At 57.0% G+C, this 112,859-nt stretch carries 108 protein-coding genes, 1 tRNA gene, 2 rRNA genes, 10 pseudogenes and 2 other annotated features (1 of these 123 only partly in view); of the genes and pseudogenes, 68 read left to right on the forward strand and 53 right to left on the reverse strand.

Annotated features, from left to right (window positions below; all coding sequences use genetic code 11):
- Nucleotides 1-42: 42 nt before the first annotated feature.
- The 3 genes from EMQ_RS13480 (at nt 43) to EMQ_RS13490 (ending at nt 3,118) form a co-directional block, all read left to right on the forward strand.
- Nucleotides 43-2,780: ribosomal RNA gene (locus tag EMQ_RS13480) — 23S ribosomal RNA — on the forward strand.
- 108 nt (nt 2,781-2,888) lie between these two features.
- Nucleotides 2,889-3,004 (forward strand): 5S ribosomal RNA (rrf, locus tag EMQ_RS13485).
- Between the two features lie 37 nt (nt 3,005-3,041).
- A tRNA-Met gene (locus EMQ_RS13490) sits at nt 3,042-3,118 on the forward strand.
- Here the strand turns inward: EMQ_RS13490 and EMQ_RS13495 are convergent.
- A pseudogene (locus EMQ_RS13495) lies at nt 3,075-4,753 on the reverse strand (recombinase family protein). The gene EMQ_RS13490 and the pseudogene EMQ_RS13495 overlap by 44 nt on opposite strands.
- Nucleotides 4,754-4,765: 12 nt before the next feature.
- A complete protein-coding gene (locus tag EMQ_RS13500; protein ID WP_007400124.1) occupies nt 4,766-4,960 on the reverse strand; it encodes a hypothetical protein in 195 nt (64 codons plus the stop codon).
- A gap of 392 nt (nt 4,961-5,352) precedes the next feature.
- On the opposite strand from EMQ_RS13500, the gene EMQ_RS17410 reads away from it, so the two are divergent.
- Both EMQ_RS17410 and EMQ_RS13505 read left to right on the forward strand, forming a co-directional pair.
- Nucleotides 5,353-5,610, forward strand: coding sequence for a ParB/RepB/Spo0J family partition protein (locus tag EMQ_RS17410; RefSeq protein WP_018307867.1), 258 nt, complete (start codon nt 5,353-5,355; stop codon nt 5,608-5,610).
- A 27-nt stretch (nt 5,611-5,637) separates the two neighbouring features.
- Nucleotides 5,638-7,410 carry a ParB/RepB/Spo0J family partition protein gene (locus EMQ_RS13505; RefSeq protein ID WP_407919047.1) on the forward strand — a complete coding sequence of 591 codons (1,773 nt, stop codon included), beginning with the start codon at nt 5,638-5,640 and terminating at the stop codon, nt 7,408-7,410.
- Between the two features lie 284 nt (nt 7,411-7,694).
- On the opposite strand, the gene EMQ_RS13510 is transcribed toward EMQ_RS13505, so the two are convergent.
- The 3 genes from EMQ_RS13510 to EMQ_RS13520 all read right to left on the reverse strand — a co-directional run bounded on the left by EMQ_RS13510 (nt 7,695) and on the right by EMQ_RS13520 (nt 10,808).
- Nucleotides 7,695-8,531, reverse strand: coding sequence for an alpha/beta fold hydrolase (locus tag EMQ_RS13510; protein WP_010667332.1), 837 nt, complete (start codon nt 8,529-8,531; stop codon nt 7,695-7,697).
- A 73-nt stretch (nt 8,532-8,604) separates the two neighbouring features.
- The gene (locus EMQ_RS13515) at nt 8,605-9,519 is read right to left on the reverse strand and encodes an acetoacetate decarboxylase family protein (RefSeq protein ID WP_010667331.1); all 915 of its coding nucleotides are present in this window, start codon (nt 9,517-9,519) and stop codon (nt 8,605-8,607) included.
- Complete coding sequence (locus EMQ_RS13520; protein ID WP_018307865.1) at nt 9,516-10,808, reverse strand: NADH:flavin oxidoreductase/NADH oxidase family protein; 1,293 nt, start codon at nt 10,806-10,808, stop codon at nt 9,516-9,518. The genes EMQ_RS13515 and EMQ_RS13520 overlap by 4 nt, the downstream gene beginning before the upstream one ends.
- 91 nt (nt 10,809-10,899) lie before the next feature.
- Here EMQ_RS13520 and EMQ_RS13525 point away from each other — a divergent pair, with 91 nt between their 5' ends.
- Nucleotides 10,900-11,346 carry a MerR family transcriptional regulator gene (locus tag EMQ_RS13525; RefSeq protein WP_026200011.1) on the forward strand — a complete coding sequence of 149 codons (447 nt, stop codon included), beginning with the start codon at nt 10,900-10,902 and terminating at the stop codon, nt 11,344-11,346.
- Here the strand turns inward: EMQ_RS13525 and EMQ_RS13530 are convergent.
- A complete protein-coding gene (locus EMQ_RS13530) occupies nt 11,326-12,015 on the reverse strand; it encodes a type 1 glutamine amidotransferase domain-containing protein (protein ID WP_018307864.1) in 690 nt (229 codons plus the stop codon). The two genes, EMQ_RS13525 and EMQ_RS13530, sit on opposite strands and share 21 nt — an antisense overlap.
- Nucleotides 12,016-12,470: 455 nt before the next feature.
- On the opposite strand from EMQ_RS13530, the gene EMQ_RS13535 reads away from it, so the two are divergent.
- On the forward strand, nt 12,471-13,352 hold the full coding sequence (locus EMQ_RS13535; RefSeq protein WP_010665701.1) for a hypothetical protein: 882 nt from the start codon (nt 12,471-12,473) through the stop codon (nt 13,350-13,352).
- Nucleotides 13,353-13,667: 315 nt separating this feature from the next.
- Nucleotides 13,668-14,870 carry a hypothetical protein gene (locus tag EMQ_RS13540; RefSeq protein ID WP_018307863.1) on the forward strand — a complete coding sequence of 401 codons (1,203 nt, stop codon included), beginning with the start codon at nt 13,668-13,670 and terminating at the stop codon, nt 14,868-14,870.
- A 77-nt stretch (nt 14,871-14,947) separates the two neighbouring features.
- Here the strand turns inward: EMQ_RS13540 and EMQ_RS13545 are convergent, their stop codons facing one another.
- Entirely contained in the window at nt 14,948-15,223 is a 276-nt protein-coding gene (locus tag EMQ_RS13545; RefSeq protein WP_010669131.1) for an HU family DNA-binding protein, read from the reverse strand.
- An 89-nt stretch (nt 15,224-15,312) separates the two neighbouring features.
- On the opposite strand from EMQ_RS13545, the gene EMQ_RS13550 reads away from it, so the two are divergent.
- The gene (locus tag EMQ_RS13550) at nt 15,313-16,392 is read left to right on the forward strand and encodes a DUF7146 domain-containing protein (protein WP_018307862.1); all 1,080 of its coding nucleotides are present in this window, start codon (nt 15,313-15,315) and stop codon (nt 16,390-16,392) included.
- A 314-nt stretch (nt 16,393-16,706) separates the two neighbouring features.
- Nucleotides 16,707-17,642, forward strand: a complete 936-nt coding sequence (locus EMQ_RS13555; RefSeq protein WP_018307861.1) for a DUF2493 domain-containing protein — start codon at nt 16,707-16,709, stop codon at nt 17,640-17,642.
- 76 nt (nt 17,643-17,718) lie between these two features.
- Here the strand turns inward: EMQ_RS13555 and EMQ_RS13560 are convergent, their stop codons facing one another.
- Nucleotides 17,719-18,672, reverse strand: a complete 954-nt coding sequence (locus tag EMQ_RS13560; protein WP_010666684.1) for a hypothetical protein — start codon at nt 18,670-18,672, stop codon at nt 17,719-17,721.
- A 478-nt stretch (nt 18,673-19,150) separates the two neighbouring features.
- Here EMQ_RS13560 and EMQ_RS13565 point away from each other — a divergent pair, with 478 nt between their 5' ends.
- From EMQ_RS13565 to EMQ_RS13575, 3 genes are all read left to right on the forward strand, one after another.
- Nucleotides 19,151-19,366: a hypothetical protein gene (locus tag EMQ_RS13565; RefSeq protein WP_018307860.1), complete on the forward strand. Its 216-nt coding sequence runs from the start codon at nt 19,151-19,153 to the stop codon at nt 19,364-19,366.
- A gap of 18 nt (nt 19,367-19,384) precedes the next feature.
- A complete protein-coding gene (locus tag EMQ_RS13570; protein WP_006560122.1) occupies nt 19,385-19,708 on the forward strand; it encodes a DUF736 domain-containing protein in 324 nt (107 codons plus the stop codon).
- A gap of 339 nt (nt 19,709-20,047) precedes the next feature.
- Entirely contained in the window at nt 20,048-20,203 is a 156-nt protein-coding gene (locus EMQ_RS13575) for a hypothetical protein (RefSeq protein ID WP_165878938.1), read from the forward strand.
- Between the two features lie 26 nt (nt 20,204-20,229).
- Here the strand turns inward: EMQ_RS13575 and EMQ_RS13580 are convergent, their stop codons facing one another.
- Nucleotides 20,230-20,463, reverse strand: coding sequence for a helix-turn-helix domain-containing protein (locus EMQ_RS13580; RefSeq protein WP_026200010.1), 234 nt, complete (start codon nt 20,461-20,463; stop codon nt 20,230-20,232).
- Between the two features lie 269 nt (nt 20,464-20,732).
- Between EMQ_RS13580 and EMQ_RS13585 the strand changes: the two genes are divergently transcribed.
- From EMQ_RS13585 to EMQ_RS13600, 4 genes and pseudogenes are all read left to right on the forward strand, one after another.
- The gene (locus tag EMQ_RS13585) at nt 20,733-20,939 is read left to right on the forward strand and encodes a transcriptional regulator domain-containing protein (RefSeq protein WP_081617523.1); all 207 of its coding nucleotides are present in this window, start codon (nt 20,733-20,735) and stop codon (nt 20,937-20,939) included.
- Complete coding sequence (locus EMQ_RS13590; RefSeq protein ID WP_231367919.1) at nt 20,893-21,519, forward strand: DNA -binding domain-containing protein; 627 nt, start codon at nt 20,893-20,895, stop codon at nt 21,517-21,519. The genes EMQ_RS13585 and EMQ_RS13590 overlap by 47 nt, the downstream gene beginning before the upstream one ends.
- Nucleotides 21,520-21,615: 96 nt before the next feature.
- On the forward strand, nt 21,616-21,915 hold the full coding sequence (locus tag EMQ_RS13595) for a helix-turn-helix transcriptional regulator (protein WP_018307855.1): 300 nt from the start codon (nt 21,616-21,618) through the stop codon (nt 21,913-21,915).
- Nucleotides 21,912-22,328, forward strand: a pseudogene (locus EMQ_RS13600) (replication initiator protein A); the annotation flags it as partial. The gene EMQ_RS13595 and the pseudogene EMQ_RS13600, both read left to right, overlap by 4 nt.
- 41 nt (nt 22,329-22,369) lie before the next feature.
- Here EMQ_RS13600 and EMQ_RS13605 read toward each other — a convergent pair.
- The 4 genes and pseudogenes from EMQ_RS13605 to EMQ_RS13620 all read right to left on the reverse strand — a co-directional run.
- A protein-coding gene (locus tag EMQ_RS13605) for an IS3 family transposase (RefSeq protein ID WP_132012128.1) occupies nt 22,370-23,580 on the reverse strand; the annotation gives its coding sequence in 2 pieces (ribosomal slippage) (nt 22,370-23,295 and nt 23,295-23,580; 1,212 coding nt in all).
- Nucleotides 23,186-23,302, reverse strand: a sequence feature (AL1L pseudoknot). Its footprint overlaps the gene before it by 117 nt.
- Nucleotides 23,581-23,637: 57 nt before the next feature.
- Nucleotides 23,638-24,272, reverse strand: a pseudogene (locus EMQ_RS13610) (recombinase family protein); the annotation flags it as partial.
- Nucleotides 24,273-24,285: 13 nt separating this feature from the next.
- On the reverse strand, nt 24,286-24,666 hold the full coding sequence (locus EMQ_RS13615; RefSeq protein WP_010668668.1) for a helix-turn-helix domain-containing protein: 381 nt from the start codon (nt 24,664-24,666) through the stop codon (nt 24,286-24,288).
- Nucleotides 24,656-24,808: pseudogene (locus EMQ_RS13620) on the reverse strand (type II toxin-antitoxin system HigB family toxin); the annotation flags it as partial. The gene EMQ_RS13615 and the pseudogene EMQ_RS13620, both read right to left, overlap by 11 nt.
- A gap of 65 nt (nt 24,809-24,873) precedes the next feature.
- On the opposite strand from EMQ_RS13620, the gene EMQ_RS13625 reads away from it, so the two are divergent.
- A protein-coding gene (locus tag EMQ_RS13625; RefSeq protein WP_146891112.1) for an IS3 family transposase occupies nt 24,874-26,060 on the forward strand; the annotation gives its coding sequence in 2 pieces (ribosomal slippage) (nt 24,874-25,144 and nt 25,144-26,060; 1,188 coding nt in all).
- A gap of 20 nt (nt 26,061-26,080) precedes the next feature.
- Here the strand turns inward: EMQ_RS13625 and EMQ_RS13630 are convergent.
- Entirely contained in the window at nt 26,081-26,296 is a 216-nt protein-coding gene (locus tag EMQ_RS13630) for a type II toxin-antitoxin system HigB family toxin (RefSeq protein ID WP_018307850.1), read from the reverse strand.
- Between the two features lie 100 nt (nt 26,297-26,396).
- Nucleotides 26,397-26,606: a hypothetical protein gene (locus EMQ_RS13635; protein ID WP_132012096.1), complete on the reverse strand. Its 210-nt coding sequence runs from the start codon at nt 26,604-26,606 to the stop codon at nt 26,397-26,399.
- Between the two features lie 128 nt (nt 26,607-26,734).
- On the opposite strand from EMQ_RS13635, the gene EMQ_RS17240 reads away from it, so the two are divergent.
- From EMQ_RS17240 to fdhD, 21 genes and pseudogenes are all read left to right on the forward strand, one after another.
- The gene (locus tag EMQ_RS17240) at nt 26,735-27,103 is read left to right on the forward strand and encodes a hypothetical protein (protein ID WP_018307849.1); all 369 of its coding nucleotides are present in this window, start codon (nt 26,735-26,737) and stop codon (nt 27,101-27,103) included.
- 45 nt (nt 27,104-27,148) lie between these two features.
- On the forward strand, nt 27,149-27,463 hold the full coding sequence (locus tag EMQ_RS17245; protein ID WP_018307848.1) for a DUF2726 domain-containing protein: 315 nt from the start codon (nt 27,149-27,151) through the stop codon (nt 27,461-27,463).
- A gap of 208 nt (nt 27,464-27,671) precedes the next feature.
- Nucleotides 27,672-27,905: pseudogene (locus tag EMQ_RS17350) on the forward strand (DNA methylase); the annotation flags it as partial.
- Nucleotides 27,906-27,961: 56 nt separating this feature from the next.
- Nucleotides 27,962-28,708, forward strand: a pseudogene (locus EMQ_RS13650) (replication initiator protein A).
- 90 nt (nt 28,709-28,798) lie between these two features.
- Nucleotides 28,799-28,933: pseudogene (locus tag EMQ_RS17255) on the forward strand (P-type conjugative transfer protein TrbG); the annotation flags it as partial.
- A 630-nt stretch (nt 28,934-29,563) separates the two neighbouring features.
- Nucleotides 29,564-30,259, forward strand: coding sequence for a VIT1/CCC1 transporter family protein (locus tag EMQ_RS13655; protein ID WP_010668756.1), 696 nt, complete (start codon nt 29,564-29,566; stop codon nt 30,257-30,259).
- Between the two features lie 619 nt (nt 30,260-30,878).
- On the forward strand, nt 30,879-31,982 hold the full coding sequence (locus tag EMQ_RS13660) for a TolC family protein (RefSeq protein WP_231367917.1): 1,104 nt from the start codon (nt 30,879-30,881) through the stop codon (nt 31,980-31,982).
- An 80-nt stretch (nt 31,983-32,062) separates the two neighbouring features.
- On the forward strand, nt 32,063-33,175 hold the full coding sequence (locus EMQ_RS13665; protein ID WP_010667274.1) for an efflux RND transporter periplasmic adaptor subunit: 1,113 nt from the start codon (nt 32,063-32,065) through the stop codon (nt 33,173-33,175).
- A gap of 7 nt (nt 33,176-33,182) precedes the next feature.
- Nucleotides 33,183-36,260 (forward strand): efflux RND transporter permease subunit, encoded by a 3,078-nt coding sequence (locus EMQ_RS13670; RefSeq protein ID WP_026200008.1) that lies wholly within the window; start codon nt 33,183-33,185, stop codon nt 36,258-36,260.
- A complete protein-coding gene (locus EMQ_RS13675; RefSeq protein WP_010668474.1) occupies nt 36,257-36,925 on the forward strand; it encodes a response regulator transcription factor in 669 nt (222 codons plus the stop codon). The genes EMQ_RS13670 and EMQ_RS13675 overlap by 4 nt, the downstream gene beginning before the upstream one ends.
- Complete coding sequence (locus EMQ_RS13680; protein ID WP_018307843.1) at nt 36,922-38,289, forward strand: sensor histidine kinase; 1,368 nt, start codon at nt 36,922-36,924, stop codon at nt 38,287-38,289. The genes EMQ_RS13675 and EMQ_RS13680 overlap by 4 nt, the downstream gene beginning before the upstream one ends.
- A gap of 718 nt (nt 38,290-39,007) precedes the next feature.
- The gene (locus EMQ_RS13685) at nt 39,008-40,441 is read left to right on the forward strand and encodes a cytochrome ubiquinol oxidase subunit I (RefSeq protein WP_018307841.1); all 1,434 of its coding nucleotides are present in this window, start codon (nt 39,008-39,010) and stop codon (nt 40,439-40,441) included.
- A gap of 3 nt (nt 40,442-40,444) precedes the next feature.
- Nucleotides 40,445-41,464: a cytochrome d ubiquinol oxidase subunit II gene (gene cydB, locus EMQ_RS13690; protein ID WP_010668463.1), complete on the forward strand. Its 1,020-nt coding sequence runs from the start codon at nt 40,445-40,447 to the stop codon at nt 41,462-41,464.
- Nucleotides 41,451-41,600 carry a DUF2474 family protein gene (locus EMQ_RS13695; RefSeq protein ID WP_010668464.1) on the forward strand — a complete coding sequence of 50 codons (150 nt, stop codon included), beginning with the start codon at nt 41,451-41,453 and terminating at the stop codon, nt 41,598-41,600. Before cydB ends, EMQ_RS13695 begins: the two co-directional genes overlap by 14 nt.
- Before the next feature lie 53 nt (nt 41,601-41,653).
- Nucleotides 41,654-42,115, forward strand: coding sequence for a nitrate reductase associated protein (locus EMQ_RS13700; RefSeq protein ID WP_026200007.1), 462 nt, complete (start codon nt 41,654-41,656; stop codon nt 42,113-42,115).
- A gap of 4 nt (nt 42,116-42,119) precedes the next feature.
- Nucleotides 42,120-44,423, forward strand: coding sequence for an FdhF/YdeP family oxidoreductase (locus EMQ_RS13705; protein ID WP_010668466.1), 2,304 nt, complete (start codon nt 42,120-42,122; stop codon nt 44,421-44,423).
- A gap of 71 nt (nt 44,424-44,494) precedes the next feature.
- Nucleotides 44,495-45,568 carry a GTP 3',8-cyclase MoaA gene (gene moaA / locus EMQ_RS13710; protein ID WP_081617490.1) on the forward strand — a complete coding sequence of 358 codons (1,074 nt, stop codon included), beginning with the start codon at nt 44,495-44,497 and terminating at the stop codon, nt 45,566-45,568.
- A gap of 93 nt (nt 45,569-45,661) precedes the next feature.
- On the forward strand, nt 45,662-46,270 hold the full coding sequence (locus EMQ_RS13715; protein WP_010665955.1) for an NTP transferase domain-containing protein: 609 nt from the start codon (nt 45,662-45,664) through the stop codon (nt 46,268-46,270).
- Entirely contained in the window at nt 46,258-46,500 is a 243-nt protein-coding gene (locus tag EMQ_RS13720) for a MoaD/ThiS family protein (RefSeq protein ID WP_010665954.1), read from the forward strand. The genes EMQ_RS13715 and EMQ_RS13720 overlap by 13 nt, the downstream gene beginning before the upstream one ends.
- Complete coding sequence (locus tag EMQ_RS13725; protein ID WP_010665953.1) at nt 46,497-46,922, forward strand: molybdenum cofactor biosynthesis protein MoaE; 426 nt, start codon at nt 46,497-46,499, stop codon at nt 46,920-46,922. The genes EMQ_RS13720 and EMQ_RS13725 overlap by 4 nt, the downstream gene beginning before the upstream one ends.
- Nucleotides 46,923-46,961: 39 nt before the next feature.
- Nucleotides 46,962-47,768, forward strand: coding sequence for a formate dehydrogenase accessory sulfurtransferase FdhD (gene fdhD / locus EMQ_RS13730; RefSeq protein WP_010665952.1), 807 nt, complete (start codon nt 46,962-46,964; stop codon nt 47,766-47,768).
- Nucleotides 47,769-48,446: 678 nt separating this feature from the next.
- Here fdhD and EMQ_RS13735 read toward each other — a convergent pair.
- Nucleotides 48,447-49,973 (reverse strand): glycosyltransferase family 61 protein, encoded by a 1,527-nt coding sequence (locus tag EMQ_RS13735; protein WP_018307837.1) that lies wholly within the window; start codon nt 49,971-49,973, stop codon nt 48,447-48,449.
- Between the two features lie 74 nt (nt 49,974-50,047).
- The gene (locus tag EMQ_RS13740; protein WP_018307836.1) at nt 50,048-50,962 is read right to left on the reverse strand and encodes a glycosyltransferase family 2 protein; all 915 of its coding nucleotides are present in this window, start codon (nt 50,960-50,962) and stop codon (nt 50,048-50,050) included.
- A gap of 731 nt (nt 50,963-51,693) precedes the next feature.
- Here EMQ_RS13740 and EMQ_RS17415 point away from each other — a divergent pair.
- A pseudogene (locus tag EMQ_RS17415) lies at nt 51,694-51,876 on the forward strand (IS5/IS1182 family transposase); the annotation flags it as partial.
- Nucleotides 51,877-52,023: 147 nt separating this feature from the next.
- Here the strand turns inward: EMQ_RS17415 and flgH are convergent.
- The 6 genes from flgH to EMQ_RS13775 form a co-directional block, all read right to left on the reverse strand.
- Nucleotides 52,024-52,749 (reverse strand): flagellar basal body L-ring protein FlgH, encoded by a 726-nt coding sequence (gene flgH, locus EMQ_RS13750; RefSeq protein ID WP_026200006.1) that lies wholly within the window; start codon nt 52,747-52,749, stop codon nt 52,024-52,026.
- 29 nt (nt 52,750-52,778) lie between these two features.
- Nucleotides 52,779-53,774, reverse strand: a complete 996-nt coding sequence (gene flgA, locus EMQ_RS13755; protein WP_010668457.1) for a flagellar basal body P-ring formation chaperone FlgA — start codon at nt 53,772-53,774, stop codon at nt 52,779-52,781.
- On the reverse strand, nt 53,771-54,556 hold the full coding sequence (flgG, locus tag EMQ_RS13760; protein ID WP_026200005.1) for a flagellar basal-body rod protein FlgG: 786 nt from the start codon (nt 54,554-54,556) through the stop codon (nt 53,771-53,773). The genes flgA and flgG overlap by 4 nt, the downstream gene beginning before the upstream one ends.
- A gap of 29 nt (nt 54,557-54,585) precedes the next feature.
- Nucleotides 54,586-55,326: a flagellar basal-body rod protein FlgF gene (gene flgF, locus EMQ_RS13765; RefSeq protein WP_010668455.1), complete on the reverse strand. Its 741-nt coding sequence runs from the start codon at nt 55,324-55,326 to the stop codon at nt 54,586-54,588.
- 92 nt (nt 55,327-55,418) lie between these two features.
- Entirely contained in the window at nt 55,419-56,645 is a 1,227-nt protein-coding gene (ubiM, locus tag EMQ_RS13770) for a 5-demethoxyubiquinol-8 5-hydroxylase UbiM (protein ID WP_010668454.1), read from the reverse strand.
- Between the two features lie 12 nt (nt 56,646-56,657).
- Nucleotides 56,658-57,263 (reverse strand): nitroreductase family protein, encoded by a 606-nt coding sequence (locus EMQ_RS13775; protein ID WP_010668453.1) that lies wholly within the window; start codon nt 57,261-57,263, stop codon nt 56,658-56,660.
- Nucleotides 57,264-57,443: 180 nt separating this feature from the next.
- Between EMQ_RS13775 and EMQ_RS13780 the strand changes: the two genes are divergently transcribed.
- Complete coding sequence (locus EMQ_RS13780) at nt 57,444-57,668, forward strand: hypothetical protein (protein ID WP_010668452.1); 225 nt, start codon at nt 57,444-57,446, stop codon at nt 57,666-57,668.
- Here the strand turns inward: EMQ_RS13780 and EMQ_RS13785 are convergent.
- Both EMQ_RS13785 and EMQ_RS13790 read right to left on the reverse strand, forming a co-directional pair.
- Nucleotides 57,665-58,156, reverse strand: coding sequence for a hypothetical protein (locus EMQ_RS13785; protein WP_026200003.1), 492 nt, complete (start codon nt 58,154-58,156; stop codon nt 57,665-57,667). The two genes, EMQ_RS13780 and EMQ_RS13785, sit on opposite strands and share 4 nt — an antisense overlap.
- A gap of 10 nt (nt 58,157-58,166) precedes the next feature.
- Nucleotides 58,167-59,300, reverse strand: a complete 1,134-nt coding sequence (locus EMQ_RS13790) for a HigA family addiction module antitoxin (RefSeq protein WP_010666150.1) — start codon at nt 59,298-59,300, stop codon at nt 58,167-58,169.
- Nucleotides 59,301-59,409: 109 nt separating this feature from the next.
- On the opposite strand from EMQ_RS13790, the gene EMQ_RS13795 reads away from it, so the two are divergent.
- A complete protein-coding gene (locus tag EMQ_RS13795) occupies nt 59,410-60,297 on the forward strand; it encodes an IS1 family transposase (RefSeq protein WP_010666151.1) in 888 nt (295 codons plus the stop codon).
- A gap of 29 nt (nt 60,298-60,326) precedes the next feature.
- Here EMQ_RS13795 and EMQ_RS13800 read toward each other — a convergent pair whose 3' ends face one another.
- Together EMQ_RS13800 and EMQ_RS13805 are read right to left on the reverse strand one after the other, a co-directional pair.
- A complete protein-coding gene (locus EMQ_RS13800; protein WP_031941428.1) occupies nt 60,327-61,598 on the reverse strand; it encodes an MFS transporter in 1,272 nt (423 codons plus the stop codon).
- Between the two features lie 162 nt (nt 61,599-61,760).
- Nucleotides 61,761-63,521, reverse strand: coding sequence for an alginate export family protein (locus EMQ_RS13805; protein ID WP_018307833.1), 1,761 nt, complete (start codon nt 63,519-63,521; stop codon nt 61,761-61,763).
- 968 nt (nt 63,522-64,489) lie between these two features.
- Here EMQ_RS13805 and purU point away from each other — a divergent pair.
- A complete protein-coding gene (gene purU, locus EMQ_RS13810; protein WP_018307832.1) occupies nt 64,490-65,368 on the forward strand; it encodes a formyltetrahydrofolate deformylase in 879 nt (292 codons plus the stop codon).
- Nucleotides 65,369-65,522: 154 nt separating this feature from the next.
- On the opposite strand, the gene dctA is transcribed toward purU, so the two are convergent.
- Nucleotides 65,523-66,884, reverse strand: a complete 1,362-nt coding sequence (dctA, locus tag EMQ_RS13815) for a C4-dicarboxylate transporter DctA (protein ID WP_010666903.1) — start codon at nt 66,882-66,884, stop codon at nt 65,523-65,525.
- A gap of 192 nt (nt 66,885-67,076) precedes the next feature.
- On the opposite strand from dctA, the gene EMQ_RS13820 reads away from it, so the two are divergent.
- Nucleotides 67,077-68,330: a DNA recombination protein RmuC gene (locus EMQ_RS13820; protein ID WP_010666904.1), complete on the forward strand. Its 1,254-nt coding sequence runs from the start codon at nt 67,077-67,079 to the stop codon at nt 68,328-68,330.
- Nucleotides 68,331-68,706: 376 nt separating this feature from the next.
- Here EMQ_RS13820 and EMQ_RS13825 read toward each other — a convergent pair whose 3' ends face one another.
- On the reverse strand, nt 68,707-70,353 hold the full coding sequence (locus EMQ_RS13825) for a TSCPD domain-containing protein (RefSeq protein ID WP_010666905.1): 1,647 nt from the start codon (nt 70,351-70,353) through the stop codon (nt 68,707-68,709).
- Nucleotides 70,354-70,589: 236 nt separating this feature from the next.
- On the opposite strand from EMQ_RS13825, the gene EMQ_RS13830 reads away from it, so the two are divergent.
- The 7 genes from EMQ_RS13830 to EMQ_RS13860 all read left to right on the forward strand — a co-directional run bounded on the left by EMQ_RS13830 (nt 70,590) and on the right by EMQ_RS13860 (nt 75,533).
- The gene (locus tag EMQ_RS13830) at nt 70,590-70,970 is read left to right on the forward strand and encodes an NADH:ubiquinone oxidoreductase subunit NDUFA12 (protein ID WP_010666907.1); all 381 of its coding nucleotides are present in this window, start codon (nt 70,590-70,592) and stop codon (nt 70,968-70,970) included.
- Between the two features lie 192 nt (nt 70,971-71,162).
- Nucleotides 71,163-71,732 carry an outer membrane lipid asymmetry maintenance protein MlaD gene (gene mlaD, locus EMQ_RS13835; RefSeq protein ID WP_010666908.1) on the forward strand — a complete coding sequence of 190 codons (570 nt, stop codon included), beginning with the start codon at nt 71,163-71,165 and terminating at the stop codon, nt 71,730-71,732.
- The gene (locus tag EMQ_RS13840; RefSeq protein ID WP_010666909.1) at nt 71,732-71,950 is read left to right on the forward strand and encodes a hypothetical protein; all 219 of its coding nucleotides are present in this window, start codon (nt 71,732-71,734) and stop codon (nt 71,948-71,950) included. Before mlaD ends, EMQ_RS13840 begins: the two co-directional genes overlap by 1 nt.
- Before the next feature lie 20 nt (nt 71,951-71,970).
- The gene (locus EMQ_RS13845; RefSeq protein WP_010666910.1) at nt 71,971-72,573 is read left to right on the forward strand and encodes a DUF2155 domain-containing protein; all 603 of its coding nucleotides are present in this window, start codon (nt 71,971-71,973) and stop codon (nt 72,571-72,573) included.
- Nucleotides 72,574-72,777: 204 nt separating this feature from the next.
- Nucleotides 72,778-73,554 (forward strand): trehalose-phosphatase, encoded by a 777-nt coding sequence (gene otsB / locus EMQ_RS13850; protein WP_018307831.1) that lies wholly within the window; start codon nt 72,778-72,780, stop codon nt 73,552-73,554.
- Between the two features lie 2 nt (nt 73,555-73,556).
- Nucleotides 73,557-74,915, forward strand: a complete 1,359-nt coding sequence (locus EMQ_RS13855) for an alpha,alpha-trehalose-phosphate synthase (UDP-forming) (RefSeq protein WP_010666912.1) — start codon at nt 73,557-73,559, stop codon at nt 74,913-74,915.
- Nucleotides 74,916-74,990: 75 nt separating this feature from the next.
- Entirely contained in the window at nt 74,991-75,533 is a 543-nt protein-coding gene (locus EMQ_RS13860) for a disulfide bond formation protein B (protein ID WP_010666913.1), read from the forward strand.
- Here the strand turns inward: EMQ_RS13860 and EMQ_RS13865 are convergent.
- Both EMQ_RS13865 and EMQ_RS13870 read right to left on the reverse strand, forming a co-directional pair.
- On the reverse strand, nt 75,502-75,669 hold the full coding sequence (locus EMQ_RS13865; protein ID WP_010666914.1) for a DUF1328 domain-containing protein: 168 nt from the start codon (nt 75,667-75,669) through the stop codon (nt 75,502-75,504). The genes EMQ_RS13860 and EMQ_RS13865 overlap by 32 nt on opposite strands.
- 136 nt (nt 75,670-75,805) lie before the next feature.
- A complete protein-coding gene (locus tag EMQ_RS13870) occupies nt 75,806-76,516 on the reverse strand; it encodes a hypothetical protein (protein WP_187326306.1) in 711 nt (236 codons plus the stop codon).
- Between the two features lie 411 nt (nt 76,517-76,927).
- On the opposite strand from EMQ_RS13870, the gene clpB reads away from it, so the two are divergent.
- Nucleotides 76,928-79,534 carry an ATP-dependent chaperone ClpB gene (gene clpB / locus EMQ_RS13875; protein WP_018307830.1) on the forward strand — a complete coding sequence of 869 codons (2,607 nt, stop codon included), beginning with the start codon at nt 76,928-76,930 and terminating at the stop codon, nt 79,532-79,534.
- Between the two features lie 185 nt (nt 79,535-79,719).
- Nucleotides 79,720-80,094 (forward strand): YidH family protein, encoded by a 375-nt coding sequence (locus tag EMQ_RS13880; RefSeq protein ID WP_010669264.1) that lies wholly within the window; start codon nt 79,720-79,722, stop codon nt 80,092-80,094.
- 27 nt (nt 80,095-80,121) lie between these two features.
- Here the strand turns inward: EMQ_RS13880 and EMQ_RS17265 are convergent, their stop codons facing one another.
- Entirely contained in the window at nt 80,122-80,277 is a 156-nt protein-coding gene (locus EMQ_RS17265; protein WP_231367916.1) for a hypothetical protein, read from the reverse strand.
- A 146-nt stretch (nt 80,278-80,423) separates the two neighbouring features.
- Nucleotides 80,424-80,681 (reverse strand): VIT1/CCC1 transporter family protein, encoded by a 258-nt coding sequence (locus tag EMQ_RS17355; protein ID WP_332106251.1) that lies wholly within the window; start codon nt 80,679-80,681, stop codon nt 80,424-80,426.
- Nucleotides 80,682-80,984: 303 nt separating this feature from the next.
- Here EMQ_RS17355 and EMQ_RS13890 point away from each other — a divergent pair, with 303 nt between their 5' ends.
- On the forward strand, nt 80,985-81,527 hold the full coding sequence (locus EMQ_RS13890; RefSeq protein WP_010669031.1) for a cytochrome b: 543 nt from the start codon (nt 80,985-80,987) through the stop codon (nt 81,525-81,527).
- Between the two features lie 22 nt (nt 81,528-81,549).
- On the opposite strand, the pseudogene EMQ_RS13895 reads toward EMQ_RS13890, so the two are convergent.
- The 4 genes and pseudogenes from EMQ_RS13895 to EMQ_RS13910 form a co-directional block, all read right to left on the reverse strand.
- A pseudogene (locus EMQ_RS13895) lies at nt 81,550-82,235 on the reverse strand (IS5 family transposase).
- 104 nt (nt 82,236-82,339) lie between these two features.
- The gene (locus EMQ_RS13900) at nt 82,340-83,713 is read right to left on the reverse strand and encodes an AtzE family amidohydrolase (RefSeq protein ID WP_018307828.1); all 1,374 of its coding nucleotides are present in this window, start codon (nt 83,711-83,713) and stop codon (nt 82,340-82,342) included.
- Nucleotides 83,710-83,898 carry a DUF4089 domain-containing protein gene (locus tag EMQ_RS13905; protein ID WP_018307827.1) on the reverse strand — a complete coding sequence of 63 codons (189 nt, stop codon included), beginning with the start codon at nt 83,896-83,898 and terminating at the stop codon, nt 83,710-83,712. Before EMQ_RS13905 ends, EMQ_RS13900 begins: the two co-directional genes overlap by 4 nt.
- 47 nt (nt 83,899-83,945) lie before the next feature.
- Complete coding sequence (locus tag EMQ_RS13910) at nt 83,946-85,124, reverse strand: pyridoxal-phosphate-dependent aminotransferase family protein (protein WP_081617522.1); 1,179 nt, start codon at nt 85,122-85,124, stop codon at nt 83,946-83,948.
- A gap of 686 nt (nt 85,125-85,810) precedes the next feature.
- Here EMQ_RS13910 and EMQ_RS13915 point away from each other — a divergent pair.
- Both EMQ_RS13915 and hpxZ read left to right on the forward strand, forming a co-directional pair.
- Nucleotides 85,811-87,286, forward strand: a complete 1,476-nt coding sequence (locus tag EMQ_RS13915) for an OprD family outer membrane porin (RefSeq protein ID WP_010667179.1) — start codon at nt 85,811-85,813, stop codon at nt 87,284-87,286.
- An 11-nt stretch (nt 87,287-87,297) separates the two neighbouring features.
- A complete protein-coding gene (hpxZ, locus tag EMQ_RS13920; RefSeq protein WP_010667180.1) occupies nt 87,298-87,705 on the forward strand; it encodes an oxalurate catabolism protein HpxZ in 408 nt (135 codons plus the stop codon).
- Here the strand turns inward: hpxZ and EMQ_RS13925 are convergent.
- Nucleotides 87,700-88,602: a LysR family transcriptional regulator gene (locus tag EMQ_RS13925; protein WP_010667181.1), complete on the reverse strand. Its 903-nt coding sequence runs from the start codon at nt 88,600-88,602 to the stop codon at nt 87,700-87,702. The two genes, hpxZ and EMQ_RS13925, sit on opposite strands and share 6 nt — an antisense overlap.
- A 155-nt stretch (nt 88,603-88,757) precedes the next feature.
- On the opposite strand from EMQ_RS13925, the gene EMQ_RS13930 reads away from it, so the two are divergent.
- Complete coding sequence (locus tag EMQ_RS13930) at nt 88,758-90,173, forward strand: NAD(P)-binding domain-containing protein (RefSeq protein ID WP_018307825.1); 1,416 nt, start codon at nt 88,758-88,760, stop codon at nt 90,171-90,173.
- Nucleotides 90,174-90,233: 60 nt separating this feature from the next.
- On the forward strand, nt 90,234-91,667 hold the full coding sequence (locus tag EMQ_RS13935) for a nucleobase:cation symporter-2 family protein (protein ID WP_010668504.1): 1,434 nt from the start codon (nt 90,234-90,236) through the stop codon (nt 91,665-91,667).
- A 306-nt stretch (nt 91,668-91,973) separates the two neighbouring features.
- Here the strand turns inward: EMQ_RS13935 and EMQ_RS13940 are convergent.
- From EMQ_RS13940 to EMQ_RS13960, 5 genes and pseudogenes are all read right to left on the reverse strand, one after another.
- A pseudogene (locus tag EMQ_RS13940) lies at nt 91,974-92,404 on the reverse strand (transposase).
- Nucleotides 92,405-92,481: 77 nt separating this feature from the next.
- Nucleotides 92,482-92,820, reverse strand: a complete 339-nt coding sequence (locus EMQ_RS13945; RefSeq protein WP_010669170.1) for a hypothetical protein — start codon at nt 92,818-92,820, stop codon at nt 92,482-92,484.
- Nucleotides 92,821-92,852: 32 nt separating this feature from the next.
- Entirely contained in the window at nt 92,853-93,296 is a 444-nt protein-coding gene (locus EMQ_RS13950; protein WP_132012099.1) for a hypothetical protein, read from the reverse strand.
- Nucleotides 93,289-96,018 carry a fibronectin type III domain-containing protein gene (locus EMQ_RS13955; protein WP_018307822.1) on the reverse strand — a complete coding sequence of 910 codons (2,730 nt, stop codon included), beginning with the start codon at nt 96,016-96,018 and terminating at the stop codon, nt 93,289-93,291. Before EMQ_RS13955 ends, EMQ_RS13950 begins: the two co-directional genes overlap by 8 nt.
- A 2-nt stretch (nt 96,019-96,020) precedes the next feature.
- Nucleotides 96,021-96,296 carry a hypothetical protein gene (locus EMQ_RS13960; RefSeq protein WP_018307821.1) on the reverse strand — a complete coding sequence of 92 codons (276 nt, stop codon included), beginning with the start codon at nt 96,294-96,296 and terminating at the stop codon, nt 96,021-96,023.
- Nucleotides 96,297-96,367: 71 nt separating this feature from the next.
- On the opposite strand from EMQ_RS13960, the gene EMQ_RS13965 reads away from it, so the two are divergent.
- Nucleotides 96,368-97,578 (forward strand): IS3 family transposase gene (locus EMQ_RS13965; protein WP_132012128.1). Its coding sequence is split into 2 segments (ribosomal slippage): nt 96,368-96,653 and nt 96,653-97,578, totalling 1,212 coding nucleotides; the frame shifts between segments, so codons are not numbered across the junction.
- Nucleotides 96,646-96,762: a sequence feature (AL1L pseudoknot), on the forward strand. (Overlaps the previous gene by 117 nt.)
- A gap of 37 nt (nt 97,579-97,615) precedes the next feature.
- On the opposite strand, the gene EMQ_RS13970 is transcribed toward EMQ_RS13965, so the two are convergent.
- The 3 genes from EMQ_RS13970 to EMQ_RS13980 are packed head-to-tail and all read right to left on the reverse strand — an operon-like array spanning nt 97,616 to nt 99,367.
- On the reverse strand, nt 97,616-98,848 hold the full coding sequence (locus EMQ_RS13970; protein WP_010666801.1) for a transposase domain-containing protein: 1,233 nt from the start codon (nt 98,846-98,848) through the stop codon (nt 97,616-97,618).
- Nucleotides 98,835-99,176, reverse strand: coding sequence for a hypothetical protein (locus EMQ_RS13975; protein ID WP_010666802.1), 342 nt, complete (start codon nt 99,174-99,176; stop codon nt 98,835-98,837). Before EMQ_RS13975 ends, EMQ_RS13970 begins: the two co-directional genes overlap by 14 nt.
- Nucleotides 99,176-99,367, reverse strand: a complete 192-nt coding sequence (locus EMQ_RS13980; RefSeq protein ID WP_010666803.1) for a hypothetical protein — start codon at nt 99,365-99,367, stop codon at nt 99,176-99,178. The genes EMQ_RS13975 and EMQ_RS13980 overlap by 1 nt, the downstream gene beginning before the upstream one ends.
- A 93-nt stretch (nt 99,368-99,460) precedes the next feature.
- On the opposite strand from EMQ_RS13980, the gene EMQ_RS13985 reads away from it, so the two are divergent.
- Nucleotides 99,461-99,868 (forward strand): hypothetical protein, encoded by a 408-nt coding sequence (locus tag EMQ_RS13985; protein ID WP_010666804.1) that lies wholly within the window; start codon nt 99,461-99,463, stop codon nt 99,866-99,868.
- 320 nt (nt 99,869-100,188) lie between these two features.
- On the opposite strand, the gene EMQ_RS13990 is transcribed toward EMQ_RS13985, so the two are convergent.
- The 7 genes from EMQ_RS13990 to EMQ_RS14020 are packed head-to-tail and all read right to left on the reverse strand — an operon-like array spanning nt 100,189 to nt 102,939.
- On the reverse strand, nt 100,189-100,527 hold the full coding sequence (locus EMQ_RS13990; protein ID WP_187326304.1) for a hypothetical protein: 339 nt from the start codon (nt 100,525-100,527) through the stop codon (nt 100,189-100,191).
- A 59-nt stretch (nt 100,528-100,586) separates the two neighbouring features.
- Nucleotides 100,587-100,787, reverse strand: coding sequence for a hypothetical protein (locus EMQ_RS13995; protein WP_018307820.1), 201 nt, complete (start codon nt 100,785-100,787; stop codon nt 100,587-100,589).
- Nucleotides 100,784-101,251 carry a phage regulatory CII family protein gene (locus EMQ_RS14000; RefSeq protein ID WP_018307819.1) on the reverse strand — a complete coding sequence of 156 codons (468 nt, stop codon included), beginning with the start codon at nt 101,249-101,251 and terminating at the stop codon, nt 100,784-100,786. Before EMQ_RS14000 ends, EMQ_RS13995 begins: the two co-directional genes overlap by 4 nt.
- Nucleotides 101,248-101,532, reverse strand: coding sequence for a helix-turn-helix domain-containing protein (locus EMQ_RS14005; protein WP_018307818.1), 285 nt, complete (start codon nt 101,530-101,532; stop codon nt 101,248-101,250). Before EMQ_RS14005 ends, EMQ_RS14000 begins: the two co-directional genes overlap by 4 nt.
- Nucleotides 101,529-101,807 carry a helix-turn-helix domain-containing protein gene (locus tag EMQ_RS14010; RefSeq protein WP_010669522.1) on the reverse strand — a complete coding sequence of 93 codons (279 nt, stop codon included), beginning with the start codon at nt 101,805-101,807 and terminating at the stop codon, nt 101,529-101,531. Before EMQ_RS14010 ends, EMQ_RS14005 begins: the two co-directional genes overlap by 4 nt.
- Nucleotides 101,807-102,637, reverse strand: coding sequence for a ParB N-terminal domain-containing protein (locus EMQ_RS14015; protein ID WP_018307817.1), 831 nt, complete (start codon nt 102,635-102,637; stop codon nt 101,807-101,809). Before EMQ_RS14015 ends, EMQ_RS14010 begins: the two co-directional genes overlap by 1 nt.
- The gene (locus EMQ_RS14020; protein ID WP_010667961.1) at nt 102,634-102,939 is read right to left on the reverse strand and encodes a helix-turn-helix domain-containing protein; all 306 of its coding nucleotides are present in this window, start codon (nt 102,937-102,939) and stop codon (nt 102,634-102,636) included. The genes EMQ_RS14015 and EMQ_RS14020 overlap by 4 nt, the downstream gene beginning before the upstream one ends.
- 197 nt (nt 102,940-103,136) lie before the next feature.
- On the opposite strand from EMQ_RS14020, the gene EMQ_RS14025 reads away from it, so the two are divergent.
- The 8 genes from EMQ_RS14025 to uca form a co-directional block, all read left to right on the forward strand.
- Nucleotides 103,137-103,895 carry an XRE family transcriptional regulator gene (locus tag EMQ_RS14025; RefSeq protein WP_010667960.1) on the forward strand — a complete coding sequence of 253 codons (759 nt, stop codon included), beginning with the start codon at nt 103,137-103,139 and terminating at the stop codon, nt 103,893-103,895.
- 903 nt (nt 103,896-104,798) lie between these two features.
- Nucleotides 104,799-105,782, forward strand: coding sequence for an ABC transporter substrate-binding protein (locus EMQ_RS14030; RefSeq protein WP_010667973.1), 984 nt, complete (start codon nt 104,799-104,801; stop codon nt 105,780-105,782).
- Between the two features lie 22 nt (nt 105,783-105,804).
- Nucleotides 105,805-106,770, forward strand: coding sequence for an ABC transporter permease (locus EMQ_RS14035; RefSeq protein WP_010667972.1), 966 nt, complete (start codon nt 105,805-105,807; stop codon nt 106,768-106,770).
- Nucleotides 106,767-107,681 (forward strand): ABC transporter ATP-binding protein, encoded by a 915-nt coding sequence (locus EMQ_RS14040; RefSeq protein ID WP_010667971.1) that lies wholly within the window; start codon nt 106,767-106,769, stop codon nt 107,679-107,681. The genes EMQ_RS14035 and EMQ_RS14040 overlap by 4 nt, the downstream gene beginning before the upstream one ends.
- Nucleotides 107,682-107,692: 11 nt before the next feature.
- A complete protein-coding gene (nikR, locus tag EMQ_RS14045) occupies nt 107,693-108,172 on the forward strand; it encodes a nickel-responsive transcriptional regulator NikR (RefSeq protein ID WP_010667970.1) in 480 nt (159 codons plus the stop codon).
- 39 nt (nt 108,173-108,211) lie between these two features.
- Entirely contained in the window at nt 108,212-109,015 is an 804-nt protein-coding gene (locus EMQ_RS14050; RefSeq protein WP_010667969.1) for an urea amidolyase associated protein UAAP1, read from the forward strand.
- A 16-nt stretch (nt 109,016-109,031) separates the two neighbouring features.
- Nucleotides 109,032-109,676: an urea amidolyase associated protein UAAP2 gene (locus tag EMQ_RS14055; protein WP_010667968.1), complete on the forward strand. Its 645-nt coding sequence runs from the start codon at nt 109,032-109,034 to the stop codon at nt 109,674-109,676.
- A gap of 18 nt (nt 109,677-109,694) precedes the next feature.
- On the forward strand, nt 109,695-112,859 hold the 5' portion of the coding sequence (gene uca / locus EMQ_RS14060; RefSeq protein ID WP_010667967.1) for an urea carboxylase. Its footprint extends 375 nt past the window's final position; 3,165 of the gene's 3,540 nt are visible here — the first part of the coding sequence; it begins with the start codon at nt 109,695-109,697; the stop codon falls past the right edge of the window.

Raw genomic sequence — 112,859 nt, forward strand, 5'->3', positions numbered from 1 at the left:
GGGGTTCTGCCTTGGTATGGATGGTTTCTGTGCATGGGAGCAAGTGAGTGCGAGAAGGGCGTTCGGTGGATGCCTTGGCACTAGAAGGCGATGAAGGACGTGGCACGCTGCGAAAAGCCACGGGGAGCCGCGAGTAGGCTTTGATCCGTGGATATCCGAATGGGGCAACCCCCTCGCAAGAGGATCCTGCACTGAATACATAGGTGTAGGAGGCAAACCTGGGGAACTGAAACATCTAAGTACCCGGAGGAAAAGACATCAATTGAGATTCCGCTAGTAGTGGCGAGCGAACGCGGAACAGGCCAGTGGCCATGAGAAGACAAGCAGAATGCTCTGGAAAGTGCAGCCATAGTGGGTGATAGCCCCTTATGCGTAATGCTTCTTATGGTCCTTGAGTAGGGCGGGGCACGTGAAACCCTGTCTGAACATGGGGGGACCACCCTCCAAGCCTAAATACTCTCTAGTGACCGATAGTGAACAAGTACCGTGAGGGAAAGGTGAAAAGCACCCCGATGAGGGGAGTGAAAGAGACCTGAAACCGGACGCCTACAAGCAGTCGGAGCCTCTTATGGGGTGACGGCGTACCTTTTGTATAATGGGTCAGCGAGTTTCTGTTTGCAGCAAGCTTAAGCCGGTAGGTGTAGGCGTAGCGAAAGCGAGTCTGAATAGGGCGACGAGTTGCTGGCAGAAGACCCGAAACCGAGTGATCTAGCCATGGCCAGGTTGAAGGTGCGGTAACACGCACTGGAGGACCGAACCCACGCCTGTTGAAAAAGTCGGGGATGAGCTGTGGTTAGGGGTGAAAGGCCAATCAAACTCGGAGATAGCTGGTTCTCCGCGAAATCTATTGAGGTAGATCGTCAGGTGTTGACCCCGGGGGGTAGAGCACTGGATGGGCTAGGGGGGCCCAAAGCCTTACCAAACCTAACCAAACTCCGAATACCCGGAAGTTTAGCCTGGCAGACAGACAGTGGGTGCTAAGGTCCATTGTCGAGAGGGAAACAGCCCAGACCACCAGCTAAGGCCCCTAAATCGTGGCTAAGTGGGAAAGGATGTGGGGATTCCAAAACAACCAGGAGGTTGGCTTAGAAGCAGCCATCCTTTAAAGAAAGCGTAATAGCTCACTGGTCTATTAGAAACCCTGCGCCGAAAATGTAACGGGGCTCAAGCCACGTGCCGAAGCTGTGGGTGCATACTTTGTATGCGCGGTAGCGGAGCGTTCCGTAAGTCTGTGAAGGAGACGGGGTGACCCTCTCTGGAGATATCGGAAGTGCGAATGCTGACATGAGTAGCGACAAACAGTGCGAGAAACACTGTCGCCGTAAGTCCAAGGTTTCCTGCGCAAGGTTAATCCACGCAGGGTTAGTCGGCCCCTAAGGCGAGGGCGAAAGCCGTAGTCGATGGAAATCAGGTTAATATTCCTGAACCTGCCAGAAGTGACGAATGCGAGATGTTGTCAGTCCTTATCGGATTGGACTGGCTTTTTGAGCATTCCAGGAAATAGCTCTGGCATATAGACCGTACCCTAAACCGACACAGGTGGACTGGTAGAGCATACCAAGGCGCTTGAGAGAACGATGCTGAAGGAACTAGGCAAATTACTCGCGTAACTTCGGGATAAGCGAGACCCGTGAGTGGGCAACCATTTGCGGGTGGCACAGACCAGGGGGTAGCGACTGTTTATTAAAAACACAGGACTCTGCGAAGTCGAGAGACGACGTATAGGGTCTGACGCCTGCCCGGTGCCGGAAGGTTAAGAGGAGGTGTGAGAGCACTGAATTGAAGCCCCGGTAAACGGCGGCCGTAACTATAACGGTCCTAAGGTAGCGAAATTCCTTGTCGGGTAAGTTCCGACCTGCACGAATGGCGTAACGACTTCCCCGCTGTCTCCAGCATCGGCTCAGCGAAATTGAATTCCCCGTGAAGATGCGGGGTATCCGCGGTCAGACGGAAAGACCCTATGAACCTTTACTGCAGCTTTGCAGTGGCATCAGAGACATTCTGTGTAGGATAGGTGGGAGGCTTTGAAGCAGGGGCGCCAGTTCCTGTGGAGCCATCCTTGAAATACCACCCTGAATTTTTCTGATGTCTAACCGCGACCAGTAAGCCTGGTCCGGGACCCTGCATGGTGGGCAGTTTGACTGGGGCGGTCGCCTCCCAAAGTGTAACGGAGGCGCGCGATGGTGGGCTCAGGCCGGTCGGAAACCGGCTGTCGAGTGCAATGGCATAAGCCCGCCTGACTGTGAGAGTGACAGCTCGATCAGAGACGAAAGTCGGCCATAGTGATCCGGTGGTCCCGCGTGGAAGGGCCATCGCTCAACGGATAAAAGGTACTCTAGGGATAACAGGCTGATCTCCCCCAAGAGTCCACATCGACGGGGAGGTTTGGCACCTCGATGTCGGCTCATCACATCCTGGGGCTGGAGCAGGTCCCAAGGGTTCGGCTGTTCGCCGATTAAAGTGGTACGTGAGCTGGGTTTAGAACGTCGTGAGACAGTTCGGTCCCTATCTGCCGTGGATGTTGGAGACTTGAGAGGATTTGTCCCTAGTACGAGAGGACCGGGATGAACATACCTCTGGTGCACCGGTTGTCGTGCCAGCGGCACAGCCGGGTAGCTAAGTATGGAAGGGATAACCGCTGAAAGCATCTAAGCGGGAAACCCACCTCAAAACTAGGTCTCCCCAAGGGCCGTGATAGACCATCACGTCAATAGGCCAGGTGTGGAAGCGCAGTAATGCGTGCAGCTAACTGGTCCTAATCGCCCACGAGAACTCACTTGCAAGCTTCTCCCAGAGAAGCACCCCATGCACAGAAATCATCCATGCCGCACATTTCAAAAATAACACCAACCGTTAATCACTGACCTACTCAGATGTGGGTTGGATGACCTGGTGGCTATGGCGGGGAGAGATCCACCCGATCCCATCCCGAACTCGGCCGTGAAAACCCCCAGCGCCTATGATACTGCGGCTTAAGCCGTGGGAAAGTCGGTCGCCGCCAGGTCTTCCAATCCACATCATAATCACATCACATAAACCACCGCGGGGTGGAGCAGCCCGGTAGCTCGTCAGGCTCATAACCTGAAGGTCACAGGTTCAAATCCTGTCCCCGCAACCAACGATACTTGCGATACGAACGCATCACGAACCCCAGTCCGGAAACGGGCTGGGTTTTTCGCGTTTCCATTGCCCGACGCGACTGCCAGGATACCAGCAAGATCGCCCCGGACATCGATCTGTAGCCCCTTGTCGGACGGGGTGAGAATGATGGCCTCGATCACCTCGGCCGCCTCCTGGCGCTTCTCGTCCAGCTCCGAATGCAGCATGTCGTGCAGGCGCGCGAGTTGCCGATGATAGAACTCTGCCATCTGCGGGTGCAGCAAAGGCGGGGGTGCCTCGGCGGTGGCGAGGAAGTCCTTGAGTTCTGTCTTGCGGGCTTCGAGCTTCGATCCGCGCTCTTTGACCGTCTCGATCGAGATGGCTTCCGAAAGATAGAGGTCCATCAGGCGCTGGATGTCGCGCTCGACCCGCTTCAGTTCTGATTCCGCTGCGCCGATGTCGGCCGACGCCTCCATGCGCAGTCGGTTCATCTCGGTGGTGAAGGCGGCGCAGAATTCGGCGAACAGGTCCGGGTCCATGAGATGGTGGCGCAGGGCATCGAGGACGCGCCGCTCCAGCTCCTCGCGACGGATATTGGTGCGGTTGTCGCATGTGCCCTTGTTGCGCGCGGTCGAGCAGCCGAGCAGCCGAGCAATGTGCCGGAGATCATCGAATAGCCACCACCACAGCAGCCGCATTTGCTCAGGCCGGAGAAGAGATAGCGGGGGCGGCGTTTCTCGCGGAAATGGTCGGGCGATGATGTGTCGCGTGTGTCCCGGCTGGCGCTGACGCTGGCCTGCCGCGCCTTGACCGCGTCCCACAGCTCCTGGTCGACGATCCGCAGCTCCGGCACCTCCTGGATCACCCATTCGGATTCAGGATTGAGGCGCGAGACGCGCTTGCCGGTATCGGGATCCTTGATGAAACGCTGGCGGTTCCAGACCAGGCGCCCCACGTACATCTCGTTGTTGAGGATGCCGGTGCCGCGTTCCCGATTGCCGTGAATGGTGGATGGTCCCCATTCGCGTCCCTGTGGCCCCGGAACGCCATCCCGGTTCAGTTCCATCGCGATCGTGCGCGACGACTTGCCGCGGGTGTAATCGGTGAAGATCCGTCTGACCGTGCGGGCTTCCTCATCGTTGATGGTCCGGTCGCCGCGAATGCGCTCACCCCTGGCGTCAAACTGGCGCACCACGTCATAGCCATAGGCATTGCCTCCGCCGGACTTGCCGTCCTCGACGCGTCCGCGCAGCCCTCGCCGGACCTTCTCGGCTAGGTCCTTGAGGAACAGGGCATTCATGGTGCCCTTGAGTCCGATATGCAGGTGTGTGACGTCGCCCTCGGAGAGGGTGATGATCCGCACGCCGGAGAAGGTCATCCGCTTGAACAGCCCGGCGATATCTTCTTGGTCCCGCGACAGCCGGTCCATGGCTTCGGCCAGTACGATCGTGAAGCGGCCGCGCGTGGCGTCCTGGATCAGTTCCTGAATACCTGGGCGGAGCAGGGAAGCACCCGAAATCGCCCGGTCGGTGTAGCTGTCGACGATCGTCCAGCCCTGTTTCTCCGCGTGAAGCCGGCAGAGGCGTAACTGATCCTCGATTGAGGCATCACGCTGGTTTTCGGACGAATAGCGGGCATACAGCGCGACCTTCACAATCCCATCTCCCTAATCCTGGAGATCGCGTCGCCTCGCGGCCTCCACTTCAGCGTTGACGAAATCCCGTGCGGCCTGACGGGCCAGAAGCCGGACCAGACTGACCAGCCGTGGATCGGCTCCACTGCGCAATGGTGTCACGTTGGCGTCCGGGGCGTCGAGAACGAGCCGCAGCTTGCCAGCTATCGTATCGCGTTGGCGTGCCATCTTCCCGTCCTTTCTGCACCGACCTGTGCTTGCCTCTGAAGGCACTGTGGAGGTCGGACGGGATATGCGTGAACAGGAAAATACGTGGAAACAGGGAGATGGATCGCAGGAAGAGGGCTTCGGGATAGTCGCGAACACTTGCGGCTATCACTGTCGGGACTATCACAAAGTGGTGATATAACGACTATAATAGTCGCAATGTATCGCAGTGTGCATCGACTCGCGGGGTGGTTGGCACGGAGCTGCGTTCCGTAAAGCCGTCTCTACGCGGTTCCGTGGAGGCGATCCGGTGTCTGATGGGGCCGGGAGAGAGGAAGAGGGACGTGGGGTTTTCGTGACGGATTCAGGGGTGGAAGAGAGGCTTCCGCCTGTCCGTCACGGAGTGTTCCGCCATGGCGAGCGCCATCCAGAAAATCGCCCTCAATGCGTCCCGTGATATCCCTTTCAACAGGCTGGTACTGTCGCAGTCCAACGTACGGCGCGTGAAGGCCGGCCTGTCGGTCGAGGAACTGGCCCGCGACATCGAACGTCGGGGCTTGCTTCAGAGTCTGAACGTCCGGCCTGTCCTGAACTGCGAGGGGGCAGAAACCGGCTGCTACGAAGTGCCGGCCGGGGGCCGCCGGTTCCGCGCCCTCGAACTGCTGGTGTAGCAGAAGAAACTGGCGAAGACCGCCCCGGTGCCCTGCGTCGTGCGCGAGGCCGGATCGGCCATTCTCGCCGAGGATGATTCCCTGGCCGAAAACGTCCAGCGCGTAGCGCTGCATCCACTGGACCAGTTTCGCGCCTTTCGCGACATGTTGGAAAAAGGCATGTCCGAGGAAGAAATCGCTGCCGCGTTCTTCGTCGTGCCCACCGTGGTCAAGCAGCGCCTGCGCCTGATGACCGTTTCGGACAAGCTGCTCGAGATCTACGAGCAGGATGGCATGAAGCTGGAACAGCTCATGGCCTTCTCGATCAGCGATGACCACACCCGTCAGGAACAGGTCTGGGAGATTATCGCCCAGAGCCATAACCGCGAGCCCTATCTGATCCGCCGCATGCTGACGGAAAAAACCGTGCGCGCATCGGATCGTCGCGTACGCTTCGTCGGGCTGGACGCCTATCTTGCTGCCGGCGGTCCCGTCATGCGTGACCTGTTCGAAGCCGACGATGGCGGCTGGCTGCAGGATCCGACCCTGCTCGACCGGTTGGTCATGGAAAAGCTGTCGTCAGCCGCAGAGGATATCCGTGCCGAGGGTTGGAAATGGGTGGAAACGGCGCTGTCTTTCCCGTGGGGGCACACGCGGGACTTCGTGGAGATCGAGGGCATGCCTGTTGCGCTCTCGGAAGAAGAAGCGGCCCGTCTGGCCGCGCTGCACAGCGAGCAGGAAACCATCGAAGCGGAATATGCGCAGGCCGATGAGTTCCCGGAGGAAGTCGATGCGCGTCTGGGTGAAATCGAACGGGCCATCGAGGCGCTGGAAGAACGCCCCGTGGCCTTCGACCCGACGGATATGATGCGGGCCGGTGTGTTCGTCAGCCTGGATACGGACGGCACCCTGCTGGTCGAACGGGGTTTCGTCCGGCCGGAAGATGTGCTGGCCGAATCTGAGGACGGCCACGGTGCACCCGAGAGTGATGATGATGCGGTCGTCTATCACAGCGCGGATGACGACGGCGAAGGGGGCCTGCGGGAAAGTGGTCCGGACGCCGAGGCCGAGGAAGAAGACGGAATGAAGCCGCTTTCCGACCGCCTGCTGACGGAACTGACGGCCTGGCGCACGCTCGCGCTGCGCGATGTGTTTGCCGGCAATCCGCATATCGCGCTGACCGAACTGCTCCACACGCTGGTGCGTGATCTCTACTGGCAGGTCTCGGGCGCGGACTGCCTGGAAGCCTATGTCCGGGAAGTCCCGCTGCAGGTCCATTCCCCCGACATGCCGGGCAGCCTGCCGGCCCACGCGCTGCGCCAGCGCAATGAGGGCTGGAAGCACGATCTGCCGGAGGACGAGGACGCGCTCTGGCAGTGGCTCGGTGGGTTGGATGATACCAGTCGCCTGGCCCTGCTGGCGCATTGCCTGTCCTTCGGGGTCAATGCGCTGCATGAATCGTCCCATGGTCCGTCATTGGCGCGTAGCATCAGGGAGCGGCTGGCCCGCGCCGACCGGCTTGCCATCGCGCTCCGGCTCGATCTGGCCGAAGCGGGCTGGCAGCCGACGGTGGAGAATTATCTCGGCCGTGTCACCAAGGCGCGCATCCTCGAAGCTGTACGTGAGGCGCGGGGCGACGAGGCTGCTAACCGTATTGTCCATCTCAAAAAGCCTGACATGGCACGTGAGGCAGAGCGGCTGCTCGACGGCTCAGGCTGGCTGCCCGAATCATTACGCACAAAAGTCCTGCCCGCGCAGACGGAGGCTGATAAAGCGCCCGATTACATAGAGGATGGCCACGTTGCGGTCGCTGCCGAATAGGGTTTCTCTGAATAAAAATGGCGGCTTCTGGTCTCCGGAAGCCGCTTTTTCCATGCTGTCATGCTACTCGGCAGTGCTTCTGCTTCCGCCTCAAATACGGCATACAGCGTCTCGATGTGTGCAACGTAAAGCGGACTGTCAGAATTATCTGATCTTCATCATCTTCTTCTCGGCATCATGGAGAGCGTGATATCGGGTGGACCCGGCGTCTTCCGGCATTATGAGCGTTTACTGACTCCAAAATGCGGGGGGCACCATGCGCCACCCCGCGAATGAACGGCCGCTCAGCCTTTGATAAAGGCCAGGATATCGGCATTGATCGTATCGGCATGGGTCGTGTGCATGCCATGCGGAAAACCCGGATAGATCTTCAGCGTGCTGCCCTCGATCAACTGATGCTGAAGAAGCGCCGCGTTCTTGTAGGGCACGACCTGATCGTCATCGCCCTGCATCACGAGGGTGGGTACCGTAATCGCCTTCAGATCCTCGGTCTGGTCGGTTTCGGAGAACGCCTTGATACCTTCGTAATGGGCCTTGGCGCTGCCCATCATGCCCTGGCGCCACCAGTTGCGGATCGTGCCGTCGGAAATCTCCGCGCCAGAACGGTTGAAGCCGTAGAACGGGCCGGTCGGCACGTCGAGGAAGAATTGCGCGCGATTGGCGGCCAGAGCGGCGCGCAACCCGTCCAGCACCTCGATCGGCGCGCCCTCGGGGCTGCGATCCGTCTTGACCATCAGCGGCGGCACGGCACTGATCAGAACCGCCTTCGCGACGCGGCCCTGTGGCTGGCCGAACTGCGCGACATAGCGCGCGACCTGGCCGCCACCGGTCGAGTGACCGACATGGACGGCATTCTTCAGGTCAAGCGTCTCCATCACCGCCGAGGCATCGGCGGCGTAGTGGTCCATATTATGGTCCTCGCTCACCTGCGACGAACGTCCGTGCCCACGCCGGTCATGAGCGATGACCCGAAAGCCCTTCGACAGGAAAAACAGCATCTGCGCATCCCAGTCGTCCGCGCTGAGCGGCCAGCCATGATGGAAGGCGATCGGCTGGGCGTCCTTCGGTCCCCAGTCCTTGTAAAAAATCTGTACACCATCCTGTGTCGTTACGAATGACATGGATTGTTCCTCCGTCTGGTTGATGAAAGGGTTACGTCAGGATCAGCGTGATGAAGGCAGTCGTTGATCCTTTTCATCCAGATCCGGGCATGGTGAACGGCTCGGGCATGTTCAGCACCAGCTGCGCATCCCGAACGACATCGAGCCGCAATGGTCTTGCAACGCCCAGGCCGCCCAGAAGATCGCTCATCGGGCCGCCATGACGCGACAGGGTGACATCGCGTGGCAGCATTCTCTGCGCGAAGGACAGCGTGTTCGAACGGACAGTCGTCCTGTGCCAGCGCCCGGCGATCTGATGGATCATCGTGTTGGCACCCATATGCGATTGTGACGGTACATCGACGAAATCCGGTGCCGGTGCCCGCAGGGTCAGGTCCGGGGTCCCATCGGGTGCCTGTGTGGCTGCCCGCACTTCGGCTCCAATCGTCACGCTGATACCGGCCAGCCATTTGGGAAGCTGGTAGCATTCCACGCCCCGCACGCGGGAAATCTCGGTCGTGACGGGAAGGGCGAGCACATGGGCGTGGAAACTACGGCGCCGTATCGCCGCTGCCAGTTCCAGCGCGTGCGGACCCCATGCGCCGGGTCTGCGGATGACGATGGCGATGGAGGCTTCGTCGTACGGGTCGTTGTCGCAGACGGCGTAGGAAAAGAACGTCAGCGCCACCAGGCCGTATCCGGGGCAGGCGCGCAGCGGCTCGAGCGGCTCCGGCAAAATCGCCTTCAGGCGGGAAACAGGCGCCGGCATGAGAAGCTGCACGCTGCTGCTACGATAATAGAAATTCGGCGCCCATACGGGCCCGATCCGGGACTCTATTTTCTGCTTCGGGATACGGCGGAAGAAGTCGATGTTTCCCGCCGCCGGATCGCGCGCGATGGCGTCGAGGTCCGGGTTGGAGCGGAAACGGTCGTAATAGCCTCCGGCCAGGACCGGTATCTTGTGGCCGCCGAACTCCACATCGATGGTGCATCCGTCCATGTCGGTCATGCCTTGCCGCCAAGGGGGCGCATGGTCATACCGGCTGCCGTGTCTCCAGCCTTCCGGGGCGGAGCGCCGTTCACCATCCATGCGCGGTAGGCCCGCGCCTGCCTGCGGCCTGTCAGTTGCGCCCGGATGAAGGCCATGAGAGGCGAGACAAGCGGTCTTGTCGGTCGGCCGGAGGCAAGTCGGACCATCTGGTACCGCACGGCCGCCATGTGCGCCGCCGATGCGAGGGCCTTGTTCTTCCAGCCGATCGGCTTCAGCGCGGGCGCGTCGTCGTGCCCTTGCTTCCATCGTTTCGGCAGGTCGGGTTCGATCGCCAGAGCGGTGGCCATGCCCGCCATGGCGATGCCGTTGTCGATCACCTTTTCGGCGACCGCGTGCCGCCGGATGCCCCCCGTCACCATCAGCGGCATGGTGGCGACGGTTTTGATCTCGCGGGCGAAATCGAGGAAATAGGCCTCGCGCGCCAGCGTGCGCTCGTCGCGCGCAGTGCCCATCATCGCGGGTGCCTCGTAGCTGCCGCCCGACAGTTCGACGAGATCGACGCCGAGGCCACCCAGCATGCGCACGACGGAGCGGGCATCCTCCGGCGAAAAACCTCCGCGCTGGAAATCGGCGGAGTTGAGTTTGACCGCGACCGAAAACGCCGGCCGTACCGCCGCGCGCGTGTCACGCACGATGTCGAGCAGCAGGCGTGCCCGGTTTTCGAGGCTGCCGCCCCACTGGTCGGTCCGGTGGTTGGCGAGCGGGGAGAGAAACTGGCTGAGCAGATAGCCATGGGCGGCGTGGATCTCGACGCCGGTGAAACCGGCCCGTTCGGCCAGCCGCGCGGTATTGACGAAACGCTGCTGTACATCGGCGATATCGGCCGCCGTCATGGCGCGCGGCACCGGAAACATCTTCGACTGCCGGCCGAGATCAAGGGGGATGGCGGAAGGCGCGAGGGTTTCCCGCCCGAGGCTCGCCGGCATCTGCCGACCGGGGTGGTTGATCTGCATCCAGATCTGGCTGCCACCGGCCCGCGCGGTGTCCGACCAGGTACGGAAGCGGTCAAGGTGCCTGTCATTCTCCAGCACCACGCCTGCCGGCCCGGTCATGGCCCTGGCGTCGATCATCACATTGCCGGTGATGACCAGACCTGCTCCCCCCTGTCCCCAGGCACGATATAGACGAATCAGTTCGTCGGACGGTGCGTGATCGGCATCGGCCATATTCTCTTCCATTGCCGCCTTGGCGAGACGGTTGGGAACGACGGCGCCATTGGGCAACGTCAGGGGCGAAAACAGAGACATGGACCGGACTCCACGAGAAACGTTCTGGGCAGAGCCTGACATTCAAGTTAACTTTAAGGTCAAGAGATGATTTCACGGAGGGGGAAGCGTCGTGAAGATCGGGGAATTGGCACAGCGGAGTGGTTTGACGCCCTCGCGCATCCGCTTCTACGAGAGGATCGGTTTGCTGAAGGCCGTGGATCGCAAGGCGAACGGCTATCGGTCCTATCCGGCGGAGGCTGTTACAATCCTGGGCCTGATCGCCCTCGCTCAGGGCGCGGGCTTCAGTCTTGACGAAATTCGTGCGCTGCTGCCCGCCGATCTGGAACATTGGGAGCACGACGCATTGGTCGGCGCGCTGACCCGCAAGGTCGCGGATATCGAAACGCTGCAAGCCCGGCTCGCGCGGAGCAAGGCGCATCTGCTGCAGGTCATCGACGAGATCGAAGCCCGTCCGGACGATATCGACTGCGCCACCAACGCCCGCCGGGTGTTGACCCGGCTGCTGGGCGAAGACGCTGAAATGCCGGTCGCTTCCTTACGCGCGAAGCAATTCTGAAACCCTGCGCGCGGTCGCTTTGGCGGAAGCCGGGTTCTGCCCGGTGACCAGCCGGCCATCGGTGACCACATGGGGCACGAACGGCAGCAATGCCTTGTCGTAGAGAGCCCCGCGTGCCTTCATCTCCGCTTCCGCGTTGTAGGGCATCTCCTTCGCCACGCCGGCGAGAACTTCTTCGGTCCAGGAGAAACCCGTGATGCGTCGGCCGGATACCAGTAGCGTGTCATCCGACAACCGGGTATTCAGCAAACCGCAATAGCCATGGCAGACGGCAGAGACGATACCGCCCCTTTCCCAGATGGCACGGGTGATGGCCTGCAAACCCGCATTGTCGGGAAAGTCCCACATCACGCCGTGACCTCCGGTAAAATAGATGGCCTCATAGCTGGCTGTATCGATCTCGTCGGGCCGTGCGGTGGATGAAAGCAATGCCATCCGTGTCGGGTCGTTCAGCCATGCCTTTGCGGAGGCATCGAGCAGGGGCCATTTCAGCGCACGGGGTTCCAGCGGTGACGGTCCCCCTGCGGGGCTCACCAAGCGCTGTTCGTAGCCCTGAGCCGCGAAGACGTCCCAGGCATGACTCAGTTCCGACAGCCACAAGCCCGTCGGGTGTGACGGGTCGGCATAATGAGCGACGTTGGTGATGACGTGAAGAATACGCTTGCTCATGACCGGAACGTCCCCAAGATGAATGGGTAGATAGTCTCTAACCTTTAACCTAGGTTCATGGTCAAGCGATCATAAATTCACACGCGGGATGGCAGGAGCGGTGTCGCTTTGAACCGAGAGCCGACATTCCGTCCTCCCGGCCAAAACCGCCTGTCAGTTCAGTGGCAACAAAGCAGACCGGCGGCAGTCGCCTCATCTCAGAAATTCAGGCGCTTGACACGGTTTCCCGAGAACTGACATTCGCATGTTTATCTCAATCGGTTGGGTTGGAGACAGTCGCGACCTTCAGATTCTGTTGATGATCATCCAGAAAGCAAATGTTAGCGACGCTAGCCTTGAATGCCTCCTGTCTTCCATAGTCCGTTCAGGTCGATCAGGGTTGGTCGATATCTCGTCAGCGGCTAACCAAGCTTGTTGTCCTACAACAGGCGCGTATCGCAATTGAAAGGACCAACATGTCAACGAATGAATCAACTATCGCTGATCAAAGGTTTGACCTTAACCAATTGCGACCTTACCTCGGGGACAAGATCGTCGACACGATGCATGCGATCAATGCAATCTCCGGTTACGAGATGGCCCCCGGACTACGATCGCCATTTGTCGATTTTAGAAATTGGCTCAATACAAAGCCATATTTTATCGAGCAATGGCGCTTGTCCAAGAGCGACGAAATTAAGAAATATGGACGCTTTTCGAATGGCGTCGAATATTGTGAACGGGCCATGGCAGAGTGCTATTATAGACTAGACTTGATCCGGGACATGGATACTCGCTTACGCAAAGAACTCGCGGACAGAAATATTTCAAGTCAGATTCCCCTTGGATCGACAATGTGCATAGGAAATACTGCGAAAATCGATTTCGAGTATAGATCGTTCGTCCTGTCATACCGAAGGGCGCTCGATTATCTATCCTATGGCTTGTCGACGTATTTCAATGAATCTCAGGATTCGTTCAATCGGTTTGCGAAAAATATCCTGAAGTCCCATCCGACTGCCGTATCAGCGGCCCTGGCCCCTATTTTGAAAAGATATATGCCCCATTTCTCCTTCGTCATTGGTGATCAGAAGGGCCGATCCACGCGCGATATCATTGCTCACAAAGCTGCGCTGGATGCAGGATCGATCAACATCAGAAATAATGGGTTTGTGTTGTTTGGTGGTGGCGAAAATCTCGGGATCAACACGGAACGCGGTGATGATTTTCTCAATCCGCCGACTTTGCCTGACGTTCTTGAAACCAGAATGGTGAATTTACAAGGGTGTGTTGCGGATCTTTTGGCAGGCATCCGGGCAGCGATTACCGATTACGAAAAATCCCAAGGATGGCGCTAGGAAGGACCTTTCACAGTGAACCACGCTGCGTCTACGGAGGCCATTTGATTTAAGCCCAACAGCCACTGACGGTTCGATGAACGCAACCGACTGATCTGAATGACTACTTTTCTTATCTCACCACCAGACAGCAGACTTTCCGCTTCCCCCCCATTGCAGTCGTGATTTCCGGTAGGTGACGGGAACGCCGTGTTCCGGGATGAGGGGCTGGGTGTTTCTGCGGTTGGACGGGATCCCGCGTGGGAAGTGGTGATCAGAGGGAGAGGTCGGCTTCGCCTTCTGTGCCGAATAACCGGCATCAGAGGAGAGTTTTCCATGACCACAACCACCATCCTGCCCCCTGCGTCCCGCGGCGCAGCGTCTGGCGGCTTCCGGATCGATCCATCGCGCGGGGAGCGTAGCGCCCGTGTATCGTCGGAATGGTTCTCGCGTCCCGATGACGAGCGCTACCTGTCGCTGTCCGATCTGCACGCCGCCACACTGGCGCGGGCGGACCGGGCCACGGCCCGCACCGTCGAGAGCCGCGTCATTCGTGTCGAAGCGTCCCGCGACAATGCCGAACGCCTGACCCTGACCGTGCCGGGACAGAATGACCCGATTGCGCCCACCCACTGGTCCTTTGGCCAAATGTGCAGTCTGGTCGGTGCGCCGTCGTCCTATCTGCGCAATCTTCCCGCTCCACTGGCGGCGATCAACCTGCAGCACGGCCTGCTGTCGCACCGGGCCGAACTGGTCAAAACGCTGGAAACCGAAGACGGTCGGGTGGAACTGCGCGCCGTGACCGGCCCCGATTACGGCCGCATCTGGGACCATGAACTGGTCGGCGCGGTGCGCAAGATCGCCGGTGACGGCACAGGCGATACCAACTGGAAGGTGCCGGGTGTCATCGACTGGGCCACCATGACCCATAATCCCTATGTCGATATCACCAAGGAGACGACCACCCTGTATGCGTCAGACAGGGACGTTTTTTTATTCCTCGTAGACGATACGCACCCGATTGAAGCCGGGCGTCTGCCCAACGGCGACCCCGATCTCTATTTTCGGGGCTTCTACGCCTGGAACTCGGAAGTCGGCAGCAAGAGCCTCGGCATAGCGTCATTCTATCTGCGCGGAGTGTGTCAAAACAGGATGCTCTGGGGCGTGGAAAATTTCGAACAGATCACGATCCGGCATAGCAAGTTCGCAGCATCCCGTTTCGTGCATCAGGCGACACCGGCCCTGCGGAATTTTACCGCGGCCAGCCCGGCGTCGTTCGTCTCTGGCATTCAGGCCTCGCGCAAGGCGCTGGTGGCCAGAACCGATGACGATCGTGAAAGTTTCCTGCGTCGTCGTGGGTTCTCCAAACCGGAAACCACCAGGATCATCGAAACGGTCTTGAACGAGGAAGGGCGCAAGCCCGAGAGCGTGTTCGATTTCGTGCAGGGGATCACGGCGCTGGCGCGGACGAAGACCAATCAGGATACGCGGCTGGATCTTGAGGGCAGGGCACGCAAGCTGATGGAGAAGGTCGGATGAATGCGTCCATCATCAGACGCCGGCGTGATGGGGAGGGGGCGGCGGACGAGATCCGCCGCCTTCTGCCTGTCGGCAGGTCAGTCGTTCAGGCTGTCCTTCAGCGCCTTGGCAGGCGTGAAGGCCAGCTTGCGCGAGGCCGCGATCTGGATGGTCGCACCCGTGGCCGGGTTGCGGCCTTCGCGGGCGGCGACTTCCCTGACCTTGAACTTGCCGAAGTTTGGCAAGGTGATTTCATCACCGGCCTTGGCGGCAGTGGTCATCGCTTCGACCAGGGCGTCCAGCACCTTGCGGGTATCGGTCTTGCTCGTGTCGGTGGTGGTGGCGATATGATCGACCAGATCGGCAATCTTCATGGGACTATCCTTTTGCATTCGGGCCTGTGCCCGTTGCCTCTGCCGTTACGGTGGAATCATGGCGGCATCAAGCCTGCAGGGAGGGTGAGATGACCAACGTGCAGTCATGGGATGCTGGCGATCTGGCCCGCAGGCTGGCTGAAAATGCCGAGGCGGTCTGTCGCCATTACCTCTCAGCCGGGCGACGGCATGGCAATTACTGGCTGGTCGGCGACGTCCACAATACCCCTGGGCGGTCTCTTTATGTCCGCCTGCATGGTGGAGCGGACGGACGTGGCCGCGCGGGCAAATGGACGGATGGCGCGACGGGGCAGCATGGCGATCTGCTCGACATCATCCGTGAAAGCCTCGGGCTGCGGGATTTTCGTGATGTCGCCGACGAGGCCCGGCGCTTTCTCTGTCTACCGCAGTCCGAGCCACGATCGGCCCCTGATCGCGGCCGTTCCCATGCGTTCAGCTACGATACTTCCGGGCAGGCATCTGGCACCGCAGACGCCGCACGTCGGCTCTGGGCCATGTCCCGCCCGCTTGCGGGCACACAGGCGGAAACTTGGCTGCGGCATCGTGACCTGACACGCCTGACGGACCTGTCGTCCCTGCGTTTCCATCCTGACTGCTACTACCGGGCTGATGCCGACAGTCCGACCGAGACCTGGCCGGCGTTGATCGCCGCTGTGACTGACCTCGACGGCACTCTGACTGGGGTGCATCGCACCTGGCTGGCGCGCGACGGACGTGGCAAAGCACCTGTCGAAATGCCGCGCCGTGCGATGGGCGACCTGCTCGGCCATGCCGTGCGCTTTGGCGCGGTGTCCGACGTTCTGGCAGCAGGCGAGGGCATCGAGACGGTGCTGTCGCTCCATGAGGTCATGCCCGATCTGCCACTGGCTGCGTGCCTGTCCTCGGCGCATCTCGCCGCCATGGCGTTTCCGCCCACGCTGCGCCGCCTCTATGTGCTGCGCGATGACGATCCGGCCGGGGACCATGCGGCGACGACCCTGCAGACCCGGACGCAGGAGGCCGGGATCGAGTGCGTCGTGCTGTCACCGCGTCTGTCGGACTTCAATGATGATCTCCGCTATCTCGGGCGTGGCGCGATGCGGGCGATCCAGCATCCCCAGCTTGCCCCGCAGGACGTGGTGCGGTTCCTGCATCCGGTCACGCACTGAGGCGGGCCAAGAAGGGGGCGTGAGGTCCGTCTTCTTTCCGGCGTGGCGCGGGACTGTCCTGTTTCCGGATGGGGCGCGCCCGCGGCCTTTCAGGAAGGGGAGCGGGCGTCAGCCAGACCGGGCCTGCAATGGCGGAGACGGCTATTTTCCGCCGCGCGTGCCGCGCTTTGCATCGCGAAGCAAAATAGCCGTCTCCCTGCCATCCTCCACTGCGTTTCGGCCGCGCATTGCGCGGTTCCGGCCCGGCCTTCGTCTGCCGCTATTCGCCCCCGGAAAGGCCGCGAGGGGCGCGGCCAGAACCGGAGGACAGACCCATGACCCGCACACAGGACGATTTTGAACCCGCACACGCCACCTCTTCTACCGTCCATGTGCTGGCCGAACTCCAGCTTTACGGCCACCGTCCGTTTGCGGACGAGCCGGACGCAAGGCCGCTGCCCGACGCCAGCCAGATCGAGGGAGCGGTGGCTGACATCTTCGACGCCGTGTCAGCCACACTGACCGATACCCGGCTGGAACCCGATCTCGAACCGCTGCTCTGGTCCACGGTCAACGTCTTTCACCGCATGGTCGGGCAGGTGGAGCGTGATCTTGACCGCAACGAGCAGGCGCAGAAACGCAGCCAGCAGGAACAGGATGGCAGCGAGATCCGCTCGGTGGAACTGGAACGCCTCATTGCCGAGGGGCTGACTCTGCTGGAGCGACGCAACGCCTACGAGATCTTCCGCGATCTCGCCTGCGACCAGTTCGAACGCCTGACGATGTCGCCTTGGCGGCCGCGTTCCGGTTCGCTGGTCAGCCGCAGCACGCTAACGGCGTCCATGATTGACAGCCGCGATTTTCTTAACGCCCGCAGGAAAGCTGAAACGGAACTGCTGGTGCCGGCCGGCCCCAAGATCGCGGTCACGGGCGGCCCTGATTACGAGGACCACCATCTGATCTGGAAGCGTCTGGACAAGGTGCGGGAGAAGCATCCCGACATGGTGCTGCTGCATGGTGGCTCACCGAAGGGGACTGAATTCATCGCTTCCCGCTGGGCTGATCACCGGCAGGTTGCCCAGATCGCCTTCAAGCCGGACTGGAACCGGCACGGCAAGGCCGCCCCGTTCCGGCGCAACGACGCCCTGCTGAAAGTCCTGCCCATCGGGGTCATGGTGTTTCCGGGATCGGGTATTCAGGACAATCTGGCCGACAAGGCAAAGCAGATGGGTATCCCGGTCTGGCGGTTCCACAGGGAGGCTGGCGCGTGAGCGCCAGTTCTCCAGCTATTTTAATTATACTACAGGAAAAACTTTCTTTGTCCTGAATTTTGTGGAATAAATTGACTTATTTTGGATTGCTACGTGATAATAGGAGGATGTTTACTTCAGAGCAGAATTTTTCGACCTTGCAAAGAAGGTCTTGGATTTCAGCATCTGAAAGAGAAACAATGGCGCCATCTTTGGTATGGCCACAACGATGAACAATGTCGTTACGCTTCACAAGAGCATCTTTGAAGATGTCGAAATTTGGAAGGGATATATGCAACCCTGCTTTGAAAATCAGTTTGACTTCATGCCATCGATGCCAGACTATACTTTGCAAATATCGTAATACATCTTCACGCAATCTAGCCTGTTTTTTGAATATATCTCCTAATTTTATTTGTTCGTCTCTAAATTTAGGTAGGTTTGTTATAATGTTGTGCAAAGCGGTGTCATCATTTTTGAACCAAAAATCTGCCGTTTCCCACAAAAAAGCTTCGAGTGCACCTACGCCATTGCTGAAGACAAGTAATTTTGCTAATTCCCGTGCTTGGGGGCTTCCTGTAAGTGTTAATACTTGTCGAGCTTCTTCAGTTCGTGTTTTTAAGCGTAAGAGAGGCGCATCGCGGCTATCAATGTTAAGTTGAAGCCAGTCTTCTTCATCTGGGTATTCATTTCTAATGGGTGCCCATTCATCTCCACCGGCTTCTCCATGGAGATCTTCGACAACCTCATCAATCAACTTGTCATCCACAATCCCGCTGAATCGCTCAGGTAATTCGTCTGCGGGATCGTATGGACCGCCATTCACAAACAGGTATCCGCCTTCTCGTCCATTATAGGGAGTTTCCTGAGCAGGATCACAATATCGAGCCAAAAACCATTCGCGCATTGCAGTTTTTTGATCATCTTCATCGGCTGTTTCTAGCCAGTGATCGTTGGGATCAAATGGTCCATCTGTATCAAAAATATTTCCATATGCTTCAGGCGGAAGATTAGCTAGTTCACTATCATCTATGTGATCATTCCATCCCATTATGTATCTCCTTTTTCAATATGCGCATCATGCCAATACGTTGGGCTTTCTCAAGGAGGCCTCTTAATTAAGCTAAAGTGTATCTTCTGACGCAGGAAAGGCCTAACCCGAAAAACTGATCGGGATGGCTCAGGTGTCGTTCCCATCCTTGTTGCGGGTGTGGTCCAGGGAAAGGCCCTGCTTTTGTCATCGGTGACATGGCCAAGACAGCAGTGGCGAAAGAGGGATCGTCCAGACTGCTTCGATAGAGCGCGCTGTGCTGGGGGCCATGCGACGCGGCGCGAACGTGCCCATAAACAGGCGCGGATGATGGGCATAATGTCGGATTGGTTGTGGAAACGACCAGCAGCTTTTGCAGAACCCTTTAGCGGGCAGAGTCAATTTCGCTCCAGACAGCATGGCCCCACCTTTGTGGACCGGTCATGCCGGCATCGTATCTCCGGGGGCTGTCGGATCCGCACACCATGGCCTCTGTCGGATGGCTGATCTAGCCGAAGGATGGCTGCGCCTCGATCGGCTGGCCGCAACGGCGTTCCAGAACTTTCTTCCCCTGTCGGCTACGCCGCCATTCCTCGCGGGACAAGAAAGTTCCGGCCCTGCCGTCCTCCGCTGCGCTGCGGCCCTGAAGGGTGCTCTGCCGCTCGCCTCCGGCTGGTCGATCGCCATCGAGGCCACGGTGGTCGCGGCCCGATAACAGCATGGAGATACGACAATGGCTAACATCGGTTCCTTCAAGAAGGTGGGCGAAGGCTTTGAAGGCGAAATCGTCACCCTGGCCCTGCAGGCCCGCAACGTCCGCCTGGTGGCCGAGACCAACCGCGCCAACGACAACGCCCCCAACTACCGCGTCTATCTCGGGCGCGTGGAACTGGGCGCCGCATGGACTCGCCGCTCCAGCGAAGGCCGCACCTATCTGAGCCTGAAGCTGGACGATCCCTCCTTCGCCGCCCCGATCTTCGCTAACCTGTTCACCGACGAGGAAGGCGAGGGCTATTCCCTGATCTGGACCCGGCCCCGCAGCCGGAACGGGGACTGAACCTCCCACAACTAACCCCGCCCGGTCTCTCCGGGCGGGGCCTTCTGGGTTTTCTGGCGGGCTCTTTCAGGGCGCGGGCGATCGTGCTGGTCGCCCCACGTGGGACGCAGGAGGAATACGAGGCTTTCCCTCAGCCTTCCCATTGTACCATGCGCGAGGGCGAACCGCGTCAAGGACGCGTGGTCCCTCCAATTTTGCCCGACGCACCCGTGCCGGGCGCGCCAGACAAAATCGGCTCCCCCACGCGCCGGCAATCCGGTCGCCTGCGGCGATCCCTGACCCGGTCTGCCCCGGCATGAGCCGTCCGTCCTGTCTTCGAAAAACGAAAGGAGCAGGACGATGACCACGCTACACGACCATATCCAGATGCTGCGCGCCGAACTGACCAGCTTTCACCTCAGCCGGCGCGAGCGCCAGCAGATCGAGCGCGAACTGAGAGAGGCGCTTGCTCCGCAGGGTAACGTCGAAGCAGACAGACTGACACCGCCCCATTAAGGGCGGAAAGGGTGGGTCAAGGAACCCTATTTCTGATCGTCCACCGGAACCTGATTTTCATCCAGTAATGCCGCCGGTCGTACGTTGAGTGCCTGTGACGCATGCCATAACGAAAGCAGCGTCGCGTTCTGGCGCCCGGTCTCGATCCAGCTGATATAGGCGCGGTCGACACCCATCCTTTCCGCCAGGGCTTCCTGGCTGAGACCGGCGGCGCGTCGCAGGCGCCTCACGTTCGCGCCGAAAAGTCCTCGGATGTCCATCCTCAGGATAGGAACGATTTGTGTATTATCGCGCTACGTATTATAATACACGGAATGCTCAGCACCTTCCCCTGTGATGCGCCATGGGCATCACGTGATGTCGCGAAAACCGATGTTTCCGGCCCGTCTGGCGTGAATCTTTTCCCAATACCGAAACAATTCTGAGCCCACCGGATATTTTCGGGATCACCTCCCTAAGTCTTCGGGACTACCCGTTCCGGTTTTGCACCGGATACTGGGTCGAATCCATGACATATCGGGGAGGGGGAGTGCCGACAATCCGGCCGTGGGATGCCGCACCCCTTCGTCGCGCCTTCGCCGGGCTCGACCCTGCCGGTCTCGCCCAGGAATGGCTGCGGCGCAACCTGACTTATCGGAATGATTATGCCGCCATCATGACGACGGGTAAGGCGGATGCCGAGGCATGGCGTGCCTTCGCCCGTCGCTGGGGGTTACGTTTTCCCTGTCGACCCTGATCTTCCCGCCTGGCTCGCCCCCGCTTTCTGGGATCCTGATGTTGCGCCGGAGGTCGTCGGGCGCGGCGATGGAGGTGATATTCTGTCCCGTCTCGCACCATACGCGCGGGCACGGCATGATGGTCCCGATGGCATCCACCTCGTGCTGGACAGTGTGGCGGGTCCGCTGCGCCTTGTCATTGTCATCGATCGACAACCCGATGCGCCGGGAACCTGGTTCATCGTCGATGACGGCCACCTCCCGACCCGTCTGGCCTGCGTGGCACGCTTCGGCTGCCTGCTTGCCGGTCGTTCGCCGGGTTCAATTCCACCCAGCCTGCACCTGAGTCCCCAGCAGAAACTGCGCCAGATCCGCATGCTCTGCATCGCGGAAGGACGGCGCATGGGGGTGACAGCGAAGCGGATCGCCGCAGGTCTTTACGGTGCCGACATCCTCCGGCTCTCGAACCGGGAATGGCACGCCAGCTCATGGCATCGGGCCTTCTACCGCGATCTTGACGGTGCCGGTTTCTATCTGAGCGGCGGCCACATCGCTCTCCTTCAGGGGCTGAAGCAGGGGGGTGACAGTCTGGTGGCCTGAACTTTGTCATCCCTCCCCACAGGCCATTCTCCGGCAGCGTCTTCCCATGAGCCGCGACATTCCGCACGCGGCCCGATCCAACGGGAGGAAGACCCTATGCGTGTCCAGCCGACACTGCCACCGCGCTATCTGCGCACCCCGGACGCGGCCAATTTCGTTGGCCTGTCCATTCGCACCCTCGAAAAACACCGGAGTTGCGGGACTGGTCCGCTCTACCGCCAGCTTGGCGGCCGGATCGTCTATGCCGTCGAAGACCTCTGCGCCTGGGCCGATTTGAACGTCAGGCTCTCCACCGGGGACGGTGGGGGTATCCCGATGCCGTCCGATCCCCGCGCCTATATCATCCGCCTGCAGGCTAGGGCTCGCGAGGCTCAGCAGCGGAGCGCCAGACGATGATGCCGACCGCTGACAGCTGGCGTCAACCCGACCGCCGCTTCGTGGTCACGGGGTCGGCACGGCCCCGTGACATTCGTGATCTCATGGGGCATCCGTTTTTCGCATTGGGAAAAACGCCGCGCCTCACCCCAATCGATTACCAGGCGCGACATATCGCGGTCATGGTGCGGGCTGAAAATGCCGGCGGTATGGCGACGGTCTGGGATGTCGACGTCCTGATCTGGCTGACCGGGCAGATCGTCGATGCGCTGAACCATGGATTGTGGGTGTCACGCCATGTGCGCTTCACACCATGGCGTCTGTTTCAGGATCTGGGCTGGGCTTCCGGGCTGCATGAATATCATCGCCTTCGTGGTGCATTGGAACGGCTGTCCACGACAACTGTCATGACGAACATCCGCCAGGGCACTGACTTGAATTGCCCCGGGTTTTGTGGAGACGTTTTTTATCTGATTTAAGCGGCTAATGCATGTGATTTCTGTTGCGCATAAAAACGTGCTTCGGCTTCTGCTGGCGGGATGTTTCCAATGGAGGACAGGAGCCGCCGATTATTGAACCAGTCGACCCATTTCAGTGTTGCTAGCTCAACAGCGTCCCTGTTTTTCCATGGCCCCTGTCGATAGATGAGTTCGGTTTTATAAAGTCCGTTAATGGTCTCCGCCAAAGCGTTATCATAGGAATCCCCAACGCTTCCGACAGAAGCAACAAGGCCCGCTTCAGCCAGTCTTTGCGTGTAGCGAATGGACACATATTGACATCCGCGGTCGGAATGGTGGGTCACTTTTCCCTCAGGCCGCCTCTGGCACAGAGCCTGCTCAAGGGCATCCAGCACGAAGTCGGTATGGGCAGTGGACGAGACGCGCCAGCCCACAATAACCCGGGCAAAGACATCAATGATGAAGGCCACATACACAAAGCCCTGCCAGGTGGAAACGTAAGTAAAATCCGAAACCCAGAGTCTATTGGGGGCTGGTGCATGAAACTGTCGCTGTACCAGATCCTGTGGACAGGGCCGTGCCGGATCGGGCCGTGTGGTTCTGACCCCCTTGCCACGCATGACACCTTTCAGTCCCATCCGGTGCATCAGCCGCTCTACCGTGCAGCGGGCGACATCCAGACCTTCACGTCTGAGCTGATGCCAGACCTTGCGCACTCCGTAGACGCAGAAATTATCGTTCCAGATCCTGCGGATTTCATGACAGAGCTCTTTATCTTTCTGGCTGCGCACACAGGGATTTTTCTGTCTCGCCCGATAAGCGTAATAGGCAGATGGTGCAATCGACAGAACCCTGCAGATTGACCCGACACCATATGTCTGCCGATGCTCCTCAATGAAGCGTGTCATGGTCTGAAGATGCGGTCGAGCTCCGCCTGGGCAAAATATGCTGATGCCTTGCGCAGGATTTCATTGGCCTGCCGCAATTCGCGGTTCTCTCGCTCCAGTTGCCTGATCTTCTCTCGATCAGGCAGGTCACTCACCGCAGGCGCATTGGCCCGCTCATGCAGACGGGTCCATTTTGACAGCGTGTCAGGATGAATATCCAGCTTTGGCGCTATCATCATCACTGCGGACCAACGTGATGGATGGTTCTTCTCTTCCTCCAGAACCATGCGGGCTGCACGCTCGCGAAATTCAGGCGGAAAACGCTTCGATTTGTTGCTCATGAATTCTTCTTACCTCACGGGTCGTTCTGTCTCCACAAAACCCGGGGCAATTCACTTGCCCTCGGGGCCACAGATGCCCTGATCGTTCAGCGCCTTGGCAATGGCACGAGGGCCGATGCCGGCGGCGAAGTCGCAGAAGATGCGGCGGATGATCTCCGCCTGATGGGCGTCGATTTCGCGGTCGCCCCGGATCTGTTCGCCTTTTGCATCGAACTGACGGACGACGCGATAGCCGTAGCACAGCCCGCCGCCGGATTTGCCGTCCTCGACCCGGCCGCGCAGGCCGCGATGGGTCTTGGCCGCGGGGTCTTTCAGGAACAGGGCGTTCATGGTGCCCTTGAGGCCGACATGCAGTTCGCTGATCTCGCCTTCGGCCAGGGTGACGATCGGCACGCCAGCGAACTTCAGGTGCTTGAACAGGGTGGTCACGTCGGCCTGATCGCGCGAGATGCGATCCAGCGCCTCGGCCAGCACGATGTCGAAGCGCCCGGCCTGGGCATCCTGCAACAGGGTCTGGATGCCGGGACGCAGGATCATACTGGCGCCGGAGATGCCCGCGTCCTTGTAGGCGCCGACCACCTTCCATTTTTCCCGCTTCGCGTGTTCGCGGCAGATGCGGAACTGTGGTCCTCAATCGAGGCGTCGCGCTGGTTGTCGGACGAGTAGCGGGCATACAGGGCGACGCGGGCCATGGGATGTTCCTTATCAGGTGACCTTGTCCATCCGGCTGGGCCGGATCAGCACCTCGGCGGAGATGCCGAGACCGTCATGCAACTGGCGGATCATGTCGATCGACAGGCCGCGCTTGCGGTTCAGCACATCCGCCACCCGGTTGCGCGGGCCGATCATCGGCTCCAGATCCTTGCGGGTGAGGCCCTGCTGCTCCATGCGGAAGCGGATCGCCTCGACCGGATCGGGCGGGTCGATCGGATGGTGCTTTGCTTCATAGGCATCGATCAGGGTTGCCAGCACATCGAGGCGGTCGCCGTCCGGCGTGCCGCTCTTCGCCCCCCACAGACGCCCGACTTCTTCCAGTGCTGCGTCATAATCCGCCTCGTTGCGGATGGGCTTCAGATCAGCCGTCATGTTCCACCTCCGTCACGTCGATCCTGTCATACGCCCTGTGCGTGCCGATCCATTTGATCCAGACGATGCTTTTCTCGAAATCGACCGCCACGACCAGGCGATAGGCATTACCCTTGATATTGAAGACGATCCGCTCGGCACAGAGGTGGTCCCCATTTTTCGGACAAAGCGATAAGCTATCATCTGGCCTGAACGAGGACGGGTTTTATGGGCAAGGTTACGCGGAAACGGTATGCGGCAGAGTTCAAGTCACGGGTTGCGCTGGAGGCGATCCGTGGGGAACTGACGCTGGCGGAACTGGCTTCGAAACATGGGGTACATCAGACGATGATCGCCCAGTGGAAACGGCAGGCGATCGAGGGGATGGCGGCGACCTTTTCCGGGAAGACGGTGGCTGAGCCCCCGGTCAGCCCAGCTGACGTGGAGAAACTGCACGCGAAGATAGGCGAACTTCTCGTGGAACGGGATTTTTTGCGGGATGCCTCTGCTCGGTTGGGCGTGATCAGAGGCGGCAGATGATTGACCTGAAGCGAGCGCGTCTGCCGATAATCCGGCAATGCACGCTGCTGCAACTCAACCGGTCGGGCGTCTACTATCGGCCTGTGCCACAGAGCGAGGCCAATCTGGAGCTGATGCAGCTGATCGACGCCCAGTTCCTGGAAACGCCGTATTATGGTTCACGGCAGATGACATGGCATCTGCGCCGCCTGGGACATGAAGTGGGCCGCAAGCGGGTCCGGCGGCTCATGGCGATCATGGGCCTGCGGGCGATCTACCAGAAGCCGCGCACGACCGTGCCCCATCCGGAGCATCGGAAATATCCATATCTGCTACGGGATCTGGTCATCAATCGGCCTGACCAGGTCTGGTGTTCCGATATCACATATATTCCCATGAAACGGGGATTTCTCTATCTCGTGGCGATCATGGACTGGTTCACGCGCAAGGTCCTGTCCTGGCGTCTGTCGAACACGATGGACGTGGAGTTCTGTATCGAGGCGCTACAGGATGCCCTCATGCGCTATGGCGCCCCGGACATTTTCAATACTGACCAGGGGTCGCAATTTACGACACCCCGTTTCACCGGGATACTGGAAGAGCGTCAGATCCGCATCAGTATGGACGGGCGTGGGCGATGGCTGGACAACGTGTTCATCGAGCGTCTGTGGCGGTCGCTGAAATATGAATGCGTCTACCTGCACGCGTTCGAGACCGGATCAGAGCTGAGGGCCGGGCTTGGCAGATGGATCGCCCATTATAACGAAAGGCGTCCGCATACGGCGCTGGCTGGACGTACGCCCGATGAGGCGTATCATAACGTGCCGACGCCATCTGGTCCGGGGTTAACCCCGGACCAGATGGCCAACAGCAACGCCGTCAGAAGGGCGGCATAACAACAACCGGGTATAGCTTATCAAGCCCGCAAAACTGTCCGAACGGACGGGACCACCTCAGCACTGACGATACTGGCCGTGGCGTAAAGCCGTTTCACATCGGCGGTGCTTGTCCAGCCGGCCCTGCCGACTTCGGCGAACCAGGCGTCCAGTGCCGCCTTGACGGCTGGCTGGTCCTTCTGGCCCGCCAGGCTGTCGACGAACTCCCTCAGCGTGCGACGGGCGATGATCCTCATTGACTGACCTTATATCACGGGACCATAATGGTCACAAGAAAAATACACGACAGCCCGGCGAGGGGTCTTTCGCCAGGGAAAACGCAGACGGGGAGGGAGGCTACCGCATAGGACCGGATCGGTTCTGCCGGGCCTGTTTCCGCTCCAGGGCGCGGGCACGCTCGAACTGCTCGCGGGCCATCTGACGGCCGATCAGGCGGGCGAGGGACCGGATGGCTTCGTCGGACGGGCGGAACGCCTCCTCGGCTGTTTCCACCGAATTGTTGGGGCCGAACACCTCGATCCTGATCCTGTCGGGTCTGCGTGCCATCCTGTCCACCTTCCCGGTCATGGGGCGACAGGAACGATGAAGGACAGGACAAGGGGATTTGAGAAGACCATACGCCGGTCAATGCGGTAATTGGCGGTCATCGCGCAGAAAAGGGAGGCTTATCGACTGTGGAAAAGGTGATCATTCTTCTGGCGATTGGATATGCCATTGGATTCTATATCCGGGGGCGTCGTGCGACGGCCGATCTGGCACAGGCAGGGCAGCAGATTGCCGAGAGGAACACGCGGCTTCAGAGTCTGGATCGTCAGATCGCGGGGCGCGATACAGAGCTTTCGTCTTTGCGCCGCCGAATTTCTACGCTGGAAGCACAGGCTGTCGACCAGAAGAAGGACGCGGAGCGTCGGCGGCAGTATTTTCAGGACAACGATCTGTCCAACACGCAAAATCAGCTACATTTCATCAGTCAGTGCAGCCTGCGCGCCGTCCGTCCCGTCAACAAGGAGGCTGTGCAGGTACTCTACGCGCTCGACGAGTGAATCAGGACATATCAGCCCGACTGGCGTTTCGCCTTCGAGGTTTCGATGGGTGGGTTCATCAGAACGACTTACGACCCGGAAGATCCGCGTCAGAAGCAGGCTTTCAGCTCCTATAGCGGCAAACGTGTCGATTTCCTGCTGATTGATCGTTTTGGCAATCCGGTCCTGGCGGTCGAGTATAATGGTTCGGGGCATGATCTGTCCGGCGATGCGGATGCTCGTATGGCGGTGAAGCGCCTGGCCTTGCAGAAGGCGGATATCCCGCTGCTCGAAATTCCCGAGAGGATGAGCAAGCCCGATATCTTCACGGCACTTTCGGAGAAAGTTGGATTGCTGGAACCAGAAAAAAGAACAGGCTAATGGCTCCGCCCTCGCGCCGGCAAGGGTTCGCGTCAGCGCGCTGACGCCTCCCGATGGGGTATCCCCGATCTTCCTGCGCTGCGCTCCGCTCCGTGCAGACCGGGTGATACCCCTCCCCATCGGTCGCCCTTGTCGTTGCTACCCCGCTGCTCGCCGCGAGGCAGTGGAACAGCGGGGGCTGTTCCTCGCGGAACAAAGGGCAAAGACCATGACCGGCAACACCACCACGGCGACCGATTTCCGCAGCACCATCCTCAATGTCGACAGCGTGCAGCTTATGCGCGCACTACCTCGCAATGCGGTGGATTTCATCCTGACAGACCCGCCTTCCCTGGCGAATTATCAGGGCAGGGACGGGCGGAAGGTCCGCAACGATGACAATGCGCGCTGGCTCCGGCCGGCCTTCAACCAGATGCATCGTGTCCTGAAAGGGAGCGGGTTTCCAAGGCCAAGCGGGTTGCCCCGATCCTCTACGAGGCCGGCGGCCAGCGGGTCGAGATTCATGGCCTAGCCGAGCATGGCATGGCCACGATCTGGGATGCGGACGTGCTAATCTGGGCCGCCAGCCAGATCGTCGAGGCCGAGAATGGTGGCCTCAGGACATGCCGCTTCCTGCGCTTCACCCCATATCAGCTTCTGACGGCCGTCGGCCGCGCCACGGGCGCACGGGATTATCGACTGCTCAAGGCTGCATTCGCCCGGCTGCAATCGACCGTGATCCGCACCACCATCCGTAACGGCGAGCACTGGCGCCGGCACCAGTTCTCCTGGATCAACGAATGGGAGGAACGGATGACTCGCGACGGCCGTGTCGAAGGCATGGAGTGCGTTCTGTCGGGCTGATTCTATCGCGGCGTCATCGACCGCTCGTTGGTCCTGACCATCGACCCGGCCTATTTCCGCCTGACGGGCGGCATCGAACGCTGGCTCTACCGCGTCGCTCGTAAACATGCCGGGCATCAGCCGCAGGGCTGGCTGTTCGAGATTCCCCATCTTCACGAGAAATCCGGCAGCCTGGCGCGTGTCTCCGATTTCGCGCTCGACCTGCGGCGAATTGTTGGCCGCCAGTCGCTTCCCGGTTATCGCCTCGCGATCCGGCGCGAGGAGCTGCGGAAACTGCTGCATATTCGTCCCGTCAATTTATCCACAGTGCCTGTGGATGACAGTGTGGACGGACACGGGATTTCGGGCGCAGGGACTATCGGGACTTCGGGCGCACGAACCCCAGCTAAGCCTTTGGCCTGAAACGCGGAATCGCGCTCCTAACTTAGAGTCTAACTTTTTGATGTTGGGGCGACCGGATACGGACCGTGGTGCCGGTGCCATCGACAGGCTGGGCAAGGCCCGGTCGCGGTGGGTGACACCGTGCGCTAAATCGTCGGCGATACCACCAGTGGTGCAGGTACGACTAGGCGTGTGCATATCCTGGTCAAGCCGACGCGACCGGATCTCGCCACCAAACGGACGGTGCGTGAAGCCGCACTCAGCATGCGTCGAGGACTTTGTCTTTCAGAATAAAATAAACTGGTGGAAAAGGGTTGCCGCATCACGGCAGTCGCAAGACAAACAATCAGCCACATGTGCCGGTCATGCGATATCTGAAACCATGATACGGTTTCCGCAGGGAATCGCACGAATGAGGAAGAAATCAGGAGTCCGAAAAAAAAACTCATCATCTGTCCGGGCTCATCGTCAGAGATAGCCAAGCGTGGTTTTCGCGATGAGCAGCGCGCAGAGCGTATATTCCGTACAACCATCAGGTGATGGACGGATTTTGATGGCCAGCTCCAGAATTCTCCAAGAACGACCTGAAGCAGCACCAGAAAGGCTGTCGTCCAGTGAAGGATGATTGTCGGCCTGTCGTAGCGCAGGGTATCGGTGATGTCCGGCACTGGATAGGACGTGCATGTCCTGATTAAAAATGAGGGCTGAATACTATCCGGTATCACACTTTCCTGACGGGACGCTGAACAGAACAGATTTTCAAAAATATAAATAGTACTGAAAATAAATCGCAATATCATAATAAAATACCTGTTGTTATGGGATGTTTTAGCTTCTAATGCTGAGCTGTACTGATCCAGAGCTATAGGTTATCTTATGTCGCGTCTTCACCCTCAGACCGAACGCCATGCAGTGGAGAAACTGGGCTGGCTGCGTGCGGCTGTCCTCGGTGCCAATGATGGAACTTTGTCGACAGGCAGCCTCATTGTCGGGGTCGCCAGTTCCCACGCGGAGCATGGCAGTATTCTCATCGCAGGCCTGTCGGCGCTTGTTGCGGGAGCCCTCTCTATGGCGGCTGGCGAATATGTTTCGGTCAGCTCTCAGGCGGATTCGGAACACGCCGATATCGCCCGCGAAAAACAGGAGCTGGCTACGGACTGGGATGGGGAAGTTACCGAGCTTGCAGGCATCTACCAGGAGAGAGGTCTGGATGAAGATCTCTCTCGCAAGGTTGCTGTCGCCCTCATGAAGCATGATGCGCTGGCCGCGCATGCACGGGATGAACTGGGGCTTTCTGAAGCTACCGCAGCACGCCCCCTGCAGGCGGCGTTCGCCTCGGCAACAGCCTTTTCTTCAGGCGCCACCTTGCCCGTCATGGCGGCCGTCCTGACGCCTGTGAGCTGGGTTTCATGGAGTGTATCGCTTATCTCTGTTGTCACTCTCGCTATTCTGGGGGCTGTTGGCGCCATAGCCGGCGGAGCACGGCCTCTGCGTCCCGCATTGCGGGTCACGTTCTGGGGCGTCATCGCCATGATCGTTACGAGCGGGATCGGTCATCTGTTCGGCGTATGACCTATACTCTGGGGGCGTTCATCTGCTCAAAATGGACAGCAAGTCTTATTCCTGCTGACTATACATCGAACTCCTCGTCTCAGTGCCCACAGACGTTTCAGTTATCCCTGCTGTATTCCAGGCCACAACCTTGAGTGTGTGGCTGGTGGTGGCGGGGATGCATATCGCTGCTGGTAACCGAGCGATCAGCTCATCCGCAGAATGCAGACGTAAATCCAGACACTTCTTGGACATGACAAAAACGTTTCTATTTATTCTGCAGAAAGGCTGCCGCACCATCAAATGTCTTCAGTACACTGTGTCTGATAGTTGTCCGGCATAGCGTTCAGGTAACTGTCAGCTTCACCCGGTAAACTGAAATCCTGCCTCGGTTCTTTTACACGACGATACAGAAAGCCGATCAAATTTCATGTGTGCCCGTCATGTCGATTGTCAGACTGTAATTCGCAATTCAGAATGGGGAGGCATTCATGCTCACAAAATCCGTACATTCTTTATCTCTCTTGCCCTGATCACCGTTTGCCTTTTTTCGGAAACCATTTCAAAAGCCAAAGGCCAGAACCTCACATTCTCTCAGGGTGTGGAGGCGGCCTGGACCATCGATCCGGGCCGAACTGAAATGAATACGAACTATCGATCGGCTTCGGCCCGGGCAGAAGCCGCCGGTTCCTGGTTTGCAGGCGGTCCGACCGTATCGGGTCAGTATTTTGACGATCATGCCATAGGCAGCAACGAAGGTTACACAACCTACGAAGGCGGCGTCTCCGTTCCGCTCTGGTTGCCCGGACAGGGAAGCGCCACCGTCAAAACCGCCAGAGCTGAAGCGCTGACTGTGCGGCAAAGGCTGCACGTGCAGCGGATGGCGGTCGCCACGAGGGTGCTGGATACCTCCGCCGGTGTGCTGGTGGCGCGGCGACGTCTCGGTATCGCTCAGGCCCAGCAGGAGGCATTGGAGAAAATCAGGCTCTCTGTTTACCGTGGTGTACAGTCAGGCGAAATGGCCCTGGCTGACGAACAGGCTGTTTCCGCAGAACTGGCAAACGCATCCAGTGAATATTCACTGGCTACCGAACAGGTTGAAACGGCGACATCGGCGCTCCGCATCGTGCTGGGCCGCTCTGGCGTTCCGGACATCCTTGCCTACGATGATCCGGCTGTGGCCCGTGCAAGACTGACTTCCGTCAGAATTCTCGAAGACAACGATCCACGTGTGAAAGCCGCCCAGCAGGCTGTCCACACAGCAGAAGAGGGCATGCGTCTGGCACGGGCTTCTTTCATGCCCAATCCGGAAGTCGGCATCAGCGCGATTCATGAAAAACAGTATGGCAGTCCGTGGGATGATCGGGTGGGGGTTACAGTGTCCATGCCGCTCCCCAGTGATGTCCGGGATGTTCCGATGGAGGCCGAGGCCAGAAACAAACTGGCTGCGGCCACCAGCCAGGAGCAGCAGGCGCGTCGCAGCGTACGCCAGGAACTGACGCAGGTTTTCGCCCATCTGACGGCCGCAAAAGACACATTCAGAAATTCTGTGTCGTCTGCAGACAACATGAACAGCCGCGCAAATGAGATGGCCCGGTCATGGCAGGCAGGAGAGACATCCCTGATCGAACTGTTGCGTGCCAGAGCTGCCGCATACAGTGCACAACAGATGCGTAATCAGGCGGAGATCGCCTGGCATGTCGCCATTATCCGGACATTAATCGCAGCAGGAGAATTTCAGTGAGTTTCAGACCTGTTGCTATCAGGTGCGGAAGGGGACTTCTGGCGCTCTTCTGTCTCTCCGGTGTGTTAAGGCACCCCGCAGTGGCGGCGGAAAACGAACCGGTCATCACGATGGGAGCGGCGGCGCAGACCAATGCAGCCCTGACGGTTTCAGTGGTGCAGTCCGGCGTGCTCGGCAAGACCCTCGATGCAATGGGGACCGTCATGTCCGAGGCGAACCGTAACGTTCGCATTCACCCGGCAGGTTCCGGAAAAGTTCTGACCATAGCCGTTGTTCCCGGACAGCATGTCCGTAAGGGCGAGGTGCTTCTCACCTATCAGGACCACTCCCTGCATCTGGTCCGTCTTGAGATGGCCAGAGCCCAGTCGGCGCTGGCGACGGCGCAGGCGGCCTACCAGAATGCCGCCGCTTCCTACAGCCGGGGGCGTATGCTGGAAGGCGCTACGGTCGCTGCCGGTGAGACCAAACGTCGTCTGGCGGTCTTGCAGGCAGCGAAAAACGATATTGCCGCCCGGCAGGCCGATATCGACACGCTGAACCATCAGCTCAAGGAGGAATACAACTCCGTTACGGAATCCGACAGGGTTCAGACCAGGACATCCGATGAGACATCAGCGATCATCGCGCCTGCCGCTGCGGAAGTGCAGAATGTATTCGTCGGTGTTGCGGACGATGTCTCCCCCGCAACGGAGCTGATGACCCTGTTCGATATCTCTTCCGTGTGGATTGTCTCGGACATTCTCCCGCAGGACGCCGCTCAGGTGGTGGAAGGCGGCGAGCAGACCACGGAACTCGTGTCGGACGCAGGGACGACCCTGCTGACATCGAAAATAACCTCGGTCGGTGACATGGCGGACCCGGCCACGGGTCTCGTTCGTGTCATAAGCACGGCTCCCAATCCGGAGGGCCATCTTCATCCCGGCATGTTCCTCAACACCCATCTGCCGACGCGCGAAAAGACGGCAGGCATCATTGTGCCGGAAAGCGCTGTCACGGAAATCAATGGCGAGAGTTTCGTCTTTGTGCCGGCGGGTCCGAACCGTTTCCGGCCACAGGAGGTGCATGTTGGTGCTGCAGGCAATGGGCAGAAAGTCATCACCTCCGGCCTCTCCGCCGGGGAGCGGATCGTGACGCACGGCGCATTCGCCCTGAAGGCGGTGATGCTGGTGTCGGATATGGATGACGGAGACTGAGAGCGTCATGCGTAGATTTCTCTCCGCTCTTCAGGTCCGGCGCTGGCTGGTGCTCGGGATCCTCGGTCTGATTTTCATCGCCGGATGCATCACCGTGCGCGGCCTCCCTGTGGAAGCTGTGCCGGACATTTCCCCCCGGCAGGTGCTTGTGTCCGTTGTTGCGCCGGGTCTTGCCACGGAAGAGGTCGAGCGGCTCATCACCTTTCCGATCGAGGCCAGCATGGCGGGTATCCCGGAGATAACGGATCTCCGGTCGGTCTCCCGCTCGGGGGTCTCCGTCGTTTATCTCCAGTTTGCTGACGATACGGACATCAATCTCGACCGCGCTCGGGTGCAGGAACGGCTTCAGCAGGCCAGAGACGCGATATCCGTGCCCGGGATCAGCGTGAATATCGGACCGCTGGCGACCGGGCTTGGTGAGATCATGCAGTTGCAGATCAAGGGCGACGGTTATTCCCTGATGGATCTGAACCGCCTGATGACATGGACGGTCGCGCCCCAGCTGAAGCTGGTACCAGGTGTCGTGGACGTCAACGTCAACGGTGGCGCGGAACAGACCTTTCAGGTAGCGCTCGATCAGGCCCGCCTTCTGGCACTCGGCGTGTCGGTCGATGACGTTTTCCGGGCCGTGGACAGCAACAACTCCGCATCCGGCGGCGGCTGGATCGAACATGGAGAGGAACAGCAGATCGTCGTCGGGCGTGGGCTGATTGGTTCGCTCAAGGATTTCGGTTCTGTTCCGGTCCGCACCAACGCCAACGGTTCCGCCATCTTTCTACGTGATGTCGGACGTATTTCCATGGGACCGCGAACACGGCTTGGGGCGGTCACGCGGGATGGTCAGGGCGAGATCGTCATCGGCGTCATCATGATGCGCATGGGAGCGAGTTCGGACGCCACGCTGGCCGCCATCAATGCGGCGCTTCCCGATATTCGCCGGTCCCTTCCCAAAGGCGTGACGCTTGAACCTTATTATGTCCGGTCGACACTGACGGACAGCACCATCAGAACGGTCAAGGAAAACCTTGTCGTCGGCGCGCTTCTGGTGATCAGCGTCCTGATCGTGGTCATCGGTGACTGGCGGGCGTCTCTGGTCATCGCGTCCGTCATTCCGTTTGCGCTGGTCTGCGCCATGACCGGCATGCGCTGGTTCGGAATTTCGGCCAATCTGCTGAGTCTCGGAGCCATTGATTTCGGGATGATCGTCGACAGTTCCCTTGTCGTGGTGGAAAGCCTCATGACCCACCGCGCGCGGGATCAGGCCAGCGGGCAGAAGACGCCGCTGGCCACTCTTGCGATTGCATCGGCGTCGGAAGTGCTTCGTCCCGTGAGCTTCGGCATTCTTGTCATTGTCATGGTCTATCTGCCGATCCTGACCCTACAGGCCATCGAGGGCAAGATGTTCCGGCCCATGGCGCAGACAGTGATCATGGCCCTCCTGGCTTCGCTGTTTTACTGCATCGTCGGCGTGCCGGTGCTGGCGGCTCTGGTGATGAAATCCGTCGGCCGTCACAACGATACGCGTCTGGTGGCCGTTCTGCGACGTGGATATGGTCCTGTCCTGAACTGGTGTGAGCATCGTCCCCGGATACTTTTCGGCACAACGACGGTCATTTTTGCATTTTCCATCTGGGTCGGGCTGCATCTCGGCGGGGAGTTCATCCCTTCTCTCGGAGAAGGCGCGCTGACGGTGACAACGACACGCCTGCCCGGCATATCGCTGCCTCAGGCTCTGAAGGAAGTCAGTATTCAGGAGCGTATCCTGCGCCGGTTTCCTGAAGTCACCGCCGTTGTCAGCAACACGGGAACATCGGCGATTCCCACTGATCCGATGGGCGTCAACGAGACGGACAGTTTCATCTTCCTGAAACCGCCATCCCAGTGGACTACGGCGCGGACACAGGAAGGCCTCGTGACGGCGATGAGCGGGGTGCTGAGCGACGAACTGCCGGAAGTGGCGCAGTCATGGAGCCAGCCGGTGCAGATGCGGATGGATGATCTCCTGTCCGGCGTCCGGACACAGATCGCCGTTTCAATCTATGGTGATGATCTCGATACGCTGGCACGACTGGGCGACCGGGTCGCTGCCGTTCTGCAGGCCGTGCCCGGAGCCGCCGATGTTGCGCCACAGGGAAAGGGGACCGTTTCCTTCATTCATATCGACATCGACCGCAGGCAGGCCGCGCGTCTTGGCGTCTCCCAGCAGGAACTTCTGAATGTGGTTGAAGCTGTCGGCGGTCACATAGGAAAGCCCGTCACGGTCGGTGACGCCCTGATCAGCACGCAGGTTCGTTATGATCCGGCCCAGGTCGGCACACCGGACCAGATCGCCCGCCTCAGGATACGTCGCGCGGACGGACGCGGGGCGGTTCTGCTTTCCGAGGTGGCGAAGGTCACGGTGCAGGACGGTCCCCCCCGCATTGGTCGGGACAATATCCGCCGTCGCCTGATCGTGCAGGCCAATGTGCGCGGGCGTGATCTGAGTTCCTTTGTGACGGAAGCGCAGAAGGCCGTCAGCACGAAAGTCAGTCTGCCTGCGGGCTACCACATGGTCTGGGCCGGGCAGTTCCAGAATCTGCACTCGGCGATGGCGCGTCTGGAAGTTGTCGTGCCGATCGCTCTGACGCTGATTTTCGCGCTGCTTGTCGCCGCCTTGAATTCCATTCGACTGGCCGGACTTGTTTTCATCAATCTGCCCGTCGCCGCGACAGGCGGTATTCTGGCGCTCGCGCTTCGCGGCCTGCCGTTCAGCGTCTCGGCAGGGATCGGGTTTATCGCCCTGTTTGGTGTGGCGGTTCTGAACGGTGTGGTGCTCGTCACCGCCATAAGTTCCCTGCGTCTGGCGGGAAAAGATGCGGCGCGTGCAGCGTTCGAGGCGGCTGAAGAGCGTTTCCGTCCGGTCATGGCGACCGCTCTGGTAGCCAGTCTGGGCTTCATTCCCATGGCGATTTCGACCAGTGCGGGCGCCGAGGTCGAGCGACCGCTGGCCACGGTTGTGATCGGCGGACTGATCTCCTCGACCCTTCTGACGTTACTTGTGCTGCCGTCGCTCTATGCTCGCGTCATGAAAAATCACGTCTCATGAAAATCCTGATCATCGAAGATGAAAGTGCGCTTGGCTCGGCTGTCAGGGACCGTATCCGGCAGGCGGGTCATGTCGCCGACTGGTTCAGAACCCTCTCCGACGCCCGTGCGGCGCTGCGAGCCTCGTCCTATGATTTTCTGCTGCTGGATCTCGGTCTTCCGGACGGCAATGGTCGGGACCTGCTGCGGGAAATCCGTCGTGATCGCTCCCCGCTGGCGATCCTGATTACGACAGCGAGGGATCAGATCAGCGACAGGATCGCCGGATTATCGGACGGGGCGGATGATTATATCGTCAAACCTTATGATCTGGACGAACTTGTCGCCCGCATCGAGGCTGTCGCCCGACGTTATGTGGCGCTGCCCGACAATGTCGTGACGATTGGCGATATCGAGATCGATCTTTCCCGTCGGCAACTCAGACACAGCGGACAGGATGTCGATCTTTCCGCACGGGAATGGGCGATTGTCGAGCTTCTTGCCCGTCGCCCGGGGGCGCTGTGCAGCCGTGAGCAGATCGAAGATGCTCTCTATGGTCTCAGTGATGATGTGGAAAGCAACGCCATTGAGGTTTTCATCAGCCGGATACGTAAGAAAACGGAAGCCGGTCTGATCGTGACAGTCCGCGGACGGGGCTACAGCCTCGCAGGAACGGCGTCACGATGAAGCGCTGGAGTCTGGCGTCCCGCATTGTGTCCGGGACTCTGATCATCGTGCTCGGTGCCCTGGTGCTTCTCAGTGTCCTTGTCGCGGCCTTTACCCGTTATGAAGTCACGGAACGTCTCGACAACTCCTTGCAGGAAGTGGCCGAACGCCTGGAATTTGTTGTGGGTGAACTGGATAAAAACGGTCCGGCATCTGCCGTGCCGGGCGGACATGTCGCGCGCCTGCCCGGTGTGAACCGGCGGACTCTGGCCTATCAGATCTCCACGCCGGAGGGGCAGCTTGAAGTCAGGTCGCAGAATGCGCCGGAGACGCCGTTCGTTCCACATCTGGATGCGGGATTCTACAATATTCCGTCATTCCGGGTGTATGTCGTCCCTTCTGTCTCCAGCCATCATTACATTCTGGTGGGCGAGCCGACTTTTCACAGAACTGAAGCCGTCAGGCGGGCTATTCTGATTTCAGTCCTGCCGATGGTGATCTTTTTCCCGGCGATCTGGCTTCTGGTCCGCTGGCGTGTGCGTCGCGCCATGCAGCCTCTTACAAGTCTCCAGCAGGAAATCCGAAGCCGAGGGGGAACCAATCTGGCTCCAATTCCGCCGCTGGATCTGCCCGAAGAGCTTGTCGCAATCCACTCCGCCGTCAACCTTCTGCTGGAGCGTCTGAAAATGGCGCTTTCCACCGAACGTGCGTTCGCCGCCAATGCAGCCCATGAACTCCGTAATCCCATCGGAGCGCTTCTGGCGCAGGTGCAGATTCTGAAAGGCATGCTACAGCACTCGGAACATGATGAACGTGCGACAACCATCATGCATCAGGCCCGCAGAATCGGCCGGATGATGGAAAAACTGCTTCAGCTTTCGCGCGCAACGTCGGGCATTGCCCTCGCGGAGGACAGATTTGATCTGGTGCCTGTCATCCGGTTTCTTGCGCAGGAACTGGAGCGGGAAAAAGGCCAGGTCATCGAACTTTCAGGAACGCCACACCTCATGATTCGAGGTGATATGGATGCTGCTGGTATCCTGTTTCGTAACCTTCTGGAAAATGCCGTTCTTCATGGCTCTTCCTTACAGCCGGTACGGGTGGTTATCACAGAGGATTCTGATGTTCTGATCTCCAATGACTGCGATCCCCTCACATCCGAAATTCTGCAGGATATGGAAAAGCCTTTTGTGAGAGGCGCAACAGATGCGGAAGGAAGCGGGCTCGGACTTGCGATCGTTCGCCAGATATCGCTTCAGCTTCGGGCTGATATCGTGATTACTTCTCCTGTTCCGGGAAAGACAAGAGGTATTACCGTTTCCATCCGCTTCCCTTCTGGTGACACTGAAACCAGCGCAAGATTTAAAGAGATCGAACCTGTATGACACACCGCTTTTTCGTGGAACATCTTTGGCGAACATCCAGTGTCCGGTTGGCCTGATAGGGGATACGTCGGAAACTGCCATGAAATTCGACGGCTTCCGCCCGTGAAAGGTCGGTCATCCGCCAGCTTTCGAATTTTGGGACAATGAACAGTTCTACCGAGCGTCTGTATCTCCCTTGTGTTCTGGGGGGCAGGTGCAACATCGGCATATTCGTCGAGAAAGTGCCTGAAGAAGCTCGTGACGGTCATCAGACTGTCTGTCAGCCGGATTTTCTCCGGTATGAACCAGCGCAAGGATACTGATAGCTTCATCTCGGGTGAGATCCGCAGTCTCCAGGGCCCCCATGCTAGCCGATCGGATGGCGTTGGTTGTCGCCTCCCGCCAGAGCGGGAATTGCATGACGTAGCCAGACTGAAGCAGTTCAGAGGCATCGCAACGCGTCTCCGTATCATCCACGTTAACTGACGACACGTCCTGAATTATAACCATATCTAATAGAATATAGATCTTTATATAACCTGCACATATAATATTATAAAGAGAAGGTCTTGGACGGATAAGTCGGAATGGCCTTAAAATAATCCCGAAATGAACAGTGCAACAATTTGACGCGTCATCAGACGGCTACTGGATGACCGCTTCTGACTGTCGACGCGGGTTCACTCTTTACAAATAAAAGGCATCTTTCCGGATGTCGAAAAGACCTTGGATGTTATGAATGCAGAATGCTCATGAGATAGCGTTCCTTCTGGCACGTTTTCAGTTCGCCTTTACTGTTGGCGTTCATATTATCTTTCCAGCCTTTTCAATTGGTCTTGCTGCATACTTGGCCGTTCTCGAGGGATTATGGCTGGCAACCGGTCGGCAGGTTTTTCTCGATCTCTACCGATACTGGATCAAGGCCTTCTCCGTCGTCTTCGGCATGGGAGTCGTGTCCGGTCTGGTCATGGCCTACGAATTCGGCACGAACTGGTCGGTGTTCTCAAAGAAGGCGGGACCGATTACCGGCGTCCTGCTGTCCTACGAAGTCATGACCGCTTTCTTCATGGAGGCCGGCTTCCTCGGTGTGATGCTGTTCGGCATGAACAAGGTGGGACGAGGGCTGCATTTCGCCGCGACCTGCTGCGTCTCGGTCGGTACGCTGATCTCCATGACCTGGATTCTGGCGTCCAATTCATGGATGCAGACACCGCGCGGTTACCGGATCGACCCTGCGAACGGACAGTTCCTGCCAGATGACTGGCTGGCTATCATCTTCAATCCGTCCTTTCCGTTTCGCCTCGTGCATATGGGACTGGCGGCGTTCCTGTCTGTAGCTTTTGCCGTTGGCGCAACAGGCGCGTGGCACCTCCTGAAAGCGCGGCGGCAGGGCAGGATTTCAAGCGAGCCCGTGCGTGTCATGTTCTCAATGGCCATGTGGATGGCGGCCATCATCGCGCCACTCCAGATTTTTGCAGGCGATGCTCACGGGCTGAACACGCTGAAATATCAGCCTGCCAAGCTTGCTGCGATGGAAGGCGACTGGAACAGCGAGGGACGTGCGCCGGAGCTACTGTTCGGTATCCCAAACATGAAGACCGAACATACGGATTACGCCATCGGGGTGCCGCTGCTGGGATCGCTGATCCTCACGCACAGTCTGGACGGCAAGGTGCCGGGGATGAAGGATTTCCCCCGTGACCAGCGGCCGCCGTCTCCGGTCATCTTCTTCTCGTTCCGTATCATGGTGGCTCTGGGCGTTCTCATGATGCTGGTCGGGTTCTGGTCACTGTGGCACCGGCGGAACAGCACGCTCTTTACCAGCCCGGCCTTTCATCGCGTGGCGCTTTGCATGGCTCCCGCCGGTTTTCTGGCCCTGCTGTGTGGCTGGATAACCACCGAGGTCGGTCGCCAGCCCTGGACTGTTTACGGACTTCTGCGGACTTCACAGAGCGTTTCGCCAGTCGTGCTGTCTAGCATGGTGGTGTCGATGACCGTGTTCGTCGTTGTCTACGTCGTCGTTTTTGGTTCGGGTCTCGGCATTCTTGTCCGCATGCTTGGCCGTGAACCCGAGGAAGGCGAACACGACGCCGATCCGTCCCATGCCTCCGATATTCTGGCGACGCGAACCCATCCCGCCATCGTCGATGCTTCTGCTGCGAAAGGTGCTTGAAAGATGATGGATTTTGCACACTGGCTGCCGATCATCTGGGCCGTTATCCTGATCGCTGCGATCTCGATCTATGTCATTCTTGACGGGTTCGATCTCGGCATTGGCATGCTGTTCATGCTCGAACGGGACGAGACACGACGCAATGTCATGATCAGCACGATCGCTCCGGTCTGGGACGGTAACGAGACATGGATGGTTCTGGGGGGCGCCGTGCTCTACGGTGTTTTCCCCGGCGCTTATGCCACGCTGCTGCCCGCCTTCTATCTGCCGATCGTGCTGATGCTGGTTGCCCTGATCTTTCGTGGTGTCGCCTTCGAATTCCGCGTAATGACCAGAGGCACACCCCGCGCACGACACTGGGATCTTGGTTTCATGATCGGCTCGGCGGTTGCCGCGTTCTGTCAGGGATCGGTCCTCGGCGGCGTGATCCAGGGCGTCAAGGTTACTGACGGCGCTTTTTCAGGCGGATCACTCGACTGGCTGACACCATTCACCATCCTTTGCGGACTGTCGGTGATGTGCGGTTATGCCCTGCTTGGCGCAACGTGGCTGGTATGGCGGACGACCGGCGTTCTGGAAGCCTCTTGCCGCCACTGGGCAGGCCGACTGGCGATCGGGCTGTTCACATGTATCGTCGCTGTCAGCTTCTGGACGCCCCTGCTGCATGCGCCTTATCTCCGCCGCTGGACGGAATGGCCGAACATCCTGTTCGTGGCCCCGGTGCCTGTACTCGTGATCGTGTTTGGTCTTCTGCTGGCTGCAAGTCTGCGAAAAGGGCATTCTCGTGTGCCTTTCCTTTGCGCTCTTGGCTGGTTCTTTCTGTGCCTGTCCGGTCTTGGCATTACCGTATGGCCCTATGCCGTGCCGCCAACACTGACCCTGTGGGACGTGTCGTCGCCGCCTTCCAGCCAGTTCTTCCAGCTTGTCGGGACCGTCACCCTTCTGCCGATCATCCTGACCTACACAATTTACTCCTATCGCGTGTTTCGCGGAAAAGTGTCTGAAGCCGATGGCTACCATTGAAATTGTAAAGGGTGACGGTTCGCGGGCGTCCCGTCACCTGAGCATCCGGTTGGCGTGGCTTATCGCCATCTGGATTGTCAGTACCGCCGCATTCTTTATCGCAGCCTCGTTACTTCATCTTCTGGTGCCCAAATGAAAAATGCATCTCTCCTGATGGCCGAAAGAACAGGCACAATGTCTGAAAGCCCCATGATTTTCGAATTCGAGCGCGACTTCGCCGGTTCGCTGCGTTGTATTCCCATGATTACGCGGCAAAAGCTCGATATTGTCGGCATCAAGATGACGCTTCGTCAGTGGAGCCGGCTGTCGCGTGAGGAACGGGGCAGGCTGGTGGAGATGTGCTGCGATACGCCCGCGGAACAGGAAGCATACCGCGCCCTTGTTCTGGATCTGATTGCGGCACGGGCGGATGAGCCTGTGCGCTTTCTGCCCCCTCTGACGTTTGAAGACTGGCGCGAGGCGGATCAGATGCCGGAAGCGGTATCGATACAGGCAGAGGCGGACGGTGTGCCAGTTCCCACGCCGCAGCAATGGGCAGCGTTATCGCCGCTTGAGCGATTTGCGCTGATCAAGCTCGCAAGATCGAAGCATGAAAATGAAAATTTCGTGCCAGCATTGAAAGAGTTCGGCATCCTTCAGGGAGAGGGTTGATATCATGAGCAAAGAAAAAGAATCTGAATTCAAGCCCTATCATCATCCTGCTGGTGGATGGGGAGCCGCGAACGCGACAGCCAAGGTCCTTATGGAACAGAGTGTTCTGGTCAAGGGATCACGCGGTCTGCTGGCAATGAACCAGCCGGGCGGCTTCAAATGCCCGAGCTGTGCTTTCCCTGATCCCGATCATCGCAAGACACTTGAATTCTGCGAGAACGGTGCCAAGACGCTGGCGCATGAGGTGACCAAGGCGCGCGTCACGCGGGAGTTCTTCGCCCAGCATACCGTCACGGAACTGATGGAGCGCAGCGATTACTGGCTGGAGATGCAAGGGCGTCTGACCGAGCCCATGCGCTATGATGCGGCAACCGACAAATACGTTCCGGTCGCTTGGGACGATGCGTTCGCGTTGATCGGCAAGCATCTTCAGGCGCTCGACAGTCCGCATCAGGCGGAGTTCTACACATCCGGCAGAACGGCCAATGAAACGGCGTTTCTCTATTCCATCTTCGTGCGTGAATTCGGGACCAACAATTTCCCCGACTGCTCGAACATGTGCCACGAGCCGACATCGCGGGGACTGCCGCCAGCCATTGGCATCGGCAAAGGCACGATTGTCATGGCCGATTTCGAGCATGCCGAGGCAATCTTCGTTATCGGACAGAATACGGGCACCAATTCCCCACGCATGATGACGAACCTCGTGGAGGCGCGCAAACGCGGCATCCCGATCGTGCTGATCAATCCGATGCCCGAACGTGCGCTGATCCGCTTCACCGAGCCGCAGGACATCCTGCAGATGGGGACGTTTGGTTCAACCGCGATTTCCAGCGAATTCGTGCATGTGCGTATTGGTGGCGATCTGGCCATTTTCAAAGGCATGATGCGCGCGCTGTTCGAAGCCGAAGAGCGTGGTGAGAAGGTTCTGGATCAGGACTTCATCGCGGAGCACACAGCGGGACTGGAGGCTCTGCGTGCGGATGTGATGTCAGTCTCCTGGGCGGATATCACCCGCATATCCGGAGTGTCTGAAGAACAGATCCGCCGGATTGCCGGAATTTACGCCAAATCGAACGCGACGATCATCTGCTACGGGATGGGACTGACGCAGCATCAGGAAGGTTCTCATCTTGTTCAGCAGGTGGCGAGTCTGCTGCTTCTGAAAGGGAATTTCGGAAAGAAGGGTGCAGGTATCGCCCCGATCCGGGGGCATTCCAACGTGCAGGGCGACCGCACGGTCGGCATCGACGAGAAGCCAACGCAGGCCTATCTGGATCGCGTGCGGGATGTCTTCGGGTTCGAGCCGCCGCGTGAGCACGGTCATCATGTCGTCGAAGCGGTCGCGGCCATGGAAGAAGGCACGGCAAAGGTTTTCTTTGGCATGGGTGGGAATTTCGCTCGCGCCATCCCGGATACCGAGCGTTCCTATGAAGCGATGGGACGGCTGAACCTGACGGTCAACGTCACGACCAAGCTGAATCGTGGCCATCTGGTTCACGGCAAGGACGCACTGATCCTGCCGGTCGTGTCCCGCTCCGAGATTATCCGGACAACCAAGGGAGAGCAGTTCGTCACCATCGAGGATGCGATGTCGAACGTGACCCCGTCGCGCGGTGTGTTCGAACCGGTCAGCCCGGATGTGAGACCGGAAACCGAGATCATCTGTCGCGTGGCAATGGCGACGCTGCCTCATTCGAAAACAGCGTGGGCAGATTATATCGAGGATTATACGCTGATCCGTGACAGGATTGCGGAGGTCTATCCCGAGATTTACACCGGTTTTTCGGAGAAAATGAAAGATCCTCACGGTTTTCATCTCGATATTCCACCGCGCCGACGCGTGTGGAAAACGCCGAACGGCAAGGCGAACTTCATTGTCATGCCGGGACTTGAAGTCAACGACGTCATCGAAGATCCGGCCATGCTGCGTCTGGCGACGATCCGTTCGCACGATCAGTACAACACCACGATCTACAGCAATAGCGACCGGTATCGTGGTGTGTACAACAACCGCCTCGTCATTTTCATGAACAAGGAGGATCGTGAAGATCGGGGGCTGGAGAACGGAGCGGTCATCGGTCTGGAAACCTATAGCGAGGACGGACGCCGTCGGTACGTCGATGGGCTGACGATCCTTGACTATCCCATGCCGCGTGGCGCCATCGCGGGGTATTACCCGGAACTCAATCCGCTTCTGCCGCTTGATTTTTATGACGAGATCAGTGGCACGCCAGCCGCCAAGGCCATTCCGGTCAAAGTGGTGCCGAGTATTGCCTCGGCGGCGCCAATCCGGATCGCTGGCTGAGTATGTCCCATTCAATGCGGCGTTATCCCTCTGGGGGTAATGTCGCGGATGGAAAGCGAAGACCTTAGAACATGAATGCAGAACTCTTGCCGGTCGTCAGGCCCACAAAAGACCAGCTCAATCGACCGCTCAGGGATCTACGCATTTCCGTGATGGATCGGTGCAATTTTCGCTGCTCCTATTGCATGCCGGATTCGATTTATCATGAAGGTTTCAGTTTTCTGACGCCTGATGAACGGCTGAGTTTTGACGAAATCGAACGGGTGGCACGGGTAGCGGCTGAACTGGGCGTGACCAAGTTGCGGCTGACCGGAGGAGAACCACTGCTTCGTCCGAACCTGCCGGAACTGGTGGCGCGGCTTGTGCGGATTCCGGGGATCGAAGATATCGCGCTCACGACCAACGGGATGCTGCTGGCGCGTCAGGCTGCTGCACTTCGTAAAGCTGGTCTGCACCGTGTGACCGTGAGTCTCGATAGTCTGGATCCGACTGTGTTTGCGCGCATGAGCGGCGGACGCGGTGATCTGCAAACCGTGCTGGATGGTATCGAGGCAGCGCGTGCAATCGGTTTTCCTCATGGAGTGAAGATCAACACGGTTGTGCAGCGTGACGTGAACGACGCGGGTATCCCGAAACTTCTTGCACACTTCCGGCATACAGATGTGATCGTACGCTTGATAGAATATATGGATGTCGGCAATCGCAACGGCTGGGACCGTGCTGACGTCGTAACCTCGCGCGAGATGATGACGCGGATCGATGCGCTCTGGCCTCTTGATCCGGTGTCCCCTGCTTATCGTGGCGAAGTCGCTGCCCGTTACCGCTATGTCGATGGTGGTGGAGAGATCGGGTTCATCTCCTCGGTCAGTGCGCCGTTTTGCGGAAATTGCTCGCGGGCGCGGCTCTCTTCAGATGGGCAGCTATTCACCTGTCTCTTCGCCACGAAAGGCACCGACCTGCGGACAGTCCTGCGTGATGCCGATCATGCGGGTGAGGATGAGCCGCTCCGACAGGCGCTGGCGGGCATCTGGCATCGTCGCACCGATCGATACAGCGAAGAGCGTCAGGAACGACGGTCCCGGGCTGAAGCTTCTCCTGAGGATAAGGCGGGGGAGAAAATTGAAATGCACTATATCGGAGGGTGATGCGATGAATGGAGAAAGGCCGGTTTTCATCCATGACATGGTGATCCGCGAGGTGCGTCTTGTCGGCAAGATGATGTCTGTGACTGCGGTTTTATGAAGCCTCTCTACGGACTTGTTCTCGCGGGCGGTGTCAGCCGCCGCATGGGACAGGACAAGGCGGCGCTTGCTTATCAGGGGCGACCGCAACTTGACCGTGCGTTCAGCCTGCTTGCGCCGCGCGTCAGCCGCTGTTTTGTATCCCTGCGGGAAAACCAGAAAACCGATGCCGTGAGATGCGTCTATCCCGGAATCACCGATAGGTCTCAGGAAATCGGACCTGCCGCAGGTTTGCTCGCCGCTTACGAGGAATATCCTGATGTCGCATGGCTAGTACTGGCATGCGACCTGCCGTTTCTGGACGCGCCAACGCTCGATGCGCTGATTCAGGCCCGTCGGGAGGGATATACGGCTGTTGCGTTCCGAAGTGAGCATGACGAGTTACCGGAACCGTTCTGTACCATCTGGGAACCTGAGGCTCTGGAAATATTATCTCATCAGGTAGCGTCTGGCAGGGTCGGGCCGCGGCAGGCGCTTTTCAGCGGCGTTACAGGTCTTTTACCTCCATGCACCCCCGGCGCACTCGACAATATCAATACACCCGAGGAGCGGGAGCAGGCTGAAGTCAGGCTTGCCCACTGGCAGGAGCAGATATGCCAAGGATAGAACTCGAATATTTCGCACAACTGGGTGAACAGGCTGGTCGTCGCGTCGAAACGAGAGAGACGTCGGAGACCACGGCGGCAGCGCTTTATGAGGAACTTCGTGCGGCATATGGCTTTGCGCTTCCTGCCGGGCAGATGCGTGTTGCCGTGAATGCGGCTTTCCGACCCTGGACCCAGAGTCTGAAAGAAGGGGACCATGTGGTGTTCATTCCACCGGTCAGTGGCGGATGAGCCGCTTTCTGATTGCCGACACGACCGTCGACATCGGCGCGCTACGGGAAACGCTTCTGAAGCCAGAGGCTGGCGGTTTCTGCACTTTCGAGGGATGGGTGCGACAGACGAACGATGGAAGGCTCGTTTCAGCCATCGAGTATGAGGCGTTTGCACCTCTGGCTATTTCCGAAGGACGGTCCATTCTCGACGAGGTGAGGGAACGTTTTGACATCACGGCGACCTGCGCGATGCATCGGACGGGTTATCTGCCGGTTGGTGATCTCGCCGTATGGATCGGTGTTGCCGCACCCCATCGCGATGCCGCATTCAAGGCCTGCCGTTACGTCATTGATGAGATCAAGCGTCGCGTGCCGATCTGGAAACGCGAGCATTATGTGGATGGTCAAATTGAATGGGTGGCCTGTCATCATGTCGGCTGAAACGGCAGGTCTGTCCGGTAAGGGCGGTGGTTGCGCGCCATGATTCCCTTATTTCATACAACGAAAGTGACGGGCCTCGATTGTCCAGAGCAGGAGTTCGACCTGAATATCGCCGATGAGGTGCCGGTCAAACTTGTCTTCAATGGAATATTTCCCTACGGCGTGATGATGCTGACGCCGGATCATCTGACGGATTTCGCATTTGGTTACTGTCTGACGGAACGCATTATTGAGAAGGCAGAACAAATACGATCGGTCGTGATGACGGAAAGTGAAGATGGTCCGACGCTTGATATCACGGTTTCGGGTGACTGCTTTTCGGCGTTGTTGCGGCGCAGACCCCGAGCCCAGACCGGGCATTCGAGCTGTGGGATCTGCGGCAGCGACGATGTGCCCTCAGTGGATGCGAGCTGTCAGTCGCCTTTTGTGCTCAATCCCAGGATTTCGTCGGCTGCGATCCGTCGTGCGTTGCAGGATCTTGACCGCTGGCAGACACTGAATACTGCGACACGCATGGTCCACGGAGCAGCGTGGGCAAACGGGGAAGGCGAGATTCTTCTGATCCGGGAAGATATCGGTCGCCACAATGCGCTCGACAAGCTGATCGGTGTTCGTATGCGCAACGGCACGCTTTCCGACGACGGAATCTGTCTACTCACCAGCCGTTATTCCTATGAAATGGCGCTCAAGACAATATGCGCGGGCATGACCACTGTTGTCGCAGTATCAGCCCCGACTGAGCGTGCTTTTCGGCTGGCCGAGCGGATGAACCAGACGTTGATTGCAATCGCCCGGCATGACCGGCAGTTCGTCTTCTGCGGCGGTGAACGTCTGACGGGGCGATGATACCATCGGTTGAGACAGGAGTTGTTGTGCAGGAGCAGCGCGTGTCAGTGCGCCATGCCAGGGTATGCATTGCATGGCCTCGTCGAGAATGGAGTCGAAACAAGGACTGTGATGCCTTCGGCATTTCCGGTTCTGGCTGCTCACCCTTGCAGAGGCGCATGATATCCTGAAGAGCATCAGTGCATTACCCCATGAAGTCTCGGTTACGTGGCAGGCGATCGTATGAAGCATCAAGTTCGGCTTCATTCCGACAGCCGTGCATATCGTCCTGCTACTGCTGGAGGCCATGTAAACACAGTGCGATGATTTCGCGATCGAAGTGAATGTCCTTCCCAACGTAATAATCATCGACAAGCTGGTCAGCAAGGAACTCGATATATTACGATCAGTGCTCTCTAGGCGAAACAGGTGCTCTTCAACATCATAGAAACCGGGCTGCTTCATATCGCCTTTCCATTCCTCCAATCAGAACCGGAGGAGTGGAATCACAGAAAGCGACTCAAAACCCAGTTTTTTAGAGTCCTTCACGGCACAGAAATCCCGCTACAGGACCTTGGTTTATTAGAAAAATATCGTCCTATTATAGAAATAATTATAATGAAAATTAAATAAAATTCATTTCTGTTGTGTTTGTCGGATTTTTATAAAATATAGATATTTTTTATAAAATTTATTTTCTTATTGGTATGTGAGCTTTTTCTTTATTAATGAAATTATTTTGTCATAGCGACCGCAAGAAATTATATTGTTGTCCTTTTCTAATCTAAACTTCTCCCACTCACCAAAATAAGCTCCTTTTATAATGGCTTTATTGTTTTCATTAATCGGAGACGATGTAACAACACCATTTTTCTGAAAAGATATTCCGCAAAGGCTTTTATCACCAAGGAAATCCAGCATCAAAACTGGCGATAAGCTGTCCATCCCGTCAATATGTAGCACAGGCGCGTCTTTATGGGCTACAATCAGGAATATAGTATTTCCTGAAATAAATGCATGTACTGGGTGAGTAAAAGGCGTGCCGTTTCCACTGCTACCAAACCAGAGCGCACTTTCTTGTGGATGAATATAAGCCTCTAACCCTCTGTGATCATAAATTTTATATGGACCATCAATATCCATAGCCTGTGAAGGAATATTTTCTTTTTCCCAATCAGAAAATTCATAAAGAAAGTTATTTTTTACTTTTCCACAGACCCAATTATCAATAAATGAGACTAATTTTTTGGGATTGAGAACAGAAAAAGAACCACCAAAATGCTCTTTTCCTTCAATCGAATAGTCTTCTATATGGTAGTAAGAAATCTTTGCTTCGTTGACAGCATCAAAAAGTGCATATGATCGGTTGATTTTTTTTGAAAATGATAAAGCAAGGCCATTAGTGCCCTTACTAAAAGCGCTATTATGAAATGCAGATCCAACAAACCCTGTTACGTTTTTATTTCTGAAAAGACAGAGCTGATCGCACAAAGATAAATTCTCTGGACTTACAATAGAAAACCCATCGTTCCTTAAACTCTCTGATATCTCCTTTTCGTTTTTTATGTACAATCCCCCGTATTTTAAATTTTCTCTTGTAATATATACATTTTTTATTGAACGCAATTCTGGATCCGAATGCTGCATCGCCTTATCGCCAATTGATTGATAAAATTTGGCCAGTTCGTCATTTACGCAATTCCTATCCATCATGGGAGATTCTGCAACGATAAGATTTTTAATAATTACCGGAAATGTAAAGACTACAAAATCATTTTCGTCTATATCAAGAAGAAATAAAAATTCACGAAACCAAACCAGAGAAAGAATTTTTTCTCTGCTTAAATGGCTATTTAAAGCAATTTTATAGCCCATACTTTTAAATTTTTTGTAGTTCCACCACCGAGGCAGCGTATCCATTATAAAATGACCGTAATGGCCTACAAAAAAACCTCCCCAATAAATATCTGAGATAGAAGGAAAAGCACTTCTTGGGTTGAATTTTCCAAGAATATAATGTTTTTTCCCCATCACATAATCTAGTTCAGGCCCTCTGAATAGAGATCCTGCGGATATGATACGCCCATATTTATCATAAATACCAGAAAAATCCTCAAGTAATCTTTCACTGGAGGGGATGGCGAGGGCCGTTTTATATTCAAATACTTCCATGTCCTCACTAATAAGATCATATGATAGATTTTCACGTTCACATGGGGCAATCATGAATATTCCTTCGTGTAGACTTGGAAATTTTAAAATGGCAAAATAAATATATCACGAAAACATAAGAAAATTACTTAAAATTTCCTGTTTTCTCGTAACCCATGCTCAATATAATGGGCAAAGCCATCCCATCCAGAATGAGAAATATCGGGATTTAAAGAGAGGTAGCTATCGGCATTAAAGACAGTTCCAGCGAGTGGAGGTGCTTCCATTTCAAAAAATCCAGCTCCAAATTCCTGTAAAAAATCCCTCTTTTCCTCTTCGTTATTCCATGCAGAACGGTAAATAGGCTCTTTCTCCAAGGCTGTCAGAAGATTTGCATTTCGCTCCAGATCGGCCTTCTGGCCAGAGCTTTTTGCTTCCTTCAATTCAATACCGCTGTCCATTAGATAAAATCTATTATGCATTTCTCCATTCCAGAGGACACGCACTCCTCCAAAACCGGCTCTTAAAAATCGCAGGGAAAAATCTGTATGTTCATGCCCGTAACGCCCAAATCGGGTATCCATATAACCTACAGATGCCAAAGCTTTCGCATTCTGCGCTAGCAACATGCCTCCGATCATGTGCCCCACCCCCAGATTCATGGCGGTCATCGGGCGTCGTGGAGACGATCTGTCATAAAAATGAGGCACATAATTCACATGACCAACACGGTAGCTGCCGTAAGCCCACTCTTGTGCCCAGCCAAACATATTTGGAAAAACATCATCATCCATTAAAATAATGGAATCTGCTCTGCAAATATTAGAGAAAAAGAAAAGCCCTCTGTTTTTGTTCCAGGCAATGCCTTTATTGCTTCCTCCTATAACTGTGACTCCCAATCGTTTTAACGCTTCAATTGTTCCATCCGTCGATCCATCATCGCATACAACCAGGAAATAATTCTCTTTTGTAATTTGCCTTATTCTTTCGACAAGGGCGCAAACCATTTCTTTTCTATTGTATGTTGTAATTGCAATACCTATCTCGCATGCTTTCGGAACCATACCTGTTGCTTTCTTTTTTTGATGAGTAAAGTAAACAAACTCATAAATTCTCTTAGCTGTTTATACTGAAATTTTCTGGATTTTTCAAGGTTCTATCGGAGTTGAAACAAGAAAAAGTGTTTGGTTCTCAGTTGGATTTTGGTAGCCGTGAAGTGGCATGACTATAAAATATCGTAATCAGAAGTTGGACTTCATGCTATTGTTCATAGTCCCAGCTTTAGTCACAAGATCTGGAGGTTTGGCTTTCTGTTGGTGATATGGCGCGTTTAGGCATGACTGAACAGATTTTTACGAGTGCCTTTCCTGGCTGGGATGAGTGAGAGGCAGATATAGTATAATGTATGCTTGATGACATTGGTTGTGATGATTGTTCAGTCTAATGCAAATTATTCTTGTGAATATTTCAAATATTTGTGTAATGGAATGCATTATGTATTTTGTGTCTGAAAGATGCGGTGGGGATGGATGATTGCTGCGCGCAAACCGTATCCATCTGATGTCAGTGACGAAGAATGGTTCCTGATTGTCCCATACCCTTCTGATGAAAGAAGATGCGGAACAACGCCATCATGATGTACAGGAATTGTTCAACGGTCTGCGGTATGTGATCTGTTATGGTATTGCATGGCGATCGATACCCTGGGGCATCTTCTGGCTCTGCATATAATTTCGGCAAACAGGGGGACCAGACAGAAACCGGTCCATACTGAGGCCATTTCGCAGCCGACAGACGGGGTTTCGTGTTACTACCCTCTTGCTGGATTGTGGAACGGTCTTTCGCGTGGGCCACGCGATGCAGAAGGCTGGGCAAGGATTACGAACGCTGCGCCTCGCCACTTGCTGCAATGCACATGATCGCTTTCGCAGGCTTCAGGCCCGGAAACGCAGTGAACCTCCTCATGCAAAGTGCATAACATCCTCCACAGGCAATCAGGTAGTTTCCTTGATTCAAAAACGAAATTCTACTGTATCGAGAGGGGGCTGAGATTTATTCAATCCTGATAAAACATGTATATTAGATTAAGAGACGTATAAGCAGAAACTGTCAGAAGTATATACTATCAGAACGGTGCAACAGAATCCAGTAATTGCTGACCATACCGTGGTGTTTGCAGAATGGACAGTTGTCCACGCCCACCATAGGAAATCCGGGCTTCGGCCATGCGGTCATGCGTAACTGTGTTGTCTGCCGTGATGTCCTGTGGTCGGACAACACCCGTTACCTGTAGTTCACGGAGTTCGCTGTTCACGCGGACTTCCTGCCTTCCCACAACGACGAAATTACCGTTGGGAAGGACCTGTGTGATCGTGCCTGCTACTCTGACGGTTACTGTTTCGTTTCTGCTGATCCGTCCGGCGGCGGTGTTGCTGTTGTTGCTGGATGTTGAAAGAGCGCCGGAACCCAGGATGTGTGAAATGGCTTTTCCGTGGAATCCGAAAAGGCTCGGTATACCCATGCTTTCGCTACCGCCACCACTTGCGCTTGTATTATCAACCATCGTGGCATTGTCAGTGATGTCAACTATGACGGTCACAAGATCACCGACCTGTGCAGCACGCTGATCCTTGAAAAACGCTCGGCTCCCTGGTCTCCAGAGACTGGCGACCTCAGCCGGAGGTGGCTGGAGGGGAGGCATGGGCATCGTGACAGGCCTGTAGGCCGTGTCACGTGTCGGATCCTGCGTCCGCGTCATTGCCGGAGGATGTCCGATTTCGCTCAGACTTCCAATGCCACCATTACAGGCTGACAGGCTGAGGAGAGGGAGAAGCAATAAAGAACGTTTCATGAAAAAAATCTGATCCAATCCGGAAATGTCTAGATATTTTTCGGCGCCCTGATTCCTGCAGAGCGCATCTCCCTGGAATCGGCAGGAGTTGGAGCCGTTCCAGGGGTTACCGCGATGCGTGTCCTGTCGATAACCTGACCGACAACGACCATCCGCGATGTGGGATTCAACGCATGAATCCGTTCGCCCTGAGCACCGGAGTCCAATGCTACTCCTGCTGCGGTAAGATGAAGGCCAGATGAAGAAACATCGAGAATAATAGGAGACCCTTTTTCAATAAGATCGATACGCGATGTCATCTCGGAGGTAAGAGGGGTGTGGGCACGAACGGCCCGTCGTGTGGACTGACCAATGATATCGGTCGGATCAAGGATGGCCCGGGTCGGCACTGATCGTGAATCGACCTCGGCGACTTCAATATCCGGCTGTTCGATAATCTGTCCTGCGGGCAGATCGGTGCGGGCTGTCACAATCTTTACACGGGAGCTGACTGTTCCGTCCGCACGGAACGACTGTGTGGCATCATCGGAGGTAATGGAAAAAAAGGCCGAAAACCTGCCATGCGAAGCATCATAAACAATGTTGGATAATTGCGGATTATTCGCCAGTTCGGCTGCGACGGTTGGTCCCGAAAAGTTTGTAAGCTCAATGGCGGCACTGTCCGAAACGCCACGCGTCTTTAATCCATCGACGATCAGCGGCATGATGTCATCGCGCGACACCGTATGGCTGGCCCGAGTGAGCGTAGCCTGCGCCAGATCAGACATTTCCGGCCAGTCAATGCCGTATTGCTGGGCAATGGCCTGTAGTTGGGGCGCGCTGATGGTAAGGCTTTGTCCCGGCGCAGGAGCAGGCCCAAGATCGCAATCCTGATCGGGTGCGATCCCATTGAAAAGGTCTGAGAGTTTTACCTGTGAATGATGCAGCACGCTTGTCCGACGGAGACTTGCTGCATCCGCAGGAGCGATGTTCAGGCATCCACCCACAAGGCATGCGGCAAAAAAATGAAGGGCTATACGCCTCATTTCAGTCCTGTCAGGGTCTGCAGCATTTCATCGGACGCTGTGATGACCTTGCTGTTCATCTCATAAGCGCGCTGGGCGGTGATGAGGTCCGTGATCTCGGTCACCACGTTGACGTTGGATTCCTCGACATAGCCCTGACGGATATCGCCGAACCCCACGCTCTGTCCCGTGCCAGTGATGGCGTTGCCGGAGGACTGGGTCTCGGTGAACAGGTTCTGACCCATGGCGGCCAGACCGTTTTCATTCTGGAAGGTCGCCATCTGGAGCTGACCGACAACCATCGACTGGGTCTGACCTGAAATGGTCACCTGCACCTGACCGGTCTGATCAACCGTTATGGTCTGAGCATTGTTCGGAACCGTAATGCCGGGACTGACTGGATAACCATCCGCCGTCACGATCTGTCCGGTGTCGGACAGGGAGAATGTGCCATCACGGGTATAGGCATATTCACCGGAGGGCAGGGTGATCTGAAAATATCCCGGACCCTCAATGGCAAGATCCAGACTGTTGTTTGTCTGTTCCAGCGTACCCTGCACGTTGATGCGGTAAATACCCGCCGTGCGAACACCAAGGCCCACCTGAGCGCCTGCCGGAACCAGAGTGCCGCTGTCGGAACTCATCGTGCCGACGCGGCGCATGTCCTGATAGATCAGATCCTGAAATTCCGGGCGACGACGCTTGAAACCCGTCGTCGTCATGTTGGCGATATTGTTGGCGATGACCTCCACATTCGTCTGCTGGGCCTGCATGCCGGTTCCGGCAATATCGAGAGAACGCATCATGTCGGTAAGCTTTCGTCTGTGTCAGATCAGGATTGGGTCTGGGTGAGCTTGTCGATCGCATTCTGGCGACGCGTTGATTCGCTCTCGACAAGATTGGCCGTAATCTGGAAATCACGTTGCAGTTCGACGAGATTTGTCGTCTCGCTCATCATGTTGACGTTGCTGCCCTCCAGCATGCCCTGCCGGAGTTCCTTGACGTCCATTTGCGTCGTCGGTGTGCTTGCCCGGAAAAGCTCGCTGCCTTCTCCGTGCAGGTCATGGTTGTTGGCCACCCGGACGAGGCCGATTTCCGCAGCCACACCATTTTCAGTGGACAGGGTGCCATCGGAGGCAATGCTGACGGTGCGGTCCTGAGGGCGCAGCACAATGGGCTGTCCCGTGCGGTCCAGCAGGGCGTGACCGGCGGCATCCGTAACGCTTCCGTCGGACAGGCGCTGGAAACGACCGTTGCGGGTCAGACGCACGCCCTGCGCGGTCATGACGGAGAAGAAGCCCTCACCAGTGATGGCGATGTCGAGCGGGTTGCCGGTCTGCGTGAGAGCACCCTGCGTGAAGTCACGATAGGTCGCACGGTCCTGCACATAGACTTCCGGGTTCTCGCCGGGCGCGTGCGGACCGTCCTTCAGCCTGGAAAGATAATCGGCAAACTGAACGTGTCCTGATTTGAAGCCGGCGGTTGAACCGTTTGCAATATTGTTCGCGAGCACGCTCATGGCGCGTTGCTCTGCGTCCATGCGTGACAGCGCGATATAGGTCGTGTTGTCCATGCGGCAGACGTCTCCTTCTGGAGACACAGTGCCGTGTAAAAATTGACAAACAGTTTCCCCGGACAGGATTCGCCTGTCCGCTTCATCCCGCGTCAGGCGGCGGGGGAGCGATCCATCAGCATGCCGGTGACGGCTGATTTCAACGGCGGAAGAGCATCCGCAACCCGAAGGCCGAGGCTGCGGAGCAGACGGAACGGCGCGGCGTCATGCGTATAAAGCGTCGCAATTCCGTTTGTGGCGGCAAAGAGCGGCATCGTGGCGGCGCGATGCTTCTTTTCAAAACGATGCAGCACCGCCGCTGATCCAATGTCCTGACCACGGGAAAAAGCCACTGCCACTTCGGCCGCCAGAACTTCCGCGCCGCGCAGGCCCAGATTGAAGCCATGCGCCGTGATCGGGTGCATCCCGACAGCGGCATCCCCCAGAAGCGCCAGCCGTCGGGCGGCGAAGCGATGGGCATAAACACATTTGAGCGGATAGGCGTGTCGTGTGCTGACCAGCCGCATGGCGCCCAACCGGTTGCCGACCCGCTCCATGACCTCAGCGTTGAATGCATCCTGCTCGATGTGCATCAGGCGCTGGATCTCGGCAGGGGGAAGCGTCAGGACCAGCGAAGAAGCATGTCCGTTCACCGGCAGAAGCGCGATGGTCTGCCCCTCGGCAAACCACTGGAGCGCGACGTTATGATGCGGCAGGTCATGCGCCATGCGGCAGACCATCATCATCCGCTCGAAGTCGTGGATTACGGCCCCGATTCCGGCCCGACGCCGTGTGGGAGAAAAGCGTCCATCGGCGGCGATGACCAGCCGTGTCCGCATCCGACGGGGCTGTGCGCCCTGACAGTGGACCACAGCAGTCGCAGTATCCTGACGCACGGTTTCGACTGTGACGTCCGGCAGAAGGGTAATCCCCGACCGCTCGGCAGCTTCGGCATACAGGGCGCGGCGGATCATGTTGTTGGAGACCAGCCAGCCGAGAGGCGCTTCCCTGATTCCGGCGGGCCGATCCGCTTCAAAGATCAGGGGGTGATTGCCGCGTCCCGTCTCGATACGGGCCTCGTTCAACGGGCAGATCACACTTTCCGGGATATGCCGCCACGCCCCCAGCCGTTCGAGCAGCGCCCGCGCATGATAGGTCAGAGCAATTTCCCGACCATCGAAGGAAGGCTCGGCCCAGACTGCACCGGGAGCGCGTTCCAGAACGGACACCGAAAGGCCCGCGGCATCCAGCGCCAGCGCTGCGGCAAGCCCGACGGGACCACCTCCAACGATGGTGACGTCGTGATCCGGGGCCATATCGTGATCGGAAAAGGTGCTCATGACGACCAGTTCTTAATCCTTGTCGGCGTCGAAGGAAACCGGTTCGCCGGTCCACTCGGCCACGTAAGGTGCGACAGGGCGACGTTTCGTTTCATGATCCTTCTTCTCCGGCGTGCCGACAAAGAAGAAACCCGCCAGCGCATGAGGGGCAGGGAAGCCCAGTTCTTCCGCCAGCACCGGATCATAGGCGACATCGCCGGAGACCCACACCGCACCATACCCGGCGGCATGGAGGGCATTCAGAAGATTCATGCCCGCAGCGCCGACAGCGAGTTCCTGTTCAAGCAGGGGAATCTTGTCATCAGGACGTAGATGCATGCCCAGAACGATGGTCATCGGCATGGTGGAAAAACGCTTGTAGCGCTTCTCCAGCTTCTTCGGGTCCGGGTCCGCATGGAGCCGCTTCATGCTCTCGACAATCTTTTCCGCAAGTTTGACGCGGGCGTCGCCCTTGACCACGACCAGCCGCCAAGGGCGCAGTTTGCCGTGATCGGGCGCGCGCATGACGGCTGAAAGGATGGTCTCCAGTTCCTCACCCTTGGGGGCGGGCTTGGTCAGGGCATCCGTGGAGGAGCGGGACAGAAGCGACTCAAGCGCGATATGGGCGTGTTTGTTCATGGGAGGACTCCTGCGAGGGAAGATCGAGGTAGTACACCATGAAGTAATCGTGGAAGGAAGCCAAATGCGAGCCGTTCTCGACTTATGTCTCCGCTCTACGGTTTTAGTGCCTTAAAAACGGGTGTGGGTCAGTTTGAAATATAATCTGCACCCTTAGCCGATCATGGCTATATTGGATGCATGACTGAGAAGCTCAAGCGCCCGCGTGATCCGAGCCAACTAGCTAAGCTGATGATTGATCTTGCGACCGGTGACGACGATCATATCAAGCTTACTGCTAATGAGGTGCGCGCAGCAAAGGCAGGGACTGTGGGAGGTCCTGCACGCGCCAAGTCCCTCACCCCGCAGCAGCGGTCGGAAATCGCTAGCATCGCCGCTCAGGCGCGTTGGAAGAAAAAGAGCTAAGCAGCGTCGTCTTCGTCATCCATCCCGGCAAGGCGAAGTTCAACGTCGAATTCCATGTCGGCCGGGAGGAGTTCGACATGTTGTTCTGGCGGTCGCTGATCGTTCCAATGATGCTGGTCTAGGCGCAATTGCAGAACGTCGCCGATAGTTTGCTCCCGCCGCATCACACAGGCTTTGCGAAAGCTGTCCGGTTTAGCCTTAGGATCATCGATATCCATGTATGAGAACGAAAGCTGACCGTTCGCTGAATACCGTGGAACGGCATGGTAGCCACGATAAGGGCGACCAGTATTTCGGTCACGACGGATATCTTGCCGAGCTGCATCACGGAACTGTTTGGCCAGTCGTTCCTCTTCTGTGATTGGCGCGGGCGCTTTCCAGCCCATAGATTTGGCCATCCTTGCTACGGAAAGCATATCAACCTCGGACTCGCCGGTGACTTCCATCCAATGCCGGATGAATTTCTGACGCTCTGCGATCTTCGACATTCAAATGACCCTATTCACCAAGGGGGTAAACATCGCCCCACCCATCGATTGCCACGCCAGAGCCAAGGTTACTCCGAATGTTTGCGAGGTGCTGTCGGAACCGATCATATCGGCCCGTCCTGCGTTGAAGTTGTCCTGCCAGGATACCAGGATGGATGCGTAGAATTTTGGCAAAAGCCAGAAAATCTCGCTCCGAGAAGAACGGTGATTTCCGAACAACGAAACTCTCCAGCTTATCTACTGGAACGCAAAAGTTCTGCGCGGCGCTATTTGCTAAACGCTCTTCTTCCGGGATATCAGGGCTTTGCCCGGCCTTCTCACCCTCTAGTTCTGCATCAAGAATCATGGCGGCCTTACCGTGGCCTAGCCGTACATGCTCAATCTCGTGACGCAGCACGAACCAGAAGTTATCAATGCGATCAAATCGGATCGTCAGGCCGATGACGGGCGAGGTGTCATCAAGCCAGAAACAGACGCCGTCGATTTTAGCTGTAGCCAATGACTGAACAATCACGAGGCGAACACCGCATTCCGCTAGGATGCGAGGAACATGACGCACCTCTTCGGGCGATCCAGTCAAAGCGTGTAGTTTAGGCAGCGCTTTTTCCAAGTTTGCCTGAGAGTAATTTGGTACCATTAATTCTTCCGCGATAGACTTCACTCGATAGAGCCAAGCCATCTGCGCCGGTGTTGGGTTGCCGTTTACCTCGGTCTTCTTGGCAGCATGTGGAAGAATTTCGATCTGATCTGATGAGGCAACGCCGAAGAATCGAACTAATTCTGCCTCAACTGCCTTTGTATTTTGCGGATTGTCGATTGTGATCCAGCCGCGTTTGACCATTTCTCCAACTGGTAAGTCACCAAACAGGGCTGCGCGAGTGGCGCGGGTTCGGTCTGGCTTTGCAGAGATACGCGCTACGGCAAGATCGTATTTGCGCTGAAGCTCAAGGAACCTATCTGCATCAATGCCAAAAATATCTTCCAGCGCCAAGGCAGTTTCGGGAGTCACTGTCCCTTTTCCCGCAATGATCTTGTTGATGGTGCTTTCGTCTTTTTCCAGCACAATTGCCAGCGCACGCTTAGTCCAGCCTCGTTCATCAAGCAGCTCCACGATCAGTTGGCCTGGCGTGGCATGATCCATCATTACTCTATCCTTATCAAACGGCGCGTGCGTTCACAAGCAGAACTTGCGCCAATAGTCAAACTGACCCTTTATGCTTGACTAAATATCGAATAGGTCACGTTGAAAACGCATGAATAAGTTGACCATCAAAGAACGCTCTCGCATCCTGCATCTTTTGTGCGAAGGTATAAGTATCCGCGCCATCACGCAGCTAACCGGCGCAAGTAAGAACACTGTCGCCAAGCTGCTGATTGATGCAGGTAGGATTTGTGCAGCTTACCATGACACCAGCGTGCGCAATGTGAAGGCGGCCTGTGTGCAAGTCGATGAAATCTGGTCGTTCACCTACGCCAAACAAAAGAACGTCGCGGTTGCCAAAGGTACGCCAGAAGGCGCTGGCGATACATGGACATGGATCGCAATCGATGCCGACAGCAAGATGATCTTGTCCTATCTTGTTGGCGGTCGTGATGCCGAATACGCCATGTGGTTTATGGACGATCTGGCCGCGCGCGTTTCTAACAGTATCCAGCTTACCATCAATGGGCAGAGCGCTTATTTAGAGGCTGCTGAAGACGCTTTCTGTGCAGATATGGACTATGTGCAGCTCATGAAACTCTATGGCTCTGTAGACGGCAATAGCACCGACAAATGCTACAGTCCGCCTGAATGTAATGGCATCCGTAAGCGTGCCATCGCAGGCAAGTCCGATGCAGCCTACGTTTCGGCCAGTTACGTGGAACGGCAGAATCTGGCCATGCGGATGCACATGCACCAATTCACTCGCCTGACCAACACTTTCAGCAAAAGGGTCGAAAACCACGCGCATGCGGTCGCGCTGCACATGATGTATTACAACTTCGTCCGGATACATAAGGTGTCAAGCATTACACCTGCGATGGCCGCTGGTGTCGCGGATCGGCTATGGGAGATTGAAGATATTGCAATGCTGATCGAGCAAGCTGAAGCTGCACCAAGAAAGCACGATCCTTACAAGAAGCGCGAAATTTTAAACTGACCCATTGCCCCAAAGCCCTATCTGCCTGCTCAGCTTCCATTGTCCGGCAGGGTTGAGCCTCGCGCCGGAAGCGTCAGCGCCGTGATCAGCGTGCAGCAGGCGCAGGCCGAGACATACCACGCAAACCAGCTTTCATGACCCGCATGTCGGCACCAGAGCGCGATATATTCCGCTGTACCACCGAAGACGGAAACGGTCACGGCATAAGGGAACGCAACACCCAGTGCGCGGATACGGGTTGGAAACAGTTCGGCTTTCACAATGGCGTTAATCGAGGTGTAGCCCGACGCCATCAGCAGGGCGACAGTGATCAGGGCGAAGGCCCCGAGCTTGGAATGGGTGTCAGCCAGCAGGGTCATCAGAGGAACGGTGCAGAGCGTTCCAAGAACACCAAACGCAATCAGCAGAGGTTTGCGACCGACGCGATCCGATACTGCGCCAAACAGCGGCTGAGCCACGGCAAACACCAGCAGCGAGGCGGAGGAGATCAGCGTCGCCTCGTCCTTGCCGAAGCCCAGCGAGTTGGCGAGGAACTTTTGCATGTAGATGGTGTAGGTGTAGAACGCGACCGTGCCTCCAAGCGTCAGACCCACAACCGTCAGCACGGCGCGCTTGTGACGGAGCAGGACTTTCAGCCCGCCCCCTTCATGCGCCTGCTCAGATTTCTTGAAGGCCGTGCTTTCCTCCATGTTCCGACGCAGCCAGAAGATCAGAACGGCACCCGCAGCGCCAAGCAGGAACGGGATACGCCAGCCCCATGCGTTGATCTGCTCCGGTGTCAAAAACAGATATTGCATGAGCAGGAGCACAGCCATTGCGCCCAGCTGCCCCATGATCAGCGTGACGTAGAGAAACCCGGACCAGAAGCCACGATGCTCAGGCTGTGAGACCTCTGCGATGTAGGTTGCCGAAGCGCCGTATTCTCCTCCCAGACTCAGGCCCTGCACCAGACGCGCCAGAACGAGGATGATGGGAGCAGCAAGCCCGATCTGGGCATAGGTCGGGCAGAGGGCGATGGCCAGAGAGCCGATACACATCGCGCCGACTGACAGGGTGAGGGCGCGTTTGCGTCCATATTGATCGGCGACGACGCCCATCAGCCATCCGCCGACGGGACGCATCAGGAAGCCGACGGCGAAGACGGCGGCCGTGTTCAGCAGTTCGGCGGTGTGGTCATGGCCGGGGAAGAAGGCATGCGCGAAATAGAGTGCAAAGGCCGAATAGACATACCAGTCGAAATATTCGAGCAGATTGCCTGCCGAGCCGGAAAAGATGCCGCGCAGACGCTGGAGGTTGGTCATCTGGTCGGAGGGGGATGATGTCATTGCGGCCTGTATTCCGGAAAAAAGCGACACAAGAGTGTGGTTCAACTGGCCGGAATCGGGGAATTCATAAAGATGTCCCTCCAGCAACTCTGGGTGAGCAGCCTGCGCTGTGACGCAGGCTGCGGGTTCGATACACGATCAGAACGTTAGTTCAAGGTTGCTCTGCACATAGGCACCGGACGAAGCGCCAGCCTTGATCATCGCCTTGCCCGCAAAAATGTATTCGCCGTCGATGCTGAACGTGACGTGGCGGGTTGCTCGCCAGGTGAAGCTGGCCTGCGGGAGGGTGGCCGTATAACCGCCGTGCGGGCGCAGGCCGTAAGCCGCCGTTCCGCTCGCGTAAATTGCGTCATTGGTGCTGTTGCGCCAGACGACCGGCACTTTCGCCAGCAGGGTTGTGTTCGGTGTGGGTGACATTGTGAGAATGGGGCCGACATCAATCAGGTTCTGGTTGCCCAGATACGTGCTGATGTCGAGGTAGTAGGCTGACGGCACGAAGGGCGACATGTAGCTGCCCCATGAGCTTGTCTTGCTCTTGTTGTAATTGCCGCCGGAGATATCGTCCGCCTGAATGCCGATGGCCGGACGACCCCACCATTTGGCGAAACGCCATGATGCCTGCGCATTGAAGGAATACGCACTGACAGGGCGGGACGGCCCGTTGTTGGCGGCGTTGAAAGAGCCTCCCTGCCAAGCGCCGCCGGCGGAGAATTCCAGAGGACCAGCATTGCCCCAGATACGCATGCCGGGATTATCACGGTGCGTAGAGCCGGCCATCGTGCCGGTCTGCTGGGCTATTGGCGCTGAAGCCATGATAAAGCCGAAATAATAGGTATCGACAAAGATCTGGCTTTTCTTGCCGAGGAACGTGAAGGACGGTACGGCGTATGACGTGTAGGCTCCGAAAAGCCGTGTCTTGTAACCGACCTGATCGCTGAACGGCACATTCTTCTGCGTCCAGTTTGTCAACGTCAGGTCGAACAGGTCCGCACGGAAGTTCTTCCAGAAAGAATAGACGCGCACGCCATTCCAGGAAAACGGAACCGATGGATAGACCGATCCGGCGGTGAAGTAGGGCGGCGCGTCAAGAAAGGTCATGCGGCCGACCATCACGCCCATGTTGGCGTTGAGAAGATGACCCTTGACCTCGACGAAAGCCTGCTGGGCGTCGAGCTTGCTGCGCCAGCGGCCATTGGCATAGCCGTAATAGTTCGTGCCGCCGGCCTGACCGCTCAGCAGTTCGCCATACAGACGGACGTGTTCGCCAAGATGCAGGTCCGCACCGACGTTCCAGCGGAAGTTGTTGCGATAGGCCGGATCTTTCTTGGTCTGTCCGAAACCTGCCCGCTGATCGTAGAAATTGTGCTGACGGAAGTTGCCGCTGAAAGACAGATAGATCGATCCGCTATCATTCAGTGGGATGTATTTCAGCGGGTCCATGACGTCGATGCGGTTCTTCTTGTCCCGCAGATTGGACCAGTCTTCCGCCCAGCGGGCGATCGCGTAGTAGCCCACAGTGCCCCAGCCTGAGGCTGCACCGGTGTTGGAGTTGAAGATCCCCCAGGGCCCCTGATGCAGCAGGGCCGGGTTTGACTGCTGTTTTGTCAGCATCAGGGTCTGCGGCTGGGCATAGTTCTCCGGACGCGATTCCAGAGGCGGTAGAAGGCTGTTGCTCCAGGGGTTCGGTTTGTTGCCCCGTGGGGGCGTGGCTTTGGGAGCGCTGCGATATTCCTCGGGAATCTGCGCGTGGTGATTCACGTTGGCGTTTGGCGCCGTCTCCGCCATGGCGGAAATTGGCAGTATGCCGGGAAGTCCAGCCAGTACAGTCGGAAAGACCAGCTGGCCGATCAGGGAACGGGGCAGTTTTCCAGAGGGGGCGATGCGATGTTTGTTTTTCATTCTTTTTGCAGCCTGACGCCGTCTAAACCCATGCTGCTCTTGCATGGCAGCTAACACATACGCTGCACGTATATTTATGTTTCGTCACATCGAGAAATCGTGTGGTCATCAGGAAAGTTATATATGTGATATAATTATCACATTTATCCATATTTTGAATAAATAACAGACCTAAGGATTAGGGGAAGGGCTGTCTTTTGTTTGGGACAACTTTGATTGCGAAAATCTCTCGTATATTCGATAGCGCAATGACGTGATGGGCTCTTGTCGAAGATGCGTGTGTGGTGGCTTGCCCGTGAGGAGCTCATCTTCTTTTGGAAGACGGAACAGGAAAAGCCGAATCTGTAGCAGGTCTGAAGAGTCAAGCTAAGTGTAAATGCACCCCACTTCAGCAATGTTTTGATAAGATGTAAAATCAACCCCAGGGGCCAAAACTCTGTTTTCCCCTCATGCGTCATCAATCAGAAGCTAATCCGGATCGGAGCAGTCTTTGAACGCCCTATATGCTCTGCTGGGAAAGCCTGTGCGCTGGAAATGTTCTTCCATACGTCGGGAAAACGAAGCGAAGAAGGTATCGTCCGGCGTAATGGAGAGTGTTCTGAGGGGAAGAAGATAAACAACACAGATGCCGGACGGCAGCTCACGCCTGAAGAATGAAGTTATAAAGCGGGTTGAGCGCTAATGAACGCTTGAAGGACATTTCGAGTCGGCAAATGGTACCCAGGGCGGACTCCGAGCAGCGGGAGCATAACCCGGACGGTATGCAGAGACGATCGGCGCTAGGCTGTATTCGTCACCGTCCCGCACCCATCAGACCGTCTTAATATTGGCAGGATATGCTCCGCCTTTTATGAGCCATGTGGAGGAAATGCTGGCTTTCCCTATTGGCTTCCCAAGGCAGGCAGTGGGCCGACTGGAAGTTTTCCTGTTATGCTCAATGGTTTTTCTTCAGAAATGGACTTGTGTGTATGACGACGCTCTCTCCTGACGGCAAAGGCTACATTCTGACGCTGAGCTGTCCGGATCAGCCGGGTATCGTGGCCGCTCTGAGTCAGACCCTGTTTGAAGCTGGGGCGAATATCACTGAAGCGCAGCAGTTTGATGACACGGGCAGTGGCAGTTTTTTCATGCGCATCATGTTCGACGTGAGGAAAAGCGGTCACTCAGAAGCCGAAGTTCGCGAGGCTATCGAGACGGTCACAAATCGGTTCGGGATGAAATATCGCCTGAACTGTCAGTCCTATCGTCCCAAGGTCATGATCCTTGTGTCGAAATTCGACCATTGTCTTGTGGACCTTCTGTATCGCTGGCGGATTGGTGAGCTTCAGATTGATCCTGTCGGGATCATCGCCAACCATCCTGAAGAGATCTACCGGGATGTCGATTTCTACGGCATCCCCTTTCATTACCTGCCGATCACGAAAGACACGAAGACCGAGCAGGAAGCCCGCATTCTCTCGCTCGTTCAGGACAGCCAGACGGAGCTCGTCGTGCTGGCGCGCTATATGCAGATCCTGTCCAATGACATGGCGGCCGCCTTCTCGGGACGCTGCATTAACATCCATCACTCGTTCCTGCCGGGGTTCAAGGGGGCGCGACCCTATCATCAGGCATGGAACCGGGGCGTAAAACTGATTGGTGCGACCGCACATTATGTAACCAGCGATCTTGATGAAGGTCCGATTATTGAACAGGACGTGGAGCGCATCTCGCACGCTGACAGCCCGGAAGATCTGATCCGCAAGGGACGTGATATCGAGCGCCGTGTTCTGTCCCGGGCCGTGCGCTATCACATTGAGATGCGGACGATCCTGAATGGAAACAAGGCGATCGTTTTTACATCCTGATCTGCTTGGCCTGCCTTCATCACGACATGAGAGTCGTTGTCCTTGGTATGAGCCCACACTAACAGGCCGCCTATTCCTTCCCTGAGAACAGGAAGGAATAGCGCTAGCTGATCAGGAGCAACGCTTCATAAACAGATCAGGACGCTCTCCTGCCTTAATGAAAACTGTGGACTCCTTCGTCCGGTATTTCATCATGATCGGCTGCGGCATTGTCCAAAGCTAGTGCTTCCGGCGGGGGAAGCCTTCCTGCCAGGGCGTCCTGCAATTTGTCCATGTCCAGCGCGCCTTCCCAACGCGCCACCACAATGGTTGCGACAGCATTGCCGACAATATTGGTCAGGGAACGGCACTCGGACATGAACTTGTCCACGCCGAGGATCAGCGCCATGCCCGCGACCGGAATGGACGGCACGACGGATAGGGTCGCGGCCAGAGTAACGAAACCTGCGCCTGTAACGCCAGCCGCACCCTTGGAACTGACCATGGCGACAAGCAGAAGGGCCAGCTGTTCTCCCAGAGAAAGATGCACATCCGTTGCCTGCGCCACGAACAGAGCGGCAATCGTCATGTAGATGTTGGTACCGTCAAGGTTGAAGGAATAGCCCATCGGCACGACCAGTCCGACGATAGGGCGGTCGCAACCTGCAGCTTCCAGCTTGGACATCAGAGTGGGGAGAGCAGATTCCGAAGAACTCGTTCCCAGTACGATCAGCAGTTCCTCGCGCAGATAGCGAAGCAGCTTGATGATCGAAAAACCGCACAGGCGAGTGACAATTCCCAGAACCAGAAGAATGAACAGGATCGAGGTAAAGTAGAATGTCGCTACCAGCCAGATCAGGCTGATGACGGAACCAATGCCAAACTTGCCGATGGTGAACGCCATGGCGCCGAAAGCGCCGATAGGGGCCGCCAGCATGACAATACGAACCACGCCGAAGACAAGCTCGGTCAGTTGTTTGAACAGTTTGAGAACCGGTTCACCACGCGGTCCCATCTGCGACAGGCTGATGCCGAACACGATGGCGACGAACAGAACCTGAAGGATTTCGCCGGAGGTGAAGGCGCTGGCGGTTGTTGTCGGGATGATCTGAAGCAGGAAGTCGGAGAAGGAATGTTCTTTCGCCCGTTCGACATAAGTGCCGACGCTGGCGGCATCGAGGGAGCGTACGTCCACATGCATCGAGGCGCCGGGCTGGACAATGTTGGCGACCACCATGCCCACAATCAGCGCAAGGGTTGAGAAGAACAGGAAGTAGGTCATGGCCTTTGCGCCAATCCGTCCCGCCTTTCCAAGATTGCCCATTCCGGCAATGCCTGTTGAGACGGTCAGAAAGATGACCGGCGCAATCACCATTTTTACCAGCTTGATGAAGCCGTCGCCCAGCGGTCGCAGGGCGGCCCCCAGTCCGGGATCAAAGTAGCCAAGCAGGACACCGGCCACCACGGCCACCAGAACCTGCACATACAGGCTTTTCCAGAGTTGCCGCCGAGGGGATGGAGAAGAGGTTTCTGTCATTATCATGGTTCTTTGAGTGATCCCGTGCAGGAGAATTCTTGTTGTTGTTGGTCCTGTCACAGCAGCAAGGCGGTGGATGGAATGGTTTCGATAACAGGACAAAGGCTTTGCGCCAAATCCAGTAGCACTTTCTTGTTTTGTTCTGATTTGTTAGAGGGAAGGCGTTCGATCGTTCAGAAAGCACTGTGAGTCATGATTCCAACGTCTGCGGGCTCCCCTGAAACCGGTCTGTGGATTGGGCTGCTGGTGTGCGCCTGTCTGATAATCGCCTTTCTACTGTTCATAGTTCTGCGTTACCGTTCAACTTCCGGTGGGGAGAGTGACAGCGATCTGTTGGCGCGGCTTTACGTGCTGGTGGAAAGAGAAGCTGGGGTGCGTCATGCCGAAGCGGAACAGCAGCGGATCAGACTGGCGGAAACCGAACGGGCGCTGATCGGTCGTGTCGAGCAGATGCGGGCTGAACTGATGGAACGCGTAGCGCATCTGTCCGGTGCGCTCGGCAAGGATCAGGCGGAGGCCCGGGCGATGCAGTCCGAGGCGCTGAGGGAAATGGCGGAAGCCAGCGCGCTTCAGTTGAACGCCATCCGTGGTGCTGTCACGGAGCAGCTGCACGCAGCGGTTGAGCGTCAGATGCAGACGTCCTTCCAACGGGTGCTGGAGCAGTTCTCGGCCATGCAGAAAGCGATGGGCGAAGTGTCTGCAATGACAGCGCAGATTGGCGATCTCAAGCGTCTCTTTGGCAATGTCAAAACACGCGGTGGGTGGGGTGAGGCGCAACTGCGTGCCATTCTGGAGGATGTGCTTCCTCCGGGTACCTTCGAGGCCAACCGTCGTCTTGGGCAGGGGCGTGAGGTCGTCGAGTTTGTCGTGCGTATGCCTGTGCGGGGATCGAATCCGCCAGTGCTCGCCATAGACAGCAAATTTCCGACAGAAGCCTACGAGCGACTGCTCGACGCCGTTGCGCAGGATGACAAGGATGCGGAACGCGGCTCCCGACGGGCTCTGGAAAATACGGTGAAGATGGAAGCGCGCAAGATTGCTTCCAAATACATTGTGCCGCCCGAAACGGTGGAGTTCGCCGTGCTTTATCTGCCGACAGATGGTCTTTATGCGGAAGTGGCCCGGGCGCCAGGACTGATTGACGAGATCGGTCGTACATACCGTGTTCTGATCATGGGGCCGTCATTGATGCCTGCGCTCCTGCGCACCATTCATCTTGGCTATGTCACGCTTTCTCTTGAAGAACGCACGGACACCATTGCTCGACTGCTTGGTGCGACACGTCAGGAAATGCTGAAAATGGACGGTGTACTCGAAAAACTTTCGCGCAATGCCCAGTCGATGAGCTCGACAATCGAGGACGCACGGCAGCGCACACGGGTTGTGGCCCGGCAGTTGCGAAGTCTCGATACGACTGATGATGGTGGGGAAGAAGTGCTGCTGTAGACTGCATTCTTCTGGTGACGAGTTATGAAGCAGAGGACAGTATCTGGTGAAGCTGCTTTGAAGAGTTTTTAAAGGCTTTGCGCCGGACACTTACAAAGAGACACAGGAAGTCTTGATCGGTTTACCTTCAACCGGCCGTCATCCTCCCAAGACGCTGGCGTCAGATCCTTCGCGGCCTGTATGTCAGCGAAGGATCTGCCACCAATAATTGCGAAACAGCGTCAGGAGGTTTGCCAGATGCTTCGCAAGGCTGCCCTGAGACGCAGGGGAAAGTTCCTCGCGCCCCCATTTTCTGGTTCAGGCCTGTGAATACATCTCAATCCGCTTCGGAAGCGACGTGAATCCTCTTCACCAATGAACTGCTGTGAACTGGCCTTTAGCTGACCAGTCGCAATCCGCGCCTTCCACCCGGCGCTGAAGGTTTGGGTGTCTCTCCGCTTTTGAAGTCGAACGGCAGAAGCGGTGAATTACCCTGATTGTCATCCTCGTGCGGTGCGTCGGGCAGACGCTGTTGAAGATACAGATTGGACAAGGCGCGGAAAGCGTAATCCAGAATCGACGTGGCGTAGGATGTGACCGGATCGCCCTCGACGGTGCCTGCGGGACCGAATGAAGAATAGGCGAACCGCTCGACGAAATCCTCCAGCGGCGCGCCATATTGCAGACCGATGCTTACGGCCTGACTGAAGCTTTCCATCAGACCACGCACCATCGCGCTTTCGCGGGCCGGTGTCAGGGCAATCTCGCCAAGCGTGCCGTCTTCATATTCGGCCGTTCGCAGGAAGAAGCGATGGCCACCGACCGAGGCCTTCTGGGCGATGCCGGTATGACGTTCGGGGAGTGGCTGCAACGTGCCGCGTGGCAGGATACGGGGCGGCGGCGCCATCGTCGGGTCAGGACGGGCCGGAACGCGATCCACAAACCCGGCGAGGGCGCGATACATCCGCATATGTGCGTCGGTCGTCGGCAGAAGCAGCGGACTTTCACCTGCGAGGGAGGCGGCGAGAGCCGTTTCCACCGACAGGCCCCGTGCAGCCAGTCGATTGAGCGTGCTTGCGGCAAGCTGTCCATCAGGTCCAAGCGGGGAAAAGATGGGGGCGAGACCACAGGCTTCGCAACCGAGCAGCGCATCGACAGGACCGGGTGAGGAAAAGCCGGTTTCAATGCGGGCTTCCGGTGCTTCAGTATCCACAGCGGCCCGCGACCAGGCATCCCGGATTGCAGCAGACAGGCCCGGCAGGACATGGCGGTGCGGCATGAGGGGAAGGTGATCGCAACCCGTGCCCTCACGGGAAACAAGTGTCGTCAGTGCGACGATCGAACACGCAGCGTCACGTCCATCATCACTGTCATAGTCCAGTCCAAGCGCGGCGAGGCAGGCGTCCAGATTGGTCAGAAGGATTTCACCCACAATCGGAAGCGGTGCATCCGGAAGCAGGTTGCCTGTCATGTCGGCTTCTGCCGAGGCAGATGCTGTTGTCTGTGAGGCGACTGGCAGATCGAACAGGGGCGGCTCGGAAGGCATCGCCTCGTCGAGCGGCAGTTCGCCGTTCCGTCGCGCTGCCTTGACGCGGGCATCCGTGCGCAGAACGAGGCACAGCAGGCGAAGCGCCGCCACAAACGTCTCGGCGGCAAAGTCTTCGCCCGGCAGGACAAAGGCGGCGAGGTTGAGGACAAATCCCGGCCGTCTGTCGGAAGCGCCATGCCAGACGGCAAGCGTCGGCGCGGCCTGCCTCAGGATCAGGAGCCATGCGAGCGAGCGTCCGCTGATGATCTCCCCGCGTGATGGCGCAGCGCTCTGTCCATCCGGTTGCGGCGCACCGGATGTAAAGGAGTCGATCCAGCGAGCGGATTCTCGCGGCAGGGAAACCGCACCGATTCCGGTAACGATTTCCGCAAGTGCGGAGGCGGCGTCGTCATCCCAGTCGGCGGGCAGCGTAATGGCGCGTGCCGGAGCATCAGGGTCGGCGGAGGCCATGACGGTGCGCATTTCGACACCGTTCCAGAAATGATGAGCGTTCATGCCGGAAGCTTATCGTTCCGCAAGAGGCGGGCGGAAGCGGGGCAGGCTGAGGATAAGGGGGGGATAATGGTCGGAATAGCGAGGATATGGGGGATAACTTTCAGCAGGCCCGAAACGGGGCTGAAATTACTCTTCTGATCGGCACGGCGATGCTTTCTGTGCGCTCCGGGAGGAGTGCCGCGTAACGTGAACGAAAGCATGCGTGTGGGCAGTGGACGGCGGCGGTTCGACTCCTTATGGTCTTTTCCATGGCAACGCTCGGCACCCTTCTTCATACCCGCCTGCATGGACGTTTTGTGGGCAAGGACAACGATGGTCGCGCCTACTACGAGTCGCGGCGACCCACCCGGAAGACGGGCGGGGGCGAGCGCTATGAGCGCTGGGTCATCTACAAGAAGGGCGAGGATGCGTCCGCCGTGCCGCCTGAATGGTGGGGCTGGCTGCATTACATGGAAGATCAGCCGATCCCCATGGAGGCCCGCAAGCCCTGGCAGTTGCCGTATGAGCCAAACAAGACCGGAACGGTCGAGGCGTATCGTCCACCCGGCAGCGCTTACAAGGGTGGACACCGCCCACCCGCGACTGGCGATTATGACGCCTGGACACCGGAAAGCTGAGCCTTTACGGCGTTGAATGGGACTGAAAGGCGCGGGAAGGGTGAAACCCCTTACGCGCTTTTTTCATATGTCCTGAACAGACGAATGCGTCGCTATGGGCACATTCTTGCCAGAGAGTTGCGCTATCGGGCTTGTCAGACTTCATCGTTCCAGACGACAAGAACGAATGATCACAAAGGCGCGTGAGAACCCATGAGTTCTGTTTCGACCACTTCCCAGCCGGCAACGGCGGCGTTGCCGCCTCTGCGTAACTCACGTCCGACCGTAGAACTCGTGGCCGGCTTTGCTGTGATTGTCGTGTTCGTGCTTCTGCTGGGGCTCGCCGTGGTCAGCAGCGGTCGCAAGACGGATGCGGGCTATCAGCTCAAGGCCGGTTTCTCCCATATTGATGGTCTCGACATCGGCTCGGACGTGAAACTGGCCGGAATTCGCATTGGTCATGTTGCATCCGCAGGGGTGGACCCGAAGACTTTCCAGGCGACGGTTGTGTTCACCGTTCGTCCAGACGTGCAGCTGCCAGTGGACAGCGCCGCAATCATCACCAGCGACAGTCTGCTTGGCGGTAAATACATCGCCATTTCACCGGGCGGTGACACGAAGATGCTCAAGGCGGGCGGTGAGATCAGCGAGACGCAGGGAGCGATCAGTCTGGAGCAGTTGCTGAGCAAGTTCATTTTCTCTGTGACGGATACGCTGACTCAGGCCAATCAGGCGAAAGCGAAGCAGGAAATGGACGCGCCAAAGGGCGAGGCTCAGCCGTGATGGAGACGCCTGCTCTCTGGCCCCAGCCGGATGGAACGCCGGTTTCCTGCACGGAAAAATTGCTGGTTCTGCGTCAGAACTGGGAGGAGTTGCAGGGCGTGATGCAGGACGCGTTTGAAGATGCCGTACTGATGGGTGTGGATGAGGCCGAAATGAAAAAGATGCTGACGTCTCTTGTAGCATCTCTCACCAGCCCACGAGGCAAGCCTTCAGTATGACAGACGGGATAGGAACAAAGATGCTGTTGCGGTCTGCTCAAGCGTGTCTGGGGCTGGCCTCCGTTCTGATCGGTGCTGGATCAGTCCTCGCAGCGGAGCCGCTGGCGCCTCCGGCCATGTATCCGCCCAACACTTGGCAGGGGAAAAGCACGGCCGTTGTCCGGGTGCTCAATCGCCTTGATTCCCGTGTTGAAACCATCAAGGTTCCTGTCGGTGGAACCTCTCAGTATGAGACGCTCGCCATCGGCGTGACGCGGTGCCTGCTGCATGCTCCGACAGCGCGTCAGGATGCGGCGGCGTGGCTCGATATTCAGGATCGACGGGCTGAAGGAGCGGTTTTTCACGGCTGGATGCTGGCCGCTGAACCGTCACTGGGGATTCTGGAAAGCCCGATCTATGATGTGCATGTCGTGACCTGTGAAGGGAACGACGTTCAGCCCATGCTGCCCGCGCTGGAGCATCCGCCGGTTCCGCCTTTACCCGGAAGAAAGCCTGATGGTTCACAATCCGGTCAGGAGCAGGGTGAAAGTGGTGGGAATGCTGCTCCGCAGAATCCGGGTGCGGCTCCATCCTCTTCCGGTTCTCAGGCAGATCATGGTGCGACGGAGGGTGATCAACCCTGAAGCTGCCCCGACCGGGATGCGGGGCAGGAACCCCGGTCGGTCTATGGTAATGCCGGGGAAGCTGTGGTGAAACAGAACACTCTATGCAGCAGATAGCGGCTCCATCAGTATAACGACCTGTACGCGCCGCTCGCCGGGATAAGCCGGGCTGATGCAGGCTGAACAGGTGAGCAGGGAAGGCATTTTGTCGTGAGTTCTTCGGACATGACTTCAGCGCCTCAGACGTCCACCATAAGACTGACGCGGAATTACATGCCTCTCAATAAGGTGGCGTTTCTGCTGGATTTTGACGGCACGCTTGTCGATATTGCGCCCACTCCTGAGTCTGTGGTTGTGCCGCCGGGTCTGAAGGAAACGCTGCTCGCCCTGAGAGAAGCGACCGGTGATGCGCTGGCGGTCATATCCGGACGGTCCATTGATCAGATTGACGCTTTTCTCGGAGATGTGCCTTTCGCCGTCGCCGGAGAGCACGGCATTGCCATCCGCCATCGTCCCGGCGGTCCCATCGAGCGGGCAGCGCTTCCCTCGGTTCCCAGCCAGTGGGTGATCGAGGCGCAGGCGCTGGTTGCGTCTTTGCCGGGCACGCGGCTGGAACGAAAGGTCGGCGGTTTCGTTCTGCATTACAGGGGTGCGCCGGAAGCGGAAGGGCAGCTCCGTAAGGCAGCGGAGGCATGGGTGAAGGACGAGGGCGGCAAATTCCATATCCAGGCGGCAAAAATGGCATGGGAAATCCGGCCTGCCGGTGTCGACAAGGGCTATGCGGTCGAACTGCTCATGGAAAATGCGCCGTTCGCAGGTCGTAGACCGGTGTTTGTCGGAGACGATGTCACGGACGAGGACGCCATCCGCGCCGCAGTCCGTCTGGGTGGAGCTGGCTTCCGTATCCCGGTGGATTTCCCTACACCTGCTGTTTTCCGGAGCTGGCTGGCGTCTCTGGTACCCTCTCGTGATGAAGGCCGCCCTGCGGGTAACGGGGCATAACGATGGGGCGTCTTGTTATCGTTTCCAATCGCGTGCCGGATCCTCGGGAGAGGAACAAGCCGGCAGGTGGTCTGGCGGTTGGTCTGGCGGACGCGCTGCGTGGAGACCAGAGTACATTGTGGTTCGGCTGGTCTGGCCGTCAGGTGGAAGCGGACGCGGACCCCGTGCCGTCTCTGGATACACATGGAACGGTAACCTACGCCACCATTCCCCTGACCCCGACGCAGCATCGCGGCTATTATCAGCGTTTCTCGAACGCCATTCTCTGGCCGCTCTGCCATTACCGGCTGGGGCTGATGGACTATGCGCGGGCCGACTGGCAGCAGTATCTCGAGGTGAACCGGATGTTCGCCCGGGTGCTCGCCCCCCTGCTGAAGCCCGACGATATCATCTGGGTGCATGATTATCATCTTTTCCCGCTGGCGCAGGCGTTGCGGGAGCTGGGCGTGACGGCGCCCATCGGTTTCTTCCTGCATATTCCGTTCCCGCCCTGGAGCCTGTTCCGCGCCCTGCCGCCTGCGACCGCGCTTCTGGATGATATGAAGGCCTATGATCTCATCGGCGTTCAGACGGAAGAAGACGCCCAGAATCTCTGGGAATGTCTGCGTGTCGAAGGGATGACAGACCCGTCACGGGTCGTGGCCTGTCCCATAGGCATTGATCCGGTTTCCTTCAGCGAAGAGGCTCGGGACGCCTTCGAAGGACCTGAAGTGCGCCGGCTGAGAGAAAGTCTTCACGACGAGCCTTTGATTATCGGTGTGGACCGGCTGGATTATTCCAAGGGGCTGGAAGAGCGTTTTCACGGATATGAAAAGCTGCTGATCCGCTACCCTGAACATCATCGCCATGTGACCTATCTTCAGGTCGCGCCGGTTTCCCGTGGAGAGGTCGAGGAATATCGTCTGTTGCGTCGTCAGCTTGATGAAACAATCGGGCGGATCAACGGCGCTTTTGCCGCCTATGACTGGACGCCGATCCGTTATCTGACACGCCCGATTGCGCGCCAGACGCTGGCGGGGTTCTATCGTCTTGCTGATGTGGCTCTTGTCACGCCGCTACGCGACGGCATGAATCTGGTCGCCAAGGAGTATGTGGCTGCGCAGAATCCGGACAATCCCGGTGCTCTTGTCCTGTCGCATCTGGCTGGAGCCGCGCCTGAACTGGATGAAGCGCTGCTGGTCAATCCTCACGATTCAGACGCTATTGCTGATGCCCTGCATCTGGCGCTGACCATGAAAAAGGAAGAGCGCAAGCGCCGCTGGAATATCCTGAACAACGAAATCAGGAATACGACAGCGGGTTCCTGGGCGCGGGATTTCCTGAAGGCCCTGAATCGCACCAGAAAGACCAGCGTCGGGTGAAATTCCTGCGGGGGGCTGCTATACGCACGTTTCCCGAAAACACATGACCTTCATGTGGAACAGAAAGCTTGGCGCATGGTGCTGATGCCACGACGCAGAATTTTCAATAAACAGACACCCGGAACTGTCCGCCTGCCCAATCTCCTGCTGATCTTTGCAGGGGTTGTGGCAATGCTTTTCGTATGGTGGGTGCAGGACGGGCTGGGCATAGCGCCCTGTGCGCTCTGTCTGTGGGAACGTTGGCCGTGGCGCGTGCTGGTGGTGATCGGAGTGGTTGGCCTGCTCGTGCCCAGACGCTGGGCCAGAACCGTGGCGTGGTTCGGCGTGCCGACGTTGCTTGCCGATCTCGTTCTTGTCGGAGTTCATGCCGGTGTTGAATGGCGTTTCTGGAAGAGCCCGCTGCCGGAATGTCTGTCGCCGCATCTGACAGGTGCAACAATGGCCGAGCGGCTGGCTTCCATGCCGTTACGGCCTTCCAAGCCATGTGACTTGCCGACCTATCTCTTTAACGGGCTGCCGATCTCCCTGACCGTGATGGAGGGGATGGCAGCCCTTGCTGTTCTCGTTCTTCTGATCTCCGGTTTGCTCAGTTCCCTCGGCGGCCGAACAAGAGGCTGATGACGAACAGGACGAGGAAGATGAAGAACAGGACCTTGCCGATATAGGCAAAATTCGCGGCTATACCGGAAAAACCGAAAACAGCCGCGATCAGGGCGAAAACCAGAAAGATCAGGGTCCAGCGTAAAAGATCCATGGGAAATACTCCGTTCAGGTAGCGTCTGAACGCAAAACGGAATGGAGAAGTTTCTCAGGTTTGAAGGTATGCGTCTCAGGGCCGGATAGTCTCATGGTGTCTCAGGTGCGTCAGATGGTCTGTTCTTTCTGCGGCGTCATTGGAAATGCCAGTCTTCCGGGAAGCACAAACTTGCTTCCACACGCGGCTTCATACGGCAAACGCTCAGGTTGCGTGGGGGACACAGGTCGGGTGCGCGGCATCCGGAAACCATTCCGCATTGATCATGTAAATTTCTTCCCAACTCTTTGCTGATTGAAATCCAGAATATCTTTTCTGCAGTCCTGTCGCGTTTATGCGACAGAATGGACATGGTGTTGTCGCGAAGATGAAAGCCTGAAACTACATATTTTGTAATCGGCGATGCTGGCGTGATGTGCTCCGGATTACCGCCAGAGCCGATGCCCAGAGAGGAAATTCTGCATGGCAGCATCACAAAAAGTTGCACAGGGGACGGGGGCGGCACAGAGGCTTGTACTTCTGCCTGACCTGTGATGTTTTTCTCTGTTTTCACGGAGAGGGTGAATGCGCCGGTATGGTCGGAGTGACAGACAGTGGGAGCGGATAAAGGATTTTCTTCCGGGTCACCAAAATCCACGCCATAATCGATACTGCGGGAATGGCTGTGGCTCTTTTCCTGACACACGGGCAGAGAGCCGACATCAAGGAAGCAGAACCGCTTCTGGATGAAGGCGCCTGTACGGTCTGGCTGTTTTCCGCGGATCGACGTCAAAATAGAGCGCCCCAAGGATAGGCACCACACCACCAATGCCGCCGATACGCAGGGGCATACGACCGCCAGAACCACGTCCATCCTCAATATTGGTGCTCTCGCGTTCATCATCCAGACGCGTGGATACAGGTTCCACTGTCTCGGTTGCAGTTTATCTGCATCACTTATCAACGTTATTGAGGAAAGAGGATGGCGGAAGCCGGTTTCATCGTCTGGAATTATCTCCTGGAGGAGATCGCGAAGCCCGGACGATCGCCCGCAAGCCCGCTTCACTGAACAAAGAGTTTCCCCAAGGGCAGATTGCGCTCAAAACTCTCATCTCCGGAAGGATATGAGCGTGCGCGATAACAGGCATGTTTCCTCTTGCATTCCGTTTTTCAGCACCCATATCCTTCAACAAGATCAAGACCATGGCCGCGCTGCCTCCTTGAGGGGCGCCCTTCATGGCCCTGACCGTCGCCTCACTTCAAAGGGACAAACAGGAATATGGACATTCAGAAATTTACCGAACGCAGTCGTGGCTTTCTTCAGGCCGCACAGACGATTGCGCTTCGCGAATACAACCAGCAGCTCACGCCGGAGCACCTGCTCAAGGCGATGCTGGATGACAACGAAGGCGCTGCCTCTTCACTGATCAAGGCCGCTGGCGGCAACCCGCTCGGCGCACTTTCCGCTGTCGAAGAAGCACTCGCCAAACTGCCGAAAGTTCAGGGAGGCGGAGCCGGTCAGCCGCAGGCGACGCCCGACCTCGTGCGTCTGCTCGACAACGCCGAACAGGCTGCCCAGAAAGCCAATGACTCATTCGTGGCGCAGGATCGTCTTCTCGTCGCCATTGCGGCGTCTGACACTGCGGCCGGTCGCGCCCTGAAAGACAATGGCGCGTCTGCCGATGCGCTTGAAAAAGCTGTTGCCACTGTCCGTAAGGGCCGCACCGTCACCAGCGAGAACGCCGAGGCTGGCTTCGACGCGCTGAAGAAATACGCCCGCGACGTGACCGCCGTGGCGCTGGCTGGCAAGCTTGATCCAGTGATTGGCCGTGACGAGGAAATCCGTCGCGCCATTCAGGTTCTCGCACGCCGCAGCAAGAACAATCCCGTTCTGATCGGTGAGCCGGGCGTTGGTAAGACCGCCATCGTCGAAGGGCTGGCCCAGCGTATTGTCAATGGCGACGTGCCGGAGGCGCTTCGTAACAAGAAGCTGCTTTCCCTCGACATGGGCGCGCTGATTGCCGGTGCGAAATATCGCGGTGAGTTCGAAGAACGTCTGAAAGCGGTTCTCAAGGAGATTGAGTCCGCCGAAGGACAGGTCATTCTGTTCATCGACGAGATGCATACGCTTGTCGGCGCAGGCCGCTCCGATGGCGCGATGGACGCCTCCAACCTCATCAAGCCGGAACTCGCCCGTGGCACGCTGCACTGTATCGGTGCAACGACGCTCGACGAGTATCGCAAATACATCGAGAAGGACGCGGCGCTGGCCCGTCGTTTCCAGCCGGTGTTCGTTGGCGAGCCTTCGGTGGCCGACACGATCTCGATCCTGCGCGGCATCAAGGAGAAGTATGAGCTTCACCACGGTATCCGCATCGCCGACGGTGCGCTTGTCGCCGCCGCCACGCTGTCGAACCGCTACATCACCGACCGCTTCCTGCCGGACAAAGCCATTGATCTGATCGATGAGGCTTCCAGCCGTCTGCGGATGCAGATCGACAGCAAGCCGGAAGAACTCGACGAGCTCGATCGTCGTGTCATCCAGCTCAAGATCGAGCGTGAAGCGCTGCGCAAGGAGGATGACTCCGCCAGTCGTGATCGTCTTGAAAAGGTCGATGCCGAACTGGCCGAGCTGGAAGAGAAATCCGACGCGATGAACGCCGCGTGGCATGCGGAAAAGGATCGGGTCAACGCTGTTCAGAAGCTCAAGGAGCAGCTGGACGAAGCCCGTTCGCAGGTGGAAGTCGCACAGCGCAAGGGCGATCTGGGTCGTGCTTCGGAGCTGATGTACAGCACCATTCCGCAGCTGGAAGCTAAGATCACCGAGGCGCAGAACGAAGAACAGAGCAACTCGGCGACTGACCTTGTCTCGCAGGCCGTCACCGAGCAGAGCATTGCCTCGGTCGTGTCCCGCTGGACCGGTATCCCCGTGGATCGCATGGTTGAAGGCGAACGCGCCAAGCTGCTCCGCATGGAAGACGAGCTGCGCAAGCGTGTCGTCGGTCAGGAGCCCGCGCTCAAGGCCGTGGCGAATGCCGTCCGTCGCGCCCGCGCAGGTCTTCAGGACCCGAACCGTCCGATCGGTTCGTTCCTGTTCCTCGGCCCGACCGGCGTCGGCAAGACCGAACTGACCAAGGCGCTCGCCGAATTCCTGTTCGACGATGAAAAGGCCCTGCTCCGCATCGACATGAGCGAGTTCATGGAGAAGCACTCCGTGGCCCGTCTGATTGGCGCGCCTCCAGGCTATGTCGGCTACGAGGAAGGCGGTGTGCTGACCGAGGCCGTGCGGCGTCGTCCGTATCAGGTCATCCTGTTCGACGAGGTGGAGAAGGCTCATCCGGACGTCTTCAACATCCTGCTTCAGGTGCTTGATGACGGTCGTCTGACCGATGGTCAGGGGCGCACGGTGGACTTCCGCAACACACTGATCGTGCTGACCAGTAACCTTGGTTCCGACGTTCTGGCCAACCAGCCGGATGGCGAAACCACCGACATGGTGCAGGCTCAGGTCATGGAAGTCGTGCGTGCGCACTTCCGTCCCGAGTTCCTGAACCGTCTGGACGAGATCGTGCTGTTCTCGCGGTTGCAGAAGAAGGACATGGCGCGGATCGTGGATATCCAGATCGCCCGTCTCCAGTCGCTGCTGACCGATCGGAATATCGTGATCAAGCTGGACGACCTTGCCCACCAGTGGCTGGCCAACGAAGGCTACGATCCGGTTTACGGTGCCCGTCCGCTCAAGAGAGTTGTGCAGCGCAGCCTGCAGAACCCACTGGCGGAACTGCTGCTCGAAGGCGCGATCCACGATGGCGAAGAGGTCAAAGTCTCGGCCAATGGCGATGGTCTGATCATCAATGGTCGCGAGGCGGCAACTGTTCTCGCCTGATCGATCAGGTAAATGACGCTATGAAAGAGGCTCCCGGTTTCGGGGGCCTTTTTCTTTTTGGGGAAACTATATGGGCCTCATGAAACTGCTACGTTCAGGAGCAGGATCACTGATCGGTCTCTTGCGTCTTTCTCCGCAGTCTGAGAAACCGGCCTCCTTCATCGGCGCGACAGGAACCTCTTCTCATGATCGAACGCTATACGGATCACGCCGCGAACGAACGCACCTTTCTTGCGTGGATAAGGACAGCTCTGGCGCTGGTCGCCTTCGGCTGCGTTCTCGCAAAATTCGATCTGTTCCTGCGTCTTCTGGCAGTCCAGCATGCCATGCCTGCTCATCAGTCCTTCGCGTCTACCTCGCAGGTAGGCATTCTTACCGTGCTGACAGGTATTCTGCTGATTCCGGTTTCTTACTGGCGTTTCTGCAAGGTGAGAACGGCGCTGAATGAAACGAAAACCATGAGTATTGCTCTGGCGAAGGTCGAGGGCATCCTGACCATTGTCCTGATCGCCCTCTGTCTGGCCGTATTTGCTGTGCTGCTGCCTGCTGTTACAGGCTGACAGCAGCATCGCGTTTCCAAAACGCGGTCATCGATAGACCATACTTTCATCGATCAGAACCGCCTGCCCCGTCATGTAATCGGAATCCGGTCTGGCGAGATAGGATACGAGTGAAGCGACATCGTCAGGTGTCTCGGGGCGGCCAAGAATGGTGATGCGCCACCTGTTGCAGCGCCAGATCATACCTGGGGAATGGCGAGTATCACGATGGAGGTCAGAGACACACTCCTGGACAGCCGCCCGTATGGGAACCACCGCACCTGACGAAAACGCTGTGGCGGACGCGAAAGCGGCCTGAAAGGGATTCGCCGCAGTCGCTGCGGATAGCTTCAATTCGTCCCGGGCATGTGTGCCAAAGTATCTTGTCCTCGTTTTTGGCAGATTGCCGCCAGTTCTGCGACTTCCCGATCCCAATCTGTCAGAAACTCCTGTTTTTCACGGACGATATCGGCCTGTTCGGAATTCGCCTGTGACTGACCGAGACATCCTCGCCTGCTGCCGTGGACAAGGTGCTGGCCACAAGTTGCGGATAATCCTGCGATGAGAATGCTGCCGCGTGCTCCATGGGCACTGGCAACCCCGACGATAAGACTTCCGGTCGATCATATTCCGTCATTGGCGTCTAGAACGACCGCGCGCAGCCATCCCAGTTTTTCGACGGAATGGCGTTCAGCTTGGGGAGGAAGACGTGAGATCAGAAGACTCACTTCTACAACAAAGGTCACGCAGACCTATAGAATAAAGAAATCATCCAGAAACACGAAAAAACGCCAAACAAAATAAGATTTATTTTTAATATTAATAACGTAAGTGTAAATATTTACCGTTCAGTTTCCTGTAAGGTGATTCTGTTATACAGATCAGCTTGCAGTCGTTTTGTGAAGGTGCGTATGCCTGTTCCGTCCTCCATCCCTACAGACAGCCCACGCTATGATACACCAACGATCGTTCTCCACTGGATGACGGCCCTGCTCGTGATATTTCAGTTTGTTCTTGGTGAAACATGGAGTTTGCCCACAAAACCCATTCATCATCTCATGGTTGTCGCCCATCTAACAGCAGGCATTTGCCTGACGGCTGTCATGATGTTTCGCGTTGGATGGCGTCTGACGAAAGGGCGGGATCTGTCAAAGCTTCTCTCGCCTCTCGATCGGATGTGCGCTCTTGGAATGGAGTCCGTGCTCTATATTCTGCTGCTGACAGAAATCGGGCTCGGCTATCTCTGGCGTTGGGGTGGCGGACAAGCCATGAGCTTTTTTAACATCTCGTTTCTCTCCCCATTCCCACGCTTTCCAACAAAGACGCTTCAGTGGATTCAATCGCTGCACCACTGGAATGCATGGCTGATCGTCGGCCTTGCAGTAGGTCACGGTAGTGCTGCTCTTTTCCATCAGTTTGTTCTCAAAGACAGGGTTCTGGAACGGATGCTCTAACCGTAAGCCATGATTTCAGGCCTCATTCCTTGAGCCAGAAGACGGTTGCTGCGATGTGGATAGCGGACATGAAGGCACGAGCGCTCCGATCGTATCGGGTTGCTCCCCGTCGCCAGTCTTTCAGCTTTGCGGTCATGTCTTCGCTGAGGTGACGCTTTTTATAAAGATGCCAGCTGCAAGGCGGCCCTGATTTCCGGCTCTTCTTCGGTGGGATACAGGCCGTGATATTCCGCTCGGCGAGCGACTGCCTGATTTATTGCTGTCGTATCTTCGGTCCCCGATGACCTCTTCTGTCTCATCGGAAAGCTTTGCCAGAAGTACATCTGCTCCCTTGAAGTCGTTGGCCTGACCCACCGTCAGATGAAGACGGACAGGACGGTCCTCACCGTCGCACACAGCATGCAGCTTTGGGTCAGACCGCCTTTTGTGCGCCCGATATGACGGGGAAAAGTCCGCTTTTGAGCAAAGACGCTGCTGTCCGGTGTGTCGCGTCAATCATCAGGTGCTTCGACCGTTCTGACTGTTCCGTCAGCGCGACGAAGAGATGAAGCGGTTGTATAAAGTCTTGTGCAGACCATAAACTTTCAGGGCGTCTTTCCGCTGAAGGCCGTGACGGATCGGATCACGTAAACAATTCCCCTCAGAACCCGCTGTCATCCACGCACGGAACCCCGTGAGCCAGTGGGAAAACGGCCTGATCCGTTCCATCTGATGCCCGGACAGAACAAATATGTCACTCTCAGACACCTCCCCATCGACGGGCCTGTGAATCACAACAGCACGTTCAATTCAATAAATTAACAGAGCCTGAGTCAGGCAGCACTCTTCGGAAGTCGGCATCCGGCCAGGCCGGCTCGTTCCAGATGCCAGGCAACCCTGAACAGTTTCTCTTCACATCCCGGTGCCGCAACAAGCTGGAGACCGAGCGGCAGCCCTTCGGACACCAGCACAGGCACCGTCAGGACGGGCACTCCGGGCAGGCTGAGAGGCTGGGTAAACAGACCGAGATTGGCGCGTGCAGAAACGACCTTTCCTCCCACAGTGACAGTAGGCTCATCCAGTCTCGGCGCTTCCCCCATCACGGCTGGCGCAATCAGCACGTCAGCTTCGTCTCGGAACACGGCATGGATCTGCTCGCGGAACCAGCGACGAAAGCGTTGCGCCTTGAGATAAGTGTCTGCGGGAAGCATCGCACCCGCTAATAGACGATCCCGCGTCGCCGGATCATAGGAATCGGCCTGCTCTTTCAGACGGGGCAGATGAAGATTCCCGCCTTCCGCAGCGGTAATCAGAAAAGAACTCGCGCGGGCGGTTGCGACTTCCGGCAGGGAAACCGTGCGTGTCACATCCAGCGCAGCACAGACGCTCTCAAGCGCCCTGACCATCGGTTTGGACAGATTGTCGGCAAACCAGCCTTCCAGACGCGCAATGCGCAGCGTTTCCCATGATCCTGCAACGGCGGGCTCCGGAATTCTGTCACATCCATCCATAATATAAAAACTTGCCGCCAGATCAGAGACATTTCTGGCAAAAGGACCAACAACATCCAGACTGGCCGCAAAAGGATAGGCTCCCTCTCTGGGAAGACGTCCAAACGTGGGTTTCAGCCCCCACACTCCGCACAGGGATGCCGGAATACGGATCGATCCATTGGTGTCTGAACCCAGAGAAAGAGGAAGAAACCCTGCGGCTACGGCAGCCGCCGACCCGCCAGAAGACCCTCCGGCCATGCGCGATGTGTCATGCGGATTCAGCGTCGTGCCATAATGGGCATTCTCCGTTGCAAATCCGTAGGCAAACTCATCCATGTTCAGTGTTGCGACAGGAATGGCTCCGGCCTGCCGTAGACGTTGCACGACAGCCGCATCCTGTTTCGCAGGAGGATTACTGCGCAGAACGATCGATCCCGCCGTGGTGACATGACCTGCAATGTCAAAGAGATCCTTCACGCCAAAAGGTACGCCTGCCAGAGGAGGAAGCGTCTTTCCCTGCTTCCGGAGAGCGTCGACAGCATCGGCCTGTCGGCAGGCCTCTTCGGAAAACAGATACGTGACACTGTGGATAGACCGATCCTTGCTGGACAGGGTTTCCAGCGTGGCTTCAACCACATCACGGGCGGTCCTCTCTCCTGTACGGATTGAGGTCGCGAGATCCAGTGCGCCGGGAAGGGGAGAAAGATCTCTCATGGCACATACTCGAAAGCCGGTTCACACTCGTCGGAAAAGACGTGACGGTTCAACAGATCTGCGTACTGGCCAAGCAGTTCCGTGTTGGTCAGCACGCCGGGCAGACAGCGATCGGAAAGATCAAGGCCGATCGCTGCGGCGCGGGCCTGAACAAGCAGTGTCAAGTCAGTCTGGGACTCTTTCATCGCGTAACCTCCCTGTTCAACGCTCTGTGCGATACTCCGTAGAAAGATCAGCGCCACGCCTCACGTGCGGCGTCAACCGCGACACCTCGCGAACACGCAAACCCCTCGGAAACCAGCGCCGCTTCCAGAGCCCCAAGCGTGGTCAGCACGTTTGGCTTGCAGGCGTTGTAACCCATGGTGCCGATCCGCCAGATGCGACCGGCCAGAGGTCCGAACGCCGTGCCGATCTCGATACCAAAATCATCCCGCATAACAGAGCGAATGGCCTCGCCGTTTACTCCGTCAGGAATCCATACACCCGTCACATTGGCCATGCGGTGCGCGTCATCCCCGAAGATGGACAACCCCATGCCGCGCAGCCCCGCAATCAGCGCCCCGCTGGCGTTCCTGTGACGGGCGAAGCGGGCTTCCAGCCCTTCCTCCAGCACGACCCTCGCTGCTTCCCGTGCACCATAAAGCATGGTGGTCGCTTCCGTATGATGGTTGAGCCGTTTCTCCGACCAGTAATCCATGATCATGGCGAGATCAAAATAGTTCGAAGGGATCCGTGAACGTTGGCCATCTGTCTGATCCGCTCCACGAATACCGGCCTCGACATGACGACGGCTCATGATGAACTCCGCTGCCCGGTTGGAAATCGTAATGGGTGCGGACCCCGGTGGTCCCCCCATGCATTTCTGCAATCCCCCCGACACAACATCTATTTCCCATTGATCCACACAGACCGGCACACCGCCCAGCGTCGCGGTGGCATCGACATAGGAAAGGACATCATATTTCCTGCAAAGGGCACCGATCCCTTCCAGCGGTTGCGCCATCGTGGTGGAGGTGTCGCCGTGAATACAGGCGAAGACCTGCGGACGATGTTCCTTCAGAGCTTCTTCAATCTGATCCGGGGTAGCGACTTCACCCCAAAGGAGATCGAGCGTGCGGATATCAGCGCCAAGACGCTCTGCAATTTCCGAAAGTAGCAGTCCGAACCGACCGGCGCGCACAATAAGCACCCGGCTTCCCGGTTCCACCAGCGAGACCATGGCGGCTTCGATACCGGCCCGCGCCGTTCCATCCACGAGAAAGGTCCAGCGGTTCTCCGTCATGAAAACCTGCCGGTACAGCGACATGGTTTCATTCATATACCCTGTCATCTCAGGGTCGAACTGCCCAAGCATATCGGCTGACATGGCGCGCAGCACGCGTGGATGGACGTTGATTGGCCCCGGTCCCATGAGGAGACGGCGTGGCGGATCAATCTGTCGAAAAAGACTGGGAGTCACGCGGACATCTCCCTGAAAGGCTGATGGGTTGATTGGGAAACTCGTTTATGAAGCAGGAAGCTGTTTCAACGACTGTACTGGACAGGATTTCCGTCAGAACAGCCGATGAGCAATCCTGAAGCCGAAGTGAGATGTTCCACCGGTTTCCGCTGCCCCGCGTTTGCACAGTCAGGCGTAGCAGCCTGTGCCGGGAAAGACAGGCAGGACGTGGGCTACCCTGCACACGGAAAAAGGATGCAGAATCTGACATCTCAATTTTTTTGAGACTTCGAAAACCTGTCGACAAAAGCAAAAACGATGAAAAAGACATGGCGCTTCTCTCTGTGTCCTTTTCGTCGAGCAGGGCGAATCCCTTGACTGAGCATAAGGATGGCTCAGAATCACTTTAGGCAGTCAGGCCCGTTCTCACAAAAGTAAAAAAGACAATTATTCGTTGCTTTTAATAGAGCGGACCCCATGCGCAAAAAAGCAATGAGGGAGTGCTTTTTTGCTTCTTTTAGAGAACGAGGTGCCCTGTATGCATCGATAACGCAAAAGCTTTGATGTGGAGACGCCGCAGGTGCACAGGGCAGTCACAGCACGGTTTGTCAGGAGCTGCGCACAGATGGTGTGCAGCGATACATGAAGGTCGTGCCCTGATGCGCGACTATATCGCCTGCTCGTGCATTGTGGCCCTGTTCTGGTGGGGCGTGTCAGATACCAAAAACGGCGTCCACCTCATCCCTCACGCCCATGCAGCGGTTACCGTCAAATCAGGAACTGGCGGAAAGCAGGCTCTACGGCCGATGCTCGACGATGCAGATGCGCCCGGTTCCCTTCAGACAAGTGAAGAAGTCGAACAGCCTTCGTCTCCCGATGAGGAGAACAAGGAAGTGCGGGAACAGCACGAAGATCGTAAGGAGCAGCGCAATCATGCCCGTTCCTTTACCGACATGTTTATTCAGGGCTATTTTTCAGGCTATTTTCGAACGCTGTATTATTCGTCACGCAATGCGTTCTATGCTCCGGGTGTCAATCAGGACACCGTCAGTTATGGCGGCAAGATCGGCTACAACACCTTGCCCTGGCACGGTTTCTCTGCTGGCGTCAGCGCCTTCTTCCAGCGCGGTATTGCGCATTCGCACAATCCGGACAAGGTGAATTCCTACCTTGCGCCTGATCTGACGACGATCGGTGAGGCCTATCTCCAGTACGAGGGATACGGACTGAAAGTTGTCGGCGGCAATCAGGCGCTCGATGTGCCGTTTGCTTCCTCTTATGACTGGCGTATGGCACCGCAGCTTTATCAGGGCATTTCAGCCCGATACGGCGATGCGGATAATTTCATTCACGTCTTCAAGATGTTCCGATACAAGTCCTACACGTATAACTCGTTCAAGAATCATACGAATTACAATTCCGATTTTGATGCCTATTCCAGCATCGGCAATGCGCCAAGCGGCGGTTTCTGGGGCACAGGCGTAGGGCATCGATGGGAAATAAACCCGGTCGCCATTTCGGCACAGGGTTGGTACCAGACCTATCAGGACTACGCGAAATTCGGTTATGTCGAAGGACAGGTGATCCGCTCACAGGGCGAGTTCAAGCCGTTTCTTGCATTGCAGGGATTTCGTCAGGTGGGCGACGGTCGTCGGCTTCTCGGCCATGTCGATGTACTAGGCGGCGGCGCACAGATCGGTCTGAAAAGACGCTCCCTGACCATCAGCCTCGGCTTCGACCGGATGGACCCGCACGCCGGTTCCTTCCGGAATGGCGTTCTGGTCACGCCCTATGCCCATAATGTCGCCTCCGGCCCACTGTTCGCACAGCCGCTGCTGACCAGCGCACAGGATCTGGGCGGCGGCAATGCCTATGCGCTCAACATCACCGGCGCACCGGCCAAACACTGGTTTGTCGCCGGGCGGTATTCCTATATGGATCTGCGGACACAGCGCGGCATACCGAGGATCGATCAGTCGGAATATCTGTTTCTTGCAGCCTATAGTTTTGGCGGTGCGCTCAAGGGACTGAGCCTTTCCGAACTTGCCGCCCTTCAGGTTTCACCGACTCATGACAAGAAATATTTCGAGAACCGACTGACCCTGCAATATGAGTTTGGCGGTCCTGACAACTGAGGGAGGAAGATATGCAGTTCAATAACGACAAGACAGTTCGGGAAATCGTAGACTGTGCCGATCGCTACGAAAAGGCCCTTGCTGATAACGACGTTGCGGCGCTGGACAATTTCTTCTGGGACGGACCGGAAGTCGTCCGTTATGGTGTCGGGGAAAACCTTTACGGCGGCGAAGAAATTGCCGCATTCCGTCGTGCGCGACAGGGCGGCTCGCCTCCACGGACGGTTCTGCGCCGACACATCACCTGCATGGGCGATGATATCGCTGTCGTCAGTCTGGAGTTCAGGCGTGAAGGTGGCCAGCGTATAGGTCGGCAGATGCAGACATGGGCGCGTATTAACGCGCAATGGAAAATAATCGCGGCGCATGTGTCGCTGATGGCGCAACAGTCAGAAGCTGCTGGACCTGCCGCATCATAGGCTTTGCATGAAGAATGTTTCTATTTCCGCCATGATCAGACGGGCGGCCACGGAAAGCTGCCTTGAGCGATCCACGCAGAGAGCAAGGCTGAGGGGTAGAAGTTTCTTGTGATTTATTTTCACAAAAGCAAGCTGTCCACGGGAAATTTCGTCATAGGCATCCAGATAGCTCAGGATGCCAATCCCTACTCCCTCCTGCACCAGAGACTTGATCATCTGGATATTGTCCGTGCGGGCGACAGCAGCGATCTTGATCCCTGTTTCAGCCTCCAGCAGTCCGATCGGACGCCAAAGGGCGAGCGGGGGCGTGGGGATAATGGTCGGGTATTCTGTCGCCAGACTGAACGGGCCTTCCTTCATGCTGGCAATGGGATGTGAAGGCAGGCACAGGAAGCCAAGCGGCACATCCTTGTGAATCCGGACTGCCAGCTCCCGCATGTGATTCGGATTGAACATCAGGGCGAAATCGGCATGCCCCTTGACCAGAAGTTCACCCATATTCTGGCTTTTCCGGATATGCAGACTCACCACAATACCCGGATGACTCTCCCTTAGACGGCCAACAAGCTGCGGGAGAAAACCTTTTGTCAGGGCATCGGGGATCAGCACATCTACGGCCCCCTGTCTCAGTCCCTTGAGACCATCGATCTGCGTCCTGACGGTGTTCATGTCGCGTGACCAGCGATTGCAGGCTGTCAGCAGCAACTCGCCCGCAGCAGTCAGCCGCAGGCCCGTGGGAAGCCGCTCAAAGAGCAGCGTATCAAGCGTCCGTTCACCTTGAAGAATCTGTCTGTCAATTGCGGACGCTGCGATGTGCAGTTCATCGGACGCTTTCCGTATGGAGCCGTGCTGGGCGACACTCATGAAATACCGAAGAAAACGGGAAAAGACAGGCATCCGGATCTGCTCTCATTCTGCGAACGCATCATGCTGAATTAAAATATATACAAGAACGCTCCGGCTGTGAAACATTAACTTTAGAGTTGCAGGCGCTACCGGGAATGTCCGTTATAGAGCTTCTCTGATGGCGCAATGAGGATTGATAAGCCCAAATGGAACAGCTGGACGCACAGGTTAAGGCCGACCTGCAGAAAATTGAGTATGCCACAGGCAACTGGAGCATCCCGCGAGAGAAGGATGGCCAGAAGGTTCTGGATGTCGCCATCATTGGTGGCGGTCAGGGCGGCATCGCGACATGCTTTGCGCTCAAGCGACGCGGCATTTCCAACTGCTGCATTTTCGACGCTGCTCCACGCGGTGGAGAAGGTCCGTGGATCACCTTTGCACGGATGCTCACGCTCCGGACGCCCAAATATGTGACAGGACCAGATCTGGGCATTCCCAGCCTGACGCCGCAATCATGGTATGAAGCGAAATATGGTGCTCAGGCATGGAAAGATCTGAACAAGATCTCCCGTCAGGACTGGCAGGCTTATCTCGACTGGGTGCGCGACGTGCTGGAACTGCCGGTCCGGAACGAACACCGTCTGATGAACATGGAATGGCAGGACGGGCTGCTGCGTCTGTCCTTTGAATGTGCAGGCGGAGAGCGGAAAACCGTCTGGGCCCGCAAGCTGGTTCTGGCGACGGGGATCGACGGTGGTGGACGATGGTATGTCCCTCCTTTCATTTCCGATGTCCTGCCACCTTCCTGCTATGCTCACACATCGCAGCCGATTGATTTTGAAAAACTGCGTGACAAGAGAATTGGTGTTCTGGGGGCAGGCGCATCGGCTTTCGACAATGCCGCAACAGCTCTGGAAATGGGTGCAGCGCGTGTTGATCTCTGCCTGAGACGGAAGGAAATTCCCTCGGTCAATCCTTATCGCTGGATGGAAAATGCTGGATTCCTCAGCTATTTTTCAGAATTGCCGGACCTCATCCGCTGGCGTTTCATGCGCCGGATCTATGATCTCAACCAGCCTCCTCCGCAGGACACTTTCTGGCGCTGCCGTCGTCATGAGAATTTCGCATTTCATACCGGCGCGCCTTGGACAGCCGTCAGTCGGGATGGCGATGACATCGTTGTCACGACGCCAAAGGGTGAGATGCGGTTTGATTTTCTGATCATCGGAACTGGCTTTACCATCGACATGGCGCTGCGTCCTGAACTGGCAGGCATCGCCGGTCATGTTGCGCTCTGGAAGGAGCGCTTTACCGCACCGGAAGACGAGCCGAGCGCTGTTCTTGGCGATTATCCTTATCTGGGCAAGAAATTTCAGTTTCTTCCCAAGGATGAAAAAGACCCTATCGCGCCGATGCTGTCCGCCATCCACAATTTCACCTTTTCCGCCACACCCAGCATGGGACTGTCCGGCGCATCGGTGAGCGCCATGCGGTTCGGTGTCGAGAAACTGTCTTTTGCCATCGGTCGTGATCTCTTCGTTGAAGATGGAGATCAGCACCTGAAAAGTCTGCTGGCCTATCAGGTGGATGAACTTGTCAGTCTGGAACCACCTCCAGTGTGAGTGGCAGTCACAGGACTGCCCGTTCCAGACTGAGGCTGGATTTTCAAGGGACGATATACTGTGGAAACACCAGAAAAAATCAGCAGGGAAGTTCATCCGATTGATGAAGTTCTTCCTTTCTGGCAGCTTGGGTTTTATGGACTCCAGCATGTCCTGACATTTTATGCGTCAGCCGTTATTGTGCCGATCCTTCTCGCCAGTGCGCTGGGATTGTCGCGGGACATGCTGGAACATTTGATCGAAGCTGATCTGTTCACCTGCGGTATAGCGTCCCTGCTGCAATGCGTCGGCCTTGGCCCGATCGGGGTAAGAATGCCGCTTCTGCAGGGCGTCACCTTTGTTGCTGTCGCTCCAATGATTACAATCGGCCTGTCTGCGGGCGGCGGCGTGGAAGGATTGCAGCAGATCTTCGGCGCCGTCATTGCCGCCGGTCTGTTTTCTTTTGTAACGGCCCCGCATTTTGCAAAGCTGGTACGCTTCTTTCCGCCCGTCGTAACCGGGTCGATCATTTTGGTGATCGGGATCGCGCTTCTGCCAGTAGCAGCCAATGATATTGTCAATGGCCATGGCACGTCCGTCATGCAGGACCCCGTGAATATGCGGAATGTAGCCTACGGACTGGGCACATTGCTTGTCATCCTGTTCATGCAGCGTTTTTTTACGGGTTTTTGGCGGGCAATCAGCGTGCTGCTGGGATTGATCAGCGGAACCACCCTCGCGTGGCTTCTGGGTGACGCCCAATTTGACACGGTCGCCGCGGCACCTGCTCTTACTGTAGTGACACCTCTTTATTTTGGAATTCCGACTTTCCGTCTGATGCCCGTTCTCTCAATGATTGTCGTCATGATGATCGCCATGCTGGAAACGGTAGGAGACGTGTATGCAGCTGGAAAAATTGTAGGCAAGCCTATCGGGCCAAAGGAAATTACGCAGGCCATCCGCGCTGATGGAGCCGCCACCATTCTCGGCGGGATTTTCAATTCCTTTCCCTACACCTGCTTTGCCCAGAATGTCGGTCTGGTTCGTCTGACAGGCATCCGGAGCCGATGGGTTGTTGCAGCGGCTGCCGTGATCATGATGATTCTTGGCTGTGTGCCAAAACTGGCCGCCATGATGGCCTGCGTTCCTTTACCGGTCATGGGTGGAGCGGCTCTCGCCATGTTCGGTGCTGTTGCGGTCGTGGGAATTCAAGCGCTTTCACAGGTCAATTTCGAGCATCAGGGCAATACCGTGGTTGTCGGGACCAGCCTCGGGCTAGGGATGTTGCTTGTGTCCCAGCCGCATATTACGGACCATTTCCCTGCTTGGATGAAAATCATCTTTGGTAGCGGGATTACCCTGGGCGCGACTGCTGCAATTGTCCTCAATTTCATTTTCAACCGTCAGGATCCCCCTCCAATTTCTGTGGAGGGTGAAGTCTGGAATGTTGGCGTACAGATTTCACAAGATCCGGACATGCTGGATCTGGAGGGAGCCAAGTCGTCCGCCGGATAGTTTCGGCCTCCGACGATCAGATGCAGCATCTGTGACCCTGAGCAGGTATGTCCAACAGAAGAGCCTGTTGCCGACCTCTCTGTCCTGCGAGCCTGCTTTCAACAGAATGATGCCGTCTTATGAAACAGTTGCTGTCCATTTTTGGTCTTGCTCTCACTGGCGCTCATAGTCGCTGCACGCAGACGGACAAGGTTCCTCTTCATTACGGAGAGGAGAATCCAGATGTGGTGCGCCTTTGATCTGCTTGGACCGCATATAGAATAGTGCTTCATCTCGGTCCGTGTGGACTATTCTTCAGGCTCGACCTCATTCCTTGAGCCAGAAGACGGTTGCGTCGATGTGGATCGTGGACATGAAGGTATGAACGCAGCGGTCGTATCGGATCGCCACACGTCGCCGGTCTTTCAGCTTTGCGGACGTGTTTTCGATGAGATGACTCTTTATTATAAAGGTACCAGTCGTAAGATGGCCCTGATTTCCGGCTTTTCTTCGACGGGATACAGACGGTGTGATCTGCCTGCTTTTTGACTCAGGGTGGTGAAATTCCGATCAAAGACACCGAGATGGCTCCAGCGAATGAAACAATTGTATAAAGTCTTGTGCGGACCATAGGCTTTCGGTTCGTCTTTCCACTGAAGGCCGTTATGGATGACGTAAACAATCCCGCCCAGAACACGACGGTCATCCATGCGGGGCATACCATGCGCCAGTGAGAAAAATAGCCTGATCCGTTCCATCTGGTGAAGCGCGCCGGATGGTTTTGCACAATGAGACACAAGGAATTGCACCCCAAATCGGGCTTCTAAGAGCCCTTTTAGAGGTCGATAAGACCTCTCTCAGCAATGGCCTTTGTGGCCTCCATCGCTCGCCAGTCAGCGCTCATCATCTTCAAGCCGACACCAACATCAAGCGGCTTCGGTCCGAATTTCAGCCGCAGCGCAGAGCATGCTGACGCCTCACGTTCACGACGTGCTTCCACAGCCAATCTGCCGATCAGCGATCGAGAAACGCCAAGTCGCTTTCCGATACTCCTGATCGTCAGAGGCCTCTTCTCTGCTCCAGCATCCTGAATGCAGGTCTGCGTCAAATACTGCTCGACCAACGACCTGGCGGCCTGAAGTTTCTCCGGATCTGTAAGCGAAATGGGTCTCATTGCGCCTCACCTTCCTATCGGTCTTCCTGCCATTACCCCGCACCTCGATCGTCTGATGTAGAGGTCTCCATTGCGGGATATGGAACATCTCTGCCGTCGATCTCCGTATCAGTCGGAAACGACGGCAATGGTTCAAACGGGCGACGTGGCAAGCCCAGTCGCGCATCCAGCTCACGCACAATCAGACGCGCAGCCAGTGCATGCACCTGAACGGTCGACAGAACGTCCATCGTCTGCCAGCGCGCCCGGCGCAATTCGATCAATTCAGATTCATACGAGCGCACCAGATCGGTCAGAGACGCTTCACGCTCTGCTGATCGTTTGACCATCTCCAGCGCCATCTGCCCGGCGTCATAGACCTCCTGCCGGGCAATGGAGCGCATCCGGTAAGAATGCGCCCACCATCCGGACAGCAGGCCGCCAAACCACACCGCAACGTGGCCACCCTCACGCGCCAGAATCAACCAACTAGCCACTCGATGCAGGACCGTAGTTCGGTGAGCGAGCGACGGCCGTGCTGCCTTCCATGCTCAGCAGCATCTGACCACTGACTGCCGGAGCAATCAGCGCGTGACCAGCAGACAGGGGATGCACCTGATCCGTATTGATCAACGACCCCGTGTTCACCTCGATCGTGGTGGAGAGCGCGTCCCCGATATCGACGACCGCCACCCGTTTATCCAGAGGATAGGCCGCCTGATACGCGGATATCGCGGCATTGAACGCCGTGAGATATGCGGCTGGATATTTGGGCGCATAGTGGAACCCAACAGGGATCATCAGGAACAGCCACGCATTCGGTGCCGCCGTTCTGTGCGCTTTCATGCACTGCATCATGGCCGCCTGACAGTCCGATGTGCTCAGTTTCCCGAGCGCCTCGTTCGTCAGATAATTCACCAGAGTTGCGACAGGCTCGCTGCCTGTGTCGCCGTAGGCTGTCAGATGACCGTTGCTGTCGAGCGCCGAGACGTTCTCGTCGATCTTGTTCCACCGGCTTTTCGTGTCGTCGTAGGTGCCCCCAGATCCATTGCTGGACCCCGACACATAATAATATGCCGGAACGTCCGCCGTGCTGTCCCCGGTATCCAGATAACCTGAGTAACCGCACACAGAGACGCATACCTCGTAACCCTGCGCCCGGAGCGTCTGAAGCAGAAAATAAGTGTAGGACTGCGTAAAATCGGGCTTGTTCGCACCACCTGAATTGATGCCCTCGGTGATGCTGTCACCGATGATCTTCACCCAGCCTTTTTCACCCGCGACGGAAACACCGGCCGTGGACGCCGCATCCAGCGTGACGCCGGACACGACAATGTTGTTGGCACCTTCATTCCACCGACCCGACTGCGGTGTGTCGCGGAAGACCACGAAAACGGTATTCTCGGCAGACGGGATGATATTCCACAGTGTTACACTGGATGCGGCCGAAAACTCTTTCACAGAGCCGTTGACGCTGACATTCACATTTCCGGACGTCCCCGCCAGACCGAAATCAATAACTGCGGTCGGGTTGGCAGACGCATTCCATGTGAAGACGAAATAGGCACCGACGTTCCATGTCCGACGCCACAGAGAGCCACCGCGCCCGCTGTCGCCATACCAGTTTCCCGGTGAAAACAGGAAAGCCGGATTATCCACCGGCACAGCAGATCCCGGAGCGAGAGGCGTCGCCGTCTGGTCAGCAGAATAGGTCGCGCCGACGCTGTTCGCAGCGCCGACCTTAACCTTGTAGGCAGTCCCGTTCGTCAGACCGGTGATCGTATAACTGCCAGCGACCGTCAGGGTCGTGACAGGAGAAGTCGCGTCGTTGACCACAATCGGATAGCCCGTGATCGGCGATCCCCCATCACTCGACGGGGCCACAACCTGCACCACGATCTGCCCGTTGCCAGCCGTAAGCGTCACGCCCGGCGCGCCTGGTGCCGTGGCAGATGATACAGGCGTCGCGGTCTGCTCAGCCGCCACAGTCGTGCCGACGCCGTTGGTCGCGCCCACTTTCACATACACAGGCGTGCCGTTCGTCAGGCCCGTGATCGTGTAGCTTCCCGCAGCCGTCAGCGTCGTGACTGGCGTTGAGGACTCGCCCCCTGACGTCGTTCCGACATAGATGGGATAACCCGTAATCGCTGAGCCGCCATCGCTCGACGGAGCCACGACCTTCACCGTTATCTGCCCGCTTCCGGCCGTCAACGTGACACCCGGCGCGCCCGGAGCCGTGGCAGATGCCTGCACCGTCAGAGACGCGGTCCCGTTGGTCAGACTGCTGTCGTTCGTTCCTGTCAGCGTCACAGCGCCAGCCTTAGATCCCGCCGTATATTCCAGCGTTCCAGACAGACTCCCGGCCGCGATTTTCAGCGTGGCAGAACTCCATGAACCACCAGCACCGCCGTCGCCCGGCGTGATCGTAACGTCCTGAGCTGCCGCCGCATCCAGAGCAAACGTCACCTCCGTGCTGCTGCCGGTCTGAACAGTCGAACTGGCCGGAGCGACCGTATATTTCGTGGCAGTCGAAGGCGCGGCATCCCCGCTGTAAACGGTGATTTCCTTCAGACCAGCAAGCGCGCCGCCAGAACCTGAATAGGCACACACACCAGCCGATCCCGCTACATTCTGAAGCGCGGCCGTGTTGACCGTGGCATTCGCTGCCCCCGAGTCATACGTCCCAAGAACTGTTCCTGAGGCATTCGAGACCGTCACAACTATTTCAGATGTGGTAGTCGTTACCTGTGTGAGCTGAATATCCAGAGTGACGACATCGCCCTGAGCGGGCTGCGTCGCCAGATCCTGCCCCACAAACTGCGTTAATTTCCCAGATGCAATGGCGAACCCGTGGATGGCGTATTTTTTGTCGCTCATATAGTCCACGGACACGAGGTATCCGTTGGCCGAACTGCTCGATCTATTAGAGCGCAGCATCGCATAGTAGGTCTGTCCACTGTTTAGACAGACCTGCATGGTCACACGCTGATTGATCGAATCTTCAGACGCTGGACGGAATAACTGGCCCGCTGTCCATGGCGTGCTTTGTTTCGTGGATGTGAGGTAAAAATCAGCCGCATTACTATCAGATGCGATATTTGCAGCCGACCAGACAGAGCCCGCCAAGTCGATCCAGCCGTTGACCAGCGTGCCGCCAGCGCCTACCGCCGCAATCGCAGCCGTGATCGACGTGTCAGATGTTTGGGTCCAGCTCGCCATGATCAGTATCTCCCCAGCAGAGTGACCGTCTTGTCAGGCGTTTCAACCCAGATCTGAGCCACACTCCCGGCGGTCGTCAGGATCTGCGGAGCAGCGGCGTCCGGCCACCAAAGCGCCGCAGGCCAGAGAACCTTGAACCCGGTTCCGGTCGCGGGCTGACGGACGATGATCCGCATCCCCGAAACCTCGCCAGCCGTTCCGCCCGTAAACCCGATCGTCAGATCCGCTGTCAGCGTGATGTCGTAACAGACGCGCCCAAACGGCGGGAACGCCAGCACCTGATTGGCACCGCCCTTGAATTGCCCCGGGTTTTGTGGAGACAGAACGACCCGTGAGGTAAGAAGAATTCATGAGCAACAAATCGAAGCGTTTTCCGCCTGAATTTCGCGAGCGTGCAGCCCGCATGGTTCTGGAGGAAGAGAAGAACCATCCATCACGTTGGTCCGCAGTGATGATGATAGCGCCAAAGCTGGATATTCATCCTGACACGCTGTCAAAATGGACCCGTCTGCATGAGCGGGCCAATGCGCCTGCGGTGAGTGACCTGCCTGATCGAGAGAAGATCAGGCAACTGGAGCGAGAGAACCGCGAATTGCGGCAGGCCAATGAAATCCTGCGCAAGGCATCAGCATATTTTGCCCAGGCGGAGCTCGACCGCATCTTCAGACCATGACACGCTTCATTGAGGAGCATCGGCAGACATATGGTGTCGGGTCAATCTGCAGGGTTCTGTCGATTGCACCATCTGCCTATTACGCTTATCGGGCGAGACAGAAAAATCCCTGTGTGCGCAGCCAGAAAGATAAAGAGCTCTGTCATGAAATCCGCAGGATCTGGAACGATAATTTCTGCGTCTACGGAGTGCGCAAGGTCTGGCATCAGCTCAGACGTGAAGGTCTGGATGTCGCCCGCTGCACGGTAGAGCGGCTGATGCACCGGATGGGACTGAAAGGTGTCATGCGTGGCAAGGGGGTCAGAACCACACGGCCCGATCCGGCACGGCCCTGTCCACAGGATCTGGTACAGCGACAGTTTCATGCACCAGCCCCCAATAGACTCTGGGTTTCGGATTTTACTTACGTTTCCACCTGGCAGGGCTTTGTGTATGTGGCCTTCATCATTGATGTCTTTGCCCGGGTTATTGTGGGCTGGCGCGTCTCGTCCACTGCCCATACCGACTTCGTGCTGGATGCCCTTGAGCAGGCTCTGTGCCAGAGGCGGCCTGAGGGAAAAGTGACCCACCATTCCGACCGCGGATGTCAATATGTGTCCATTCGCTACACGCAAAGACTGGCTGAAGCGGGCCTTGTTGCTTCTGTCGGAAGCGTTGGGGATTCCTATGATAACGCTTTGGCGGAGACCATTAACGGACTTTATAAAACCGAACTCATCTATCGACAGGGGCCATGGAAAAACAGGGACGCTGTTGAGCTAGCAACACTGAAATGGGTCGACTGGTTCAATAATCGGCGGCTCCTGTCCTCCATTGGAAACATCCCGCCAGCAGAAGCCGAAGCACGTTTTTATGCGCAACAGAAATCACATGCATTAGCCGCTTAAATCAGATAAAAAACGTCTCCACAAAACCCGGGGCAATTCAATAAGCACCGGCAAAGCGGATGTCCTTGGCAATGTCCCGCGTGAAATCGAGAAACGCGCGCTCGATTGGCTTTGATCGACCGGAATAAGGCGTGACAAAGATCGGCTCCGTGCCAAGGATCGTCATCACGCCCCTGATTTCATCCTCCTGATAGGTGAACCGGAAACGGGTCTTCTTGCCGCCAGTCATCTGCTTGGAAGCGAAGGCGCGACCGTTATCGAGATAAGCCTTGTCCGGAATGCCGTATTTCTCAACCATATCGCCATAAGCGAGCTGGATCAGATCGGCGCTCTCGGAACGCTCCACGCGCCACGACAGAATCATGCGTGAATAGATGTCCTGCCACGCCACCATCAGCGGACGCGCAACCTTTCCATCCGGCCAGCGGACGAAAACATCCCACTTGTGACCATCCGCAGTAACAGCCTGAAGCGCATGCATGTGCGCCACGGTCCGCTCCTGAAACGGGATCATCTCATTCGCCGCCACACGCCCCTTGCGCGCCATCACAACGGTCATTTCAGGAAGTTTGTCGATCCATCGGGAGAATGTCTTGAGCGATGGAATGGTCCAGCCATGCTCTTCCGCCATCTCCTGCACATCCCGATAACACTTCTCCAATGTCGGTCCTTCAGGCTGGAGATAGAGGGATTTCATCGCTTCGAACGCTTCCTCGCTGCACGCAGCACGCTTTTCCGTGCGCCCGCGATACCGGGGCAACAGACACGGAAGCCAGTGATTGCGCGGAACCTGCGCGATCAGCCTGCGCCAGCTCATAAACGTGCTGCGTGATACCTGCGGATTTTCCCGAAGACGGACCTCATTCATGGCCTCTTCTTTTGTCAGGCCAGCCTCGCAGAGCCGGTGATACCGATCCAGAATGGCCAGATGAGCCAGAGCCTTCTCCTTCTTGCCTTCTGATGCCTCATGAAAACGACGCCATTCCTCGTCGTAACGATGGTCTTCCTCACTGACCTGAGCGCGCTCTTCATCAACCGAGATCACGGAAAACCGCTTCACCCATTCCAGTTGAGCCATCCGGTTGAGCAGCATGTAGTGATACTCATTCCCGCCACCCGAAGCGTCACGCCGCCGCCAATAGCGATTGCGATACTCCGAGCGGTCCCAACGGTTCTTCTCAGCGGAAATCTGAAGAGCACGTCGATCAGGAATCATCGGCAATCCCATTTCCGAGAACTCGCGTATCGTCGCCCACTCACGCGTCAGCATCGCCGCTCTCCGCCGCGAAATGCGCTTCTTGCCGCAAGGTACTCTCTAAACGGGCGATAATCCGGCGCTTAAAATCAGCATCAAGATTTCGCAAAGCACTCGGGCTGTATCTCTCAATCTCCTCAATCAGCCCTTTTCCACCGCTGATCACATTCACGCACACGGCCTGAAAATCTTCGCCTGTAATCCAATCGAAGCCCTGCGGCCTAAAGATGAGCAAATGCAGTAAAGTGACCTGAGATATCCATCGCATGACATCAAAAAGGGCGCGCCATTCCTGAGCCTCACGGATAGCGGACCCCAGAGCCGTCTGACGGTCTTCCGGCATCACACATCCTCCCTGGATGCAGCCCGCAGCGGAAACATCTGCTCCGCCGTCATCCGCACCCACGTTCCATGAAATTTCCGGCGTGGGATAAAAAACCGCAGGTTCCACAACGTGCTGATCGTGACGATCTCCATCACCACAAACAGCGAAACCAGAAGAACCCAAAGCCAGAGCGGAAGAGTGATCGTCATGCGACCCCTCCCGGTCTGGCGGAGCGCATCCGTTGCCGGACTCGCCCCGTCGCTCCCATCATTGCGGCGTCCAAACCAGCAATAAGAGAACCCATGGAAAAAGATGACGGCTTCACGCCAAACGAAGCTCTGAACAAGGCGATAAACACCCTTGCTTCCGCATATGATGCGCTGGAGCAGACGGAATCAGTCAAACAGCCGATTATTGATGCCGTAAACGACAGTCTGGACGCCACGACCAATGAATATTGCGCTTCCCAGATCATGATTCTCTACCTCGAAAAATATACCGGGCGATTACTGGGACAAGCAGCAAAACGCCTGCCGTCGAAAGACCTTGCACAAAGCCACGTCGATGCTCTGCTCGACGAAGAGCAGTCCAGAATTTTTCTTCTGATGCGCCAGCTTTTCCCAGATCAGGACAACCCTGATCTCGATAGGCTCTTAAAGTCCTCATGCGATCGTTTAAGATTTGCTGCTTACGATGAAATCGCTCGATAGACGTTTCTGTCTGCGACCCATTTCCTCGCTGGGATGGCTCAAGTCCTGTCTCCCCGCGAGCAAGGTCAGCCAGTTGTCGCTTGAGGAATAACTCGCGCGCCGTTTTTTTAGATGCGGGGTAAGTCATGCGTCACCTCCCGCATCCGGGACGAGCCCTTGCCGGACTCGCCCCGGCTCATCCACCATGGGGCTGTCACACACAACCATGGAGGAACCCGTGACCAATACTGGAAATATCAATTCTGATACTGAGTCATACATGACGATCAACAGTCTGGAAATTAAACAGGATGGTCTTTTCTGGATCGCAACAGGCCAGTTCATTTGCGAGGCGGAAATTGATCAAGACTTTCGTCTAGATGGGTCTTTCGCAGTGCGTCTGAATACCCTTCCAGCCAAGCCTCCAATCGAGACTCATGATTTTCTGAGGAAGAAAATTCTAGAGCAGCTGATACAATCTTTAGAAGGCAATCCAGCTCTCTGACCGAAAGACTGACGGTGTCAGCGTTGCCTGTCTTCACACTGCGCCACGCATCCAGACTGCCGTCAGTTTTTTTGACGACTGTGATGCCGCCTATTCTGATCTGTTTTAATTTGTCACTTCCCACAGCCTGAACAGTAGGAACAAGGCGATCATTGGCGTTTACTGTATAAGTCATCTCTATTCTCCAGTATCGTTATTGTTTTATTGTCTATTTCTCGGGCGGAATTTTTCCGCTTACTCACCGCTCAGGACGTCGGAAGAGCGCCGCCGGAACACACCGCCACACGCCCGCGCCGCATCAATCCGGCTGCGTCTGTGCATGGCAGCAGCACTGCTCAGATCACCCATCAGAACCGATGACAGACCGGCGGCGACACCAATCGCCAGACCGCCCAGACCTGACGCAATGCAGTAAAACATCGGATCACCCATCATCCCGGCACCCCCCGATAGGCTGCACGCCGCAGGGACGCCGCCATTTTTGAAAGTTCACGCTGTTTCAACTGCGTTTCCGCCAGAGTGATCATCGGCAACAATCGCCGGTCCACCACAGCCAGGCCGTGCGGCGCAGCGATAAACTCCAGAAGTCTCTGATCGCCTGTCGCACCCAGCAGCGCATCGAAACGCGGCACCGAGATCACATGCGTGTCGCGCGTCGGTGAGGCATAGGCGTTCAGAATGTTCACGCTGATATGCCGGTCCATCCGACGACTCATGCTGTCCGCAACCTGCTCCCGCGACCGACCGCACTCCGCCAGCGCAATCGAAACCGCACGGGCCAGACGCACATCAAACGAGTTCGAACGCATCAGCGCAGGATCGAACGCCGCGACAGGAGAGGGCGGAACCCAGTCCAGCAGAGACATCTGCGCCACTGCATCAATCCGAGCCCCTTTCATTGCGCATCTCCGCGCCACAGACGGATGGCGTGCGCCATCAGAAAATCGGTGCAGCCAATCGCCTCTCCGACTGTCATGATGTTTTCCAGCGTTATGCCTTTTCCGGTCGTCTCCATTCGGGAGAGCATCTGCTGAGAGATCCCTGTGGCGCGGGAGACATGACTCATGCGCAGACCGTTCTGTTTCCGGAAACTGCGGAGAGCTGAGCCCATCCCTGATCGAAACGTGGCGCGTTGACCGCAGCGCGCATCCCGCATCTGCGTCGCAAAAATCCCGTTCATGCCGCAGCGACAGCGCGCAACCGCATGTCCACCCACAGGAGATCAGTGAAAAACTTAGATGCAGCAACAGCATCCACGTCATAGAAGTAGAGCAGGTCCAGAATAGTGCTCAGGCGAGGCATATTCTCACCACGCTCTATCCGCCCCAGTCGGCTGGATGAAAAATTCAGTGCAGCATCAACCTCGCGCACGCGCAGTCCGGCGAGTTCACGAAACTCACGCAGCCTGAGTCCGACATGCGCAGAGACTTTCCTTGGATCAACATGATCGGTCATCACGCTGCCTCCAGAATCTGGTCACGAGTGATAAGCCCCGCCGTCACCAGTTCATCCAGAAACACCCGACGCGCAGGCGCTTCCATTTTCAGAACTCGCGCAGCCTCTTTGCGGCCAAGCACCAGCCACTTCTCTTCATTGGCGACCGGAGCCACGTTTTCAGAGGCCAGCTCGGACGGCTTCTTGTCTTCCGCCAGCGCTTTCTTGACCCGCTCGACCTGCAGCCCCGGCTCTTTGATGCTGCCGATAAACAGAAGCTCGGACCGGTCATTTGCTAGCGTTGTGCCCTGCAAAGCCCGGACAGTTTCCGGCTGAAGGTTTCGATACAGCGAGACATAGCCATGCACGGTGCGCTCACTGACGCCCATGCGGGCGGCGGCATCGACAGCAAAGCGCGGTAAGCAGTTTGCAACCGTTGCAAACTGGTCGGAAACGCGATCTCCGCCATTCCTTGTCTCAGGGTAAAGCCTGAGATAAAGTTCCTTGCGTTCGAACAGGCTTCGGGCACGCGACAGGATATCTAATTCCTGGCGGATCAGGTTCTCGTCGATTTCCTTCAGCCGAGCCTGATCCGCGTTCAGCTTCGAAACGGAAGCCGAAACCTCATTCCATCCAGCTAGATGCGCTGCAGCCAGACGATGGCCGCCCGCGACCAGAATATACTTGGGAGAGCCTTCCGCGCCGGTGCCGTAGCGCACCTCAATCGGGGTGTCCTGACCGCGCTCGATAAAGCTCTGCGCGATGATCTCAACATACCCTTCATTGACCGGCCGGATGCGGTCGTTCGTGCGCGGATCAATGTCCGCGAGAGCGATTTTCTTGACGTTCACGCCGCTGCTCCTTTTGCACGCAGATCAGCAGGGACTTTCCGGGTAGGTGTCCTGTCAGCAACACGCGAAACAGGAGAGCCATCAGCATGATACCGGTCCGGCCAGACGTCGTAGGGCTCGCGCTCCAGCAGCTCCGCCACCTTCTTCTCACCGGCAATGGAGTAATCCGGACGGGAAATGATGTTGCTGATCGCGTTCTTGCCCATCCCGATCTGCTCGGACACGCTGGACAGGGAGCCGTAGCGCTTCCTGATCTCGGCCTTGATATCCTCGGGGTGCATCCCGCATGGCTTTCGTGCCATACTCACAATCCTCCTCTCCGAGAGTCGGCCCTCTGGCCGACTCTCTTTTTTCCCAACATGACGGGGGTTCTGTCCCCGTCATCTCACCGGAGATTGTCACCAATATTGCCAATCAGCAACCACAAACGGGCATTTCCTACCTAAAAAATCCGTAATGTTGTGGATAAATGGCAATTTCCGTTATCTGGACTTGATAAATGGCAAATGAATCGGGAAATGAAGGCGGAAACGCAAATTTCCAACCTGACGCTGAGGATGCCGCAATATCTGAGCGCGCAGAGCGTCTACAGCAGGCCGTTCAGCTAGCTGGCGGAAATACAAAAGTTGCCATTCGTGCACAAATGCCGTTGAGCACGCTTAGCCGCTATCTTGCGGGTAGAGATATGAAGGCAAGCGCTATGATTGCGCTTGCTAGAGCCTGTGATGTTTCGTTGGACTGGCTAGCCGACGGCTCAGGAAATAGGCACACAGATGCCATAGTTTCCGACCGCTTCGCCGCAACAGACTGTGGCGATAATTCTATTCCTGTAAGTTATTTCAAAGCGGAACCGTCTGCTGGAACTGGATGCGTTCCAGATGAATGGGATGGTGGAGAAGTATTCCACGTATCAAAAGAGTTTCTTAACAATGTATTGGGCGTTTACCACCGCTCTCTGTTCTTTGTGAGAGTGCAGGGTGACAGCATGATGCCAACACTGAACCCCGGCGATACCATTCTCGTGGACTATACACCCGAACAGATCATGGAGTCAGTCTATGTCGTCTCGGTGCAGGGAATGCTCATGGTCAAGCGGCTGTCCGTAAAGGACCCCCTCACATTCAGCCTGGTCAGCGATAATGAGCGCTATAAACCCTTCGACATCCAGATGACTCGCACCAGCTGGGCCAACGCCTCCACAGACGCCGATCTCCGCATCATCGGACGCGTCGTGGGCCGCTTCCACATAAACGTCTAAGCGCCCTTTTAAGCGGCGCTTAGCACTCGCCAAGCGCCGCCATCAGATCGCAGCGCAATGTCCGGAACCATCTGTCCAATCCCGACAAAACGGCTCCTCACGTTCAAAACCTTATGTCTTTCGACATCCCGTCAGGCTCTGTGTATAATGTGTGGATAAATTCTCACGGACCTCAATTTTTCCGCCGACAACCGCCGACTAAAAATTTTCCATCCCACGTGGTCCCCGATTGTCCCCCGGAATCCCACTCTGTCCGATACCTTGTGTCCCCTGACATCTGGCGTTCAGAAAGCAAAAACACGTTACTCACAGACTTTTTCCCAGCGGTAGGCCTGTGAATCACAACAACAAGCTCAGCTCAATGAATTAACAGGTCCTGAGCCTGGAATAGACGTCGTGGTAACGTTGGGTAGACGTGCCTGTGGAGTCATCCAAGGTTTTAGAACTCATTGTGAAATATGAAGATAGTTCTGAGTCTCTCTGACGGTTGTAACCTCAGGCATATTCATATGTTCGAGGTAGAAAACTGCCATTGGTTTGTGCTGCATAGCTCTGGGTCAGGTGGAACCCATGCACACAGGCGCTTTAATGGCATCTCGTCGGTTCAATTGCTGTAATGATCGGGCAAGGCTGTATCGCCTATGATAATGTGTACTTCTTTTTCACCAAAAGGACGGTTCACCTGCTTCAGGAGACTGTCGCATCTGGGTCTGCACGATATTCAATCCTGTAAAATTCAATCCAGTGAAAATTTCATCTGAAAGAAACGGCACAAAATCATATACTTAGTGTGTACAGAACTTTTTTATTGCATGAAGGGAACATTTTTATGTTGCAACCAAACGAGTTACGTCAGAGAATGAGTAATACGATTTAGCTTAGTCGTATTACTGGAGGCTGACCATGCACCTGCTCTCGCTTCTTCGGAAAACCTTGTTGACTGGCGTCTGTGCCGCGGCGGCGCTCACTTCCGCTTCCGCCGCGACACTGAAGATCGGCTACAGTGACTGGCCTGGCTGGGTCGCCTGGCAGGTGGCCATCGACAAGGGGTGGCTGAAGGACGCGGGGGTCGACGCCGATTTCCAGTGGTTCGATTACAGCGCTTCACTTGACGCATTTTCAGCCCATAAACTCGATGCTGTCATGGCGACGAATGGCGATGCATTGGTCACGGGAGCGAATGGGCATAAAGGGGAAATGATCCTCGCCACTGATTACTCCGACGGCAATGATATGGTGGTGGCCCAGCCCGGCATCACTGACATGAAGGACCTCAAGGGCAAATCCGTCGCAGTTGAGGAGGGGCTGGTCGACCATCTCCTTCTGCTCACAGGTCTGGAAAAAGCAGGTCTCAGCGAGAAGGATGTCAAACTGGTCAACACCAAGACCAATGAAACGCCGCAGGTGCTCGCGTCCGGCGAAGTGGCCGCTATCGCGGCCTGGCAGCCAAATGCCGGTCAGGCTCTGCATATGGTGCCCGGTTCCCGCCCCATATTCACTTCTCATGAAGCGCCGGGCCTGGTCTATGACACCATCGTCGTGGATCCGCAGTCCCTTCATGACAACCGTGACCAGTGGCAGAAGCTGGTTGGTGTCTGGGATCATGTTGTCTCCTACATCAAGGATCCGAAAACCCAGCCTGATGCGTTGCGTATCATGGCGACACGGACAGGTGTTGCTCCCGAAGCTTACAAGCGTTTTCTCAAGGGAACGCATCTGCTGACGGTATCTGACGACAAGGCGGTCTTCACAAAGAAAGAAGGCCTGAGCTCGCTCTATGGTTCTTCGTCCGTCTCTGATTCCTTCAATGTTCGCTATAGCGTCTATAAGACTCCGCAAAATGTGGACAGCTATATCGATCCGTCTTTCGTAGCGGCCGTGAAATAGCGCTGAGGCAGGAGAAACCGCCATGCAGGGCCTTGCCGCTTCATGGAAATTATACGGTCGGACTGACGGAGTATCCCGTGGGGTCTTCGGTGTTCTGGCGGTGCTGCTGCCCTTGCTGGTCTGGAGCGCTGTCAGTTACCTGCCGTTTGTATGGCATCCACAGGTGCTCATCACCGATCCGGGTGGTGAGGATTATCTGGAATCAGGCATGCGGATGAACCGCGCTGATTTCAGTCGTGCCGTGACTGAGATGCAGGCAAAAAATGAGCCTGTTCCGCAAGGTATTGCGGCAAATCCTGTCTATCTTCCGTCTCCGGGCGAGGTGCTGACGGCTTTTGTCCACGCCTTCACGTCTTCGGCTCCCACGGGGGCTGAACACTCCATCACGCAGGCTTTCGGGCACAGTATCCAGATCATTTTCTGGGGTTTTCTTATCTCTTCCCTGATCGGCGTGCCATTGGGTGTGATGTGCGGTGCTTTGCCTGGTCTGGCGCGGCTTGTTGAACCCTCAGTGGATTTCTTCCGTTATCTGCCCGCGCCTGCTTTCGGTGCGCTCGCTGTCGCCATTCTGGGTATATATGACGCGCCAAAAATCGCGATCATCGTTATTGGTACGCTGTTTCAGCAGATTCTTGTGATTGCCAACACCACACGCAAGCTGGATTTCGCGTTGATCGAAGCATCCCGCACGCTTGGAGCGAAAGGGTTGAAGCTGCTTTTTCGGGTGGTGATACCGGGCATTCTGCCGGATATCTATCGTGATCAGCGTATTCTGCTGGGCTGGGCCTGGACGTATCTGATCGTGGCCGAGTTGATCGGCACATCTTCCGGTATCACATGGTTCATCACACAGCAGGCGCGCTACCAGCATTTTGATAATGTCTATGCAGCGATGGCTATCATCGGAATAGCAGGCCTTGGCACCGATATGGTTCTCGGTCTGCTGGGACGCCGGTTCTTTGCTTGGAAAAGGGAGATCGACGGATGACCGAACATCAGCTTCCTGACTATCGCACGCTTCCAGCCGATGTTGCCGAACGCATGGAGCAGATCAAACAGCGTGACTGTGTGCTGGAAATTGACCATGTCGGAAAGGTCTTCGCACAAAAGCGCCATCAGACTGTGGCGCTTGAAGACATCGAATTCGGCGTTCACCGACGGGAATTTGTCTGCGTCGTAGGTCCGTCGGGCTGCGGTAAATCGACGTTGATCCGCATTCTGGCCGGACTTGAGGAGACAACCACAGGCCGTATCCTCGTGGATGGGAAACCTGTGAACGGGCCGGGTCCGGATCGCGGCATGGTGTTTCAGAAATACACCCTGTTTCCCTGGCTGGATGTCTGTCGCAACGTCATGTTCGGCATAGAAATGGGTGGTACCGAACGGGCTGAAGCACGTCGGCAGGCCATGCAATGGCTACAGGTTGTGGGACTGGAACATTTCGCCACTTCCTTTCCGCATCAGCTTTCCGGCGGCATGCAGCAGCGCGTGGCCATTGCCCGTGCGCTGGCCGCCCGCCCTCGCGTTTTGCTGATGGATGAATCTTTCAGTGCACTGGACGCCGAGACCCGGCTGAAAATGCAGAACTATCTGATGGAGATCTGGCGCAAGATCGACATCACCATCGTCTTCATCACGCATGATCTGGATGAAGCCATTTATCTGGCTGACCGGATTCTTGTGCTGAAACCCCGTCCAGGCAGGGTGGAAGAGGTCATTGAAGTGCCGCTGTCCCGTCCACGTCGGGCAGCGCAGATGATGTCCGACGAATTCCTTGCGACCAAAGCCCATCTGGAGGGGCTGATCCGTTCTTTTGGTGATAACGCCGAAGAAACGGATGAGGGAGCGGATGATTTCACCATGCCGCTCCTTACCCTCGTCACGGACAAGGCTGAGTAGGAATCGCGGCAGTGAGCAGTCGGGAAACAAAGGAACAGGTCAGTCGCGTCAGTATTTCCCTGCCGCCAGGCATCCTGCAGGAGCTGGACGCCATGGTCGCGGAGAAAGGCTACGCCAGCCGGTCGCAGGCCATTCAGAACATCCTGCATCAGGAACTGATGGCCTCGCGTAATGACTGCGCGGATGAGCTGATGGCCGGTGTCATCATTCTTTTCTACAACAACGCGGCAACCGGTCTTTCCCAGAAACTTGCTGAGCTGCAATACGAAAATCTTGCCGAAGTCATCAGCTCCCTGCACGTCAACCTCGTGCGTCGCCAGACACTCGAGGTTCTTCTCGTTCAGGGGAAGGTAAAAAAACTTCAGGAAATTGCGGATCAGTTCATGACGCAGTCCGGTGTTATTTCCGGAAAGCTTCACCTCATCGCGTCACTCATTCCACCGGTTCACGAGAAGGGGCGTTCCCCCACGCTCGACATAACGCCGTGCTGAACGGCATTTTTCGGCTTACTCCATAAAAAGGAGCGTTTCATGCAGATCGATCAACAGACACCCGAGTGGTATCGCGCCCGCTACAACCAGCTCCGCGATCAGGCCCTTCTCACTGAAAGTGCCACACGTCCTGCTTTTACGCCTATCGAGATGACTGAAAGCAGTGTGCTGCACCGTGAAACCATTCCGGGTGGTTGGTACTGGAGCACACTTCTGCCGCGCGGACAGGCGCTGCGCCTGATCAATACATCAGGCAATAACGGTGTTTCTGTCGGCTTGTGGAATGCGGACGACCTTAGCGAGCGCTATAATGTCGGTGACACCATCAAGCTGCAATGGACGACCTGTCTGACGACCGGTCGCGTTCTGTTCTCGGACATGGGGCGTGTGCTCGCTTCCATCATAGGTGATTCCTGCGGTTTCAGCGACACGCTGGTAGGCGGGAGCACGCCGCAGAGCAACGCACGGAATTTCGGTAATGAGGGTCTGCGCAACACACGCAATAATCTGCGCCTGATCGCAGGCAAGCACGGCATGGCGCAGCATGACGTCACCTCCTGCATCACCTTCTTTTCGCATATCAGCACGCAGGCGGATGGCAGCTTCCGCTGGATCGAGGGTGATGTCCGGCCCGGTGACCATGTCGATCTGCGTGCGGAGATGAATCTTCTCGTCGCTGTCTCGAATTGTCCCCATCCTCTGGCTCCAGAGAAGAGCTTTGCGCCAGCACCAATCGAGGCCGTGCGCTGGCAGGCTCCCGCCATCAAGCCGGATGATCTTTGCCGGACCTTCTGTGAAGAAGCCCGTCGTGGCTTCGAAAATACCGACCCTCTCTTTGTCTGATCCGGGAGTTCTATCGATGCCAGAATACGATATCAGTAAGGTCTTCTCGACCATCACTCTCGATGAGGTCGTGGCTGCCCGGGTGCCCTGGTCCGGCGTGGTACGCAAGGGACAGGTCCTTCGCATCATCGATCTTGAAAGCCAGCAGGCGGTGGATGCCCTTTTCTACAACGCCCATGCCTATCAAGAGCGTTACAGCGCACAGGATACGCTTGTGAATCAGGGAGCCGCCTATATCGGCAAGGGTGGTCGGCTGTTTTCCAATGAGGGCAATGTTCTCATGACTGTTGTAGAGGACACCTGCGGACGCCATGATACGCTGGCAGGAGCCTGCAGCTGTGAATCCAACACGGTGCGCTTCGGCCATGAAACAAAATACATGCATGCATGCCGTGAGAACTTCCTTCTGGAAGTTGAAAAATACGGTATGAGCAAGCGGGATATCGTCAACAACGTCAATTTCTTCATGAATGTTCCCATCATGCAGAATGGCGAGCTGGTGATTGATGACGGCCTGTCTGCACCCGGCGGCTTTGTCGATCTGCGCGCCGAGATGGACACGCTCGTCGTGGTGTCGAACTGCCCGCAGGTCAACAATCCCTGCAACGGCTTCACACCCACTCCCATCCGCGTGGTCATCGGTGACCCCATCTCCATCTGACCTATTGGAAGATCTGTCATGTTCAGCAAGGTCCTCATCGCCAATCGTGGAGAAATTGTCCGGCGTGTCAGTCGGACTCTCCGGCACATGAATATTGCTTCCGTGGCTGTGTGCTCGGAAGCCGATCGCTTTACGCCTCCCGTGCTGGAGGCCGATGAGTCGGTGCTGATCGGCCCGGCAGCGGTGACGGACAGTTATCTGAACATGGACGCCATTCTGGACGCTTGCGCCAGAACGGGGGCACAGGCTGTCCACCCCGGTTACGGTTTTCTCAGTGAACGGGCCGAATTTGCCGAAAAGCTGGCTGAACGTGGCATTCGCTTCATGGGGCCGCGTCCGGAGCATATGCGGGCGTTCGGCCTCAAACATACCGCACGCGATCTGGCCAAGCAGAACAATGTGCCGCTTCTGCCGGGTTCCGATATTCTCAGCACGGCTGATGAGGCCGCAGTCGAAGCGCAGCGCATCGGCTATCCTGTCATGCTCAAGAGCACGGCGGGCGGCGGCGGTATCGGCATGCAGGTCTGCCACAACGAAGCTGAACTGCGTGACTGCTTCGCCGCGGTTTCCCGTATGGGCGGCAACAACTTTGGTGATGCCCGCGTCTTTCTTGAAAAGTTCATTGCCTTCGCACGTCATGTCGAGGTGCAGATCTTTGGTGATGGAAAAGGCAACATTCTCACCCTGGGCGAACGTGACTGTTCTCTCCAGCGTCGCAATCAGAAGGTTATCGAAGAAACACCGGCTCCTGGCCTGTCGGACGCGACACGCAAGGGACTGCGTGAAGCCGCTCGTGCCCTGTGCTCCGCGGTTGCTTATGAATCCGCCGGCACGGTGGAGTTCATCTACGATACGGAAAGCGGTGAGTTCTATTTCCTTGAGGTGAATACACGCCTTCAGGTCGAACACTGCGTGACCGAGGAAGTGTTCGGGATCGACCTTGTCGAATGGATGGTGCGTCAGGCGGATGGCAGTCTGGTCCTGCCGCCACAGGACAGCCTGATCCCGCAGGGTGCCGCCGTGGAAGCCCGCGTCTATGCCGAGAACCCTGCGGAAAATTTCCGTCCTTCGACGGGGCGTCTGACTGAAGTGCAGTTCCCGTCCAATGTACGCGTGGATGGATGGATCGAGACCGGCACGGAAGTGACGCCTTATTACGATCCGATGCTGGCCAAGGTCATCGCACGGGGCGCCACGCGTGAAGAAGCCTTTCATAACCTCAATGAAGCGCTGACGGCTACGCGCATCGGTGGTCTGGAGAGCAATCTCGATTACCTGCGTGCCATTACCGCAGCGCCTGCCGTGCTTGCCGGAGAGGTTTTTACCGGCCTGCTCAACAGCTTTGCCTATACGCCGACGACAATCGAAGTCATTGCGCCGGGCCTTCAGTCCACAGTGCAGGACTGGCCGGGACGGATCGGCTACTGGGATGTGGGCGTGCCCCCCAATGGTCCGATGGACGATCGCAGTTTCCGTCTGGCCAATCGCATTGTCGGCAATGCCGAGGGTGTGGCCGCTCTGGAGTTCACGGTTTCCGGTCCGGTTCTCCGTTTCAACGCTCCTGCCACCATTGGCCTGGCCGGAGCGTTCATGCCCGCGACACTGGATGGCAAAGAAATTCCTTACTGGGAGCCGATCGAGGTAAAGGCCGGGCAGGTTCTGTCATTGGGGCAGATCAAGGGGGCGGGACATCGCACCTATCTCGCCATTCGTGGTGGCATTGATGCGCCGCTTTATCTCGGATCGCGCTCGACTTTCATGCTCGGTCAGTTCGGTGGTCATGCAACCGGACAGTTGCGCACTGGCGATGTTCTGAGACTTGCCGCGCCTCTGGCTGATGCGCCTCCGACCACAACCATTTCGGTCGAAGATCGTCCGGCGCTGACGCAGACATGGGAACTGGGTGTGCTGTACGGTCCGCATGGTGCACCGGATTTCTTCCGTGACGAGGATATCGCTGAGCTGTTTTCCAGCGAATACGAGGTTCACTTCAACAGCGCCCGTACGGGTGTGCGTCTGATCGGACCGAAGCCACGCTGGGCGCGTACGGACGGCGGTGAGGCCGGACTCCATCCTTCCAACATTCACGATAATGCCTACGCCATCGGCGCTATCGACTTTACCGGTGACATGCCGATTCTGCTGGGTCCTGACGGTCCGAGCTTGGGCGGTTTTGTCTGCCCGGCCGTGCTCACGCGCGATGAACTGTGGAAGATGGGACAGCTCCATCCGGGTGACAAGGTGCGTTTCCGTCGCGTGCAGCCTGAACTGCTGAATCTGCCATTCCTGACGGCTCCAGTGACCGGCGACAGTCCCATCCTGTTCCGTTCGGAAGGTGAAATTCCGGTCGTCTATCGTCGGGCAGGCGACAGTTATCTTCTGCTTGAATTCGGACCGCCGGAACTGGATGTGACGTTGCGTCTGCGCGCCCAGCTTGTGCTGGAGCGTCTGAAAATCGAAGCTGTGGACGGTATTATTGACCTCACGCCCGGCATCCGGTCTTTGCAGGTCCATTACAATCCCGACGTCATCAGCCTGTCCGCTCTTCTGGAAATCCTGCACAATATCGAGCAGGCTCTCCCGTCAGGCGACGATGACATCGTGGTCCCCAGCCGTATCGTGTACCTTCCAGTGTCCTGGGATGATGAGCAGGCGCGGCTGGCCATGCAGCGTTATCAGGAACTCGTGCGTCCAAACGCGCCATGGTGCCCCTCCAACATTGAGTTCATCCGTCGCATCAACGGACTGCCCTCGATTGATGCCGTCAAGGATATCATCTTTAACGCCTCTTACCTCGTGATGGGGCTGGGTGATGTCTATCTCGGTGCGCCTGTCGCTACTCCGATCGATCCGCGCCACAGGCTCGTAACAACCAAATACAATCCGGCCCGTACATGGACACCTGACAACGTGGTGGGCATTGGTGGCAGCTATATGTGCATCTACGGCATGGAAGGGCCGGGAGGATATCAGCTTTTTGGCCGCACCACACAGGTCTGGAACACATGGCGCACAACGGATGTGTTCCATGAAGGCACGCCGTGGCTTCTCAGGTTTTTCGATCAGATCCGTTTCTACCCTGTCTCACATGACGAACTGATGGAGGCTCGCGCCGCTTTCCCGTATGGCCGTTTCTCTGTGAAGATCGAGGATACGCAGTTCAGTCTGAGGGAATATCGCGCT

Origin of the sequence: Acetobacter aceti NBRC 14818 (assembly GCF_000193495.2) — a bacterium.
In the GTDB taxonomy this organism is placed as follows: Bacteria; Pseudomonadota; Alphaproteobacteria; order Acetobacterales; family Acetobacteraceae; genus Acetobacter; species Acetobacter aceti.

What these genes read in the sequence shown, in the direction of transcription:
- EMQ_RS13675 (WP_010668474.1), top strand. Translation starts at nt 36,257, where the DNA reads ATGAAAATCCTGATCATCGAAGATGAAAGTGCGCTTGGCTCGGCTGTC.
- hpxZ (WP_010667180.1), top strand. Translation starts at nt 87,298, where the DNA reads ATGCAGTTCAATAACGACAAGACAGTTCGGGAAATCGTAGACTGTGCC.
- EMQ_RS13975 (WP_010666802.1), bottom strand. Translation starts at nt 99,176, where the DNA reads ATGCCGGAAGACCGTCAGACGGCTCTGGGGTCCGCTATCCGTGAGGCT.
- EMQ_RS13520 (WP_018307865.1), bottom strand. Translation starts at nt 10,808, where the DNA reads ATGTCTCTGTTTTCGCCCCTGACGTTGCCCAATGGCGCCGTCGTTCCC.
- flgH (WP_026200006.1), bottom strand. Translation starts at nt 52,749, where the DNA reads ATGAAACGTTCTTTATTGCTTCTCCCTCTCCTCAGCCTGTCAGCCTGT.
- EMQ_RS13825 (WP_010666905.1), bottom strand. Translation starts at nt 70,353, where the DNA reads ATGAACGCTCATCATTTCTGGAACGGTGTCGAAATGCGCACCGTCATG.
- EMQ_RS13535 (WP_010665701.1), top strand. Translation starts at nt 12,471, where the DNA reads ATGTCAACGAATGAATCAACTATCGCTGATCAAAGGTTTGACCTTAAC.
- EMQ_RS13575 (WP_165878938.1), top strand. Translation starts at nt 20,048, where the DNA reads ATGACCACGCTACACGACCATATCCAGATGCTGCGCGCCGAACTGACC.
- EMQ_RS13510 (WP_010667332.1), bottom strand. Translation starts at nt 8,531, where the DNA reads ATGTCATTCGTAACGACACAGGATGGTGTACAGATTTTTTACAAGGAC.
- EMQ_RS13530 (WP_018307864.1), bottom strand. Translation starts at nt 12,015, where the DNA reads ATGAGCAAGCGTATTCTTCACGTCATCACCAACGTCGCTCATTATGCC.
- EMQ_RS13540 (WP_018307863.1), top strand. Translation starts at nt 13,668, where the DNA reads ATGACCACAACCACCATCCTGCCCCCTGCGTCCCGCGGCGCAGCGTCT.
- EMQ_RS13515 (WP_010667331.1), bottom strand. Translation starts at nt 9,519, where the DNA reads ATGACCGACATGGACGGATGCACCATCGATGTGGAGTTCGGCGGCCAC.
- flgA (WP_010668457.1), bottom strand. Translation starts at nt 53,774, where the DNA reads ATGAGGCGTATAGCCCTTCATTTTTTTGCCGCATGCCTTGTGGGTGGA.
- EMQ_RS14010 (WP_010669522.1), bottom strand. Translation starts at nt 101,807, where the DNA reads ATGACCGATCATGTTGATCCAAGGAAAGTCTCTGCGCATGTCGGACTC.
- EMQ_RS13580 (WP_026200010.1), bottom strand. Translation starts at nt 20,463, where the DNA reads ATGGACATCCGAGGACTTTTCGGCGCGAACGTGAGGCGCCTGCGACGC.
- EMQ_RS13655 (WP_010668756.1), top strand. Translation starts at nt 29,564, where the DNA reads ATGTCGCGTCTTCACCCTCAGACCGAACGCCATGCAGTGGAGAAACTG.
- EMQ_RS13970 (WP_010666801.1), bottom strand. Translation starts at nt 98,848, where the DNA reads ATGCTGACGCGTGAGTGGGCGACGATACGCGAGTTCTCGGAAATGGGA.
- EMQ_RS13725 (WP_010665953.1), top strand. Translation starts at nt 46,497, where the DNA reads ATGAGCCGCTTTCTGATTGCCGACACGACCGTCGACATCGGCGCGCTA.
- EMQ_RS13685 (WP_018307841.1), top strand. Translation starts at nt 39,008, where the DNA reads ATGCAGAATGCTCATGAGATAGCGTTCCTTCTGGCACGTTTTCAGTTC.
- EMQ_RS14025 (WP_010667960.1), top strand. Translation starts at nt 103,137, where the DNA reads ATGGCAAATGAATCGGGAAATGAAGGCGGAAACGCAAATTTCCAACCT.
- EMQ_RS13700 (WP_026200007.1), top strand. Translation starts at nt 41,654, where the DNA reads ATGATTTTCGAATTCGAGCGCGACTTCGCCGGTTCGCTGCGTTGTATT.
- EMQ_RS13915 (WP_010667179.1), top strand. Translation starts at nt 85,811, where the DNA reads ATGCGCGACTATATCGCCTGCTCGTGCATTGTGGCCCTGTTCTGGTGG.
- EMQ_RS13900 (WP_018307828.1), bottom strand. Translation starts at nt 83,713, where the DNA reads ATGAGAGATCTTTCTCCCCTTCCCGGCGCACTGGATCTCGCGACCTCA.
- EMQ_RS13500 (WP_007400124.1), bottom strand. Translation starts at nt 4,960, where the DNA reads ATGGCACGCCAACGCGATACGATAGCTGGCAAGCTGCGGCTCGTTCTC.
- EMQ_RS13995 (WP_018307820.1), bottom strand. Translation starts at nt 100,787, where the DNA reads ATGATGGGTGATCCGATGTTTTACTGCATTGCGTCAGGTCTGGGCGGT.
- EMQ_RS13925 (WP_010667181.1), bottom strand. Translation starts at nt 88,602, where the DNA reads ATGCCTGTCTTTTCCCGTTTTCTTCGGTATTTCATGAGTGTCGCCCAG.
- EMQ_RS13990 (WP_187326304.1), bottom strand. Translation starts at nt 100,527, where the DNA reads ATGACTTATACAGTAAACGCCAATGATCGCCTTGTTCCTACTGTTCAG.
- EMQ_RS13630 (WP_018307850.1), bottom strand. Translation starts at nt 26,296, where the DNA reads ATGAGGATCATCGCCCGTCGCACGCTGAGGGAGTTCGTCGACAGCCTG.
- EMQ_RS13735 (WP_018307837.1), bottom strand. Translation starts at nt 49,973, where the DNA reads ATGATTGCCCCATGTGAACGTGAAAATCTATCATATGATCTTATTAGT.
- EMQ_RS13545 (WP_010669131.1), bottom strand. Translation starts at nt 15,223, where the DNA reads ATGAAGATTGCCGATCTGGTCGATCATATCGCCACCACCACCGACACG.
- EMQ_RS13555 (WP_018307861.1), top strand. Translation starts at nt 16,707, where the DNA reads ATGACCCGCACACAGGACGATTTTGAACCCGCACACGCCACCTCTTCT.
- EMQ_RS14040 (WP_010667971.1), top strand. Translation starts at nt 106,767, where the DNA reads ATGACCGAACATCAGCTTCCTGACTATCGCACGCTTCCAGCCGATGTT.
- EMQ_RS13715 (WP_010665955.1), top strand. Translation starts at nt 45,662, where the DNA reads ATGAAGCCTCTCTACGGACTTGTTCTCGCGGGCGGTGTCAGCCGCCGC.
- EMQ_RS14030 (WP_010667973.1), top strand. Translation starts at nt 104,799, where the DNA reads ATGCACCTGCTCTCGCTTCTTCGGAAAACCTTGTTGACTGGCGTCTGT.
- EMQ_RS13820 (WP_010666904.1), top strand. Translation starts at nt 67,077, where the DNA reads ATGATTCCAACGTCTGCGGGCTCCCCTGAAACCGGTCTGTGGATTGGG.
- EMQ_RS13595 (WP_018307855.1), top strand. Translation starts at nt 21,616, where the DNA reads ATGCGTGTCCAGCCGACACTGCCACCGCGCTATCTGCGCACCCCGGAC.
- EMQ_RS13790 (WP_010666150.1), bottom strand. Translation starts at nt 59,300, where the DNA reads ATGATGGATCATGCCACGCCAGGCCAACTGATCGTGGAGCTGCTTGAT.
- moaA (WP_081617490.1), top strand. Translation starts at nt 44,495, where the DNA reads ATGAATGCAGAACTCTTGCCGGTCGTCAGGCCCACAAAAGACCAGCTC.
- EMQ_RS13880 (WP_010669264.1), top strand. Translation starts at nt 79,720, where the DNA reads ATGATCGAACGCTATACGGATCACGCCGCGAACGAACGCACCTTTCTT.
- EMQ_RS13775 (WP_010668453.1), bottom strand. Translation starts at nt 57,263, where the DNA reads ATGAACAAACACGCCCATATCGCGCTTGAGTCGCTTCTGTCCCGCTCC.
- EMQ_RS13550 (WP_018307862.1), top strand. Translation starts at nt 15,313, where the DNA reads ATGACCAACGTGCAGTCATGGGATGCTGGCGATCTGGCCCGCAGGCTG.
- EMQ_RS13615 (WP_010668668.1), bottom strand. Translation starts at nt 24,666, where the DNA reads ATGACGGCTGATCTGAAGCCCATCCGCAACGAGGCGGATTATGACGCA.
- EMQ_RS13740 (WP_018307836.1), bottom strand. Translation starts at nt 50,962, where the DNA reads ATGGTTCCGAAAGCATGCGAGATAGGTATTGCAATTACAACATACAAT.
- EMQ_RS14020 (WP_010667961.1), bottom strand. Translation starts at nt 102,939, where the DNA reads ATGGCACGAAAGCCATGCGGGATGCACCCCGAGGATATCAAGGCCGAG.
- EMQ_RS13565 (WP_018307860.1), top strand. Translation starts at nt 19,151, where the DNA reads ATGGCTGATCTAGCCGAAGGATGGCTGCGCCTCGATCGGCTGGCCGCA.
- EMQ_RS13795 (WP_010666151.1), top strand. Translation starts at nt 59,410, where the DNA reads ATGAATAAGTTGACCATCAAAGAACGCTCTCGCATCCTGCATCTTTTG.
- EMQ_RS13680 (WP_018307843.1), top strand. Translation starts at nt 36,922, where the DNA reads ATGAAGCGCTGGAGTCTGGCGTCCCGCATTGTGTCCGGGACTCTGATC.
- EMQ_RS17410 (WP_018307867.1), top strand. Translation starts at nt 5,353, where the DNA reads ATGGCGAGCGCCATCCAGAAAATCGCCCTCAATGCGTCCCGTGATATC.
- EMQ_RS14005 (WP_018307818.1), bottom strand. Translation starts at nt 101,532, where the DNA reads ATGAACGGGATTTTTGCGACGCAGATGCGGGATGCGCGCTGCGGTCAA.
- EMQ_RS14000 (WP_018307819.1), bottom strand. Translation starts at nt 101,251, where the DNA reads ATGAAAGGGGCTCGGATTGATGCAGTGGCGCAGATGTCTCTGCTGGAC.
- flgF (WP_010668455.1), bottom strand. Translation starts at nt 55,326, where the DNA reads ATGGACAACACGACCTATATCGCGCTGTCACGCATGGACGCAGAGCAA.
- EMQ_RS17265 (WP_231367916.1), bottom strand. Translation starts at nt 80,277, where the DNA reads ATGATCTGGCGCTGCAACAGGTGGCGCATCACCATTCTTGGCCGCCCC.
- EMQ_RS13720 (WP_010665954.1), top strand. Translation starts at nt 46,258, where the DNA reads ATGCCAAGGATAGAACTCGAATATTTCGCACAACTGGGTGAACAGGCT.
- EMQ_RS14050 (WP_010667969.1), top strand. Translation starts at nt 108,212, where the DNA reads ATGCAGATCGATCAACAGACACCCGAGTGGTATCGCGCCCGCTACAAC.
- EMQ_RS13695 (WP_010668464.1), top strand. Translation starts at nt 41,451, where the DNA reads ATGGCTACCATTGAAATTGTAAAGGGTGACGGTTCGCGGGCGTCCCGT.
- dctA (WP_010666903.1), bottom strand. Translation starts at nt 66,884, where the DNA reads ATGACAGAAACCTCTTCTCCATCCCCTCGGCGGCAACTCTGGAAAAGC.
- purU (WP_018307832.1), top strand. Translation starts at nt 64,490, where the DNA reads ATGACGACGCTCTCTCCTGACGGCAAAGGCTACATTCTGACGCTGAGC.
- EMQ_RS14055 (WP_010667968.1), top strand. Translation starts at nt 109,032, where the DNA reads ATGCCAGAATACGATATCAGTAAGGTCTTCTCGACCATCACTCTCGAT.
- EMQ_RS13840 (WP_010666909.1), top strand. Translation starts at nt 71,732, where the DNA reads ATGGAGACGCCTGCTCTCTGGCCCCAGCCGGATGGAACGCCGGTTTCC.
- mlaD (WP_010666908.1), top strand. Translation starts at nt 71,163, where the DNA reads ATGAGTTCTGTTTCGACCACTTCCCAGCCGGCAACGGCGGCGTTGCCG.
- EMQ_RS13805 (WP_018307833.1), bottom strand. Translation starts at nt 63,521, where the DNA reads ATGAAAAACAAACATCGCATCGCCCCCTCTGGAAAACTGCCCCGTTCC.
- EMQ_RS13930 (WP_018307825.1), top strand. Translation starts at nt 88,758, where the DNA reads ATGGAACAGCTGGACGCACAGGTTAAGGCCGACCTGCAGAAAATTGAG.
- EMQ_RS13660 (WP_231367917.1), top strand. Translation starts at nt 30,879, where the DNA reads ATGAATACGAACTATCGATCGGCTTCGGCCCGGGCAGAAGCCGCCGGT.
- EMQ_RS13785 (WP_026200003.1), bottom strand. Translation starts at nt 58,156, where the DNA reads ATGTCGAAGATCGCAGAGCGTCAGAAATTCATCCGGCATTGGATGGAA.
- EMQ_RS13635 (WP_132012096.1), bottom strand. Translation starts at nt 26,606, where the DNA reads ATGGCACGCAGACCCGACAGGATCAGGATCGAGGTGTTCGGCCCCAAC.
- EMQ_RS13705 (WP_010668466.1), top strand. Translation starts at nt 42,120, where the DNA reads ATGAGCAAAGAAAAAGAATCTGAATTCAAGCCCTATCATCATCCTGCT.
- EMQ_RS13800 (WP_031941428.1), bottom strand. Translation starts at nt 61,598, where the DNA reads ATGACCAACCTCCAGCGTCTGCGCGGCATCTTTTCCGGCTCGGCAGGC.
- cydB (WP_010668463.1), top strand. Translation starts at nt 40,445, where the DNA reads ATGATGGATTTTGCACACTGGCTGCCGATCATCTGGGCCGTTATCCTG.
- EMQ_RS13560 (WP_010666684.1), bottom strand. Translation starts at nt 18,672, where the DNA reads ATGGGATGGAATGATCACATAGATGATAGTGAACTAGCTAATCTTCCG.
- EMQ_RS13910 (WP_081617522.1), bottom strand. Translation starts at nt 85,124, where the DNA reads ATGGGACCGGGGCCAATCAACGTCCATCCACGCGTGCTGCGCGCCATG.
- otsB (WP_018307831.1), top strand. Translation starts at nt 72,778, where the DNA reads ATGACTTCAGCGCCTCAGACGTCCACCATAAGACTGACGCGGAATTAC.
- flgG (WP_026200005.1), bottom strand. Translation starts at nt 54,556, where the DNA reads ATGCGTTCTCTCGATATTGCCGGAACCGGCATGCAGGCCCAGCAGACG.
- EMQ_RS13845 (WP_010666910.1), top strand. Translation starts at nt 71,971, where the DNA reads ATGCTGTTGCGGTCTGCTCAAGCGTGTCTGGGGCTGGCCTCCGTTCTG.
- EMQ_RS13670 (WP_026200008.1), top strand. Translation starts at nt 33,183, where the DNA reads ATGCGTAGATTTCTCTCCGCTCTTCAGGTCCGGCGCTGGCTGGTGCTC.
- EMQ_RS13985 (WP_010666804.1), top strand. Translation starts at nt 99,461, where the DNA reads ATGGAAAAAGATGACGGCTTCACGCCAAACGAAGCTCTGAACAAGGCG.
- fdhD (WP_010665952.1), top strand. Translation starts at nt 46,962, where the DNA reads ATGATTCCCTTATTTCATACAACGAAAGTGACGGGCCTCGATTGTCCA.
- EMQ_RS13980 (WP_010666803.1), bottom strand. Translation starts at nt 99,367, where the DNA reads ATGACGATCACTCTTCCGCTCTGGCTTTGGGTTCTTCTGGTTTCGCTG.
- EMQ_RS13955 (WP_018307822.1), bottom strand. Translation starts at nt 96,018, where the DNA reads ATGGCGAGCTGGACCCAAACATCTGACACGTCGATCACGGCTGCGATT.
- EMQ_RS13890 (WP_010669031.1), top strand. Translation starts at nt 80,985, where the DNA reads ATGCCTGTTCCGTCCTCCATCCCTACAGACAGCCCACGCTATGATACA.
- clpB (WP_018307830.1), top strand. Translation starts at nt 76,928, where the DNA reads ATGGACATTCAGAAATTTACCGAACGCAGTCGTGGCTTTCTTCAGGCC.
- ubiM (WP_010668454.1), bottom strand. Translation starts at nt 56,645, where the DNA reads ATGAGCACCTTTTCCGATCACGATATGGCCCCGGATCACGACGTCACC.
- EMQ_RS13945 (WP_010669170.1), bottom strand. Translation starts at nt 92,820, where the DNA reads ATGAGACCCATTTCGCTTACAGATCCGGAGAAACTTCAGGCCGCCAGG.
- EMQ_RS13865 (WP_010666914.1), bottom strand. Translation starts at nt 75,669, where the DNA reads ATGGATCTTTTACGCTGGACCCTGATCTTTCTGGTTTTCGCCCTGATC.
- EMQ_RS13780 (WP_010668452.1), top strand. Translation starts at nt 57,444, where the DNA reads ATGACTGAGAAGCTCAAGCGCCCGCGTGATCCGAGCCAACTAGCTAAG.
- EMQ_RS13905 (WP_018307827.1), bottom strand. Translation starts at nt 83,898, where the DNA reads ATGAAAGAGTCCCAGACTGACTTGACACTGCTTGTTCAGGCCCGCGCC.
- EMQ_RS17245 (WP_018307848.1), top strand. Translation starts at nt 27,149, where the DNA reads ATGGGTGGGTTCATCAGAACGACTTACGACCCGGAAGATCCGCGTCAG.
- EMQ_RS14035 (WP_010667972.1), top strand. Translation starts at nt 105,805, where the DNA reads ATGCAGGGCCTTGCCGCTTCATGGAAATTATACGGTCGGACTGACGGA.
- EMQ_RS13855 (WP_010666912.1), top strand. Translation starts at nt 73,557, where the DNA reads ATGGGGCGTCTTGTTATCGTTTCCAATCGCGTGCCGGATCCTCGGGAG.
- EMQ_RS13570 (WP_006560122.1), top strand. Translation starts at nt 19,385, where the DNA reads ATGGCTAACATCGGTTCCTTCAAGAAGGTGGGCGAAGGCTTTGAAGGC.
- EMQ_RS13860 (WP_010666913.1), top strand. Translation starts at nt 74,991, where the DNA reads ATGGTGCTGATGCCACGACGCAGAATTTTCAATAAACAGACACCCGGA.
- EMQ_RS13830 (WP_010666907.1), top strand. Translation starts at nt 70,590, where the DNA reads ATGGTCTTTTCCATGGCAACGCTCGGCACCCTTCTTCATACCCGCCTG.